This window comes from Micromonospora sp. CPCC 205561 (assembly GCF_036906775.1).
Classification (GTDB): domain Bacteria; phylum Actinomycetota; class Actinomycetes; order Mycobacteriales; family Micromonosporaceae; genus Micromonospora.
Window position 1 is genome coordinate 1 of record NZ_JBAKHV010000019.1, and the last position, 88,917, is coordinate 88,917.

Below are 88,917 nucleotides of genomic sequence, written 5' to 3' on the forward strand. Positions count from 1 at the left end.
GACAACTCGACACGCGACTGCGCACCCTGCACACCGTGCGGCACCAACTTGCCCATGTCCGGCGACGCCTTGTCGGCCCGCACGGCCACCGCCACCGGCCCGCCCTCGACCGACGGCACGGCATGAGCCGCGACCGGACCGGCGAACACACCACCGGCAAACGCCAGACCAGCAACACCCAGCACGCTCTTACGCAGCATCGTGTTCACAACAAAGCTCCATTCGGGGGTCGGCACCCCGCACACCGAAAAGGGGGATCTCGGTGGGGATGCGAGCACCGTCGGCGCTCATGTACTCAGGGGAATCTCCGACATCACGCGCCGAAGACCAAAGACCAGATCGGCCGTCTCGACCGGAGACCGGACCGGCGGGGCGGGGGAACGCCCTCACGTCGGCCGGACCCTGTGCAACGACCACCGGCCCGCCAACATTCCGCCGGCCCCGACAGACACACCCACCTGCCGGCGGACCCTGCCTCGGTCGTACCCTGCCTCGGTCGTACGCAGGGTGTAACGCCCCCACCCCCGCCACGATTCCGCCCCCACCATGCCCCCGACCACACCCACAGACCGGACAAACCACACGACCGGACCCGATCACCCCAGCCGGCCCGAGCCGAACCGGACAGCCGCCACCGGACCGGACGACCGTCGCACCGGGTCGACCCGGCGACGCGCCGGGCGGCAGACCGCGAATGACCGGCGACCGCGCGACCCCGCCGTGCCCGGGGCGGGGATCCAATCCAGGGGACGCCGCACCCGCCGATCCCGCCCCACCGCCGTACCCGCCGGACTAGCCTCGACAGAAGAGCCGGCGCGACGCCCGCGGAGGTGATTCGGATGGCCGCAGCCTCCGACGAGGCGGTGGTGGTGGGGCTCGGCTCGGAACGCAACCTGCCGGTGGTCGGGCTGGCCGCGCGGGAGGCCGCCACGCACGGCCGCCCGTTGTTCCTGGTGCACGCGTTCAACTGGACGACGGCGCTGGAGGCCCCGTCGATCGCCGGGCCGCGCGCCGACGCCGAGGAGCTGATCTCCCGGGCCACGACGATCGCCCACGAGATCGAGCCGGCGCTGCCGGTCAGCGGCGAGATCGTCGAGGGGGCGCCGGTCGCCACCCTGGTGCGCCACTCCGAGTCGGCGTTCCTGCTCGCCGTGGGCGACGGCGGCATGGCGGACTGCGCCGACTGCGTACCGGTCGACGCGCCGGCGGTGCAGCTCGCCGCCCGGGCCGGCTGCCCGGTGCTGGTGGCCCGACGCCAGCCGCCCCCGCAGGGTCCGGTGCTCGTCGGGGTGGACGGCTCCGTCAGCTCCCAGGTCGCGTTGGACTGGGCGTTCGAGTGCGCGGCCCGGCGGGAGGCGCGGCTGCTCGCGGTCCGCGTCGTCGAGCCGGGGGACGGCGCCGTGGAGCCCGACCCGCTCGTCGCGATGGTGGCCCGCTCCGCACGCCGGTTCCCGTCCGTGGCGACGGAGTGTCACGCGATCCGCGGTGATCCCGGCACCGTCCTGGTGGACCAGTCCCGCTCGGCGCAGGTGGCGCTGGTCGCCGCCCGGGGCGACGAGCCGTGGCGGGGAATGCTCGGCGCGGTGAGCCAGGCCCTGCTCTACCACTCCCCCGCCCCGGTGATCGTGGTGCGCGGGCTGACCGCGCTGCCGGGACGGGCTTGACGCCCGCCCGGCACGGGACCAACGGCCCTGATCGACACCGGCACCGGTCGGGGAAGCTGACACCGGCCGGCCCGATCCGCGCTCCGAGGATGCAGGACTCCCCTACCCGCGAGAGGCTCATGCAGTATGGACACCGCTCCCGACCTGGACAGTCCCCTGACCGACGACGAGCTGCGCCGGCTGGACGCCTACTGGCGGGCGGCGAACTACCTGACCGTGGGGCAGATCTACCTGCTGGACAACCCGCTGCTCCGCGAGCCGTTGACGGCCGAGCACGTCAAGCCCCGGCTGCTCGGGCACTGGGGCACCAGCCCCGGGCTGAACCTGCTCTACGCCCATCTCAACCGGGTCATCGTCGCCCGTGACCTCTCCGCCATGTTCGTCACCGGGCCGGGGCACGGCGGCCCGGCGATCGTCGCGAACACCTGGCTGGAGGGCACCTGGAGCGAGGTGTACCACCACATCGACCGCGACGAGGCCGGCATGGCACGGCTGTTCCGCCAGTTCTCCTTCCCCGGCGGCATCCCCAGCCACGTGGCGGCGGAGGTGCCGGGTTCGATCCACGAGGGCGGCGAGCTGGGGTACGCGCTGAGCCACGCCTACGGCGCGGCGTTCGACAACCCCGACCTGCTGGTGGCGTGCGTGATCGGGGACGGAGAGGCGGAGACCGGCCCGCTCGCCGGAAGCTGGCTCTCCAACGTGTTCCTCAACGCGGCCCGCGACGGCGCGGTACTGCCCATCCTGCACCTCAACGGCTACAAGATCGCCAACCCGACCGTGCTGGACCGGATCCCCGAGGACGACCTCCTCGCCATGATGCGCGGCTTCGGCTACCAGCCGTACGTGGTCGCCGGGGACGACCCGGCGACCGTGCACCAGGTGCTCGCCGGCACGCTGGACCGGGCGCTGGACGAGATCGCCGCCGTCCAGCGGCAGGCCCGCTCCGGGGGCACCGTCGAACGCCCCCGTTGGCCCATGATCATTCTGCGTACGCCGAAGGGCTGGACCGGGCCGCGGGAGGTCGACGGCAAGCAGGTCGAGGGCACGTACCGCGCGCACCAGGTTCCGTTGTCGGAGGTACGCAGGAACCCGGAACACCTGGCCGAGTTGGAGCGCTGGCTGCGCAGCTACCGGCCGGAGGAGCTCTTCGACGCCACCGGGGCGCCGGTGGCCGAACTGACGGCGCTGCCGCCGAGGGGCGAACGGCGGATGAGCGCCAACCCGGTCACCAACGGCGGCCTCGTGATGCGCGACCTGACACTGCCGGACTTCCGCGACTACGCCGTCGACGTGCCGCACCCGGGCGAGACCGCGGCCGGCGCGACCGGCGCCCTCGGCCCCTGGGTCCGCGACGTGATCACCGCCAACCCGCAGACGTTCCGCCTCTTCGGGCCCGACGAGGTCGCCTCCAACCGGCTCGGCGCGGCGTTCGAGGTCACCGACCGCGTCTGGGTCTCCGGCACCGTCCCCGGCGACGACCACCTCTCCCCCGACGGGCGGGTGATGGAGGTGCTCTCCGAGCACCTGTGCCAGGGCTGGCTGGAGGGCTATCTGCTGACGGGGCGGCACGGCATCTTCACCAGCTACGAGGCGTTCATCCACATCGTCGACTCGATGGTCAACCAGCACGCCAAGTGGCTGAAGGTGACCCGGGGCATCCCGTGGCGGGCGCCGGTGCCGTCGCTGAACTACCTGCTCTCCAGCCACGTGTGGCGGCAGGACCACAACGGCTTCTCCCACCAGGACCCCGGTTTCATCGACCACGTGATCAACAAGAAGGCCGAGGTGGTACGCGTCTACCTGCCGCCGGACGCCAACACGCTGCTCTCCACGATGGACCACTGCCTGCGCAGCCGGCACTACATCAACGTGGTGGTGGCCGGCAAGCAGCCCGCCCCGAACTGGTTGTCGATGGAGGAGGCCGTCCAGCACTGCCGGCGCGGCGTCGGGATCTGGGACTGGGCCAGCACGGACGCCGGCAGCGAGCCGGACGTCGTGCTCGCGTGCGCCGGGGACGTGCCGACGCTGGAGACGCTGGCCGCCGCCGGCCTGCTGCGCCGGCACCTGCCGGAGCTGAAGGTGCGGGTGGTCAACGTGGTCGACCTGATGCGTCTGCAACCGGCGTCGGAGCACCCGCACGGGCTGTCGGACAAGGAGTTCGACACGATCTTCACCCGGGACAAGCAGGTCATCTTCGCGTACCACGGCTACCCGTGGTTGATCCACCGGCTCACCTACCGCCGGACCAACCATGACAACCTGCACGTACGCGGCTACAAGGAGGAGGGCACCACCACCACGCCGTTCGACATGGTGATGCTCAACGACCTGGACCGCTTCCACCTGGTCATCGACGTGATCGACCGGGTGCCGGGGCTGGCAGACCGGGCCGCCCACCTGCGGCAGGAGATGGTCGACGCGCGCCAGGCGTGCCGGGACCACACCCGCCGGCACGGCGAGGACGATCCCCGCGTCGCCGAGTGGCGCTGGGTCCGCGAGACGGACCCCGGACTCCGGGGTGACCAGTGAGCAGTGGGCTCGCGAGCCCCGCGGCCGCGGACGAAGGGTGGTCCCGATGAGCGGCAACGAGATCCTGGTCGGCTACGACGGCTCCGCCGACGCCGCCGCGGCGCTGGACTGGGCGCTGGAGGAGGCCGGCCGCACCGGGCGGCCGGTGCGGCTGGCGTACGTCTTCGAGTGGCTCACCGTGGCCGGTTGGATCGGCCCCGGCGTCGCTCCCGGCATCTGGCCGGACGACACGGCCCGCCGGCAGGTCGAGGAGCTGGTGCACAAGGCGGCGGCGGACGCGGCCGCCGCCCACCCGGAGCTGACCGTCACCGGTGAGGTGCTCGACGGGCCGCCCGCGCTGGTGCTCCAGGAACGCTCCGAGCGCGCCGACCTGCTGGTGCTGGGCACCCGGGGGCACGGCGGCTTCGGCGGGCTGCTGGTGGGCTCGACCGCCGTCACGGTCACCGCGCACGCGCACTGCCCGGTGGTGGTGGTCCGTGGCGACTCCGCCGCCGGCGGGCGCAGCGGGCACGTGGCGGTCGGCGTGGACGGCTCCGAGTGCTCGCTGCTGGCGCTGGGCTTCGCGTTCGAGCAGGCCGCGGCCCGACGGGTGCCGCTGTGCGTGGTGCGGGCCTGGCACGCGCCCGCCGGTCAGCGCCCGCCGGCGGGTCCCGAGGCGCGGGAGGCCGCGGCGGCCGACCGGGCCGAGCTGGACGAGCCGCTGGCCCGGTGGGGCGCGACGTTCCCCGAGGTGGCGGTCACCGTGGCGGTGACGCAGGGCAGCGCGGCGTCCCTGCTGGTCGACGCCAGTCGCGCCGCGTGCCTGGTGGTGGTCGGCACCCGCGGTCGGGGCGGCCTGAAGGGGATGCTGCTCGGATCGGTCAGCCAGCAGCTCATCCAACACGCGAGCTGCCCGGTGGCGGTGGTCCGCGAACGCTGAGTGCGCGGAAAGGCCTCGCGGTCGGGTTCCGACGCGCCGGAGGGTCTCCCGCGGCCGGTCTGCGACCGGCCGCGCGGGCCGGCGGCGCTCGGTGACCCGCGTGCGGCCGTACGTGGCATGGCGCAGGATGGAGCGGCAACCCCGCCCGGGACACCACCGGGCCGGGGCACGACGGGGAAAGACGGAGAGGTCGTAACGATGAGCCACGAGACGCCGGCGACGGGCCGCCCGCTGACCACCGCACTCGCGGAGGCCGCCGCGACGGCCGGGCACGCCCCGTCGATGCACAACAGCCAACCGTGGCGGTGGCGGGTCCTGCCGGACGCGCTGGAGCTGCGGATGGTCCGCGACCCCCGGCTCACGGCGACCGACCCCGAGGGGCGGCTGATGGCGTACAGCTGCGGGGCGGCGCTGCACCACGCGCGGGTCGCGCTGGCCGCGGAGGGCTGGACGGCCCTGGTGGAACGGATGCCCGACCCCGCCGACCCGGACCTGCTGGCCCGGCTGACCGGGCTGGCCCGCGCGGACGCCGACACCGACGCCATGCGTCTGGTGCAGTGCATGCGGGTACGGCACACCGACCGGCGGCCGGTCAGCGACGAGCCGGTGCCGACCAGCGCCCTCGGGGAGATCGCCTCGACGGTCGCCGCCGAGGGCTGCCAGCTCCAGTTCCTCGACCGCGACAACGTCCTGGAGCTGGCCGCCACGGCCGGGCGCGCGGCGAGCGTCGAGGCGGAGGACCCGCAGCTGCGCGAGGAGCTGGAGTACTGGACCAGCCGCGGCGACGCCGGCACCGGCCTGCCGCCGGAGGTGCTGCCCTCGGAGGCGCCGCAGACGACCGTGCCGGCCCGCGACTTCGGCCGCCCCGGCACCCTGCCGATCGGCGCCGGGCACGACCGGGCCGCCGTGTACGGGCTGCTCTACGGAGACGAGGACGAGCCCGACAGCTGGCTGCGGGCCGGGGAGGCGCTCTCGGCCGCCTGGCTGACCGCCACCCGGCTCGGGATCTCCGTGGTGCCGCTGAGCGGCGTGGTGGAGGTGGCGGGCACCCGGCAGACCCTGCGCGGGCTGCTGGCCGGTCTCGGCTACCCGTACCTCGTGCTGCGGTTGGGGATCGCGGACCCGGCGCACGCGGGGCCGCCGCACACCCCGCGGCTCGCCGTCGCCCAGGTGGTGGACACCTCGGCGGTGCGACCCACCGACGCGTAACGGCGATCGGGCCACGGACACCGGGCGGATACCATCGCCCGGTGTCCGACAGCGCAGCGAGCCAGCACCCCGAACGGCACGTGACGCCCTCGCTGGGGCTCAGCCCGCTGTCCCGGGTGCGACTCGACGAGCTGCTCCAGGAGATGCTGGACCGGGTCGGCGAGGTGGTGACCAGCCGGGAACGGCTGCGGGCCCTGCTCGACGCGGTGGTCGGCATCGGCACCGACCTCGACCTGCGCAGCACGCTGCAACGGATCGTGCGGGCGGCCTGCGAGCTGGCCGGCGCCCGCTACGGCGCGCTGGGCGTGCTCGGCCAGGACCACCTGCTGCACGACTTCATCACCCACGGCATCGGCCCGGAGCTGCACGCCCGCATCGGCGACCTGCCCCACGGGCGGGGCGTGCTCGGCCTGCTCATCGACGATCCCCGCCCCCTGCGGATGCCCGACATCACCCAGCACCCGAAGTCCTACGGGTTCCCGCCGCACCACCCGCCGATGCACAGCTTCCTCGGCGTTCCCGTGCGCATCCGCGACCAGGTCTTCGGCAATCTCTACCTGGCCGAGAAGCAGGGCGGCGCCGAGTTCACCGAGGACGACGAGGAGATCGTCGTCGCGCTCGCCGCCGCGGCGGGCGTGGCGATCGAGAACGCCCGCCTGTACGCGCTGGCCCACCGGCGGGAACGCTGGCTCGCGGCGACCGCCGAGATCACCGGCGTGCTGCTGGGCGAGGTGCGCCGCACCGACGCCCTGGCCCTGGTGGCGCGGCGCGCCCGCGAGGTCGCCGAGGCGGAGGTCGCACTGGTGCTGCTCTACGACCCCGACGCCGAGGAGTTCACCGTCGAGGTGGTGGACGGCGCCGACGAGCAGTCCGGGGCGCTGGTCGGTACCGTGCTGCCGGCGGCCGAGACGAGCTTCGCCGCCGCCGTGGCCGAGGGCCGGCACGACCGGGTGGCCGACCTGGCCCACGCCGCCCCCTGGCCGGCGCTGCTGCGGACCGGCCCGGCGGTGGTCGCGCCGCTGGCCACCGCCGACACCCTGCACGGCGTGCTGGTGATCGCGCACCGGCCCGACCGGGCGCCCGTCGCCAACGACGACGACACGGCCCTGCTGGGCAGCTTCGCCGGGCAGGCCGCGCTGGCCATGGAGCGGGCCCGGGGGCAGGAGGAACGGGAACTGCTGGTGGTCCTGGAGGACCGCGAGCGCATCGCCCGGGACCTGCACGACGTGGTCATCCAGCGGCTCTTCGCCACCGGGCTGCAACTGCAGAGCGCCGCCCCGATGACGACGAAACCGGAGGTCGCCCGGCGGATCAACGCCGCCGTCGACGACCTGGACGCCACCATCAAGGACATCCGCCGCACCATCTTCGAGCTGCGTACCCCCATGAGCGCGACACTGCGCACCGAGATCCGGGAGGCCGTCGAGGCGGCCGCCGAGGCGCTCGGCCACCGGCCGGGCCTGGAGCTGACCGGCCCCATCGACAGCGCCGTGCCCGACGCGGTCCGCCCCGAGCTCACCGCCGTGCTGCGCGAGGCCCTCTCCAACGCCGTACGGCACGCCCGCGCCACCCGGGTGGAGGTGGCGGTGCGCGTCGACGCCGGCCGCGTGTCGCTCACGGTCACCGACGACGGGGTGGGCTGCGACCCGGCCGCCGCGCGGGGCGGCCTGGTCAACCTGCGCGAGCGCGCCGAGCGCCACGACGGCGAGTTCGAGGTACGCCGAGCCCAACCCCACGGCACCGAACTCCACTGGTCGGTCCCGCTCCGGGACTGACCCCCGCCCGCCACCTGACGCCCCACGCCCCACGCCCCACGCCCCACGCCCCACGCCCCACGCCCCCGCGATCTTGCACTTTCCGCCCCGGCAAAGGGGGCATATGCCTCGCGCCACGGGCCGCAAGTGCAAGATCGGCGACACGACGAGGGTGGCGGTGGGCGCTGGGCAGCGCACTCCGCCCCACGTCCCTCGCGATCTTGCACTTGTCGCCCGGGCAGAAGGGGCGAATCCACCGCACGAAGGGCCGGAACTGCAAGATCGGCGGCGATCAAGGCGACGCGGAGGCGTGGAGGCAGGGCGGGGCGGAGGCGGAGGCGGCGGGGTGGGTGGGGCGGGGCGGGGCGGGGCGGTGGGTGGGAGAGGGTCAGTGGGGCTTGCCGAGTAGGCGGGTGGCCAGGACGGCGGCCTGGGTACGGCGTTCCAGACCCAGCTTGGCAAGCACACTGGAGACGTAGTTCTTGACCGTCTTCTCGGCCAGGAACATCTTCCCGGCGATCTCCCGGTTGGTGAGGCCCTCGGCGACGTACTCCAGGATCCGCCGTTCCTGCTCGGTGAGCGACCTCAGCTCGGCGGGCTGCTCGACGCCGCTGCGGATGCGGTCCAGCACCCGGGTGGTGATCGCCGGGTCGAGCAGCGACTGGCCGGCGGCCACCCGGCGTACCGCGTCGACCAGGTCGGTGCCGCGGATCTGCTTGAGTACGTAACCCGCCGCGCCGGCCATGATCGCCGCGAAGAGCGCCTCGTCGTCCTCGTACGAGGTGAGGATCAGGCCCTTGATCGAGGAGTCCACGGCCCGTACGTCGCGGCACACGTCGATGCCGTTGCCGTCGGGCAGCCGCGCGTCGAGGATCGCCACGTCCGGCCGCAGGGCCGGGATGCGCCGGGTCGCCTCCTGGGCGAGCCCGGACTCCCCGACCACCTCGATGTCACCGCTGCTCTGCAGCAGGTCGGCCAGGCCACGGCGGACGACCTCGTGGTCGTCGAGCAGGAACACGCGGATCATCCCTCGTTTCTACCCCCTGCCGGTCCGGTCCCGCACGGGCCGAAGGTCCCGAAGCGGCGTCACCCGCCCCCCGGGCCGGACCGGCGACGGGCCGTCGGCACCGGCAGGCGGCGGCGGGGCCGGTCGGGCCCACGGGGTCGGGATGTCCGGCCCTGCCCGCTCCCCGACGAGCGGCGCACGGTGGGGAGGAACCAGTCGGGTACGGCACGACCTGTCGCGGAAGGAGCACGACCATGGAGACCGGCTTCACCGTCGAGCAACTGCGGACCGCCGCGACCGACGCCGTACGGGCACCGTCGATGCACAACACCCAGCCGTGGCGGTTCCGGCTGCGCGACGGCGGCATCGAGGTGCTGGTCGACGCGGACCGGCGGCTGCCGGCCACCGACCCGAACGGCTGGGGCGCCCGGATCGCCTGCGGGGCGGCGCTGTTCAACCTGCGGCTCGCCCTGGCCGTGGCCGGCACCCCGGCGACGGTCCGGCTGCGCCCCCACCCGGCCGAGCCGGACGTGGTGGCCCGGCTGGTGCCGGACGTACCGCGCCACCCCACCCCCGCCGAGCGGGCGCTGCACTCGGCCATCCCCCGGCGGTACAGCAACCGGGCGCCGTTCTGGCCCGACCCGGTACCCGCCGACGCCCGCTGGCGCCTCGCCGAGGCGGCCCGCGCGGAGCGGTGCTGGCTGGAGCTGCTGGTCGGCGTCGGCGCGGTGAACGCGTTCGCCGAGATCGCCCGGGGCGCCCACCGGGTGCTGGAGCGAAGCCCGGAGTACCGGGCCGAGCGCCAGGAGTGGGTGCGCGCCACGCCCGCCCCGGACGGGGTGCCGGCCGCCTCGGGCGGCCCGCGGGGCGAGCCGCAGGACGTGTTGCCGTCGCGCGGCTTCGGTGGCCTCGACCGGGCGCCGGGACGGGACTTCGAACCGGAGCCGCTGGTGGCGGTGCTCGGCTCGCCCGGCAACACGGCGGTCGACCAGGTCGTCGCCGGGCAGGCGTTGCAGCGGGTGCTGCTGACGGCGACGGACTCGGGGCTGGCGGCGTCGATGCTGTCCCAGCCGATCGAGGTGCCGTCGGCGCGCGATCAGCTGCGGCTCTCGCTGGGGCGGTTCGGCACGCCGCAGATGGTGCTGCGCGTCGGGTACGGCCAGCCGGGCTGGCCGACCCCGCGCCGCGTGGTGGACGAGGTGCTCGACCTGCCGGTGACCCGATCCTGACCGGCGGGTGAACCGGCGCCTCTCGTCCGACCGGGGTCAGGCGCCACCCATGCCCGTCGCGGAGAGCAGCGCCGCCTCCCGCCGCGGGTCCAGCCCGACCGGGGCCCGCTGCGGCCGTCCCGCCCGCGGTGGGACCGTGCCGACCTGTCGCAGCCACGCCCAGGTGTCGACGACCGTCCCGGCCACCGGGCGACAGGTCAGCCCCGCCGCGTACGCGCGCTCGACGTCGCGCTCCTGCAACCAGCGGTACTCGTGCCCGGCCGGGATCCAGATCGGCAGATCGTTCCACGGCACCACCCCGGCGGCCAGGATCGGCTCCGGGTCGGTCCAGCGCAGCCGGGCGGCGGAACCCGTCGCCGCCACGCAGGCGTCCAGCAGCTCGCCCATGGTGGTGTGCCCGGCGCGGCTCACCACGTTGAACGTGCCGCCCCGCCGCTGCGCGCCCCGGTCCAGCATCCAGCAGGCCAGGTCCCGCACGTCGACGTACTGCACCGACAGGTCGGCCGGCCCCGGGGCCAGCACGTCCCCGCCCCGGGCGATCCGCGTCAGCCACCAGGGCAGCCGGCCGATGTCCTCCCCCGGCCCGAGGACCAGCCCGGCCCGGGCGATCAGCGCCTGTTCCCCGAACACCTCCCGCACGGCGCGCTCGGCGCCGGCCTTGTTGGCCGCGTAGTCACCGTCGGGGGCGTCCGGCGCGGCGGCCACCACGGGGGCGTCCTCGTCCGAGCCGGGGGCGACCGGCGCGGCGTAGACCGAGCCGCTGGAGACGTAGACGTACCGGTCGACCCGGTCGACCAGCGCCCGGGCGGCGTCCCGCGCCGCCCGGGGCGCGCCGTCCCAGGTGTCCACCACCAGGTCCCACTCGCCGTCCGCCAGCGCCGACAGCCCGCCGGGCGCCGTCCGGTCGCCCCGCAACCGGCGTACGCCCTCCGGCGGCCCGCCGTGCAGTCCGCGGTTGAAGACCGTCACCGTCCAGCCGCGACGCACCCCCTCGGCGACCGTCGCGCCACCCACGAATCCCGTTCCACCGAGCACCAGCAGTCTCATGCGCTCCACTGTGCCGGCCCCGGACGGCCACCCCGCACCCCGTTCACGGTCAGCGGATCTGCCCACGGCAGAAGCCGGGCCCCCGTGGTGGATCAGCGCGCGGCGAACTCGTACGCCTGGCCCTGTCGCCGTCGACGCTCTGGGGCGACGCCCCGGGCGCCAGGCGGGCGGTGACCGGCCTGCTCACCGAGCTGGGCTGGGGCTGGCCGTCGGCGCGGCTCGTGGACCTCGGCGGGGTGGCGAACGCGCGGTGAGCCGGGGCGTCGGTGCTCATGGTCCGGTCGCCGGTCGCCGCCCCGGGACCGGTGCGGCGCGCGCACCGGAACGCGGCCCGGTGGTACGCCGTGCACGTGGTGGGCGATACTGGGTTTGAACCAGTGACCTCTTCCGTGTCAAGGAAGCGCGCTCCCACTGCGCCAATCGCCCGGGGTGACCGCCCCGTCCGGCAGGCCGGACCACGTTGGGCGGATCGCGAGCGGACGACGGGATTCGAACCCGCGACCCTCACCTTGGCAAGGTGATGCGCTACCAGCTGCGCTACGTCCGCGTGCCGCCGGTGTTCGTCGGCGACGAGCAGACTCTACCCGACGGCAAGATCGCCCGACAGGCAGCCCCGCCGCCGCCGACCCGGCGATGGTTGCACCGCTCAACGGCGGGGTACTGAGGTCCATCGACAGCACACCACATCCCCTGACCAAGGAGGCTGTCGTGGGTATCGGCACCAGCATCTTCCTGATCGCGCTCGGCGCGATCCTCACCTTCGCGCTCGATGCGAACCTCGGCGGCATCAACCTGGACGTCGTCGGCTGGATCCTGATGGCGGCCGGTGTGCTCGGCCTCATCATGACCACGCTCATCTGGGGGCGCCGCCGCCAGGTGGTCAGCACGACCGAGCCGGTGGAGTACCGCCGGGTCGAGGAGCGACGGGACGTCGCCCCGCCGCTCTGACACCGGTCCACGCGGCCGCCGGAGCTGAACGGTCGCGAACCGCACCGTCGACGTGCCGGTCGCCCTCCTCGGGTGACCGGCACGTCCCGTCCCGGCAGCCCGTACGACCGGTCCGAAGCCCGCCGCCGGGTCATGCCTCGACCGGCTCGGTGGCGACCGCCGTCACCGGGTAATAGCGTCTGCTGCCATGCGGACGGAGCCGGACAGGTCGCGGACGCGCGGACGGACACCGTCGCGCTCCCGCCCCGAGCGCGCCGAGGCCGTCGTCGCGATGACCCGGCTCGCCGCCGGCCCCGACCCCGTACCGGCCGTCCTCGGCGAGCTGGCCCGCCGGTCCGCCGCCACCGTCGCCCTGATCGGCGCCGACGGCACGGTCCTGAGCGTCCGGGCAGGTCGACACCCACTCGCGGCGGCCGTGCTGACCGCCGCCGCCCGCGCCGTACCCGAGTTGCACGCGCGCGGCACCCCCGCGGCCGTGCGGGGCGGCGACGGAGCGCCCACCGTCCACCTCGTCGCCCTCCGTGCCGGGGATCCCGGGGACGGCGCGGACTGCGATCCCGACGGCGGGACGGACCCGCCACCGTGGCTCGCGGCCGTCGACCCCGTGGACCCGGTCCCGGGCGACCTGCTCGCCGACGCCGCGCGCCTGCTCGCCCTCTGCTGGCGGCTGGACCGCTCCGAGCGTGCCCGGCGCCGGGTGGCCGCCGGCGACGGCCGCGGCCGGGAGGCGGTGCTGCACCTGCTCATGGTCGGTGACGTGGCGCCGGCCCGGCGGGTCGCCGCGGCGTTGCGCCCCCAACTGCCGGACGTGGCCCGGGTGTGCGTCGTGGAGTGCGCCCCCGGCCGACGTGGCGAGGCGGCCGGGCGGGTGACCCGCGCGCTGGGCGGACGCGCCTGGGTGGTGCCCTGCCCCGTGCGCTCCCGGCACCTCATCGCGCTGGTTCCGCAGCACGGCGGAGCGCCGGGCGCCCGCGGCTCCGACCCGGACGCGGCGGACCGGCTGATCAGTCAGCGGGTGCCGGACACCCGGGTAGGGGTGAGCGAGCCGGTCCCGCTGCACCGCACCGCCGTCGGCTACGAGCAGGCGTTCCACGCGCTCGCGGTGGCCCGGAGCCGGCCGGAGGGGCACTGCCGCTTCGACCGCCCGGCGGACCTGCGGTCCGCACTGGGCCCGGCCGGGGGCGACTGGGCCTCGACGCTGCTGGCACCGTGCCTGTCGTACCGGCCCGGCCGACGCACCGACCCCGACGGGCAGGAACTGCTGGCCACGCTCGGCTCGTGGCTCGCCTTCGACGGCGCGGCCCACCGCCACCTGCGGATCCACCGCAACACCCTGGCCGCCCGGCTGGCCCTGCTGCGCGACCGCCTCGCCCTCGACCTGTCCCGGGTCTCCGACCAGTCGGTCGCGTGGCTGGCCCTGCGACTGCTCGGCCCGACCGCACCCGGCGACGGCGGCGGTGGCGGTGGCGGGCGCGACGGCGTCCCGGCCGGGACGGTCGGCGGCGGCGCTCCCGCCGACCCGGACGGAGAACCCGGGGGTGGGGCGCGCGGGGCGTCCGGCGGCGGGCCGCGCGGCGGGGCTGCCGGCGGCGAGGAGGACGTCCGCTGGAACGGCCTGGACCGGCTGCTGGCCGCCCCGAACCTGCGCCTCTGGGCGTACGACCAGGTCGCGCCCCTGGGCGCCGACGAAACGGCCGTGGGCCTGGCGACGGTACGCGCCTGGCTCCGCGCCGACGGCCGGCTCCCCGGCACCGCCGCCGCGCTCGGGATCTCGGTGTCCGCCGTACGCAAGCGGCTGGGCCGGGCCGAGCAGGCCCTGGGACGCTCCCTGCTACGCGGGCCGAGCGCCCGGCACGAGCTGTGGCTGGCGCTGCGGGTCCTCGACTCCCGGCCGGACTGAGGGGCCTCGCTCCGGGCCGGGCCGAGGACGGCAGCGAGCCGGACGGCGGGCCGGAGTGGCTGTGCAGCCCGGCACCCTCGACGCCCTCGCTGTGCGGATCGCTCCTCGCCTTCCCCCGCAGGGGCTTCCTACCGTGGGGATGCGGCCGGTACGGGGACGCCGGCCGTCCACCGACCTACGTCCGGACGCGCGGCACGGGGGAGCACGTCCGACCAGTCGCTCCGGGGGGGAGGTGCGTCCGCCCCGTCCGCGCCGACGGCCGTGGACGGGGCGGTCGCCGCCGGCGCGAGGGGGCACCCTCCCCCGCCGGTGGCCTCGGGCTCTTCCCGCCGGCGTCCGTGACCTGCACCAGCACCGAGTCGCCGGAGCGCAGCGCCTGCTCGTCACCGCCGCGCGGGCTCGACGTGGGGCGGGATACGACGAGGGCCCGCCACCGGATGGTGACGGGCCCTCGTGCTGGTGGGCGATACTGGGTTTGAACCAGTGACCTCTTCCGTGTCAAGGAAGCGCGCTCCCACTGCGCCAATCGCCCTCGCTTGTTACCGAGGTGGGGACGGGATTTGAACCCGCGTACACGGCTTTGCAGGCCGTTGCCTCGCCTCTCGGCCACCCCACCGAGGTTGCCCCCGTCATGCGTGGCGGCAGCTCCGAGCGGACGACGGGATTCGAACCCGCGACCCTCACCTTGGCAAGGTGATGCGCTACCAGCTGCGCTACGTCCGCTTGTCTCCGGCGTTAACCGGTGACGGGTGAGAACTTTAGCCGAGTGGGCGAGCGGTTGCCAAATCGGGGCCGTTGCGCGGCGCGTCCGGCGGCGGCCGGATCGGGAGGACAGGCGGCCGGATCCGGACGACACCGGAGAGGATCGGGTGCCGGCCCACCACGCGCGAGGCTTCCTAGGAGGATGGGGAACTTCCCCCGGGGCTTCTTCTTCATCCGGTGGGCGGCGGGTCCGGCGGCGCCGGTTCCGGAACTGTCCGGCTTCCGACTGTCCCGGGCACGGGCGGAGCGTGATCCGTAACTGCTCGTGTTCGTCCCGATGGGCTACCGTAACGGCGTGACGAGACGTGCGGCCGAAATCCGCCTGGATGCCCTGCTCCGCACGGCCTGTGACGTGATCGTGGAACGCGGGCTGGCCAACACCCGCACGGCCGACGTGGCACAGGCCGCCGGGGTGAGCCAGGCCCTGGTCTTCTACCACTTCGCCACCAAGGACCGGCTGCTCGCGCAGGCCTTCGCGTACGCGGTGGAGCAGGACCTGGCCCGGCTGGACACGGTGATGCGGTCCAACGTCCCGCCGCTGACCAAGCTCCGGCGGATCGTCCGGCTCTACACGCCGGCCGGACGGGCGACCTCCTGGGCGATGTGGATCGACGGCTGGGCCGAGTCGCTGCGCACCCCGGAGCTGGAGAAGGTCTCCCGCCGGCTCGACCTGCGCTGGCGGGAGGACCTGGCCACGGTGATCAGGGACGGCGTCCACGAGGGCACCTTCGAGTGCGCCGACCCTGCCGGGGCCGCGTGGCGGATCAGCGCCGTGATGGACGGCCTCGCGGTGCAGTTCGCGGTGCACGACCGGGTGATCTCCCGCCGGCAGTTCGCCGAGTGGGTCCGCCTGGCCACCGCCCGCGAGCTGGGGCTGGACCCGGACCAGCTCGACTGAGCGGGGCCGCGCCACCGAGGGCGCCGGGCACGGGCGGACCGCCGGCCGCGCGAAGCGGGCAAAACGGCTCGGCGGGCGGGGGCAGCCGGAACAATCGTCGGCATGGACCCGCTGGAGACGTACCGCCGCAGCCTGGCCGAGTTCACCGACCGGGTGGACCAGGTCGGACCCGACCAGTGGGCGGACCCGACCCCCTGCCCGGAGTGGGACGTCCGGGCGCTGGTCAACCACGTGGTGGCCGAGGACCGGTGGAGCGTCGCACTGCTCGCGGGCCGGACCATCGAGGAGGTCGGCGACCGCTACGACGGCGACCTGCTCGGCCCCGACCCGGCCGGCGCGGCGCGGGACGCGGCGGCCCAGGCGGAGCTGGCCTTCACCCGGCCTGCGGCACTGCACCGCACCGTCGCGCTCTCCGCCGGCGAGACCCCCGCCGACGAGTACCTGCACCAGTTGAGCGCGGAGCACCTGATCCACGGCTGGGACCTGGCCGTGGCCATCGGCGCGGACCCCCGGCTGGACACCGACGTGGTCGTCGAGTGTGCCCGGTGGTTCAGTCTGCGGATCGACGAGTACCGGCGGGGCCGGCTGGTCCGCCCGCGGGTCGACGTGCCGGCGCGGGCGGACGAGCAGGACCACCTCGTGGCCGCCTTCGGCCGCGACCCCGACTGGACCCCCTGACCCCGCCCGCGCCCGTACCGTCCGCGCCCCGGGTGCGGAACCGACCGGCCTCCAGCCGCCACGCCGAGCGCAGACTCCCCGAGACGGTACGCGGCAAGAACGGCCAGGAGCTCTCCCCCAGCCGGGCGCTGGCCGGGTCGGCCGGGTTGGCGACGCGGGTGTGGTGGCCCCGGTTGTGCTCGACGTGGAAGTGCCCGTACGCGGCCGGGGCGAGGGCCAGCTTGGACAGCCATCGCTCCGCCCTCTCCCGCTTGTGGCCGAGCTCGTGCGCCGTGTTGACGGCGATGCCGTCCACCACCCCGATCGTGGCGACCAGGCCGGCCGCGCCGAGCACCGTCAGGCCGCCGCGGGCCCAGACGGCGCAGCAGAGCACCAGGGCGGCGTACTGGGCGGGCAGGTAGAGGTAGGTCGGCCAGCGGTAGTAGCCGTCGGCGGCGAGCCGGGGCACCGCCCCGTCGGGCGGGTTCCGCCGGTCCTCGCCGAGCAGGAGGTCGACCACCGGGATCAGCCCGAACACCACGGCGGGCGTCAGCCGCCAGGCCCACGCGTCGCCGGTGGCCCGTCAGGCCGCCCAGCCGACGAAGGGCAGCACCGGGACGAGCAGCGCCAACAGCCAGAACGGCCGGCGGGCGTCCCGCCAGCCCGCCGCACCGGGGTCGAGGGCATGGCCGGCTCCGACCTGTCGTCCCGCCCCGCCTGTGACAGCCGGCAGCGACGCATACAAGGGACTGGATTTGTACAACCTTCGGCGCGTCCGGCCGCCCGGGCGGCGCGGCCCTTGTCCCCGTCGGGGGCGGGCTGATATCCACAGATGCGCATGCGTACCACGCGCTGCGCGGGCCGGCGGAGAGCCGGCCGCCCCGCTCCCACGAGGAGGTCCCGTGGCATCACCGGAGTGGACACCCTGGATGAGCCGGCGCCGACGCCGGCTCGTTCCCGTCCTGGCGGCGACCGCGGTGGCCGCCGCGCTGCTCCCCACGGCCCCCGCCGCTGCCGCCCCCACCGGCGGCGCCCCCACCGAGCGGCGCTCCGGCCCGTTCGCCGAGGGGCAGCACCAGCACGCCGACGTCGACAACCGTCCCGGCTCCGCCGCCCCCGACGCGCGGCAGCGGGGGCTGGCCCGCCGGGCCGACCCGGACGCCCGCTGGAACCGGCTCGGCACCCCGCACGCGCTCGGCCCCGGCGGCACGCCGCTCGCCTCCGGCCTGCCCGCCGAGCCGGAGGCGGCCGCCCGCGCGTACCTGACCGGCCACCACGACCTCTTCGGCCTGGACGCCGCCGCGGTCGACGCGATGGACCGGGTCCTGGTCCGCCCGATCGGCGCCGGCGCGGTCGTCACCCTCCGGCAACGCTTCGGCGGCCTGCCGGCCGGGCACGACGGCCTGGTCACCGTCGCGGTCGCCGGGGGCAAGGTCCTCGCGGTCAGCTCGTCGCTGTCCCGGGACACCGCGGCGCCGGCACCGGCCACCCTCACCGACGAGCAGGCGTACGCGGCCGCGCTCGCCGACGCCGGCCTGGCCGCCGACGCGGTACGCAGCCACACCGTCCGCCCCGTGGCCGTGCCCACCCCGCTCGACGGCCCCCGGGCCGCCTACGAGGTCACCCTGATCGCCGCCGACGCCGACCACCCGGCGGCGTTCGCCACCTACGTCGACGGGATCACCGGCCAGGTGCTCATCCGCGAGGACCTGGTCGACTTCGACTCGGAGAACCCGAGCTGGGCCGTCTTCCCGGCCACCCCGCCGCGCGACCTCGGCCCCGGGCAGGATCCCCGGGTGCGCTGGTGCGGCGACCCCGCGCCGGGCTGCCGGGCGGCCTTGCGCGACCCGGCCACCGGCCAGCCGTGGGACGTCGACGCGGCCACCGGCGCGCCGACCGGCACCGCGCGCGGCAACTCCGCCAACACCGTGCTCTCCTGGGGCGGCGGCACGCCCGCCGTACCGGCCACGCCCAGCCCGGAGCGCCGCTACGAGTACCCGTTCACCGACCGGTGGCACCAGTCCCGCTGCAACCCCGAGGCGTTCACCTCGGCGACGCGCAACGACGGCGACGCCGCGATCGGCAACCTGTTCGCCATGCACAACCGGATGCACGACTGGGCCTGGCACCTGGGCTTCACCGAGGCGACCTGGAACCTCCAGGCGGTCAACCTGACCCCCGAGGGCCTGGGCGGCGACGCCGAGCAGGGCCGCGCCCAGCAGGGCGCGCTCAGCGGCAACCGGAACAACGCCAACCAGGGCACGCCGCGCGACGGCCTGCCGCCCACCACCAACATGTACCTGTGGCAGCCGCAGGCCGGCGGGCCCTACCCGCCCTGCGTCGACGGCGACTACGACATGACGGTGATCGGGCACGAGTACACCCACGCCATCACCAACCGCATGATCGCCGGCCCGGACAGCGGCATCAGCGGGCACCAGGGCGGCTCGATGGGCGAGTCGTGGAGCGACCTGCTCGCCGCCGAGTACCTGTTCCAGCACGGGCTGCGCGCCCCCGGCGAGACGCCCTACGTCACCGGCGGCTACGTCACCGGCAACCTGGTCAGCGGGATCCGCAACCACGACTTCAGCCGCAGCCCGCTGAACTACTCCGACGTCGGCTACAACACCGGCGGGCCCGCCGTGCACGCCGACGGCGAGATCTGGAGCGCCACCAACTTCCGGGTCCGCGCCGCGCTGATGAAGCGGTACGGCGTCGGCACCCCGCAGCGGCAGCTCGACTGCGCGCTCGGCAAGGTGGCGGTGGAGCGGTGCCCGGGCAACCGGCGCTGGTCGCAGCTGGTCTTCGACTCGTTCCTGCTCCAGGCCGCCAGCCAGGTGAGCATGCTCGACATGCGGGACAACATGCTCACCGCCGACCTGCTCCGCTTCGGCGGCGCCAACCAGGACCTGATCTGGGCCGAGTTCGCCCGCTCCGGGATGGGCCGGGACGCCGTCACCGACGGCGCCGCCGACACCGACCCGACGCCGAGCTTCGCCACCCCCGACGCCGACAACGCCGTGCTCACCCTCCGCCCGAAGGGCGACAGCGCCGACGCGCCGATCCGGGTCTACGTCGGGGCGTACGAGGCGCGGGCGGTGCCGGTGGCCGACACCGATCCCGCGACCGCGCTGCCGGACCGGATCGAGCTGGTGCCCGGCACGTACCAGTTGCTCGCCGTCGCGCCCGGCTTCGGTCACCAGCGGCTGACCGTGGTCGCCAAGGCCGGCCGGAAGGGCCACGTCGACCTGCGGATGAGCCGGAACCTGGCGTCCACCGCGTCCGGCGCGACGATCACCGGGGACGGGGTCAACCTGGAGCGGATCGCCGACGACACCGAGGCCACCAACTGGGCCTCCCTGGACGGGGTGGCCGGCAGGCGGGTCACCGTGGCGCTGCCCGGGGACGCGCCGCAGCTCGTACGGCGGGTGAACGTCAGCGCCATGCTGCGCCCGGCGATCGCCGGCGACCCCGACCCGGGCAGCCAGAACGCGCTCAGCGCGCTGCGCTCGTTCGCGGTCTCGGCCTGCAACGCGAAGGTGACCGACTGCGCCGACCCGGCGAACTGGCGGCGGATCCACACCAGTGCGTCCGACGCGTTCCCCGGCGGGGCGTACCGGGCGTACGTGCGGGACGTCAACCTGCGCGAGTTCCGGGTGCGCACCACGCTGGCCACGCACCTGCGGCTGGAGGTGCTGGCCAGCCAGTGCACCGGCGGCCCGGCCTACGCGGGTGAGCAGGACGACGACCCGGCGACGACCACCGACTGCGCGACCGCCAGCCCGGCGCGTACGCAGGTGCGGATCGCCGAGTTCCAGGCGTTCTCGAGGTGACGCCCGTCGGGGTCGGTCGGCGCGCCGGCCGACCCCGACGGACCCCGCCGGTGCGGTACGCCGGCCGCCGGGCCGGCCGGACCGGCGCCAGCGGCCGGGCCCGCTCAGGAGCCGCCTGCCCGCGGCCGGATACCGGTCGGGGTCGGTCGTCCGGTCAGCGGCGGGCGGGCCACCGGCCGGTCGCGGCGGGCCGGTCGCGGCCCCGGGCCGGCCGGGCGTCGTCCTCGGCCGGGCCGCCCGCCCGGGTGAGCTGTCGCAGCCGCAGCAGCAGGCCGAGGCCGAGGGAGAGCAGCAGCCCACCCAGCAGGAACGCGGCCTGCGTCATCCCGAAGACGCCGGAGCGCGCCACCGGGCGCCCGCCGCCGGCCGCCGCGGGCACGGCGTCTGTTCCGGGCTCGTCGGCGGCGGGCGGTTCCCCGGTCGTCGCCGGCCCGCTCTCCCCCGGCGTCGCCGGCCCCGGCTCCGCGTCGACCACCGGCCCGCTCCCGGTGGTGCCGGCGCCCGGCCGCCCGGAGGGGGTGGCTCCGGCGTCCGGCCCCACCACGGAACGGGTCGCCGTCTGCCGGGACAGCAGGCGCAGGTTCGCGTCGTACGCCTCGGCGGCGAGCGTGACGCGCCCCCGGGTGACGTCCCGCGCGAAGGCCAGCCGGTAGCGGGCGGTGACGGTCCGGCCCGGGCAGAGCGTGCCGGGGTCGAGCCGCCGGTCGGTCAGCCGGGCCACGTCCCCGTCGGTGCGGACCTCCAGCGGGAAGGAACCGGCCTCCTCGACCCGGTCCATCCTGACCTGGTCGAGCCGCATCCCGCGCACCCGCAGCACCATCGACCAGCGGACCTTGACGCAGCCGCCGCCGGCACGGGAGACCACGGCGGAGACGGTCTCCACCCGGTCGCCCGCGGTGAACCGCGCCGGCAGGCCGCTCAGCTCGGTGCTGAAGGCCGCCCGGGCGGGCGCGGGAAGCCCCGCCCCGGTCAGGCAGGCGAGCACCATCCCGGCCCGCAGCGCGTACCGCCACACCGTCACCACCGTTCCCGCCTCCCGTCGGCCGCCTCCGCCCGCAACGCTGCCAGCGCCCCCGGCCGGCCGGTAGACGGGCGTGTTCGCACCGGTCGGCAAGCACGGGGCCCACTTTCACCGACGGTGATGAACCGGTCACCCCCGTCCCGCGACAGGCCGGCACCGTGCCCGGTGGTGGCGCGGGCCGGGGGTGACGCGTGCCGACGGCGGCGGCCGGTGGCACGGGCCGGTGCGCCCCGGGGGAGAATCACCGGCGTGTCCGAGCTCTCCGCCGCGTTCGTCCGACTGCACGCCAGCCTCGCGCCGGTCGCCTTCGTGCCCGAGGTGCGGCTGCACCAGGCAGACGACGCCATCGGGCTGTGGGAGTTGACCGAGGGCGAGTTCCGCAGCTCGCAGCCGCCGCCGTTCTGGGCCTTCGCCTGGGCCGGCGGGCAGGCCCTGGCCCGCTACGTCACCGACCACCCGGAGCTGGTCGCGGGCCGCCGGGTGCTCGACCTCGCCGCGGGTTCCGGCCTGGTCGCGATCGCCGCCGCGCGTGCCGGCGCCGCCGCCGTCCGCGCCGTGGAGATCGACGAGCTGGCCGTCGCGGCCGTGGCGGTCAACGCCGAGGCCAACGGGGTACGCGTCGACGCGGAACTCGGCGACATCCTCGACGGCAACACCGCGGGGGCAGAGGTGGTGCTCGCCGGGGACGTGTTCTACAGCCAGGCGATGGCGAACCGGGTGCTGCGCTTCCTGCTCCGGGCCACCCGCTCCGGGGGCCGGGTGCTGGTCGGCGACCCCGGCCGGGCCTTCCTGCCCCGCGAGCGCTTCGACGAGCTGGCCGTCTACGACGTGCCGGTGCCCGAGACGCTGGAGAGCGTACGGGTGAAGCGCACCACGGTGTGGCAGTTGCGGGCGGGGCTGCCGGGGGCCGGCCGCTAGCGTGTCCGCGTGCTGTTCCGCAGCTGGGCGCAGGCCGCCGACCCGCGCTGGCCGGACGTGGCCCGGGTGCCCGACCACGTGGGTGTCGAACACCTGGTCGTGACCCGGCACGCCCTGGTCCGCCAGGTGCTCACCGACACGGCCACCTACCGGCCGGACAACGCGCTCGACGCGGTGACCCCGATCCCGGTGGCCGCGCTGCGGGTGCTGGCCGGGCACCGGTTCCGGCTGCCGCCGACGCTGGCGAACAACTCCGCGGCCAGCCACCCGGCGATCCGGGCGATCGTCGCCGACGCCCTGCACCCGAGCCGCGTCGCCGCGCAGCGGCCCTGGCTGGCCGGGCTGGTCCGGGAGCGCGTGGGCGGGATCCGCGCCGCGTTGGACGCCGGCGAACCGGTGGACCTGCACGCCGAACTCTCCGCCGACCTGCCGCTGCTGGTGCTGGCCCGGCTGGTCGAACTGCCGGACGCGCCGGTCGGCGCGGTGAAGGCGTTCGCCCGCGCGGCCCTGGAGCTGTTCTGGGCGCCGCTGGACGCCGACCGGCAGCGGGCCCTCGCCGGCGAGGTCGGCCGGTTCCACCGGGTACTGCGGGAGTTCGCCGCGACCGGCGGCGGGCTGGCGGGCGCGCTGCGCGCCGCCGGGCACCCGCCCGACGTGGTGGTCGGCGCGCTGTTCTTCCTGCTGGTGGCCGGCCAGGAGACCACCTCGCAGTTCCTCACCCTGCTGCTGCACCGGCTGACCGGCGAGCCGGCCGTGCTCGCCGGCCTGCGGGCCGGCACCGTCGCGGCGAGCGACGTGGTCGAGGAGGGGCTGCGGCTGGAGCCGCCGATCGTCACCTGGCGGCGGGTGGCGGCGGTGGACGCCACGCTGGGCGGGACGCCCGTGCCGGCGGGCGCCAGCGTCGTGCTGTGGCTGGGCCGCGCCGGCCGGGACCCGGCCGCCGTCGACGCGCCCGACGAGTTCCGGCCCGGGCAGCGCGGCTCCCGCCGACACCTGGCCTTCGGGGCCGGCGCGCACCGCTGCGTCGGCGACCAGCTGGCCCGGATGGAGGCGGCCGTGGTGGTCGCCGAGACCGCCGCGCTGCTCGACGGGGTGAGCGTGCTACGCGAACCGTGGTGCCCGGACAACCTCACCTTCCGGATGCCCGACGCCCTCGTCGTGCGCCGGCGCCGGACCGGCACGCCCGCTTCCCGCGCGCCTCGGCGGGACGGCGAAGCGGTGTCCGCGAGCGACGGGGGCGTGATCAGGACGCCATGGACCTGAAAACCGCCGGGTAGCGTCCACCGCGTCCTGATCACCGAGGTCCTCGCGCCGGCCGTCCAGGCGGTGCGGGCGTGTCACGGCAGCGCCACGCTCCGCACGTCCCGGGTGGGGGTCGGAGGGACCCGACGAAAGTCAGTGCCGGGTCGTGCCGTTCGGGCGCGGTGGCGCGGTGGGTCCCGGGCCTAGCGTCAGCGCATGATCACGTTACGTGGGTTGACCAAGCGGTTCGGGGACACGACCGCCGTGGACGGCTTGACCGTCGACATCGGACCCGGCCGGGTCACCGGGTTCCTCGGCCCCAACGGCGCCGGCAAGTCCACCACCATGCGGATGATCCTCGGGCTGGACCGGCCCACGGCAGGCCGGGCGCTGATCGGCGGGCGGGCGTACGGGGAGCTGCGGCGCCCGCTGCACGAGGTCGGGGCGCTGCTCGACGCGCGGGCGATCCACCCCGCCCGCTCGGGCCGGGCGCACCTGCTCGCGATGGCCCGCAGCAACGGGATACCGGACCGCCGGGTGGACGAGGCGCTCGCCGCGGTGGGGCTCGACGACCGCGCGGCGGCCAAGCCGGGGCGCTCCCTCTCCCTCGGCATGGGCCAGCGGCTCGGCATCGCGGGCGCGCTGCTCGGCGACCCGCCGGTGCTGATGTTCGACGAGCCGGTCAACGGCCTCGACCCCGACGGGGTGCGCTGGGTCCGGCAGCTCATGCGGGCGCTGGCCGACGAGGGGCGGACCGTCTTCGTCTCCAGCCACCTGATGAGCGAGATGCAGCTCACCGCCGACCGGCTGGTGGTGATCGGCCGGGGTCGGCTGCTCGCCGACGCCCCGACCGCCGAGGTGGTCGCCGGCAGCGCGGTGGCCGTGCGGGTCCGCAGCCCGCGGCCGGCCGGCCTGGCGACGCTCGCCGAACGGCTCACCGCCGCCGGGGCCGCCGTCGAGGCGGCCGGCCCGACCGAGCTGACCGTCACCGGCGCCACCGCCGACCGGATCGGCGACCTGGCGTACGAGCTGGGGGTGCCGCTGCACGAGCTGAGCCCGCACGGGGCGTCCCTGGAGCGGGCCTTCATGGAACTGACCGCCGACAGCGTCGAGTACGCCGGCGTCCCGACCCGGAACGAGGCACGATGAACACGATCTCCGCCGAGTGGACCAAGGTGTGGTCCGTGCGGTCCACCTGGTGGACGCTGCTGGCCGGGGTGCTGCTGATGGCCGCCACCTCCGGCCAGCTGGCCATCTACGCCGCCAACGCGAACACCAACGACGACCCCGCCGACGACACCGGAATCGTCACCGCGGGCAGCATCGTCATCGGCTCGGTCGAGCTGGCCCAGTACGCCGTGCTCGCGCTCGGCCTGCTCGTGATCACCAGCGAGTTCACCAGCGGCACGATCCGTACGACCCTGCAGTGCACGCCGTCGCGCGGGCGCGTACTGCTGGCGAAGGCCGCGGTGACCGGGGCGGTGACGTTCGCGCTCGGGCTGCTGCTCGGCGCGGTCGGCGCGCTGGTGGCCCGGCCGGTGCTCGGCCGCTGGGGCACCGCGCCGGCGGCCGGCACCGTCGGCGACGTCCTCGCGGTGGCGGCCTACCTGGCGCTGGTCGCCGTCCTGGCCCTCGGGCTCGGCGCCGCGCTGCGCAGCGCGGTGCTCACCCTGATCGTGCTCGTCGCCACCCTGATGATCGTTCCGCTGTCGTTGCAGGAGCCGGACATCGCCGTGCTGAACCGGGTCGCCGACGCCTTCCCGGGGGTCGCCGGGGCGCACTTCCTGGCCGGGGACACCGACCCGTACCCGGCAGCCGTCGGGTTGCTGCTGCTCGCCGGCTGGGCCGCCGCGGCGCTGCTGCTGGGCCGCGCCGCGTTGCGCCGCCGGGACGCCTGACGGCGGGCGGGGCTGGTCAGCCGGACGGCTCGACCAGCCCCGCCTCGTACGCGAGGATCGCCGCCTGCACCCGGTTGCGCACCTCCAACCGGGTGAAGACGCTCGTCAGGTAGCTCTTCACGGTCCCCTCGACCAGGTGCAGCCGGCGGGCGATCTGGGCGTTGGAGAGCCCGGCGGCGACCAGCGCGAGCACCTCCCGTTCCCGCTCGGTCAGGCCGGCCAGCCGGTCCCGGGCGGCCGGCCGCCGGGCCAGCCGGTCGCCGCCCAGCTCGATCACCCGGCGGGCCACCCGGGGCGACAGGTACGCGCCACCGTCGGCGACGGCGTGCACCCCGGCGATCAGCTCGCGCGGGTCCCCGGCCTTCAGCAGGAATCCGCTGGCGCCGTGCCCGAGCGCCCGGGCGACGTGGTCGTCCTCGCCGAACGTGGTCAGCATCAGCGTCGCCGTCTCCGGCACGAGCCGGCGGATCTCGGCCGCCGCGCTGAGCCCGTCCAGCCTCGGCATCCGGATGTCCAGCAGCGCCACCCGGGGCCGGTGCGCCCGTACGAGCTCCACGGCGGCCCGGCCGTCGCCGGCCTCCGCCACCACCTCGATCCGCCCGTCGGTGGCCAGGATGGCCCGGACCCCGGCCCGGATCATCGCCTCGTCGTCGGCGAGGACGACCCGCACCGGACCGGCCGTGTCGGCGTTCATCCGTCGATCCGCTCCTTGCTGACCAGCCGGCCCTCGACGAAGCAGAGCCGCCACGTCGGTTGGGCCAGGGGAAAGTTGCCGTCGGTGTAGTGCTCGCAGCCGGGACGCGCCCCGGCGGGCGCGTCGAGCTGCCGCCGGGGCAGCCCCGCCAGCTCGGCGCGGGGCGCCCCGACGGGCATCCGCGCGAAGGCCGCGTCGCGCAGCACCGTCCCGGCGGTGACGATCGGGTAGTAGACCAGCGAGAGGAGCAGCGCGAAGCCCAGCGGGGCGCCGAGCGCCGTGAGCAGGCTGCGGCGGACCCGTCGGCGGGCGTCGCGCAGCCGCCGCTCGGCCTCGCCCGGCGCCGGCCCGGACCCGTCACCCGCCGCCGGGCCGGCGTCGGCCGTCGACGCGGCCGGGCCGCTCCCGGACCGCGTGCCGGTGGACGCCCCGCCGGTCGCCTGGCCCCCGGACCGGCCGCCGTCCGCCGCCCACCCCGTCCCGGCACGGGGCGGGTCCTGGCCGAGCGGGCGCCGACGGCGAAGCCGCCGCCGGCGCGGGGGCCGGCCGTCAGGGCACCGCCGGCCAGCCGGACCCGCTCGGCGAGGGCGAGCAGGCCCGAGCCGGTGGACGGCGGGCCCGGCAGCGGACCGGCCGGTGCCGGGGCGTTGACGACAGCCACCTCCATCCCGTCGCCGTCGCGGGTCAGGAGCACGGTGACCGGCGCGCCGGGGGCGTACCGGGCGGCGTTGGTCAGCGCCTCCCGGACCACCCGGTGCACGGCGTGCGCGGCCATCGGCGGCAACCGCGTCAGCGCGTCCGCGCCGTCCAGTCGCACCGCCATGCCCGCCTCCCGAGCCCCGTCGACCAGCTCGGCGACGCTCTCGTCGGCAGGCCGGGTGGTCGCCGCACCCTCCGCTTCCCTGAGCACGCCGATGATCCCGTGCAGCCGCTCCGTGGCGACGGCGACGCTGGCCCGCAGCTCCGCGGCGGCGGCCCGGTGCCCGGGGGCCAGGTCGCGGGCGACCTCCAGGGCCGCGGCGCGCAGGGCGATCAGGCTCAGGTCGTGCCCGAGCGAGTCGTGCATCTCCTGGGCGATGCGGGCCCGCTCCCGCAGCCGGATCCGCTCCGCCGCGCCCCGCCGCTCGCGGTCGCTCGCCTCGACGTGCCGGCGCCCGGCGTCGGTGAGCGCGGCCTGCTGCCGCCGGTAACGGCCGACGAGCCACGGGAACACCCCGGCGAAGAGCAACGTCGAGGCGAGCAGGAACCAGGTGGCCGCGCCCGTGCTGAGCAGCCCCAGGTTGAGGACCGTGCCGCCGGCCGCGATCGCGGCGAAGGCGACGGCGGCGGGCACGGCGGTGGCGCCACGGCGGCCCGCCAGGTAGCTGAACACCGGGATCGCGAAGAGGAAGTTGCCGTTCAGCAGCGAGCCGAGCACCGCCACCACCAGGGCGGCCACCGGCCGGCGCCGGCTGACCGCGACCGCGACCGCGAGCAGCAGCAGCGCGCCGAGCGTCACGGCGGTGGCACGCCGGGAGTACGGCGGGGTGACGCCCGCGTACCCGATCGGGGCGGCCGTCGCGACCCAGAGGAGCAGGTCACCGAGCCACCGCCGGACGGCCCTCCGGGGCCACCGACCGCCGCCCGCGCGGGCGGACCACCAGCTCTCCACGGCGGCCAGGCTACCCACGCCCGACCTGCGCCGGCACCGACGAAGGTCAGGTGCTCAGCTGATCTCCTCGGCCCAGGCGCGCCAGTCGTCGAGCACCCCGTAGAGCGTCGGGGTGAGCCAGCCGGACGCGGACCGGCGGAAGACCCCCGGATCCATCGCCCCGGTCCCGGCCGGCAGGGCGCCCAGCAGCTTCGGCACCAGGTCGGTCAGGTTCGCCCAGTGCACCAGCTCCGGCGCGGCCGGCCACGCGCCGACCACCACGCCGGACGGCACCGACCGGCGCTCCAGCGCCTCCAGCGTCAGCGCGGTGTGGTTCAGGGTGCCCAGGCCGGCCCGGGTGACCACGACGGCCGGGCAACCCAGCGCCACCGCCAGGTCCGCTACCGTCCACGCCTTCCCCTCCGGCCGCAGCCCCATCGGTACGAGCAGGCCCCCCGCGCCCTCGACGAGCACCAGGTCGTGCTTGTCGGCCTCCTCGCGGACGGCGTCGACGGCGGTGTGCAGCTCCAGCGGCGCCAGCTCGGCGACCCGGGCCGCGGCCAGCGGGGCGAGCGGGTCGGGGAAGCTGGCCAGCGTCCGGCCGGTCAGCGGCGCGGCCAACCGGTCGACCGCGTCGACGTCGCCGGGCTCGCCCCCGGCCGTACCCGTCTGGGCGGGCTTGACCACCGCGACCCGCAGACCGGCGGCCTGCGCGGCGGCCGCGATCGCCGCGGTCACCACCGTCTTGCCGACGTCGGTGTCGGTGCCGGTCACCAGCACCGGCCCGCGCCACGGCCCGCTCAGGTCGTCCCCCCGGCTCACGGTGCCACCCTCGTTCGCGACCGCGGGGCTCGCAGGACCGGCTCACTCCTCACGCTCACCGTGCCACCTCAGTTCGCGACCGCGGGGCTCGCAAGACCGGCTCACTCCTCACGCTCACCGTGCCACCTCAGTTCGCGACCGCGGGGCTCGCAAGACCGGCTCACTCCTCACGCTCACCGTGCCACCTCAGTTCGCGACCGCGGGGCTCGCAAGACCGGCTCACTCCTCACGCTCACCGTGCCACCTCAGTTCGCGACCGCGGGGCTCGCAAGACCGGCTCACTCCTCACGCTCACGGGGCACACTCCACGATGACCTCCAAGGCCCGCTCGAAGTCCGCCCGGGGGACGCCGGCGCCGATGGTCAGCCGCAGCCGGGACCGGCTGTCCGGCGTGGACGGGGGCCGGAAGCAGCCGACGGCGACGCCCCGGTCGCGGCAGTCGGCCGCCCAGGCGGTCGCCGCCTCGGGGCCGGGGGCGGTGACCGAGACGACCGCGCCGTCGGGAGCGGAGACCGTCAGCCCCGCGGCGGCCAGCCGGCGCACCGCCAGGGCGACCCGCCCGGCCAGCTCCGCGCGGAGGCCGTCGCCGGCACGGGCCAGCCCGACGGCGGCGTGCACGCCGGCGGCCACGGCCGGCGGCAGCGCGGTGTCGAAGATGAAGGTCCGCCCGGTCTCCACGACGTGCCGGACGAACGCCGCCGGCCCGGCGACCACCCCGCCCGCGCCGCCGAGGGCCTTGGAGAGGGTGGCGGTGACGACCACGTCGGGCTGGCCGGCGAGGCCGGCGGCGGCCACGGCCCCGGCCCCGGCCGGGCCGGTCACGCCGAGGGCGTGCGCGTCGTCGACCAGCAGCAACGCGCCGTGCTCCCGGGCCACGGCGTGCAGCCGGGCCAGCGGGGCGAGATCGCCGTCGACGGAGAAGACCGACTCGGTGACGACCACCGCCGGCCGGCCGGGTGCCGCGGCGAGCGCGGCGGCCACCGCCGCGACGTCGGCGTGCGGGGTCACCACGGTCTGCGCCCCGGAGATCCGGCAGCCGTCGATCAGGGAGGCGTGGTTGTGGGCGTCGGAGACGAGCAGCGTACGGGGTTGCACGAGCGCCCGGACCGCCCCGAGGTTGGCCAGGTAGCCGGAGGAGAAGACGAGCGCCCGCTCGACGCCGAGCCAGCCGGCCAGGGCGTCCTCGAGCGCGTGGTGGACGTCGGTGGAGCCGCGCACCAGCCGCGACCCGGTGGCCCCCAGCCCGTACGCCGCCAGCGCCCGCGCCGCGGCGGCGGTGACCTCGGGGTGGGTGGCCAGGCCGAGGTAGTCGTTGCCGGCCAGGTCGACCACGGCGTCGCCGGCGTCGCGGGCCCGCAGCCGGCGGGTCAGCCCCGCCTTCGCGCGCAGCTCGGCGCGGCGGTCGAGCGCCGCCAGCCAGTCCGCCACCGTCACCCCCACGCCGCCTGCGCCGACCGTCGTCGGCCACTTCCGCCGGGCGAAATTACCACCTACCGGCCCGGGCCCGGCGTGTCCACCCCTGCCCCGCCGACCCCCGACCCGCGGGCCGTTCGTCCCGGTCCGGTGGCCTTGTAGGGTACGAGCCATGCCAGAGATCCTCGACCAGGCCCGAACCCAGGTACTGGAGAACGGCGTCGGTCTCGACCAGGCCGGCGTCCTCGCCGTGCTGAACCTGCCCGACGAGCACCTGCCCGCCGCCCTCCAGCTCGCCCACGAGGTGCGGATGCGGTGGTGCGGGCCGGAGGTGGAGGTCGAGGGGATCGTCTCGCTGAAGACGGGCGGGTGCCCGGAGGACTGCCACTTCTGCTCGCAGTCGGGCCTGTTCGCCTCCCCCGTCCGCTCGGTCTGGCTGGACATCCCCTCCCTGGTCGAGGCGGCGAGGCAGACGGCGGCGACGGGGGCGACCGAGTTCTGCATCGTGGCGGCCGTGCGCGGCCCGGACGCGCGGCTGATGAAGCAGATGCGCGAGGGCGTGGCCGCGATCAGGGCCGAGGTCGACATCCAGGTGGCCGCCTCGCTGGGCATGCTCAGCCAGGAGCAGGTCGACGAGCTGGTCGACATGGGCGTGCACCGCTACAACCACAACCTGGAGACCTGCCGCTCCTACTTCCCGAACGTGGTCACCACGCACTCCTGGGAGGAGCGCTGGGAGACCCTGCGGATGGTCCGCGAGTCCGGCATGGAGGTCTGCTGCGGCGGCATCCTCGGCCTGGGCGAGACGGTGGAGCAGCGGGCCGAGTTCGCCGCGCAGCTCGCCGAGCTGGACCCGCACGAGGTCCCGCTGAACTTCCTCAACCCCCGCCCCGGCACCCCGCTGGGCGACCGGCCGGTGGTGGAGGGCAAGGACGCGCTGCGCGCCATCGCCGCCTTCCGGCTGGCCATGCCGCGCACCATCCTGCGGTACGCGGGCGGCCGGGAGATCACCCTCGGCGACCTCGGCACCCGCGACGGCCTGCTCGGCGGCATCAACGCGGTGATCGTCGGCAACTACCTGACCACCCTCGGCCGCCCGGCGACGGCCGACCTGGAGCTGCTCGACGACCTGAAGATGCCGGTCAAGGCCCTCTCCGCGACGCTGTGACGACGACCGTGGACCGGACGTGGTGCGACCGCTGCGGCGAGGCCGTGGCGGCCGGCTCGCACGACGGCTGCGCGGCGGCCCGGGCGCTGGAGCCGCCGCGCTTCTGCGCGCGCTGCCGCCGGCGGATGAAGGTGCAGGTGCTGCCGGTCGGCTGGGCGGCCGTCTGCGTCGAGCACGGCGAGATCCGGGGCTGAGGGCGATGCTGCGCGGCCGGGCGGTCACCCTGCGGCCGGCGACGGCCGCCGACGTGCCGGCGCTCGCCGCGATCCGGGCCACCCCGGAGGTCCGGCGCTGGTGGCGTGGCGGCGACGACCTGGTCGCGGCCGTGCGGGCCGACCTCACCGACGAGACGCTGTCGGTGTACGCGATCGAGCACGACGGCCGGGTGGTCGGCGCGATCCAGTGGTACGCCGAGGACGACGCGGACTACCGGCACGCCAGCATGGACGTCTTCCTCGACCCGGCCGTACGCGGCGCCGGGCTGGGCGGGGACGCGATCCGCACCCTGGCCCGGCACCTGATCGACGAGCACGGCCACCACCGGTTCACCATCGATCCCGCGGCGGCGAACACCGCGGCCGTCCGGGCGTACGCGAAGGTGGGCTTCCGCCCCGTCGGGGTGCTGCGCCGCTACGAGCGGGGCGAGGACGGGCGGTGGCACGACGGGCTGCTGATGGACCTGCTCGCCGACGAGCTGGTCGACTGAGCGGCCGGCTCAGCCGTCCCAGACCAGGTCGCCGTCGGCCAGCCGGCGGGCGCCCTCGGCGGGCCGGTGCGGGGTGAGCCGGCCGTCGGGCATCAGGTGCGACACCGGCACGTCGCGGCCCAGCGCCGCGACGTCGGCGATCAGCCGCCGGTGGCAGCGCCACCAGACGCTCTCGCTGCACATCACCGCCGTGGTCCGGGTCGCCGCGTCGGCCAGCACCTCGTCCAGCGCGGTCCGGAAGTCGGGGGTGCGGGTGTACGCCGCGTACGCCCGGAAGGCGGCGACCGTCCACCAGCGGTCCGGCTCGTCGGTGCCGGCCGGGGTGTGCCGCCGGCCGCCGAGCCGCTGCTCCCAGCGGTACTCCACGCCCGCCTCGGGCAGCCAGCGGGCCAGTTCCTCCCGGCGTACGTCGGGGCTGGTCCGGCTGGCCGGGAAGCGCCGCACGTCCACGACGAGCGCGACCCCGGCGCCGGTGAGCAGTTCGCCCAGCCGCCCCCGGTCCGTCGCCCCGTGTCCCACCGTCAGCAGTGTCACGCCGGGAGAATGCCCCCGATCCTGGCCGGTTACCGTCCGGAGGACGACGACCGGCCAGGATTCCCGGGCGCGGGGCGTCAGGAGACGGTGCAGGCGGTGCCGTTGAGGGTGAAGGCGGCGGGTTTCGGGTTGGTCCCGGTGTGGGTGCCGTTGAAGCCGAAGCTCGTCGACGCCCCCGCCGCGAGCCGGCCGTTGTAGGAGAGGTTGGTGGCGGTGACCGCGGCGCCGGTCTGGGTCCACGTCGCCGACCAGCCCTGGCCGACCTTCTGGCCGGCGTGGGGGAAGGTGAAGGCGAGCGTCCAGCCGTCGATCGCGGTGGTGCCCGTGTTGGTGACGGTGACGCTGGCGGTGAAGCCGCCGTCCCAGCCGCTGGTCGTCCAGGTCACGGCGCAGCCGCCGGACGCGGGCGGATCGGCGGTGGTGACCGCGACCGGCGCGGACGCCGCCGAGGTGTTGCCGGCCGCGTCCACCGCCACCACGTAGAACTGGTAGGCGGTGGCGGCGGTCAGCCCGGTCACCGCGAGCGTGGCGGCGGTGGGCGAGCCGACCAGCGCGTCGGTCGCGCCGGCCTCGCGGTAGACCCGGTAGCCGGTGACGCCCACGTTGTCGGTCGACGCGGCCCAGCTCAGCGTCACCCCGGTGGCGGTGACCGCCGAGGCGGTCGGCGTGCCGGGGCGGGTCGGCGCGACGGTGTCGGGAGCCGGGGCGGCCGGCGTGGTCACCTCCGCCACGGGCGAGGCGGCCGAGCGGTTGCCGGCGCCGTCGCGGGCGCGCACCGTGAACCGGTACGTCCGCTCGGGCAGCAGCCGGGTCACGGCCAGGGTGTTGGTGGCCGAGTTGAGCAGGACCAGCGCGTCGCTGCCGACCTGCGCCTGGGTGACCTCGTAGCCGGCCAGCCCGCTGCCGCCGGCGTCGGTGGAGGCGGGCCAGCTGAGGGTCAGCCCGGTCGCGGTGACCGCCGAGGCGACGGGGGTGCCGGGCACGGTCGGGGCGGTGGTGTCGGGGGTGGCCGGCCCGGGCTCCTCGCCCCAGATCCGGGTGGCGCCGGAGTAGAGGGTGACCTTCCGGTTCGGCCCGGCCGCCGGCTGGTACGACGGGTCGTTCGTCGGGTCCCAGGTGCCGCCCTCCGGCACGCCGATCTTGAACTGCACCTCCATCCGGTGCTGCGACTGCCCGGCCGGCGCGATGGTGTGCCCGGTGCAGTCCACCTCGACGTACCAGACGTCGCCGGAGAACTGCTTCGCGGTGGACGGCGACGGGCAGCCCTGGGTGTAGCCGGGGGTCACGGTGACCGGGCCGGTGCCGTCGGGGCGGAAGTAGTAGCGGAACCTCCCGTCGGTCAGGGCCCGGGCGGGGAACGCCGACTTGTTGTAGACGATCGCCTTGAGGCCGGTGGCGCGCGGCTCGGCCTGCATCACCGTGGTCTCCACGGTCAGCTCGTCGATGTCCGGCGTCTCGGCCCGCGGGAAGCCGGCCAGCGGGGTGCCGCCGTACTCCTGGGCGAGCCGGGCCAGCGCGGAGCTGAAGCCGGCGTTGTAGTCGGTGGCGACCTCGTTCATCACGTAGTCCGACCGGTTGTCGGTGTACGCGTCGTTCGCCGCCGACGGGCCGCCGACCAGGGCGCCGTAGAGGGTGTGCCGGGTCTCGACGGGCACGGTCTGGCTGTCCCACCAGGAGCCGTGCGCGGTGCGGTGGTGCGGGTTCTTCGGGGAGTTGGCCCCGAAGCCGATGACGTAGCTGGAGGCGCGCGGGTTGTCGCCGAGCGCGTAGTTGATCTGCCGGACGGCGAAGTCCTTGTAGCGGGCCTTGCGGGTGGCGTCGGTGGTCTTGTCGCTGTAGACCAGGGCCGCGAAGGAGGTGTTGGCCGCGTAGCGCAGCGCCCCCCAGGAGTCGAGCACGGCCATCCCGCCGGGCGAGTACGGCACCCGCTGCCCGTTGACGCCGACCGTCCAGTAGTCGAGCCAGCGGTTGGCGTCGTCGACGTACTTCTGCTTGCCGGTCAGGTTGGCCAGCAGCACGTACGCCCCGAACTGCTTGTTGTCCCAGGCGATGGTCCACTTGTAGGAGCGGGTGGTGCTCTGGTTCTCGGTGCCGAGCTTGTCGTACTCGCTCTCGGCCTTGGCCAGGTAGGCGGCGTCGCCGGTGGCCCGGTACAGCCAGATCGCGGACCAGACCAGCTCGTCCTGCCAGCCGCTCCAGGAGCGGTAGAAGCTGGTCGCGTCGGTGATGCACTCGTGGTAGCTCCTGCGCACCGTGTCGGCGAACGTGTGGAGCTGCTTCGCGTGCCCGAGCAGCCGGTCGGCGTAGGCGGCGTCGGTGGGCCGGAAGACCATCGACGACGCGGCCATCGCCGCGGCCGTCTCGCCCGCCAGGTCCGCGCCGCCGCAGCTCGCGTCGATCTTGTACGCGGGCCGCGCCATCGGCATCACCTCGGCCGGGCCCCACCACTTGTGGTCGTCGTCGCCCTTGCCGACCTGCCCGTAGAGGACGTTCGGCGCCGGGTGCGCCTTGACGAAGTAGTCGTTGACGAAGCGCAGGTTGTTGAGCAGGTGCGGCAGCTGGCCGGAGGCGACGTAGCCGTCCCGGTACTCCACCGCCCCCCAGGCGAGCATGGTGGCGCTGAACGCCATCGGGAAGCCGAACTTCACGTGGTCGCCGGCGTCGTACCAGCCGCCGGTGAGGTCCACCCCGACGTCGGCGCCGTCGGTGAGCGCGGAGTCGCCGCGCCAGGAGACCCGGTTCCAGGCCGGCAGCGGGCCGGACTGCTGCGCCTCGTAGAAGTAGAGCGACTTCTGCAGCGCCTCGGCGTAGTTGAAGGCGGGCGCGGCGTTCGCGGCCCGCGCGGGGCCGGACCCGCCGGCGGAGCCGGGAGCGGCGTTCGCGGCGGAGGCGGGCGCGGGGGCGGCGACGAGGGCGAGGCCGGCGGCCAGGGCCGCGCCGGATGCCAGCAGGCGGCGCGCCCAGGGCTGGTCGCCCGGGGGGCGCGGGCGTCTCGGGTGGCGCATGACGGTGCTCCTGTCGGTGGCGTCGCCGGCGGCGCCGGGACAGCGCGCGGGACCGCGTCCCGGGGGGGCGTGCCGGCGAGGGTGGTGGGAGTTACCACGGGCCCGGGAGCGCTCCCATGGATGACCGACAATGTAAACCGGCCGTCACGGGTTTGTGAAGACGCCCGAAGCGGGTCGGCGCCCACCCGGCGACGGGAAAGCCCTTACCTGGGCACTGGACGGACATCACACCATCTACAAGCATCGATTTAATCTCCCCGTAAGCCCAGGTCGTGGCCCTTCGGGTCGCGCGGGAACGCGCACGCCAGCCGGTGCGGGGCGGGGCCGGCGTTCCGGCATACGAACGTACTGTTGCCCGCCCCCTGCCGGCGCGCGACAGTACGCCCACACCAGCGGTGCCATGGACGCCGCCGCTCCCCCGGCCCGTGAGGAGATCGCGATGGCTCTACGACTCGCCGAAGGCACCGCCTGGTCCGACACCCTCTCCCGCGCGGTGGCCGCCGTGCCCGAGGCGTTCGGATCCCCGGTCGACGGCGTCACCACGCTGCACAACCTCGTACGCGGCGACTGGCACGCCGTGGGCTCGCCCAGCCCGGTACGCACGCCGGTCGACAACACCGTGCTGGTCAACCTCGCCCGCCTCGACGCGGAGTCCGCCCGCGCCGCGGTCGCGCACGCCGCCGACGCGCACCGGGCCTGGGCCAACACCCCGCTCGCCGAGCGCAAGGCCCGGGTCACCGACGCCCTGGACGCGCTCACCGCCCACCGCGACCTGCTCGCCCTGCTGCTGGTCTGGGAGATCGGCAAGCCGTGGCGGCTGGCCTGCGCCGACGTGGACCGGGCGCTGGACGGCGTCCGGTGGTACGTCGGCGAGATCGACCGGATGCTCGCCGACGGGCGGGAGCCGCTGCCGGGACCGGTCAGCAACATCGCCTCGTGGAACTACCCGATGAGCGTGCTCGTGCACGCCGAACTGGTGCAGCTGCTCGCCGGCAACGCGGTCATCGCCAAGACGCCGTCGCAGGGCGGGGCGGTCTGCCTCACCGTCGCGCACGCGCTGATGCGCCGGGCCGGGCTGCCCGCCACCCTGGTCTCCGGCGGCGGCGAGGAGCTGTCCGAGGTGCTGGTCCGGGCGCCGGAGATCGGCGCGGTGGCGTTCGTCGGCGGGCGCTCCAACGGCGGCAAGGTCGCCGCCGCGCTGCTCGACTCCGACAAGCGTCACTTCATCGAGCAGGAGGGCCTCAACGCCTGGGGCATCTGGGACTTCTCCCAGTGGGACCTGCTCGCCGGGCACCTCAAGAAGGGCTTCGAGTACGGCAAGCAGCGCTGCACCGCGTACCCGCGCTTCGTGGTCCAGCGCGACCTCGTCGACGAGTTCCTCGACGTGTACCTGCCGGTGGTGCGCTCCGTGCGGTTCGGGCACCCGCTCGCCGTGGGCGACGACTGGACGGCCGGCGACCCGCTGCCCGAGCTGGACTTCGGCCCGCTGATCAGCGCCGCCAAGGCCGACGAGCTGCGCCGCAAGGTCGACGAGGCGGTACGCGGCGGCGCGGTGCCGCTGCACCGCGGCAAGCTGCACGGCGCGCCGTTCCTCGACGGGCAGGACACCTCCGCGTACGTGGCCCCGTCGGTGCTGCTGGCCCCGCCGGGCCGGTCCCGCCTGATGCACGCCGAGCCGTTCGGCCCGGTCGACACCATCGTGGTCGTCGACACCACCGACGAGCTGCTGGCCGCGATGAACGCCTCGAACGGCGCACTGGTCGCCTCACTTGCCTGCGACGACGAGGAGCTGGCCGGCAAGCTCGCCGTCGACCTCCAGGCGTTCAAGGTGGGCATCAACAAGCCGCGCTCGCGGGGTGACCGCGACGAGCCGTTCGGCGGCCGGGGCGCCTCCTGGAAGGGCGCCTTCGTCGGCGGCGACCTGCTGGTGCAGGCCGTCACCCAGGGCGGCGACGGCCGCCTCTACGGCAACTTCCCCGACTACAGCAGCTACCCGACGACCTGAGTCGGGAGGAAGGGCGCCTGTCGACGCGTTCCGGTGGCAGAGTGCCCGTCCTGACACCCGGCGGCGCACCGGGCCGGCATCCGACCGGCCGGCCCGGTGCCGCCCTCGCGATGGACCTCGGGGAGAGCCCGGCCGAGGAGTCTCCCCGGCTCCACCTCGATCGCCGGCGTGCAGGGCCGCCGCGCGGGCGACGGCTGACGGCTCACCCGTGCCGCGCCGGCGCGCCCGCCACGAGCGGAACGGTCAGGGTCACCAGGCCACCGTCCCGCTCGCTCGGGGTCGGCCGGCCGAGCCGCCGTACGGTGCGCAGCATCGGGGCGTTCTCGGCGTGGACGTGCAGCACCAGGGCCGCGTACCCGGCCCGCTCCGCGTGCCGGACCAGCCGGCGCAGCAGGGCCGAGCCGAGGCCCCGCCGCTGCCAGTCGTCGCGGACCAGCAGCGCCACCTCGGCCTCGTCGCCCTCGGCGAGCAGGTTGGCCATCGCCAGCACCGGCTCCGCCTCCCCGGTGCCGCCGCCGGCCGTGGCGAGCAGGGTCACGCCCCGGGCGGGCTCCAGCAGCCGGCCCAGCCGGGCCGGCGAGGGCGCGGCCGCCCCGCCCAGGTAGCGGCGGTGGCGACTGCGCGGCGAGCACCCCTCGTGCAGCTCGACCACGCCGGGCAGGTCGTCGGCGGTGGCCGGCCGTACGGTCGCCTCGGCGCCGTCGGGCAGCGCCAGGGTGACCTGCTCGACGGCCCGGCGCGCGACGGCGGCGGAGAGCTCGACCAGGGCCTGGGCCCGCGCGTACTCCGCCGGGGTGAAGCCCGGCACGGCGCGGCGCAGCGCGAACGACCCGCCGACCGGGTCGTCCAGCAGCATGGTCGTGTCGGCGAGCCCGCCGCCGGAGCCGGCCGACCCGGGACGCCAGGTGACCGCGTCCGCGCCGAGCAGGGCGCGCAGCACCTCCCCGGTCGCGTCCGGGTCCCGCACCAGGCGGGTGGCCAGGCCGAGCGCCCGGGTGGGCTGGTCCGCGAGCCCGCGCGCCTCGCTGCGGGCCACCCAGCAGTCTCGGCCCCGCCCCCGCTCCACGGCGGCGACCAGGCCGGCCTCGTCGAGCGTGTCCGGCGCGTCGACCAGGAAGTCGTCGACGGCGCCCCGCTCCGTGGTGTGTACCTGCACCGCGAGGATGTTGACCCCGCGCAACGCCAGGCTTGCCGTGAGCACCGACAGGTAGCCCGGCCGGTCGTCCACGGTCGCCCGGATCCGCCACAGCGTCATGGCTCGCTCCCTTCCCGCCCCCGCCGGTCAGGGGTTCGCCGCCACCGGCGGAGCCTTCACCACGTCGAGCCGGTCGCCGAGGATCACCGCGCCGGCCCGGACGAGCTGCGCCAACCGGTCCACCTCCGTGCGGTGGAACGCCGCCGCGGCCGGCGAGCCGGCGCACTCGCGGGCCAGCACCAGGACCAGGCCCGCCCGGCCGAACGGCGCGACCGCGAAGTGCGCGTCGCCGGGCACGGTGATCGCCCGGGCCCGCAGCGGGGTCACCTCCGGCAACCGCGGCGGTACGGGCGCGCGCCAGCTGGCGTGGCCGACGGCCGCCTCCCCGGCGGAACCGCTCCGCGAGGCCCAGTCCAGCGGCACCACCGCCGCGACCGCCCAGTCGGCGGCGAGCAGCCCGGGGAGGGCGTCGACCAGGGTCGCCACCCCGTCGGTCGGGTTCGCCGCGACCTGGGCCAGCAACTCGGCGTCCTGCCCCGAGGCGGTGGGCGCGCCGATCGCCCGCCACACCCCGTCGACCCGCACGCCGGGGATCGCGGCCAGTCCGGCGAGCAGCCGCTCGACCCGGGCCGCGCCCGGCCAGACCACAGTGAAGTCGTCCACCGCCCGCCCGCCGAGCCGCTCCAGGACGACCACCTGGACGATGTCCGCGCCGGACACGCCCATGGTGCGCGCCACCTGACCGAGCGTGCCGGGACGGTCCGGCAGGGTGACCCGAACTCGCAGCAACATGTCTGAACCCTCCGCTCGGCGGGCCGGCAGCTCGCCGGCAGGCTGGGCGCCAGCCTGCCGGGTGGCCGTTTCGCCCCTGTTGCAGCGGCATGTCCCGAGGGTCAAATCCCGACCTTGACAACATGGCGGAGCTGCCATCAACTAATCGGATGACCGAGCCGGCCGTCGACGCGTACGAGCCGGGCAGCAGCCCTGCCCCCGCCGCCCCCCGTGGGCTGGATCTCGACCGGCTCGCCGACCATCTGGCCCGGCACCGGCCCGAGCTGGCCGGCGAACCGCTGCGGGCCCGGCTGATCGCCGGGGGCAAGTCCAACCTGACCTACCTGCTGCACGCCGGTGGGCGCGAGGTCGTGTTGCGCCGCCCGCCGCTCGGGCACGTGCTGGCCACGGCGCACGACATGGCCCGGGAGTACCGGGTGATCTCCGCGCTGGCGCCGACCGACGTGCCGGTGCCCGGAGCGCTGCTGCTGTGCGAGGACACCGAGGTGATCGGCGCCCCCTTCTACCTGATGGAACGGGTGCGCGGCGAGGTGTTCCGCAGCCGCGCCCAGACCGACCCGCTCACCGACGGGCAGCGGCGCGCGTTGGCGCTGGCGATGATGGACACCCTGGCCGCCCTGCACGCGGTCGAGCCGGCCTCGGTCGGCCTGGGCGACTTCGGCCGTCCGGAGGGCTACCTGGCCCGGCAGGTCCGCCGCTGGGCCGGCCAGCTCGACCGTTCCCGCAGCCGCCCGCTGCCCGGCATCGAGGAACTGCGGGACGTGCTCGCCGGCACCGTGCCGGAGGGCGCCAACGCCGGCCGGATCGTGCACGGCGACTATCGGCTGGACAATCTCCTCGCCACCGTCGACCCGGTCGGCGTGCGGGCCGTGCTCGACTGGGAGATGGCCACCATCGGCGATCCGCTGGCCGACCTCGGGCTGCTGCTGACCTACTGGGACGTGCTCGGCGACAGCGACTCGGCCGCCGGCAACCCGGTCGCCGACGGGCTCGGTCCGCGCGCCGGCTTCCCCACCGGCTCCGAGCTGATCGAGCGGTACGCCGCCCGCGGCGACATCGACGTCGGGCCGTTGCACTGGCACGTCGCGCTCGGCTGTTTCAAGCTCGCGGTGATCTGCGAGGGCATCCACTACCGACACACGCTCGGGCAGACGCTCGGCGAGGGCTTCGACCGGATCGGCGACATGGTGGCACCGCTGGTCGAACACGGGCTGACCGCCGCCAGGGAGCGTTGATGGACTTCGCCTACGACACCCGCACCGAGCAGCTGCGGGCCGAGCTGACCGCGTTCCTGACCGAGCACGTCCTCCCGGCCGAGGCGGTGCACGCCGAGCAGGTGGCCGCCGCCGGCGATCCGTGGGCCCGTCCGCCGGTGATGGCCGAGCTGAAGGCCGAGGCGCGCAAGCGCGGCCTGTGGAACCTCTTCCTCCCCGACCCGCGCCACGGCGCCGGGCTGACCAACCTCCAGTACGCCCCGTTGGCCGAGCTCACCGGGCGCAGCCCGCACCTGGCCCCGGAGGCGCTCAACTGCGCCGCCCCCGACACGGGCAACATGGAGCTGCTCGCCGAGTTCGGCTCGTCGGAACAGCAGGAGCGTTGGCTGCGCCCCCTGCTGGAGGGCGAGATCCGCTCGGCGTTCTGCATGACCGAGCCCGAGGTGGCCTCCTCCGACGCGACGAACATCGCCACCCGGATCACCCGCGACGGCGACCACTACGTGATCAACGGCCGTAAGTGGTGGTCGTCGGGAGCGATGGACCCGCGCTGCGAGATCTTCATCGTGATGGGCAAGACGGACCCGGGGGCCGACCGGCACCGCCAGCAGAGCATGATCCTGGTGCCGAGGGACACCCCCGGCGTCGAGGTGCGCCGGGGCATGACGGTGTTCGGCTACAGCGACGCCTCGCACGGCGGGCACGCCGAGATCGACTTCACCGACGTCCGGGTACCGGCGGCGAATCTCGTCGGGACGGAGGGCACCGGCTTCGCGATCGCCCAGGCCCGGCTCGGTCCCGGCCGGATCCACCACTGCATGCGGCTGATCGGCATGGCGGAGCGTGCCCTGGAGCTGCTCTGCCGGCGGGCCCTCGACCGGGTCGCGTTCGGCCGGCCGCTGGCCGAGCAGGGCGTGGTGCGCGAGTGGATCGCCGAGTCGCGGGTGCGCATCGAGCAGGCCCGGCTGCTGGTGCTCAAGACCGCCTGGCTGATGGACACCGTCGGCAACAAGGGTGCGCACACCGAGATCCAGGCCATCAAGATCGCTACTCCCGCCATGGCCGAGTGGGTGATCGACAAGGCCATCCAGGCGTACGGCGGCGCGGGCGTCAGCCAGGACACCCCGCTGGCCGCGCTCTGGGCCCAGTCCCGCACCCTGCGCCTGGCCGACGGCCCCGACGAGGTGCACCGCTCCTCGCTGGCCAAACGCGAACTGCGCCGCTGGTCGAACTGACCACACCGCTCGGGCCGACCCCGCCCGGTCAGGTGGTGCCCGACCGGCCGCGCTCCGCAGCACGGCGCGGCCGGGCCGGGGGCCGGGGCCGGGCTGGCATGCTGCCTTGCCGGCCCTTTCGAGCTGATGTCACAAACGATTCAACGACAGCCGGCGCCCCCGGCCCTCGGCCGGATCGGAGCCACCTCCGGCAGGGCGCGATGCCGAGGAGGGCGCCGGAGCTGGTGAGGCGTGGCCAGCGGCCGTCACCAGTGACCGAGCCGGCCGTCATTGACCGAGACCGGTCGCTCCTTCGCCATGGCCAGGCGAGGGCCACCGGTCGGCGGCGGGCAGCAGCCGATCCTCGACGGAAGGCGGGAGACGGCCGGGGCCCCAGCGGGCGGTGGGCCAGGACCGCTCCCTCCGGCCGACCGCCGACGGCCGACCTCGGACAGCGGACAGCGAATACCGGCCGACGACTTGACCTCAACGGACGGTGGGCCATGCTGTGGCCGACTGCGCGCGGCCGGACCTCGGGGCGGCGGGCAAGGGCCACTCGTCCGGCCGGCGGAGGCGGCGACACTCGGCGGCGGACGATGATCGACCCTCAGCGGCGGCGTCCGCGACCGCTCCCCGGCCGCCGGTGCGCGGCCGGGGCTCGCCCGACGGCGACGGGCGACGGCGACGGGCGGGCGGCGACGGGCGGACGGCGACGGGTGGGCGGCGACGGGTGGGCGGCGGCACAGGCCACGGGCAACGGGTGGGCGGCGGCGGGCCGTAGACGCGGGCCGGGGGCCGTGATGTCGTAGACGACTCAGCTCGAAAGGCACGTTGGCGGGTCGGTCGGGCGGAGGAGCAGGGCGGCACGCCGCCGTCGTCAGGGGGGCGGCCGACCGCCCGTCGGCCCGGCGGCCAGCAGATCTGAGCACCCCGGGTCTGAGCACCCCGGGTCTGAGCAGCCCCCGGATCTGGGCGGGCTGGGGTCGAACGGCCCGAGGTCTGAGCGGGCTGGGGCTGAGCAGCCCGGGAGCTGAGCCGGCCCGGAGGCTGAGCCGGCCCGGAGGCTGAGCCGGCCCGGGGGCTGAGCCGGCCCGGGGGCTGAGCCGGCCCGGGGGCTGAGCCGGCCCGGGGGCTGAGCCGGCCCGGGGGCTGAGCCGGCCCGGGGGCTGAGCCGGCCCGGGGGCTGAGCCGGCCCGGGGGCTGAGAGCTGCGGCGAGCCGGGGTCAGGCGGAGGCGCGTTCGACCAGCTGGGTGTCGAGCAGGATGTGGGGCGACGGGAGTTCTTCGCCGCGGATGCGGGAGACCAGGAGGCGGGCCATCTGCCTGCCCATCTCCTCCACGGGCTGGAAGACCGTGGTCAGGGGCGGCTCGGACTGCCGGGCGATCGCAGCGTCGTCGAAGCCGACGACAGCTACGTCCTCGGGCACCCGGCGTCCCGCCTCGCGCAGCGCGCGCAGCGCGCCGAACGCCATCAGGTCGGAGGCGACGAAGACGGCGTCGAGGTCGGGGCATGCCTCCAGCAGTCGGCGCATCCCGGCCGCGCCGCTGCCCTCGCTGAAGTCCCCGTACGCGATCATGCCGGGGTTGATCCCGCCCCCGGCGGCCTCGACCGCCTCCCGGTAGCCGGTCAGCCGGCCCAGGCCGGCGCCCATGTCCTGCGGGCCGGCGATGGTGGCGATGCGCCGCCGACCCCGGCCCGCCAGGTATTCCACCGCCCGCCGGGCGCCGCCCACGTTGTCCACGTCGACGTAGTACGCCGGCTGCGCGCCCGGTTGCAGCATCCGGGCCGGACGCCCGCCGAGCACGGTGGGCAGCCCGCGCTCCTCCAGCAGGGTGGGCAGCGGGTCGGCGTCGTGCAGCGACAGCAGCAGGACCCCGTCGACGTGCTGGTTGGTCAGGTGGTGCTCGACCCGCTCGCGCTCGATCGGCGACTGCACCATGGCGAGCCAGAGCTGCAACGGGGTCTCCAGCAGCCCCGAGCTGACACCCCGGACGATGCCGGCGAAGAACGGCTCGGTGAAGACCCGGTCCCCGGATTCCGAGACCACCAGGGCGATGGAGTCGGTGCGCTGGGTGACCAGGGCCCGGGCCGCCCGGTTCGGGACGTACCCCAGCTCGGCGATGGCCTGCTGCACCGCGGCGCGCGCCTCGGGGCTCACCTGCGGCGAGCCGTTGACCACCCGGGAGACCGTCCCGCGACCGACGCCGGCGCGCGCGGCGACGGCGTCGAGGGTCGGGCGCCCGAGCGACCGGGTGCGCTGCGTTGTCATTCTCTGCTCCTCCGACGGCGGACGGGCCCCGACGCCGCCCGGTACCCGGTGGCGTCGGGGCCGCCCGTTGATGGCTGGCCCTCGCCTATTGTGCGGCCAGACCGTTGCGTCGGATCACCTCGGCGTACCACCTGGCGCTGGACTTGGGGATGCGCGCCTGGCTGTCGTAGTCGACGTGGATCATCCCGAACCGCTTGGTGTAACCCCAGGCCCACTCGAAATTATCCATCAGCGACCAGGCGAAGTATCCGCGCAGGGGCACGCCGGCCTCGATCGCCTCGTGCGCGGCCCGCAGGTGGGCGTCGAAGTACGCCAGCCGGTCGACGTCGTCCACCCGCCCGTCGACCACCTCGTCGACGAAGGCCGAGCCGTTCTCGGTGACGTAGAGCGGGAGTTTCGTGTACTCCTCGTGCACCCGCCGCAGCGTCTCCACCAGGCCGGGGGCGTCGATCTCCCAGTTCATGTCGGTGACGGGGACGCCCCGGGTGACGAAGCGGACGTCCTCGCTGCCGGGCCAGCACGAGGGCGCCCGCCAGTACGGCTCCGGCTCGGCGCCGGGGACCGGGGCGGCGACGACGTGGCGGCTGTAGTAGTTGACGCCGACCAGGTCCAGCGGGGTGGAGATGGTCGCCAGGTCGCCGTCGCGCACGTGCCCGAAGTCGGTGACGTCGGCCAGGTCGGCCATCAGGTCCGCCGGGTACGACCCGCGCAGCAGCGGGTCGAGGAAGAACCGGTTGGCCAGCGCGTCGATGCGCCGCGCGGCGTCGGCGTCGGCCGGCGCGTCGCTGGCCGGCGTGACCGGGTAGAGGTTGACCGTCACCCCGACCTCGGCGGTCGGCCGGGCCGCCCGCAGCGCCTGCACGGCGAGGCCGTGGCCGAGCATGAGGTGGTGCCCCGCCCGGACCGCGTCCGCGCCGTCCGAGCGGCCCGGCGCGTGCACCCCCGAGCCGTAGCCGAGGAACGCCGAGCACCACGGCTCGTTGAGCGTGGTCCAGTAGCGCACCCGGTCGCCCAGCGCGTCGGCGACCAGCGTGGTGTAGTCGGCGAACCGGGCGGCGGTGTCCCGGGCCGGCCAGCCGCCCGCGTCCTCCAGCGGCTGCGGCAGGTCCCAGTGGTAGAGGGTCAGCCACGGCTCGATGCCGTGCCCCAGCAGTTCGTCGACGAGCCGCCGGTAGAAGTCGAGCCCCTCGCCGTTGGCCGGGCCGGAGCCGCCGGGCTGCACGCGCGGCCAGGAGACCGAGAAACGGTACGACTTCAGCCCCAGCTCGGCCATCAGCGCGACGTCCGGGCCGAGACGGTGGTAGTGGTCGCAGGCCACGTCGCCGGTGTGGCCCTCGACCACCCGGCCCGGAGTGTGGCTGAACGTGTCCCAGATCGACGGGGTCCGGCCGCCCTCGGCCGCCGCGCCCTCGATCTGGTACGCGGCGGTGGCCGCGCCCCAGAGGAAGCCGGGCGGAAAGGTCAGCGGCGGACGGTCCTCGAGGACGCCGACGGCGGGAGGGCTTGCGGGGTTGCTCACGACTTGACGGCGCCTTCCATGATGCCGCCGACGATCTGGCGGCCGAACACGATGAACACGATCACCAACGGTAGGGTGCCGATCGCCGTGGCGGCGAACACCTGCGAGTAGTCGGTGTAGTAGGCGTACGACAGGAAGGCCAGCGAGACCTGGAGCGTCGGGTTCTCCGAGGTGAGCACCGCGTACGGCCACAGGAACGAGTTCCAGGTCTCCATGAAGGTCAGCAGCCCGAGCACGGCGGCGGCCGGGCGCAGCGCGGGCAGCACGATGTTCCAGTAGATCCGGAAGGTGCTCGCCCCGTCCACCCGCCCCGCCTCGATCAGCTCGTCGGAGATGGCCTGGGTGGCGTACTGCCGCATCATGAACACGCCGAACGCGCTGACCAGGAACGGCACGGTCACCGCGTAGAGGGTGTCGAACCAGTTCAGGTCCTGGATCATCCCCCAGAGCGGGATGAGACCGAGCTGTGTCGGGATCATCATGGTGATGATGATCATCAGCAGCAGGGCGTTGCGGCCGCGGAAGCGCAGCTTGGCGAAGGCGAAGCCGGCCAGCGAACCGGTGATCACCACGGAGATCGTCACGATGCCGGAGACGATCACCGAGTTGAGCAGGCCGGTGAGGAAGTTCGCCGCCTCGTTGTCGAGCACCCGGCCGAAGTTGTCGCCGAACGACCCGGCCGGCGTGACCGGCGGCGGGACGTCGTTGATCGAGTCCAGGCTGCGGGTGGCGATGACCACCATGTAGTAGAACGGGTAGATCGAGAAGAGCGTCGCCAGGACGAGCGCGACGTACGTCAGCGGGCTGGTGCGCCACAGGCGCCGGGATGCCGAGTTCATCTCCGCGTTCCTCACTTCACCGTGCGGCGGACGAGCAGGAAGTTGATCCCCGAGACGAGCGCGATCATCAGGAACATGGCCCAGGCGACCGCGGCGCCGTAGCCCGCGGTGTTGAGGTTCTCGATGCCCAGCTCGTACATGTACATGGCCAGGGTCTGGAACTCGCGCTGGTCGCCGCCGATGATGTTGCCGTTGGCGAAGACGAGGGGCTCGGTGAAGAGCTGGAGCCCGCCGATCGTGGAGAGGATCACCACGAAGACGAAGGTCGGGGTGAGCATCGGCAGCGTGATCCGCCAGAACTGCTTCCACTGGCTCGCGCCGTCGAGCGCCGCCGCCTCGTACAGGTCGCGGGGGATGGCCTGCATGCCGGCGAGCAGGATCAGCGTGTTGTAGCCGGTCCACCGCCAGTTGACCATGGAGGCGATGGCGGTCCACGAGCTCCAGCGCTCGGCGTCCCAGTCGACCGGGTTGACGCCGACGAAGCCGAGCAGCCAGTTGATCACACCGAAGTCGCGCTGGAAGAGCATGCCGAAGACGATCGCCACGGCGGCGACCGAGACCACGTTCGGCATGAAGATCGCCATCCGGAACAGCGTGCGCGCGCGCAGGAATGTGCGGTTGAGCAGGTTGGCCAGGAAGAGCGCGAGCAGCAGCTGCGGGATGGTCGACAGCAGGAAGATGCCGAAGGTGTTGAGCGTGGCGTTCCAGAAGTACTCGTCCTTGACCAGGGCGACGTAGTTGTCGAACCCGATGAAGCTGTGGTCGCCGATCAGGTTCCAGTCGTGCAGGGACATCCAGGCGGTCCGCAGCATCGGGTAGAGCCCGAAGATGCCGAAGACCACGAAGAACGGCGCGATGTACAGGTACGGGGAGTACTTCAGGTCCAGCCGGGTCAGTGAGTGCGAGCGGGACCGGCGCCGCGACGGCGGCCGGGGTGGCGGTGCTGCGGGCGACGGCGGCGCCGTCGTGGCCGAGAGGCTCATGCGGGGTCCTTTCCCGGCGTCGGCGCGGACGCGTGCCGACGCTCAGGCGCTGTTACGCGGAACGGGACGGCGCCGGTGGCGTCCGGGGGCGGAACGGGACGGCGCCGGTGGCGCCCGGGTGTGGACCCGGACGCCACTCGGCGACGAGGTGGGTCAGAAGGCGCCCTGCGTCTTGGCGTCCTTGGCGAACTGCTCCCAGGCCTTGTCCTTGGTGGCCTGCCCCTGTTCGTACGAGCGCAGCGCGGGCTCGAACGCGTTCTCCTTCACCGCCTGGTGCTTCGGGCCGAGGTGCAGCGGCTGGATCTTGGCGACGCTCTCACCGAAGATCTTGCCGGTCGGCGCGTTGTTGAAGTACTCGTTGGTGTAGCCGAGGAACTCCGGGTTCTTCAGCGCCTCCAGGTTGGTGGGCAGCGGGCCCTTGAGCTTGAACGCCGCCACCTGGCTCTGGGCGTTGGTCAGGTACTCGGCGAGCTTCGCCGCCTCCTTCTGGTGCTTGCTCTGCGTCGGGACGCCGAGCCAGGAGCCACCCCAGTTGCCGGCGCCGCCGGGCACCGGGGCGACGTCCCACTTGCCCTTGTTCTCGGGGCCGGAGTTGTCCGCGACGATGCCGAGCATCCAGGACGGGCAGAAGGTGGCCGCGAAGGTGCCCTGCTTGAAGCCGGCCGACCACTCCGGCGACCAGGTGGCCGTCTCGGCGGTGATGTTGGCGTCGGCCATCGCGACCGCGGTGTCCCACGAGGTCTTCACCGACGCGCTCTTGTCGGCGACGATGTTGTCGTCCTTGTCGTAGAACAGCTCGCCGCCCTGCTGGAACATGACGGCGCTGGCGGCGGTGGTGACCGAGTCGAGCAGGCCCTTGCCGGTGGCGGCGCGGTACTTCTTGCCGGTCTCGATGAAGGCGTTCCAGTCCGGCCAGAGGGCCGCCACCTGGTCGCGCTCGACCGGCAGCTTGGCCGCCTGGAAGAGGTCCCGGCGGTAGCAGACGGCGAGGCTGCCGACGTCGGTCGGCAGGCCGATCAGCCGGCCGTCCGGCGCCTTGCCCAGCTCCCACTTCCAGGGCAGGTACTCCTTGCTGTGGTCGGAGACCAGCGGAGCGAGGTCGGCCCAGTTGGCCGGGTTGGCCTTGAACTCGTTGAGGATGCCCTCCTCGAGGGCGACCACGTCGGCGGCGCCCTTGCCGGTGGCGAGCGCCCGGACGATCTTCGGCCGGTACTCGTTGAGCTGCGCGACCTTCCGCAGCTCGACCTTGATGCCGGTGTCCTTCTCGTACTGCTTGATGATCTCGTCGTAACCGAACTCGCCGAACGTGTCGACGACCAGCTTGGCGGGCTTCTCGCCGGCCGCCGGAGCGTCGTCGTCCTTGCCGCAGGCCGCGAGGCCGCCGATGGCGGTGATCGCGGCCAGGGCGGCGGCCGCCATGCGGGTACGCCGCGTGGTGAGGCTCATCCTGACCCCTCTTTCGGTGGTGAGGCTGACGTGGGTGTGGTGGGGGGTGCTGCGCGCCGCCGTCGCCGGACGGGCCGGCGGTCGATGACTCCGGGCGGGGCGCGGGTGAGTCGTGCCACGGTGCCCGGGAGCGCTCCCATGAGATTGCCGGGGGGTGTCAGGAGTGTCAATAGGCCTGTGGGAGCGTTCCCAGATCGTTACCGCGAGTGCGTTTCCCCTCCGGGCGGTGCGGTTGCGGCCACTCGGCACACCCGCGTCAGCTGGGAATCCCGCCGACGGAAGCGGTTCAGCGGTCGCTGACGGGCCGTGACGTGCCCGCCGGGCAGCGCGTCGATCACGCCCCGGGCACGCCCGGCGGCCGGCGCAGCCGAAGCGGTTCAGCGACCAGGGCGTACGCCGGGACGGGAAAATCCTGAGCCGGAAGCTCCGCCGCGGCATGCCGTGGCCCCCTGCCCGGCATAGGCTGCGGACATGATCTGCCGAGCGTGCCGGGCGAGGCGGCACGACGACTGTCCCGGGCGGAACTGGTGCGACTGCCAGCACCGCGCCCCCGGCCCCACCCCGCCGGTCACCGGTCCGGCCGGCGAATGAGCGTCGGAACCCCGATCTCGGCACTCTGGCCGGAACCGTCCGGACAGCCGTTGGACGACGCCGCGCTCATCGCGCGCTACGGCCGGACCGACCGCCCCCACCTGCGGGTCAACTTCGTGACCAGTGTCGACGGCGGCGTCTCCGTCGACGGCTATTCGGCCGGGCTCTCCGGCGAGCCGGACAAGCGCGTGTTCGGCCTGCTGCGGATGCTCTGCGACACCCTGGTCGTGGCGGCCGGCACCCTGCGGCACGAGGGCTACCGGGCGATCCGCCTCGACGAGCGGCGCCGGGCCTGGCGCCGCGAGCACGGCCTGCCGGCGTACCCGACGCTGGTCGTCGTCTCCGGCTCGCTCGCCCTGGACCCGGCGCAGGCCGCGTTCGCCGACGCCCCGGTGCGGCCGGTGGTGCTCACCCGGGCCGGCGCGTCGGCGCCGCCCGGCCTCGCCGAGGTCGCCGACGTGGTGCGCTGCGGCGACGACCGGGTCGACCTCGCGGCGGGCCTGGCGGAACTACGGCGGCGCGGCCTCGACCAGGTGCTCTGCGAGGGCGGGCCGCAGCTTTTCGGCACGCTCACCGCCGCCGACCTGGTGGACGAGGTCTGCCTCACCGTCGCGCCGCTGCTCGCCGGCGCGGGTCCGGGGCGGATCACCGCCGGCCCGGCCAGCGGGGTGCGCCACCTGCCGCTGCGGCACGTGCTCGCCGCCGCCGACGGGACCCTCATGCTCCGCTACGCCCGCGACTGAACGTCACCGCGCGGGCACCCAGCGGTCGACGGCGGCCGATGGCGGGGTGTCGTCCGCCGCGTCGCGTGGCAACCTGTCGTACACCTCGGGCAGGATGCAGGGCGTGTGCCCCGACCGCGACGACCAGCCGACCGGAGTTGCCCGATGACTGACGACGGGTTCGACGGCCCGGGCGAGGCGGTCGGCCGGGTGCTGGGCACCGCCGACGCCACCCCGCTGCAGTTCTGGACGGCGGTCTCCCCCGGCAGCTACCTCCAGCTCGACGACGTCGTGGTGACCCGCCGCGAGCTGCCCGGCCGCGAGCCCGTGACGATCGCCGGGGTGGTCACCCAGGTGCGCGCCCGGCACGAGGGCGCCCAGTTCGACTCCGACGTCTTCGCCATCGCCGACGGCACGCTCCCGGCCCAGGTGCAGGAGGCCGCCGAGATCACCACCACCCGCGTCGACCCGGAGCTCTACGTCCCGCCGTCGCCCGGTGCGGTGGTGCACCGCGCCGAGGGCGACGCCCGGGCCCGGGCGCTGCACTTCGACCGGATGGAGCGGCGCATCCCGATGGGCATGGGCCGCGACGGGGTGCCGGTATACCTCAACGCCGACTTCCTCGACGGCAGCCGGGGCGCGCACGTGTCGATCTCCGGCATCTCGGGGGTCGCCACGAAGACGAGCTTCGCCACCTTCCTGCTCTACTCGGTCTTCCGCTCCGGCGTGCTGGGCGGCGACGCGGTCAACGCCAAGGCGCTCATCTTCAACGTCAAGGGCGAGGACCTGCTCTTCCTCGACCATCCCAACACCCGGTTGGACGACGCCACCCGCGCCGCCTACGCCAAGCTCGGCCTGAGCGCCGGCGCGTTCCCCGACGTACGGGTCTACGCCCCGCCCAGGCCCGGCGACTCCTCCGGCACGCCCGACGTGAGCAGCCGCCTCACCGGGGTCGACAGCTTCTACTGGACGCTGAGCGAGTTCTGTGCCGACCGCCTGCTGCCCTACGTCTTCGCCGACGCCGACGACGAGCGCCAGCAGTACACGATGGTGGTGCACTCGGTCGCCGCCCACCTGGCCCGGTACGCCCAGCCCGCCGACGGCGGGGTGAGCATCGACGGGGTGCGCCTCGGCTCGTACGCCGACCTCGTCGACCACGTCGTCGAGCAGCTCAACGACGACGAGACCCGCTCCGACTGGGCCGGCAGCGCGGTCGGGCTGGGCACCGTCAACGCGTTCGCCCGCCGGTTGATCGGCAGCAAGAAGGACCTGTCCCGGCTGATCCGGGGCGACCTGGCCACCCGCCGCCCGCACTCGATCAACACCGCCGAGAGCGCCCAGGTCACCGTGGTCGACCTGCACAACCTGCCGGACCGCGCGCAGCGCTTCGTGGTCGGCGTGACGCTCAAGAGCGAGTTCGAGCGCAAGGAGAAGTCCGGCACCGCCAAGCCGCTGCTCTTCGTGGTGCTCGACGAGCTGAACAAGTACGCCCCCCGGGAGGGCTCCTCCCCCATCAAGGAGGTGCTGCTCGACATCGCCGAGCGGGGCCGCTCGCTCGGGGTGATCCTGGTGGGCGCCCAGCAGACGGCGAGCGAGGTGGAGCGGCGGATCGTCACCAACTCGGCGATCCGGGTCGTCGGCCGGCTCGACCCGGCCGAGGCGTCCCGCCCGGAGTACGGCTTCCTGCCGCCCGCCCAGCGACAGCGTGCGCTGCTGGCCAAGCCGGGCACCATGTTCGTCAACCAGCCCGACATCCCGGTGCCGCTCTGCCTGGAGTTCCCGTTCCCGGCCTGGGCCACCCGCGTCTCCGAGGCCGGTCGGGCCCCGTCCGAGACGCTGCGCTCGATCACCCAGTCCGCCGACCCGTTCGCGGTCGTCGGCTCCGGTGGCGGCACCTCCGACGACGACATCCCCTTCTAGGGGCAGACCGGTGAGCCCGAGGAGTGACCCCGCGAGCCCCGCAGTCGCGAACGAAAGGCTGGCACCCGTGAGCGCGAGGAGCGAGCCCGCGAGCCCCGCAGTCGCGAACGAAAGGCTGGCACCGTGAAGATCCTGCACACCTCCGACTGGCACGTCGGCAAGGTCCTCAAGGGCCAGTCGCGGGCCGAGGAGCACAAGCGGGTCCTCGCCGGCGTGATCGACGTCGCCCGCGCCGAGGCGCCCGACCTGGTGATCGTCGCCGGTGACCTCTACGACACCGCCGCCCCGACGCCCGAGGCCACCCGGCTCGTGACCCGGGCCCTGACCGCGTTGCGCCGCACCGGCGCCGACGTGGTCGCCATCGGCGGCAACCACGACAACGGCCAGGCCCTCGACGCGCTGCGGCCGTGGGCCGAGGCCGCCGGGATCACCCTGCGCGGCGGCGTCCGGGAGGACCCGGACGAGCACGTCGTCGACGGCACCACCGCCGGCGGCGAGCGCTGGCGGCTCGCCGCGCTGCCGTTCCTCTCGCAGCGCTACGCCGTCCGCGCGGTCGAGATGTACGAGCTGACCGCGGCCGAGGCCAACCAGACGTACGCCGACCACCTGGGCCGGGTGCTGGGCCGGCTCACCGAGAGCTTCACCGAGCCGGACCGGGTGCACCTGGTCACCGCCCACCTGACCGTCGTGGGCGCGACCACCGGCGGCGGCGAGCGGGACGCGCACACGGTGCTGGGCTACGCGGTGCCGGCCACCGTGTTCCCGGGCACGGCGCACTACGTGGCGCTGGGCCACCTGCACCGCTCGCAGCGGGTGCAGGGCCCCTGCCCGATCCGCTACAGCGGCAGCCCGCTCGCGATCGACTTCGGCGAGCAGGAGAACGTGCCGTCGGTGACGGTCGTCGAGGTCACGGCGACCACGGCGGCGCAGGTTCGCGAGGTGCCGGTGACCGCCGCGGCGGCGCTGCGTACGGTCCGGGGCACGCTGGCCCAGCTGGCCGAGTTGGAGGCGCCGGACGCCTGGCTGCGGGTGTTCGTCCGGGAGCAGCCGCGCGCCGGGCTGCGCGAGGAGGTCCAGGAGCTGCTCCCCCGGGCCCTGGAGATCCGGATCGACCCGGAGCTGCTGCCCGCTGCGGGCAGCGGCGCCCGGGTGGCGCAGCGGGCGGGCCGCTCGCCCCGGCAGCTCTTCGCCGACTACCTGGACAGCCGCGGGCACACCGACGACGGGGTGCGGGAGCTCTTCGACGAGCTCTTCGAGGAGGTCGAGCACTGATGCGGCCGATGCGGCTGGACATGGCGGGCTTCACCGTCTTCCGGGACGAGACCACCGTCGACTTCACCGACGCCGACTTCTTCGCGTTGGTGGGGGCGACCGGCTCCGGCAAGTCGACGGTGCTGGACGCCATCTGCTTCGCCCTCTACGGCACGGTGCCCCGCTGGGGCGGGACCCGGGGCCTCGGCAACGCCCTGGCGCCGTCGGCCACCGAGGCGCGGGTCCGGCTGGTCTTCGAGTCGGGCGGTTCCCGCTACGTGGCGACCCGGGTGGTGCGCCGTGACGGCCGGGGCAACGTGAAGACCGCCAACGCCGGGTTGCAGCTGATGCCGGCCGGTTTCGACGTGACCAAGCTCGACACCGGGCTGAGCCCGGACGACCTCGGCGAGGTGGTGGCCGGCACGCCGGCCGAGATGGAGCAGGCGGTGCTGGAGGCGGTCGGGCTGCCGTACGAGCAGTTCACCAGCTGCGTGGTGCTGCCGCAGGGGCAGTTCGCGGACTTCCTGCACGCCAAGCCGGCCACCAGGCAGCAGATCCTGGTCAACCTGCTCGGCCTCGGGGTCTACGAGGAGGTGCAGAAGCGGGCGACGGCACGGGCCACGCGGGCCGAGGCCAAGCTGGAGGCGGTCGACCAGGCGCTCGCCGGGCTCACCGACGCCGACGACGACGCGCTGGCGGCGACGACCGCGCGGGTGCACCGGATGCGGGAGCTGGCCGGGGCGGTGACGGCCGCCCTGCCGGAGCTGGAGGCGGCCCGCACGGCGACGCGGGAGGCGGGCGCGGCCCTGGCGGTCCTCGACGCCGAGCTGGGCGTGCTGACCGCCGTGCGGGCGCCGGACGGGGTGGCGGAGGTGGCCCGGGCGGTCGCGGCGGCGCGGGCCGGTGCGGACGAGGCGGCGACGGCGGTGTCGCTGGCCGAGGAGCGCGAGGAGAAGCTCCGAGGCGAGCTGGCCGCCGCCGGCGACGAGAGCGCCCTGCGGCTGCTGCTGCGGGCGTACACCGATCGGGAGAAGCTGGCCGGTGAGACCGAGACGGTCCGCGCGGCGGTGACCGGGGCGCAGGCCGAGCACGGCGCGGCGGTGGCGGCGCTGGCCGAGGCGCGGGCGGCGGCCGAGCGGGCCGAGGCGGAGCTGGAGGCCGCCTTCCGCGCGCACGAGGAGGCGAAGGCCACCGACCAGGCGGTGGCGTTGCGCGCGCACCTGCGGGCCGGGACGCCCTGCCCGGTCTGTGAGCAGACCGTGGCGGCGGTGCCCGCGGTGCCCGCCGACTCGGCGGTGGCGGCCGCCACGGCGGCGGGACGGGCGGCGCGGACCGCCAGCCAGGCCGCCCAGTCGGTGGTGCGTGAGCGCGACGCCGCGGCCCGGGATCTGGAGCGGGCGGTACTGCGCGCCCGGGCCCGGCAGGACCAGCTGGAGGCGAGGCTGGCCGAGCTGGACGGCCAGCTGTCGGGGGCCGCCGAGCCGGCGGTGCTGCGCCGCGAACTGGACGAGCACGCCCGGCTGCGCAGGGCGCTGGAGGAGTCGGCGGCGGCGGTGCGGGCCGGCCGGGACGCGGCGCGGCGGGCCCGGGCGGCGGTGGACGCCGCCGAGGAGCGGCTGCGGTCGACCTGGCGGGCGTTCGACGCGACCCGCGACGGGCTGGCCCGGTTCGGGCCGCCGGCGGCCGACCGGGACGACCTCGGCGCCGCGTGGGACGCCCTCACCGGATGGGCCGGCGCGCAGGCGGAGCGCCGCCGGGCGGAGCGGGCCGGGCGGGCCGCGGCGGTGGCGGAGGCCGAGGCGGTGGCCGCCGGCGTCGGTGAGCGCATCGCGGGCCTCCTCGCCGCGGCCGGGCTGCCGCCCGCCGACGATCCGGTACGCGCCACCGACCGCGCCCTGGAGCGGGCCGAGGCCGACCTGCGGGAGCTGGAGCGACGCCGGGAGCAGGCCGGCGGGCTGCGCGAGCAGCGCTCCGGGTACGAGCACGAGGCGCAGGTGGCCCGGGCGCTCGCGGGGCACCTGCGGGCCAACAACTTCGAGCGGTGGCTGCTGGCGGAGGCGCTGGACCTGCTCGTCGCCGGCGCCTCGGGCATCCTGCGCGAACTCTCCGGCGGCCAGTACGACCTGGTGCACGACAAGGGCGAGTTCTTCGTGGTCGACCACCACGACGCGGGACTGCGCCGGGGGGTGCGCACCCTCTCCGGCGGGGAGACGTTCCAGGCGTCGCTGGCGCTGGCGTTGGCGCTGTCCGAGCAGCTCGCCGGGATGTCCACCACCGCGGCGAGCCTGGAGTCGATCGTGCTGGACGAGGGCTTCGGCACCCTCGACGCGGCCACTCTCGACACGGTGGCGGCCACCCTGGAGAGCCTGGCCGCCCGGGGCGACCGGATGGTCGGGGTCGTCACCCACGTGCCGGCCCTGGCCGAACGGATCCCGGTCCGCTTCGAGGTCAGCAAGGACGCCCGGTCGGCCCGCGTCGAGCGGACCGGCCGGTGAGCGGGGCCCCGGCGGCCACGACGAGAGGTCCGCTGTGGTGAGCGACCCCCGGTTCTTCGTCGACGCGTGGGATCCGGCGTACGGCGCCTCGTTCGAGGCATCGGCCGGCGGCCCGGCCGCGCCGAGCAGTGCCCAGGTCGACGCCGACGCCGAGCTGCCGGCGGTGGACTGGCGGGCCATCGGGGTGCGCCCCGGCGTCCGCGCCCCCGACGTGGTGCTGCTCGTCGACGGGGTGCGCCGGATCGACGCGAGCGTCTGGACGGCGGAGGAGGACGGCGCCTCCTTCCCCGGCCTGGCCGCGTCGTACGCCGCCGGGGTGGTCCGGTGCGACCTGGTGCGCGGCGCGGCGCAGCTCGCCGGGGCGAAGGTCGGCAGAGGGCTCTTCACCGCCAGCCCGTCGGCGGTGGACGTGGTGGCGGGCAGCGTCCGCTACCCGGTGCACCGGGTCAGCGGCACGGGCGAGCTGAACAAGCTCCCGGCCGCCGTGCAGGGTCCGCTGACCGCGCTGGAGGTGGAGGTCTCCGGGGCGGCCCGGACGGACGGCGACCTGCTGGTGGTCGACGGCCCGCTGCGCAACCGGCGGCAGCTGCCACGGACCCTCGGGTACATCAAGACCCAGCACAGCCAGTACCTGGACGCCCGGCTGACCGCCGTGGTCACCCAGTTGGCGGCCGGCGAGCGCTCCCCGGTGTTCAAGCTCGGCACGGCCTGGGGCGGCTGGTCGTGGTATCTGCGGCTGCCGGTGGCCCTCGGCGCGCCCTGGGCGGGGATCGTCCGGATGGAGTGCTCCGCCGAGCTCGACATCGACGAGGCGGTGGGGCTGGCCGACCTGTCGCTGGTCACCCTGCCGCGGTTCGCCTCCACCCCCTACAAGGATCCGCGGGCGCCGCAGAACCTCATCCCCATCGCCGGCCTGGAGCGCCGGCTGCGGGCGCTGCTCGGCGACGCGCGGCTGCTGCACCGGGTGCTCACCACCGCCGCGCGGGCCCGACGCTGATGGGGCGCAGACGGGCGAACGACACGGTGGCCGCGCCGGTGGACACCGGCCAGGCAGAACTGGTGCCGGATCCGGACCGGGCGGGATCGTGGACGCTGCTGCTGGACGGCGCCCCGCAGTCCCACGTGGACCTGGCCGACCCCACCCACCTGGAGTTCGAGTACGTGCGGCGGCTCGCCGCCGCGATCGACCTGGTGGCCCCGGCCGGCACGCCGCTGCGGGTGCTGCACCTCGGCGGCGGCGCGCTGACCCTGCCCCGGTACGTGTCGGCCACCCGGCCGGGCTCCACCCAGCGGGTGGTCGAGGTGGACGGGGCGCTCGTGGAGCTGGTCCGCCGCGCCCTGCCCTGGCCGTCGGATCCCCGGCTGCGGGTGCGGGTGGGCGACGCCCGCGCGGTGCTGGCGGCCAGCCCCGACGCCAGCTACGACGTGGTGGTCGCCGACGTCTTCGCCGGTGCCCGCACCCCGGCCCACCTGACCTCGGTGGAGTACGCCGCCGAGGTGGCCCGGGTGCTGCGTCCCGCCGGCTTCCACCTGGCGAACGTCGCCGACGGCCCGCCGCTGCGCCACGCGCGCGGGCAGGTCGCCACGGTCCGGTCGGTGCTGCCGCAGGCCTGCCTGGTCGGCGACGCGGCGGTGCTGCGGGGGCGGCGCTTCGGCAACCTGGTGCTGGTGGCGGGCCGGGTCGAGCCGCCGGTGCCGGAGCTGACCCGGCGCGCCGCCGGTGACTGGTTCCCCGGCCGGGTGCTGGCCGGGGAGGAACTCGACCGCTTCGCGGGCGGCGCCCCGGTGGTGCGCGACGCCGACGCCACCGACTCGACCCCGCCGCCGCCCGGGATCTTCTCCGTGCGCCGCTGACCGGAATCTTTTTCGGGCGTCGTTGATCCGTTCGGCGGTGCGCCGCGTACCACCGGGCGGCCGTGTCCGTGCGGGACGGCCGACGTGATCGGACACCCGGAGGTCTGCATGCACGCGGTGGCGGCCGGTTGGCACGGCGACGGGGCGCGGCCGGAGTGGATGTCCGCGCGGTCGCAGTCCCGGCCGGACGCGTCGGCTCGCGGGGTCGACGCCCCGCAGGCGGCTCGCCAGAATGGGCCGGTGACGCCGAGATCCGCCCCCGGGCGCCACCACGCTGCACCGTCCACCGAGGCGGGTCACTCGGACCGGCTGATCCGGCTGCTCTACGCCGAGCACGCCGGGCCGCTGCTGGCGTTCGTCATGCGACTCACCGGCGGGGACCGGCAGCGGGCCGAGGACATCGTCCAGGAGACGCTGCTGCGGGCCTGGCGCAACGCGCACCGGCTGGGGCAGGGGCAGGGTTCGCTGCGGCCGTGGCTGGTGACGGTGGCCCGGCGCATCGCCATCGACGAGCACCGCAGCGGGCAGGCCCGCCCGGCCGAGACGTACGACCGGGACCTGACCGCGTTCGCCGAGGCGGACAGCACCGACCGGGTGCTGCGCACGATGACGGTGGCGGACGCGCTGCGTACGCTGAGCCAGTCGCACCGGGAGATCCTGGTGGCGACGTACTTCCGGGGCCGGACGGTGCCCGAGGCGGCCGAGGAGCTGGGGCTTCCCCTCGGCACCGCCAAGTCGCGGGTCTACTACGCGCTGCGCGCGCTGCGCACGGCCCTACAGGAACGGGGGGTGACGGAATGAGCCGGGCGGACCACCTGGACGTCGCGGCGTACGCGCTCGGCGTGCTGGACGAGTACGACACGGCACGGTTCGAGGAGCACCTCGCCACCTGCTGGGCGTGCGCCGCCGAGCTGGAGACGATGGTGCCGGTCGTCGGCCTGCTCTCCGACATCGACGGCGAGACGATGTCCGCGCTGGAGCAGACCCGGACCGATCCCGCCCTGCTGGACCGGACGCTGGTCGCGGTGCGCGCGCACCGCCGGCGCAACCGGTTGCGGCGGGTGCTCGCCACGGCCGCCGCGGTGGTGGTCCTCGGCGGGCTGACGGGGATCGGCTTCGCCACCATCGCCGGGCGGAGCGCTCCCGAGGTGGTCGCCGAGCCGACCGCCACCGCCCCGGTCGAGGTGCCGAGGGCGACCCGGTCCAGCGACCCGAACGACCCGAACCTCGGCGGCCCCGTCCCGGTGGAGGGCGAGAAGACCAACGTCGTCGACCAGACCACCGGCGTGCAGGCCACCTTCTTCGTGGCCGCCAAGCAGTTCGGCACGAACGTGAGCTTCACCCTGGAGCGGCTGCCCGGGCCGCGGACCTGCCGGCTGGTGGTGGTGCGGAGGAACAACACCAGCGAGGTGATCTCCACCTGGTCGGTGCCGGGCACGGGCTACGGGACCAACGCGAACGGGGAGGCGCTGACGCTGTCGGCCACCACCTCCACCCGCAGGGGCGACATCAGGCAGTTCCAGGTGCAGTCGGTGGACGCCGCTGGGGTGGCGAGCCCGCTGGTCACCGTGCCGATGTAGCCCTCGCCGCGAGTCAGGCGCCGGCCGGTGCGACGCCGGCGCCGACCGTTCGCGCCATCCCCGACCGGGCCCCCCGCGACCGTCCGCAGGGGGTTCGCGTTTCTTCCGGCGGTTCCGCGGCCCCCCTCGGACCGGGAAACGGATCTCCGGGCCGGACGGTTCAACCGTTCGCCGTGAGATCGACCACCGTCCCGCCTTCAACCTTGCCGGCGCCCCCCGCGTATCCACCGGTGAACCGCCAAGTACGAGGAGGGCACGTGGCACATATGAAGCGAACCGCCGTCGTCGCGAGCGCGTTGGTCGCGTTGACCGCCTGCGCTCCCGCGGGCTACGAGGGCGCGAATCCGGGCGGGGCCGAGCCGGTCGCCGTCACCGCGACGGAACCCGGCGCGACTGCCGACCCCCCGGCCTCGCCGTCCCCGGCGGCACCGGCCGCCGACGCGCCGCCTGTCGACGCGGACCTGACCGACGAGCTGAACGGCAGGAAGGTCGCCCGGATGGGCAGCGTGGTGACCGACCAGGAGGGCTGGATCCTCTACCGCTTCGACAAGGACACCGCCGACCCGCCCACGTCGAACTGCGTCGACAAGTGCGCCCAGGTCTGGCCCCCGGCGCTGACCGACGGCAGCCCGCAGCTCAACGGCGTCTCCGACGACAGGGTCGGCACCGTCACCCGGCAGGACGGCACCAAGCAGATCACCCTGGGCGGCTGGCCGCTCTACCGCTACGTCGGCGACCGGAAGCCCGGCCAGTGGAAGGGTCAGGGGGTGGGCGGCACCTGGTTCGTGGTCGCCCCGGACGGCCGGAAGAACCTCAGCTGCCTGCCGACGGGCACCCCGAAGCCGGTCGCCCCGCCGGCGGCCGACCAGGGCGGCCAGGACGCCCCGAACTACTCGTACTGATCCGCCGGGCCGGTCGCCGCCGGGAGGGCCCGGCCGGCCGGGCGCACCGCGGGCCCGTGGCACCGCCGGCGCACCGCGCGCCGGCGGTGCCGCCGGTCCCCCGACCGCGACGTGGCAGCATGTGCCGGGTGACCGCGACCGAACCCACCGCCCGCCGGGAGCTGCGCCCGCCCGTCGGTTACCGGCTGGCCGCGTCGGTCCGGGCGCTGACCTTCAGCCCGTACGACCCGTGCGCGCGCGTCGCGGCCGGCACCTTCTGGTACGCGACCCGCACCCCGGAGGGGCCGGCGACCCTCGCCCTGCGGCCGGCCGGCGCGAACCTGCTCGCCGAGGGCTACGGCCCCGGGGCCGACTGGGTGGTGCGGCGGGCGGACGGGATCGCGGGGCTCCGCGACGACGTCACCGCGTTCGCCCCGCTCGCCGCCGCCCACCCCGTGGTGGCGCGGCTCGCCGCCCAGCACCGGGGGCTGCGGATGCCCGCCACCGGTCAGGTCTTCCCCCGGCTGCTGCGGGCGGTCTTCGAGCAGAAGGTGACCGGCAAGGAGGCGTACCGGGCGTACGCGGCGACGGTCCGGCACTTCGCCGAGACGGCGCCCGGGCCGATGCAGCCGCTGCTGTTGCCGCCGGAGCCGGCGGCGGTGGCCGCCACCCCGTACTGGGTGTTCCACCCGTTCGGCGTCGAGCAGCGCCGGGCCGAGACACTGCGCCGCGCCGCCGCCGTCGCCGACCGGTTGGAACGCTGCGCGGACTCCGCCGAGGCGACCCGCCGGCTCACCGCCGTCGCCGGCATCGGGCCCTGGACCGCCGCCGAGGTGGTACGGATCGCGTACGGCGACCCGGACGCGGTCAGCGTCGGCGACTTCCACGTGCCGAACACGGTGGCCTGGGCCCTGGCGGGCGAGCCGCGCGGCGACGACGCCCGGATACTGGCCCTGCTGGAGCCGTTCCGGGGGCACCGGGGGCGGGTCTGCGTGCTGCTGGCGGCCGGCGGCGTGCAGGCGCCGAAGTTCGGCCCACGGATGCCGATCCGCTCCTTCGCCCGGTTCTGAGGCGGGCGCTGCGCCCAGCGGGCGACGCCGTGCGCGGCCCGGTCAGGAGCGGGCGCAGAGGCGGCGCAGGGTGCGGCCCAGCCACCAGGCGTACGCGTGCTGGAAGGCCCGCCCGGCCGGCCCGGCCGCGCGCATGACCCAGCGGTCCGGGCGGCTGAAGGCGACCACCTCGAACCAGACGCGGCCGGCGGTGTCCCGGCTGACCACGAACGCCTCCTCGCCGCGCGCGGGATGCCCGGCAAGCGTGCCGTACCCGAAGCCGGCCCGCCGCCCGTCGTCGACGGCCCAGACCACCTCGCAGGGCGCGGCCAGCCGCAGCGGGCCGACGCCCAGCCGGGAGACCACCCGCACACCGGGTGCGGCCCGGTCGGCCGCCACCTCCAGCCGGATGCCGGCCGCCCGGTGCAGGCGCCAGCCGAGCACCGCCGCGCCGGCCGCCGCGAAACAACCGTCGGGCAGCCGGATCCGGTGCCGCACGTGCCGCCAGCCGGCAGGCAGCGCGCCGGTCTCGGTGGCGCCGACGTGCGGATAGGTCGGTGCCGGCACGGCGCACCCCCACTGGTCGACGGGACACCGCCAGCGTACGGCCGGTGCGGGCGCGCCGCCCGGTGACTGTGGTTGGCTGTCGGCGTGATCACCGAGCCGCGCATCGTCCCCGCCGACGTCACCGACGCCGGCGAGATCCTCACCGTGCAGCGCGCCGCGTACCTCACCGAGGCCCAGCGCTACGCCGACCCGTTCCTGCCGCCGCTGACCGAGACCCTGGACGAGGTGCGGGCCGCGCTCGCCGGCCCGGTGACGGTGCTCGCCGCCCGGCTCGGCGACCGGCTGGTCGGTTCCGTCCGGGCGCGGGTCGACGGCGACACCGCGCACGTCGGCCGGCTCTCCGTCGCCCCCGACCAGCAGGGCGGGGGCGTCGGCGGACGGCTGCTGCGCGCGGTGGAGGCGGCCTGCGCCGGCCGGGTCCGCCGCTTCGCCCTCTTCACGGGCGCCGACAGCGAGCGGAACCTGCGGTTGTACCGCCGGCACGGCTACCGGGTGGTCGGGCACCGGCCGGATCCGAACGGCATCCGGCTCGCCCTGCTGGAGAAGCCGGCGGTCAGTCCCGCTCGCAGCGACGCCTGAGCCCGTCGGCCTCCATCCGCAGGTAGCGGCGCGTCAGGTCGCCGTAGAGCCAGCCCACGGGGCCGGCCAGCGGGCCCGACTGCGCGATGACCAGCTCGACCCGGCAACGCCCGCCGGGCAGCGGCGACACCCGGTGCTCCCCGAGGGAGGTCACCCCCGGGCTGCGCGAGACCCAGGAGAACGACCGCCCCTCGACCAGCTCGGTGACCCGCCACACCGCCGGTCGCAGCTTCGGCTGCTCCAGCCGGGCCGTGGCACCCACCGCGAGCGGACCCGACTCCCCGCGTGACGCCCGGCGCACCGAGGGCGTCCACTCCGACCACCGTTCGACGTCGACCAGCACCGCCCAGACCTGTTCGGCCTCGGCGGCCACCTCCGTACCGGCCTCGAACCGCATCTCGCCCCCTCCCCGAAGGCGGCACCCGGCGGCGCCGCCACCGGTCTCGACGGGGCTGCCCGGCGAAACGTGACAGCGCACGTGCGCCCGTCCTCCGGCCGGCGTCACACCCCCGGCCGGTCCGCCCCCGCGGGCCGGCCGACGGTTCCCCGCCGGTCGGGCCGGGGTCCGGCCGCCGTCGGGCGCGGTCGCCGTGGGTCAGGCGGCCTCGCGCAGGTCGGCCAGCCCGAGGGGGGTACGCCGGCGCAGCAACTCCTCCAGCTCCGCGACGGAGCCCACCTCGCCGAGCACGTCCTTGCCGCCGCCGTACTGGCGGGGATACCGGCGCACCAGCCGGTACCGGTGGCGGCCGCCGATCAGCTCGACGCTCACCCGCCACCGCCCGCAGCATCCGCAGACCCACTCCGCCACCCCGCGAAAGTAGCTCTGACCTGCGGTTTCCTGATTCACCCAGCGCGGTACGAGCGGCGCGCGCCCGGACACGCCGCCCAGTCACCGGGCGTGATCTGCCTCACGACTGTCGGTGCCGTCTGGTTGACTGGTCGCCGTGAAGCTGCCGATCACTCCGCCGGTCGAGCCGATGCTGGCCAAGAGCGTCCCCCGGGTCCCCACCGCACCCGGGATGACCTACGAGCCGAAGTGGGACGGCTTCCGGTGCATCGTCTTCCGCGACGGCGACGAGGTGGAGCTCTCCAGCCGGGGCGGCAAGTCGATGACCCGCTACTTCCCGGAGGTGGTCGAGCAGGCCCGCCGCCAGCTGCCCGAGCGCTGCGCGGTCGACGGCGAGCTGATCGTGATCCGGCGCGACGGGCCGGGCGGGCAGCCGCGGCTCGACTTCGAGCAGCTCGCCCAGCGCGTCCACCCCGCCGCGTCCCGGGTGCAGCTGCTCGCCGAGACCACGCCGGCCGACTTCGTCGCCTTCGACCTGCTCGCCCTCGACGACGAGACGCTGCTCGACCAGCCCTACCCCCGGCGTCGCGCCCGGCTGGAGTCGGCGCTGGCCGGGGTGCGCCCGCCGGTGCACGTCACCCAGGTGACCACCGACGTCGACACCGCGCGCCGCTGGTTCGACGTCTTCGAGGGCGCCGGGTTGGACGGCCTGATCGTCAAGCCGGCCGACCTGCTCTACGAGCCGGGCAAGCGGCTCATGTTCAAGGTCAAGCACGCCCGCACCGCCGACGTGGTGGTGGCCGGCTTCCGGTGGCACAAGTCCGGCCCCGTGGTCGGCTCGCTCCTGCTCGGCCTCTACGACGACGACGGGGTGCTGCACCACGTCGGGGTGAGCGCCTCGTTCACCATGGCCCGCCGGGCGGAGCTGCTGGAGGAGCTGGAGCCCTACCGCGACGTCGGCGCCGGCCACCCGTGGGTGCACGGCGACCACGAGCGCGGCCAGCGCCTCCCCGGCGGGGTGAGCCGCTGGACGGGCACCCGCAGCCTCGAGTGGGAGCCGCTGCGACCCGAGCTGGTGGTCGAGGTCGGCTACGACGCCATGGAGGGTGACCGGTTCCGGCACACCGCCCGGTTCGTCCGCTGGCGGCCCGACCGCGACCCCCGTTCCTGCCGCTACGACCAGCTCGACCGGCCCGTACGGTTCGATGTGGACCAGGTGCTGCGCGGCGATCCGACGGTGACCGTGGGGTCCTCGCCCGACCCGGCGTAGCCTGGCCGTCGACCCGATCACGGAGGCCCGCTCGTGACCCGCACCCCCGACCGGATCCGCCGGTTCCGGCTCACCCTCGCCGGCCTGGCCGCCGCGGCGCTGCTGGGCGCCGGCTGCACCCTGCCGGCGATCGCCCCCCGGACGGACGCCGGCGGCGAGGCGGCCGCCCCGGGGGCGGCGCCCACCTGGCGGGCCTGCCCCGAGGTGGCCGAGGAACTGGTCGGTCGGAGCGCGCCGAACATGCGCTACGAGTGCGCGCGGATCAAGGTGCCCCGCAACTGGGGCACGGGCGCCGGGGCCGCCACCGGCCCGGGCGCCGGGCAGACCTTCGAGATCGCCTTGCTGCGCGCCCGGTCGACCAAGCAGCGCGACCGGATCGGCTCGCTGGTGCTCAACCCGGGCGGGCCCGGCGGGTCGGGTGTCGACACGGCCGTCTACCTCTCCTTCGGCCCGGCGTTCGGTGGGCTGCCCGCCTCGGTCACCGACCGGTTCGACATCGTCGGCTTCGACCCGCGCGGGGTGTCCCGTTCCAGCCCGGTCGAGTGCATCCCCGACGAGGACCTGGACGCAAGCTTCGGCTACGACCCCGACCCGGCGAGCCAGGCCTCGTTCGACGGGTTCGTCGCGCTCAGCCAGCGCATCGGACGCGGCTGCGGCGCGCGCTACGGCGACCAGTTGCCCCTCTACGGCAGCGAGCAGGCCGCGCGGGACATGGACGCGGTGCGCGCCGCCGTCGGCGACGACAAGCTGACCTACCTCGGCTACTCCTACGGCACCCTGCTCGGCGCCACCTACGCGCAGCTCTATCCGCAGCGGGTACGGGCGCTGGTGCTCGACGGGGCGGTCGACCCACGGCAGGGCCTGATCGCCGGCTCGGAGAGCCAGGCCAAGGGCTTCGAGCGGGCCTTCGGCAACTTCACCACCTGGTGCGCGGCCAACGCCGGGCGCTGCCCGATCGCCCCCGACGCTCGGGCCGCGGTCACCTCGGCCATCGACAAGGCCCGGGTGTCCCCGGTACGCGGGGACGACGGCCGGGAGGCCACCGCCGGCTGGGTCTTCTACGCGATCATCTCGTCGCTCTACACCGAGTCGGGCTGGCAGGAGCTGGCCGGGGCCGTCGACAGGCTGGCGGGCGGCGACCCGGAGGACGTGTTCCGCCTCGCCGACGCGTACGCCGACCGGGACTCCGACGGGCGCTACTCGAACATGTTCGACGCCAACCTGGCGGTCAACTGCGCCGACGAGGAGGAGAAGCCGACCCGCGAGCGGATCCGCCAGCTCCAGTCGCAGTGGCGGGCCAAGTACCCGCTGTTCGGGCCGGCCCTGGCCGTCGGCCTGCTCTCCTGCGCCGAGTGGCCCGGCGGGCGCGACCCGTACCCGACCGGCCGGGCCGACGGCGCACCGCCGATCCTGGTGGTGGGCACCACCGGGGACCCGGCGACCCCGTACGAGCAGACCGGCGCGCTGGCCCGGATGCTGGGCGTGGGGCGGGTGCTCACCTGGGAGGGTGAGGGGCACACCGCCTACCCGCAGACCTCCTGCATCACCGCCGCGGTCGACGCCTACCTGATCGACCTGACGGTGCCCCGGGAGGGGCTGCGCTGCCCGGCCCGCTGACCGGTCGCTCCGGCGGCAGCTCCGGCAGGTCGATGCCCTGCCGGGCGGCCATCTCCTCTAGCAGGGCCCGCATCCGGCGGACGTCGGCCTTGAGCTGCTCCTGCTCCTCGTGCTCGAAGGCGTCGTCGTCGACGATGAGCTGACTGGCGAAGTGGGCGGTGATCAACGGGATGACCAGCAGCACCATGGTCGAGATGAGCAGGGCGGCGAGCGTACGGCCCTGCCAGCTGACCGGGGAGATGTCGCCGTACCCGACGGTGGAGGCGGTCACCACCGCCCACCAGACCGCGTCCGCCGCGCTGCGGTGCTCCACCTGGCCGTAGATGACGCCGGCCACCACGATCATCAGCAGGTACGAGATGATCAACGTCCGGGGTGAGTTGGCGAACCAGACCAGTCCCCGGTAGATCAATCGGAACGGCAGCAGCAGGACCTCCATGGGGAGTCATGTTGCCCCCTGCCGGCAAGCTCCGCCCGTCATCGGGTCCGATCGCTGTGCCACGCTGACGCCATGAGTGACGTGATCTTCCGCGAGGCCGTCCGGGCCGACCTGCCCGCCGTGATCGCCCTGCTCGCCGACGACGTGCTCGGCAGGACCCGCGACCTCACGCAGGTCGACGAGGCGTACGAGAAGGCGTTCGCCGACATCGACGCCGACCCGCGCAACCAGCTGATCGTGGCCGACGCCGACGGCGAGCTGCTCGGCTGCATGCAGCTCACGTACATCCCCGGCCTGGGCCGGCACGGCGCGCAGCGGCAGCTGATCGAGGCCGTCCGGGTCCGCTCCGACGTACGCGGGCAGGGGCTCGGCCGACAGATGATCACCTGGGCGATCGAACAGGCGAAGCAGCGCGGCTGCGCCCTGGCCCAGCTCACCACCGACAAAACCCGCCACGACGCCCACCGCTTCTACGTGAGCCTCGGCTTCACCCCCTCCCACGAGGGCATGAAACTCCCCCTCTGACCCACCCCGCCCCCGCCCCCGCCCCCGCCCCTCGCCCTCCCTCGCCCTCCCTCGTCGGCGATCTTGCACTTTCTGCCCCGACGAATGGGGCATCACGTCCACGGGACGGGCGCAAACTGCAAGATCGGCGGTGAGTCCGGGTGCGGGGGCGGCGGGAGGGGGCGGCGGGAGGGGGCGGCGGGAGGGGGCGGCGGGAGGGGGCGGCGGGAGGGGGAGGGTCAGGTGGGGAGGAGGTGGCCGTCGCGGAGGGTGAGGACGCGGTCGGCGAGGTCGATCAGGGCCGGGTCGTGGGTGGCGACCAGCGCGGTCATGCCGCGCGCGTGCACCACCGCCCGGAGCAGGTCCATGATCGACCGGCCCGTCTCGGAGTCGAGCTGGCCGGTGGGCTCGTCGGCGATGAGCAGGTCCGGCTCGTTGGCCAGGGCCCGCGCCACCGCCACCCGCTGCTGCTGGCCGCCCGAGAGTTCGTACGGCCGCTGGGCGGCGTGCCCACCGAGGCCGACCAGCTCCAGCAGCATCGCCACCCGTTCCTCGCGCTCGGTCGCCGAAACGCGCGCCAGCCGCAGCGGCACGCCCACGTTCTCCGCGGCGGACAGGATCGGCACCAGCCCGAAGGTCTGGAAGACGAAGCCGATCCTGTCGCGCCGCAGCTCCAGCAGCTCCCGCTCGCCGGCGCCGGTCACCTCGCGCCCGGCCACCACCACCCGCCCCGAGTCGGGCCGGTCCAGCCCGCCCACCAGGTTCAGCAGGGTGGTCTTGCCCGCACCCGAGCGGCCGCGCAGGGCCACCAGTTCGCCCCGACCGGCGGCGAAGGAGACGTCCCGCACCGCGTACACGGCGTGCTCGCCGCGACCGAACGTGCGGTGGACCCCCTCCACCCGGACCACCTCGTCCGTGACCGCGACGCCCGCCGCCGCGCCGCCGACGCCCGCCGCCGGCCCGCCGGTGACGGGGGCGGCGGCCACCTCACCGGGAACCCCGACGCCCGCCGCCCCGCCGGTGACCGCTGCGCCCGCCACCGCTTCGGGGGACCGCCCGTCCCGCACCGCGTCCCGCTCGTTCATGATCCCGTCCCGTCGTTCTCGGCGCGGCCGACCGGCTCGACCGCGCGGTACCGGTTGATCCCCCACCCACTCACCGGTTCGTCTCCCGCTCGTCGCGCGCCCGGTCGCCCGGCCGCACCTGCACGTGGTCCGGCGCCAGGTCGAGCCGCACCCGGTCCCGCAGGGACAACGCGTCGACGAAGGCCGCCGGCAGCTGCATCCGGCCGCCGCGGTCGAGCACGGCGTACTCCTCGCTGACCAGCTCGGTGCTGCCGTCCGCGCCCACCCGCGCGGTGCGGCGTACCTCGGAGGCGGTCCGGCCGTCGCGGATCGCGACGGTGCGGCGCACCTGGCTTGCCACGGCGTGGTCGTGGGTGACGACCACGATGGTGACGCCCAGCTCGGCGTTGATGGTGCGCAGCGCCCCGAAGACGTCGGCGCCGGTCGCCTCGTCCAGCTCGCCGGTAGGCTCGTCGGCGAAGAGCACCTCGGGGTCGTTGGCCACCGCCACCGCGACCGCACAGCGCTGCTGCTCCCCGCCGCTGAGCTGACCGGGCCGCCGGTGGGCGCAGTGGCCCACCCCGACCAGGTCGAGCAGCTCCCGGGCCCGCTCGCGGTGGGCCCGCCGGCCGCCCCGCCGCCCGGCGAGCCGCATCGGCAGCTCGACGTTCTCCAACGCCGTCAGGTACGGCAGCAGGTTGCGGCCGGTCTGCTGCCAGACGAAGCCGACCATCTCCCGTCGGTAGCTCAGCCGCCGCCGGTGGGAGAGGTTCAGCAGGTCGTAACCGCCCACCCGGGCGATGCCGGCGGTGGGGGTGTCGAGCCCGGAGAGGATGTTCAGCAGCGTCGACTTGCCCGATCCGGAGGCGCCCACGACGGCCACCAGCTCGCCCCGGTCGATGACCAGGTCGAGCCCCTGCAACGCGACCACCTCCACGCCCTCGGTCTTGAAGATCCGGACCAGCCCGTCGCAGACGATGTGCCCGCGCAACCGGTCCCGGCCGCCCGCGCGCTCGGCAGCGCGCTGGGCGGCCCGCTGTTGCAGGGCGGCCAGGTCCGGTACGGCGGTGGTCTCCGCGGTAGCGGTCATTGTCAGCTCTCCTCTCCGAGCCGGAGCACCTCGCCGAGGCGCGTCCGGCGGTTGTTCAGGGCCTCGACGGCGACCGCGAAGCCGAGGGCGAGCGCCCCGAGCGCGACGACCCCGGCCGCCAGGCCGGGCTCGAACGCCACCCGGACCTCGACGCCGCCGGTGAAGGCGGACAGGCCGAGCACCGGGGTGAGCAGCAGCGGCAGGGCCGTGCCGACGAGCGCGCCGGTAACCACCGAGACGCCCACGAGCGGGGCCAGCTCCACCAGCAGCAGCCCGCGCCACTGGCGCCGGGACAGGCCGAGGGTGCGCAACCGGGACAGCACCTGACCGCGTTCCCGGGCGCCTGCGAGCACCGTGAAGGCGACCGCGAGCAGGCCGAGGACCGTGCCCCCGGCCGCGCCGGCGGCGAAGCCGAAGGCGAGCAGGGCGTTCGCGCCGCCCTCGCCCACCTGCCGCCGGGTGTCCGCAAAGGTCAGCACCTGCACGCCGCGCGGGCGCTCCCGGCCGGCGACCGCCCCGTCCGTCTGGAAGCGGGACTGTCCCGCGTCGCCGGCCCGGCGCAGCGCCTCGCCGTCCAGGTCGTCGCCGGCCACCAGGAAGCCGGTCGGCACGGCGGCGTAGTCCCGCCGGGGCAGGGACTGCCAGGGCAGGACGACGAACCGGCTGCTGTCCGCGCGGAGCAGCGGGAAGCTCTCCGCCCGCCCGGCGACCCGGAACTCGTACCGCTGGCCCTGGGCGCTGACGAAGGCGGAGCCGTCGAGGCCGGCGTCGGCCAGCTCGGCGGCGACCGTCGGGGAGACCACCGCGGGCAGCGGACCGCCTCCCCCGGCGGGGGCGAGCAGGGCCGCCGGCACCGTCACGTCGACGTCGGACTCGCGGACGATCCGGGCCAGGGCCGGACCGTCGACCATCAGCACGGTCACCCCGCCGAGCCGGGTCTCGGTGCCGATCGCGTCCTTCGCCAGACGCTGGCCCGCCTCGTACAGCACCGGACTCGCGGCGCGGACCCCCGGCAGCCGCTCCAGCTCGGCGCCCGTCTCCGGGGCGATCCGGTCCCCCAGGATCAGGGCGTCGGCGGGGACCACCCGGCTGGCGGCCCGGTCCCGGCTCGCCTCGATGCCGGCGGCCGTCACCGCGCAGAACGCCGCGGTCGCGATGGCCAGCACGACGACCACCAGCGGTACGGCGACGACCGACCGGCCGGCGCGGGCGGTGCCCAGGAAGGCGACGCTGCCCCGGGCCCGGGCCGCGAGCCGGCTGGCCAGCCGCAGCGGCCACGGGTACAGCCGCATCGCGACCACCGCCGCGGCGACGGCCAGCAGCACCGGGACCGAGACCAGCAGCGGATCGACCTCCCCGGAGGTGAGGCCGCGACGGCGCAGCAGCACGACCGCGAGGCCCGCGAGGACCAGCAGTCCGCCCTCCACGGTGAGCCGACGTGCGGAGGGGCGCGCCCGGACCAGGTCGTGCCGGCCCGCGCCGGCCCTGGACGCGGCGAGGGTGGCCACCGGCAGCGCGAACGCCACCAGGACGGTCGCGGCGACGGCGAGCCACAGGGTCTCACCCGGTGCCCCCGGGGCGAGGTTGCCGACCAGCCAGCCGAGCGTGGCCGCGGGCGGCGCCACCAGCAGGGCCTCGGCCAGGCTGCGGCCCGCGCCCGTGGTGGCCGCCCCGCCCCGGGCCCGCAGCAGCGCGAACTCCGCCCGCCGACGGCGCGCCAGCAGCCCGGCGGCCAGCGCGACGAGCCCGGCCAGCGTGGCCAGTACGCCCGCGGCGATGACCCCGAGCACCGTCCGGGCGCTCTCCACCTCGGCGGAGAACTGCCGCAACGGGATGTCCAGCCCCTGCACGAGGTTGCGGCCGGCCGCCTCCCGGCTCAGCTGCTGGAGGCCGTCGAGCACCTGGTCCAGCTCGCGGGCGTCCATGCCGTCGGCGCCCAGGCGGTAGCGCCAGCTGAAGGTCAGCGGCCAGCCGGCGACGGCCTGGCGGTTCAGCGCGGCGCCGTCGACGACGCCGACGGCGATGACGGGCTGGCCGTCCCCGACCGGCTCGACGACGCGCAGCAGCGGCGGCAGGCCGTCCCAGAACCCGTCGGCGGCTTCCCGGGGCTGGAAGAGACCGACCACGGTGACCTGGGTGGGGGGCGGGGCATCGGGCGTGGGCGGTCCCGGCTGGCCGAGGGTGAGCCGGCTGCCGAGCCGCAGGTTCAGCTTGGCGGCGGCGTCCGTGGCCAGCGCCACCTGCGTCGGCTGGCCCTTCGGCGCGTCGGCCGGCCAGCGCCCCTCGACCAGCCTGCCGGCCTCCTCGATCCCGGGCACCGCCCGCAGGCCGAGGTCGACCATGAGGTTCTTCGCCGCCAGGTCCGGTCCCACCACCCGGCCGGCCGTGGTCTCCCCGGTGAACCACCGCCGCTCGACCATCCGGCGTACGACCGGCGGCATCCCGGCCTCCAGCGTCGCCAGGTCGCCCTGGTGCGCGGCCACCAGGGAGGTGTCGTTGTCCGGCGCGGCGATCGGCCCGGTCGAGTACGTCACGTCCCGCTGCTGCGGCGGCACGGCCCCCAGGTACGCCCGCAGGCCCTCCTGGATGTGCCCGTTGACGACCCGGGGCATGCCGCTGACCAGCAGCGTGACGACCAGGGTCAGCGCCGCGAGGAGCAGGAACTGCCCACCGTGCGCCCGCACCCGGCGGGCGACGGCCCCGATGCTCACCACGCCGCGTCCCCGCTCCCGCTCGTCCCTACGCTCCACCCGGTCACCGGTCTCCCCCGATCCGCAGCTGCGCCACGGCCACCCGCTGCCGGATGCCGAGGGCGATGAACGCGCTGAAGGCGAGTGCCGCCAGCAGCAGGCCGACCGCGGTCAGGCCGATGGGCAGCCAGGGCAGCACGAAGGCGGCCTCGGGCACCGGCCGGCCGGCGGACGGCGTGAGGATGACCAGCGGGGCCATCGTCGCGCCGACCGCGGCGCCCAGCAGCAGGCCCACCCCGACGCCGATGCCGGCCAGGAAGGTCTGCTCGGCCAGCAGCGCCCGGGCCAGCAGCCGAGGGCTGGCGCCGAGCGTGTGCAGCACGGCGAACTCCCCGAGCCGGTGCCGGGCGGTCGCCCAGACGTCGACGATCAGGCCGACGAGGGCCAGCAGCACCGAGCCGAGCGCGGCGGCGAGCAGCCCGGTGCGGGCCCCCTGCCAGTACGGGTCGCCGGCGGCCCGCTCGGCCACCTCGCGCCGGTCGAGCAGGTTGGTGCCGGCCAACCCGGCCGCCGCGCGGGCCGCCTCGGCATGGCCGCCGTCGTCGGTGCTCAGCCACCACTCCGCGACCGGCCGGACCCCGCCCCGGTCCCGCAGCAGCCAGCCCGCCGCCGCCGGCAGGTCCAGCAGCACGCCCTCGCCGGCGGTGGCCGGCACCTCCTCCAGCTCGCCGACCAGGGTGACCGGGAGCGTCGCGCCGGAGAGCACGAGGTCGACCGTCTCACCCACCTCCAGGCTCAGCGCGTCGCGCACCGCCGGGGTCATCAGCGCGGGCACCGGCTCGTCGCCGCCGGCCGGCACCACCGCGAAGCGGCTCGGCGGTTGGAACGCGAACCGGCCGCCCGCCCGGTAGTCGACCTGCCACTCGGCGCTCAGTCCGGCGGCCGTGACCGTCGCGCCGGCCGGCTTGCCCTGGCCGTCGACGGCCGCCCACTCGCCGTCCAGCGACGCCGGCCGGGTCGCGCCGTCGGCGCCGACCAGCCGCAGGTCCGACACCTCCACGCGGTACACCTGCCCGCGCGCGCTTCCGCCGTCGACCTCGAAGCCGGAGAGTCGTACGGGGCCCTCCCCGGCGGGGACGGCGACGGTGAACGGCACCGGGCGGCCGTCGCTGCCGCCGCTGCCCGCCGCAAGCCGAAGCGCCAGCCCGTCCGCCCGGGTCAGCAGCACCCAGAGGCCGACCTGGTGCGGCGTGACGGCCGCGCGCACGGGCGTGCGTACCGTGCCGGCGAGCGACCGGGTGCCGGCGGGCAGCTCGATGCCGGCCGGCGCGCCCCGCGCCCGGGTCAGCCGGTCCAGCAGCGCCGGCAGGGGCTCGTCGGACAGCCGCTCGTTGAGCCGCACGACGCCCGCCGCGCCCGCGGCGTCCAGGCTCACCACCGTGGTCGGCAGGTCGCCGCGGCCGACTCGGATCTCGTCCCGCCAGGCCGGCAGCGCGGTGCCGACGCCCGGCAGCGCGGCGAGCCGGCCGGCCCGGTCGTCGGGCGCGGCGCCGGTGCGCTCCACCACCCGCAGGTCGGCGCCGACGGTGTGCTCGGCCTGGTCCGCCTGCGACCGCTCGCCGGTGGTGACCAGGGACCACGCCAGGGTGCTGCCGCCGACGGCGAGGGCGAGCAGCAGGACGGGGCCCGCGTGCGGGCGCCGCCCCGCCTGCCACATGCCGAACATGGTCGCGGTCCACGGTCTGCGGTCGACGAACCGCTCGGCGAACCGGGTCGCCGGGGGGAGCAGCCGCAGCGCCACCACCGCGCCCGCGAGCACGCCCAGCGTCGGCGCGGCGACCAGCAGCGGATCGACCCCGAGTCGCCCACCGGCCCCGGTGACCGGCGACGAGTACTGGCGCAGCTGCGTCCAGGCCAGCACCGCGAACCCGACCAGCACGAGGTCGAGGCTGGCCCGTTGGACGCTGGCGGCGCGGGTGGGACGGGACCGGGCCGCCATGTCGGCGACGTACGTGCCGGCTCCCCGCAGCGTCGGGACGACCATCGCCGCCAGGCAACCGGCGGCCGCGGCGGCCGCGGCGGCCCAGACCAGCGTGCTGTCGCCGGGCGTGAGCGTCAGCGCGCCCGCGCCGCCGCCGACGTGCCGCAGCGCCTCGCCGGCGATCACCGGCCCCAGCACGCCGGCGGGCAGCACGACCAGGGTGGCCTCCCGGGCCGCCAGGCCGGCCAGCTGACGCCGCGCGGCGCCCCGGGCCCGGAGCAGGGCCGTCTGCCCCCGCCGGTCCTCGTGCAGCAGGGCGGCGACCAGCACCAGCGCGTACCCGCCGAGGACCACGATCAGCAGCAGCGGGGTGGCCAGTGAGGAGCGCCCCACCAGGTCGGCCCGGACGACGCGGTCGAGCAGCCGGTCCATCGCCGTGACGGTCTGGCCCGAGGAACCCAGCCCGGCCGCCTCGGGCACCTCGGCGAGGGCGGCGGTCAGCGCCCGCCGCACGTCGAGCAGCCGGCCCGCGTTGGCCACCGCCGCGAGGTCCGGCTCGACCACCCAGGACGCCGACACCGAGCCCGGGTAGGCGGCGACGAAGTCGGCCGGATCCAGCGCGAACGGCCCGTACGAGGTGCCGGGGTCCGGCACGCTGCCGGCGCCGACGCCCGGGGCCAGCCGCCAGTACGGGTCGGTCGGGTCGCGGGGCTGCCACGTCCCGACGAGCACCACCGTGCTCGGCCGGTCGGAGCGGCGGTCCAGCATCGGGACCCGGTCGCCGGCGGTCATGCCGAGCGCGCCCGCCACCTTCTCGGGCAGCGTCACCTGCGTCGGCGTGGCCCCGGGGACGGGCCAGGCGCCGGCGGTGAGCTCCGCGTGGCGGGGCAGGTCGTCGAGGGTCGCCAGGTTGGCGAAGACGGGGTCGTCGCCGTCCGGGACCACGGGACCGAGGTCCCCGGTCAGCTCGCGGCCGCCGCCGTACCGGGCGGCGGCGACGGTGACCGGCGCACCGCCGAGGCCGGCGGCGAACCCGTCGCGGACGGCGCGGTCCCGGGTGGCGTACTCGGTGGCGTCCCGGCCGGCGGCACCGCTCACCAGGAGGCTGCGCTCCTCGAACGAGGCCCCGGTGAGCAGGGCACGCTGGCCCGCCTCGACCGCACGGCGGTTGTAGTCGGAGAGCCCGGTGACCATCGCGACCGCCACCAGGGCCGCGACCGCCGCGGCGAGCAGCAGCCCCCGCGCCTCGCGGGCCCGCCTCCACACCAGCTTCATCCGACGCCCTCCCCTGGCCCGCAGCCGGGCCGACGATCAGGGAGAGCGGCGACGGGCCGGGAAAGGTTCGCGCCCGTTACTTGATCGTTACCCGGCGATCCGGGCTTCGCCCCTCCGCCGGCGCCCGGCTCCGGCCGGCTGGCTGGCGCGGCTGTGCTTCCATCACCGGATGGAGATGGTTCTCAGCGCTCTGATGGTGGTCGTCGTCGTACTGCTCGCCGTCCAGCTGCCGACCGCCGCCCAGCAGGCGCGGACCACGTACCGACTCGCCGAGATCGAGCGTCGGATCCAGCTCGTGATGGACCACCTGGGCGTGGTGGACAGCGCGCCCGTGCCGCCGGAGGTGCGTGACCACCTGGCCCGGGGCGACAAGATCAAGGCGATCGCCGCGTACCGGAGGGCGACCGGCGCGGACCTGCGTTCGGCCAAGGCCGCCGTGGAGGCGTTCGCCGGCCGGCGGTGACGCCCGCGGCCCCCGGCCCCGCCGCCGGGACGCGCCCGGAGGACGGGGCCGGACGGGGTGGCGGCGGGCCCGCCCCGGCGCGCCGGGGCGGGTGGGACGGTCAGCGGGGCCGGTCGCGGTCCTTGGAGGGCTGCACGCGCTTCGGCTCGCCGGGCATCTTCGGGTGGTCGGGCGGATAGGGCATGTCGCCCTGGCCGGCGGCGTCGTCCCGGTCGGCCCATTCCAGCAGCGGGGTGATGTCCCACCCGGCGTCGTCGATGCCGGCGTGCGGGTCGCCCCGCTCGGCCAGCCGGGCCGGGACGGTGCGCAGGTCGAAGTCGTCCGGGTCGACGTCGGGCAGCTCGTCCCAGGTGACCGGGGTGGAGACGGTGGCCCGGGCGTTGGCCCGCAACGAGTACGCGCACGCGATGGTGCGGTCCCGGGCCATCTGGTTGTAGTCGACGAAGACGCGGGCGCCCCGCTGCTCCTTCCACCAGGCGGTGGTCACCAGCTCCGGCCGCCGCCGTTCCAGCTCGCGGGCCAGCGCGATGGTGGCCCGGCGCACCTCGGTGAACGTCCAGCGCGGCGCGATCCGCAGGTAGACGTGCACGCCGCGGCCGCCGGAGGTCTTCGGCCAGCCGACGACGCCCAGCTCGTCGAGGAGCGCCCGCAGCTCCCCGGCGGCGGAGACGGCGTCGGCGAAGTCGGTGCCGGGCTGCGGATCGAGGTCGACGCGCAGCTCGTCGGGGCGGTCGACGTCGGCGGCGCGCACCGGCCACGGATGGAACACGACGGTGCCCATCTGGGCGGCCCATGCCACGTGCGCCAGGTCGGCCGGGCAGAGCTCCGCCGCGCTGCGGCCGCTCGGGAAGCTGATGGTGGTGGTCTGCACCCACGGCGGCACGCCGCGGGTGGGCACCCGCTTCTGGAAGAACGCCTCGCCCCCGACGCCCTCGGGGAAGCGCTGCAACGTGGTGGGACGGGCGCGCAGGGCGCGCATGATCCCGTCGCCCACGGCGAGGTAGTAGTGGAAGACGTCGGACTTGGTGAAGCCGCGCTGCGGGAAGATCACCCGGTCGGGGCTGGTCAGCCGGACGTCGTGCCCGGCCACCTCGATCTGTTCGGCCGCGGCCTTGGTGCCACCCATTGCGCGACCATATGCCACACCCCCGACGTCCGGCGTGCCGTTGCCGGGCGAGTCCCGCCCGAAAGGTCACCGGCACTTCCCGGTCGGTGCCCGCGTCAGCCGCGGCCGCGTACCAGGGGCAGGAACACCTCGTCCACGATCTCGACCAGCACTTCGTCGGGGACCGAGGGGATACCGCGCATCGCGTACTCGGCGCGTAAAAGCATTACCGGTGTCGTCGCCACCCGGTGATGGGTGGCCGCCGCCGGCGCCTCGCCCCGGGCCGCGGCCCGTTCGAGCATCCCGAGCCAGGCGCGGTCCATGGTGTCCGCGCCGGACCGTTCGCGCATGAGGGTGAGCAGCTCAGGGTCGTCGGCTGCGGCGGCGAGCAGACCGCGCAGGACTGCTCCGTGCGGCGAGGACCACGTCTCGTTGGCCTGTCGGAGCATCTGGAGCGCGTCGCCTCGCAGGGTGCCCGTGTCGGGGTTCGGCATGGCGGCGTCGGAGAGGTGGCGGTACGCCGCGATGCCCAGGGCCGCCCGACGCGGCCAGCGGCGGTAGATCGCATTTTTGTTGGTCCCGGCGCGGGCGGCGACCCGGTCCATCGTCATCCCCGCGTACCCGGACTCGCGTAGTTCGTCCGCCGCAGCCTGGAGGATCGCCTGTTCCAGCTCCTCGCCCCGGCGCCTCGTGACCATGCCTTGTAGGGTACTGGACGTACCTTATAGGGTACGCGGCGTACCTTAAGAGGGAGAGGAACTCTTGATGCGCGTCTTCGGCATGAACTACGACACCGGCTTCGTGAGCGCCGGATCCACCACTCACGAGCCGTTCGACCCCGAGATCGTGCGGAGCGACCTGCGTGTCATCCGCGAGGAGTTGCACTGCGACGCGGTCCGCATCACCGGCGGTGTCCAGGACCGGCTGGAGCTGACCGCGCGGCTGGCGGCCGGGATCGGGCTCGAGGTGTGGTACTGCCCGTTCACCAACGGCCTCGACCGCGACGGGCTCATGGCGTTCGTGCTCGACGGCGCCGAGCGGGCCGAACGGCTGCGGCGCGACGGCGCCTCGGTCGTGTACCTCACCGGTTCCGAGATCTCGATGTTCACCGACGGTTTCCTGCCCGGCCGCGACCTGGAGGAGCGGATGGCGCTGTTCACCGATCCGATGCGGATGAGGCAGGCGGTCCCGGCCGCCCGGGCCGCGGTGCGCGACTTCCTCGCCGAAGCGGTACCCGCAGTGCGCGAGCGGTTCGGTGGTCTCGTCGGATACGCCTCGATCCCGCTCGAGGACGTCGACTGGGCGCCGTTCGACATCATCGCCAGCGACGCCGGCTACCGCGACGCGACCAACTCCACGGCGTTCCCGCAGACCCTGGCGGCGGCGGTGGGTCAAGGCAGGCCGTACGCCGCGACCGAGTTCGGCTGCTGCACGTTCCGTGGCGCGGCCGACGTGGCCGGTGGGGCAGAACCGGTGACGTACGACGAGCACGGCCGTGCCGTGAAGTTGACCGCTGAGCTGGAGCGCGACGAGGAGGGCCAGGCGCGCTACGTCGTCGACCTGCTGCGCGACTACGAGGCCGGCGGGGTGGAGGCGGCGTTCGTGTACACCTTCGCGAATCGGCACCTGCCGACCACCGGCGATCCTGGGCACGACTACGACCTGGCCGCACGTGGGATCGTGCGGGTGCTGCCGGACGGCTCGTGGACGCCCAAGGCCGCTTTTCACGCCCTCGCCGAGTACGGTCGTTCCCGCACGCGCCGGAACCGGCCGAGGTGACGAGCGGGCCCAGCCTGGGCGGGAGGACTCCGACGACGCGGTGACGAAGATGGCCGCGCCTGCGACGAGGTTCGCCGGGACGTCGGCCAGGACGGCACGGGAGAGGACTCTGGATCCCCCGCCGCCGACCGCCTCGACGGCTGACGGCCGCGCCCGCGTACCGGAATTCCCAGGCCGCGGGGCCTGTTCCTGTTCAGTGCGGGTACTTTCACCCGAATCCGTGAGTGGCTCTGGAGGCATGACCGTGGAGACTGAACTGCCCCGTACCGAGGAAGAGTGGCGGGTCCGGCTCAGCCCGGAGGAGTTCCGGGTGCTGCGGGAGGCCGGCACCGAGCGCCCGTGGACCGGCGAGTACGTCGACACCAAGACGCCCGGCACCTACCACTGCCGGGCCTGCGGCGCGCAGCTCTACCCCAGCGACACGAAGTTCGACTCGCACTGCGGGTGGCCCAGCTTCGACGACGCGATCCCCGGCGCGGTCAAGGAGATCGAGGACCGCAGCCTGGGAATGAGCCGCACCGAGATCCGCTGCGCCCGGTGCGACAGCCACCTGGGTCACGTCTTCCGGGGCGAGGGTTTCACCCCGAAGGACACCCGGCACTGCGTCAACTCCGTCTCCATCCGGCTGGAGCCGCGCGCCGACGCCTGAGCCCCGGCTCCGACGACGGCGGCGGCGGCGGCGGATCTCCGGGGGCCGGCCCGCGACCGGCGGCGGCGCCCCGGGGGTCAGGCCCGCCCGCCCGGCGCCAGCCCGGCCATCAGCGAGACCTCGGCCGTACGCGAGCGCTCGACGCGGCCGGCGAAGTCGCGTACGCGCGGGTCGGCGCCGACCGTCTGGTGCGCCCGGGCCAGGTCGGCCGCCGCGTCCTGGTGCGGGGCGAGCAGGGCGAGCAGGACGCGGTCGACCTCGCCACCCGGGGCGGTCCGCAGGCGGGCCAGGTCCTCGGCGCCGGTGCCGTGGTCTCCGTGGTCGTGCCGGCGGGCAGCCTCGGCGGCGGCCGGTCCGGCGTCCCGCAGCCAGCCGCGCATCGTGGCGAGTTCGTCGGTCTCGGTGACCTCGATGGCGGCGACGAGGGTGCGCAGCTTCCGGTCGGTCACCCGGTCGCGGCTGAGCCGCACCATCTCCAGCGTCTGCTCGGTGTGTGCCGCCAGCGTGGCCAGGAAGACCACGTCCAGTCCGTTCATCTCGGTCCCGCTGGTCGCGGTCACCTTCGGCGGCGCGGGGGCGGGCGACGCCGGGGCGGTCCGCGCGGCGCAGCCGGGGGCGATCAGCAGGGCGGCGAGCAGGGCGACCGTGGGCAGCCGTCGCATGGCGTACTCCGATCCGGGAAGGGGTGACGGGTGCGGCGGACGCCGGGAGGCGGGCCGCACCCGTCCGGTCAGACCTGCGTCCAGAGCGCGGGCACGTGCGGCGGTTCCCAGCCGGGGATCGCGGTGTGCGCCTGCCGGCAGCGGTACGTCCGCCCGCCGTAGGTGACCTCGTCGCCGGCCTGGTAGGCCCGGCCCGCCGTCCAGCTGCCGCCCGGCGCGGGCGGGGTGGTCGGGGCGGCGGTCGGGGTCGGCGACGGTGCCGGCCGCGTCGGGCTCGGGGTGGGCGACGGGTCGCCGCCCCCGCCGACCTGGAGGTCCACGCAGGAGTAGAACGCGTTGGCGGTGTCCGCGACGTTCCACACGGCGAGGACCTTCTGCCGCCCCGGGTAGCCGCCCAGGTTGACCGTGTGCGAGACGGTGGCCCCGGGCTGCTGCCCGCCGCCGTTGAAGACGGCCACCCGGGTGCCGCCGATGAAGTACTCCCAGTTGCTGGTGGCGTGCCGGGCGGTGTTGGTCCAGGTGAAGGTGACGGAGCTGCCGACGGAGGTGGCGGGCCAGCCCCGGCTGTCGTCGTTCAGGACGGCGAACTGCGCGATCCCCGCGTGGCAGCTGCGCAGCCCCTTCGGCCCCTCGACGCTCTGCGGCTCGTACCTGATCTGCCCGCAGTCCGGAACCCGCCCCTGGGCGCAGAGCGCCTGACGGCTCGGCGGCCCGGAGACGTAGCCGTGGGCCTGGGCGGGGGCCGCGACGGTGAGTGTGGAGAGAACGGCACCCGTGGCCATGAGCGGGATGGTGACTCTTCGACGCATGGCGGCAGCTCCTTCGGATTCAACCTGGTGAGGTGCCCTCCAAAGTAAATTAAACCTTATTAACAGTAAAGACTCCTGTCGACAAAACCATCGACGAACCCGCACGCAGGGTGACGGGTCAGAGCAGCAGCAGGCAGCCCCGCTCGTCGACCCGGTCGGCCGACTCGTCGTCCAGCCACAGCCCGCCGGTGGCGAGGTAGCGGAAGCGGTACTCCCCCGGGCCGAGGCGCACCGTGACCGTACGGGTCCCGTCGCGGCGCGGCACCAGCTCGTGCCGCCCCGGCTCCCAGCCGTTGAAGCAGCCGACCACGCTGACCGCCCCGGGCGGGGTGTCCCGGGGCAGGCTGAAGGTGACCCGGATCTGGTTGCCGAAGAGCCGGTTACGTTTGATCATCTGTGGTCCTCCTCGGGGGTCGCGGCGCGAGTCACCAGGTACAACGTCCGACACGCCGGGTGCGACACGCCGCCCCGGCGGTGCGACCCGGGCCGTTTCGCCCACCCCCGCCCCGGCCGGTGCCGCAGGCTTGGGCAAACACGTCCTGTTTGGGGGGTTCCGTCGTGGCAACGTGCGAGGTCTGCGGTAACGACTACTGGATGGCGTTCGAGGTGCGAACCGTCAGTGGCGACGTGCACACCTTCGACTGCTTCGAGTGCGCCGCGCACCGGCTGGCGCCGATCTGCGAGCACTGCCAGGTCAAGATCCTCGGACACGGGGTGGAGGTGTCCGGCCGGTTCTTCTGCTGCGCGCACTGCGCCCGCGCCGAGGAGGGCGCCCGGGGCGCGGAGATCCGCGACGCGGTCGGCGCCCGCCCGGCCTGAACCGGGCGGGGCAGGATCTACCATCGCCGGGTGCCACACATCCCCGGGGTGCGCGACGCCCCGTTCGCCGACCTGGACGCCCGCACCTTCCACGACCTGCTCCGCCTGCGCATCGACGTCTTCGTGGTCGAGCAGGCGTGCCCCTACCCCGAACTCGACGGGCGGGACGTCGAGCCCGGCACCCGGCACCTCTGGGTCGAGGACGGGTCCGGCGCGCCGCTGGCGTACCTGCGGATCCTCGCCGACCCGGGCGGGGTGGCGCGGATCGGGCGGGTGGTGGCGGCACCGCACGCGCGCGGCGCCGGGCACGCCGGACGGCTGATGGCGGCGGCCCTGGCGGCGGTCGGCGACCGGCCCTGCGTGCTGGAGGCCCAGTCCCACCTGGTGGACTTCTACGCCCGGCTCGGCTTCGCCGTCAGCGGCGCCGACTACGTCGAGGACGGCATCCCGCACACCCCGATGCGCCGGGAGGGCATTGACCAGAGGCGATAGATGTGGCAGCCTCCGGGCAGAGCCGTCGCGAGAGCCACGCAGCGCGCACGGGAGGGGCAACTCCCGGTCGTCCGGGCGTCGTCGTCCGACCTCTCCCCCGGGGGGCTCCATGTCCACCCAACTTCGATCATCCCGCCTGCTGTGGCTGCCCGCCGTCGCGGCCACCGCCGTACTGGTCCTGACCACCGCGTTGGCCAACCCGGTGTCGGCGCACGGCTCCGTGGTGGATCCGGCGTCGCGTAACTACGGCTGCTGGCAGCGCTGGGGCGGCGACTTCCAGAATCCCCGGATGGCCACCGAGGACCCGATGTGCTGGCAGGCCTGGCAGGCCAACCCGAACGCCATGTGGAACTGGAACGGCCTGTTCCGCGAGGGTGTCGCCGGCGACCACCGGGCGGCCATCCCCGACGGGCAGCTCTGCTCCGGCGGCCGGACCGAGGGCGGGCGCTACAACGCCCTCGACGCCGTCGGCGCCTGGCGGACCGCCCCGGTCGCCAGCAACTTCCGGGTCCGCCTGCACGACCAGGCCAGTCACGGCGCCGACTACATCCGGGTGTACGTGACGAGGCAGGGCTTCGACGCGCTCACCGAGCCGCTGGGCTGGGACGACCTGGAACTGGTCGGCCAGATCGGCAACACCCCGGCGTCCGAGTGGAGGCAGGAGGCCAACGGCGTCTCCATCGAGATCCCGGCCGCCGCGCCGGGGCGGACCGGTCGGCACGTCGTCTACACCATCTGGCAGGCCAGCCACCTGGACCAGTCGTACTACCTGTGCAGCGACGTCGACTTCTCCGGCGGGCCGGGCAACCCGCCGCCGACGACGCCGCCCGTCACTCCCCCGCCCAGCACCCCGCCGCCGACCACCCCGCCGCCCGGCACGCCGCCGCCGGCCGGGGCGTGCACCGCGACCTACCGGGTCACCGGGCAGTGGAACGGCGGATTCCAGGGTGAGGTGCAGGTGACCGCCGGCGGCGGAGCGATCAAGGGCTGGTCGGTGACCTGGACCTACGCCGACGGTCAGCGGATCAACTCGGCGTGGAACGCCACCGTCACCACCAGCGGCACGCGGGTCACCGCGCGCAACGTCGCCCACAACGGTTCGCTCGGCGCCGGGGCGAGCACCACGTTCGGCTTCGTCGGCTCGTCGGGCGCCAGCAACACCGCGCCCGTGCCCACCTGCACCACCGTCGTCTGAGGCCGACCGGAACCCCGGCCGGGGCCGCGTCCCACTCCCTCCGGGGCGCGGCCCCGGCCGGCACACCGGCGGCGGCGCGCGTCAGACCAGGCAGTTCACGACGTCGGCGACCGAGCGGCGGCGACCGGTGTAGAACGGGATCTCCTCCCGGACGTGCCGACGGGCACCGGAGGCCCGCAGGTCGCGCATCAGGTCGACGATCCGGTGCAGCTCGTCGGCCTCGAACGCGAGCATCCACTCGTAGTCGCCGAGCGCGAACGAGGCCACCGTGTTGGCGCGTACGTCCGGGTAGCCGCGGGCCATCCTGCCGTGCTCGGCGAGCAGCTCGCGCCGCTCGGCGTCCGGCAGCAGGTACCACTCGTAGGAGCGGACAAACGGGTAGACGCAGAGATACGGCCGCGCCTCCTCGCCGGCCAGGAACGCCGGGATGTGGCTCTTGTTGAACTCCGCCGGCCGGTGCAGGGCCATCTGCGACCAGACCGGGGTGAGCGCCCGGCCCAGCGTGGTGCGGCGGAACCGCAGGTACGCGTCCTGGAGGGCGTCGCTGGAGGCGGAGTGCCACCAGATCATCAGGTCGGCGTCGGCGCGCAGCCCCGAGACGTCGTACGTGCCCCGGACGACCACGTCCTTGCCGGCCAGCTCCGCGAAGAGGGCCTCGACCTCGCCGGTGACGTTCTCGCGCAGCGACGGCAGCGGGCTCGTAGCCCGGTACACCGACCACATGGTGTAGCGGATGCTGTCGTTGAGTTCCCGCAGCCGGGCCGCGTTGGTCTGCTCGGTCATGTCCCCGATCCTCCCAGTGCTGTGATGATCTCCTCGGCCGCCGTCTCGCCGGAGCGGACGCAGACCGGGATGCCGACGCCGTCGTACCCGGCGCCGGCCAGGACCAGCGTCGGGTGGCCCGCCCGCAGGGCCGCGCGCGCGGCGGCCACCCGACCGGAGTGCCCCGGCGTGTACTGCGGCAACGACCCGCCCCAGCGCTGCACGTGGCCGGCGACCGGCGCGGGCAGCGGCACGCCGAGCACCGCCGACAGCTCCCGGTGCACGGTGGCGGCCAGGTCCTCGTCGGTGCGCTGCACCTGCCGTTCCTCGCCGTAGCGGCCCACGGAGGCGCGGACCAGCGCCAGCCCGTCGGTCCGGCGCAGGTGGCCCCACTTGGTGGTGAAGAAGGTCGACGCCTTGACCAGCAGGCCCTCGGTGCTCGGCACCAGGAAGCCGGAGAGCTCCGGCAGCTCCGGGGCGGGCAGCGCGAGGGTGACGAGCGCGACGCTGGCGTAGTCCAGCCCGCCGACGCCCTCGGCCGCCTCCGGGGCGCAGCCGGCGAGCAGCCGGGCCGCCGGGCGGGCCGGCACGGCCAGCACCACGGCGTCCACGTCGACCAGCTCCGGATCCCGGGTGGGGCCGACGGTCAGCCGCCACCCGGCCCCGGCCGGGGTCAGCTCGCGGACCGCCGCGCCGGGTCGGAGCGTCGCCCCGCTGGCCCGCGCCGCGGCCTCGACCAGGGTGCCGAGCCCGCCGGCCAGGGTGCCGAAGACCGGCGTGCCGGGCGCGCGGGGGGCCGCGGCCTGCGCGGCGCGCACCGCGCCCACCAAAGTGTGCTCGACCCGGGCGGCCCGGGCCAGCGCGGGCATGGTCGTGACCAGGGAGAGGTCGTCGGCCCGGCCCGCGTAGACGCCGCCGAGCATCGGGTCGACCAGCCGGTCGGCCACCTCGTCGCCGAAGCGGGCCCGGACCAGCGCGCCGACGGAGACGTCCTCGTCCGCGCCGAGCACCGGACGGCCGGCGTCGACGTCGGCGTCCGCCGCCGGGCGCGCGACCGTGGCCACCCGCTCCAGGTCCCCGGGTACGCCCACCAGCGTGCCGCCCGGGATCGGGCGCAGCCCGCCGTCGACGACGAGCGCGGCCTGCCCGACGGTGGGGTGCACGATCCGCTCGCCGAGGCCGAGCCGGCGGACCAGGGCGACGGCGGCGGACTCGCCCCCGGCCGGGTCCCGCATCAGGAACGACTCGGCGCCGAACTCCACCGTCGAACCGGCCAGCTCGCCCGTGCGCAGCTTGCCGCCGAGCGCGCCGGACTGCTCGTACACCGTGATCTCGGTGTCGGCGGGGGCGCGGTCGCGCAACCGGACCGCGGCGGCCAGCCCGGCGATCCCGCCGCCGACCACCGCCACCCGCCACGGCGCCGACACGTCGCTCAGCCCCGTTCGGCCGGCTGGGTGGAGAGCTCGTGCACCAGGGCCACCACCCGGGTCAGCACCTCGGGGTCGGTCTCCGGCAGCACACCGTGCCCCAGGTTGAACACGTGTCCGGGCGCGGCGCGGCCCTGCTCCAGGATCCGCCGCACCTCGGCCTCGACCACCGGCCACGGCGCGAGCAGCGCGCACGGGTCGAGGTTGCCCTGCACCGCCCGCTCCGGCCCGATCCGCCCGGTCGCCACGTCCAGCGGCGTACGCCAGTCGACGCCGACCACGTCGGCGCCGGCCTCGCCCATCGCGCCGAGCAGTTCGGCGGTGCCCACCCCGAAGTGGATCCTGGGTACGCCCGCGTCGGCCAACCCGGCCAGCACGCCCGCCGAGTGCGGCAGCACGAAGCGGCGGTAGTCGGCCTCCGAAAGCGCGCCGGCCCAGGAGTCGAAGAGCTGCACCGCCGACACCCCGGCGGCCACCTGGACGCGCAGGAACGCCAGCGTCACCTCGGCCAGCCGGGCGCAGAGCGCGTGCCAGAGCTCCGGCTGGCCGTACATCATCGCCTTGGTCTTCGCGTGGGTACGCGACGGGCCGCCCTCGACCAGGTAGCTGGCCAGGGTGAAGGGCGCGCCGGCGAAGCCGATCAGCGGGGTGTCGCCCAGCTCGGCGACGAGCATCCGGACCGCCTCGTCCACGTAGGAGACGTCGTCGCGGGTGATCGGGCGGATCCGTTCCACGTCCGGCAGGGTACGTACGGGCTCGGCGACCACCGGGCCGGTGCCGGGCACGATGTCCAGGTCCACCCCGGCGGCGGCGACCGGCACCACGATGTCGCTGAACAGGATCGCGGCGTCGACCCCGTGCCGGCGCACCGGCTGGAGGGTGATCTCGGTTACCAGCTCCGGGCGTCGGCAGGACTCCAGCATCGCCACGTTGGCCCGGATCTCGCGGTACTCCGGCAGCGACCGGCCGGCCTGGCGCATGAACCAGACGGGGGTGTGCGGGCCGGGCAGGCGCCGGCAGGCCCGGACGAAGGGCGAGTCGGCCGGTCCGCCGGGGCGGGGGTCTTCGTCTCGGGCGTCGGCGCCCGTCGTGGTGGTGGTCATCGCGGCAATCGTGCCACGCGGAGGGCGGGCGGCAGCGGGCAGCGCCGCCTTTTGTGACCCCGTCGGCCCGGCGGGCGGGCTGACCGGGCCACCGTCACGGGCGGCGCGGCGCTTCGGTGTGGCCGGGCATCGGCGCGCCTCGCGGACGGCCGGCCGAGGCGCGGCATAGGCTGCCGGCATGCACCCCCCGATCGCGCTCCCGGAGACCTTCGCCCGCGCGGTCGCCGGGCTGCGGTCCGCGGTGCCCCGGTCGGAGATCGTGCTGGAGGAGGTCGGCGCGCCGCAGCGACTCGCCCCCTACGCGTTCGCGCTCTCCGCCACCGTCCTGCGCGGCGGCGACGACGTGGCGTCGGGGCGGCTGATCCTGCTGCACGACCCGGCCGGTCACGAGGCGTGGCAGGGCACCCTGCGGCTGGTCAGCTACGTGACCGCGGAGATGGAGGTCGACCTGGCCGCCGACCCGCTGCTGCCGGGAGTGGGCTGGACGTGGCTGACCGACGCCCTGGACGCGCAGCACGCCGCCCACCGGGCCATCGGCGGCACCATCACCCAGACCATGTCGACCCGCTTCGGTGACCTGGCCGGGCCGCCCGCGACCGGCGACATCGAGATCCGTGCCTCCTGGACGCCGGTCGACGACGACCTCGGCCCGCACCTGCTCGGCTGGTGCGCGCTGCTGGCCTCGACCGCCGGGTTGCCCCCGCCCGGGGTGACCGCGCTGCCGGAGCGTCGCCCCGCCGGCGCGGCCTGACCCCGCGGCGGGTCATCTCACAGATACTTCTCGGCCTCGTTGCAGACCTTGTCCATGCCCTGGATGGCCCTGTCGTAGGCCGCCTTGTTGCCGTTCGCCGCCGCGGCGAGGGCGGTGGTCAGCTTGTCCAGGCAGGTGGCGATGACCTTCTTCTGCCGGGCCTGCTCGTCGCGGTCGTTGCGGGTGCCGGTGAGGTCCTGCTCGGTGCTGCCCAGCTTGTCCCGGACCGTCTGGAGGTCGACCTTGAGCTTCTCGATCTCCTTGCCGTTCGCCGAGATCGTGCCGTCGCGCTGGCTGATCTCGCTGGCCATCTTCTTCTCGGTCCGGTCCAGCTCGCTGCTGGTCGAGACGAACAGGCCGGTCATCACCCCGCCCAGGACGAAGAGCAGCCCGGCCACCACGGCCAGGATCAACACCTTGTGGCTCCTGCCGGCGCCACCCGACGAGGGGGCGCCGAAGGGCGGTACGGAGCCGGGCGGGGCGGACATCGGCTGCCCGTAGCCCGGCCCCGAGGCCGGGGGCACGGACATCGGCTGCCCGAACGCCGGGCCGCCGGCGGGCGGGACGGAGACCTGCCCCGGGTGGGGCGCGGCGGCGTAGCCGGGCGACGCCGGCGGCGCGGACTGCGGGTACCCGCCGGGCTGGGCCTGGCCGTACTGCTCCGGGGTGTACTGCTGCGGCGCCTGCTGCTCCGCCGCGTACTGGCGGGGGCTGCCGTACGTGGTGCCGTGCGGGACGCCGCCCGCCGGCGGCTGGCCGGGAGCGGCCGGCGGGTACGGCGGGTAGCCCTCCGGCCCGGACGGTGGCTGGGACATGTCGTTCTTCCTCCACGTGTGCTGGCCCGGGCGGCATGCCCCGGGCCGAGGGGGTGCGGGTCGGCTGACGGGGTCAGCAGATCTTGAAGCCGCCGCAGGCGACCTTGATCGGCACGGCGAGGCCGATCCCCTCCGCGTCGCGGGCCTTCGCGGTGGCGATGCCGACGACCTGCTTGCTGCCGTTGATGACCGGGCCGCCCGAGTTGCCGGGATTGATCGGGGCGTCGAACTGGATGACGGGGCCCTCGCCGCCGCCGGCCTCGCGGAAGGCGCTCACCACGCCGGTCGTGACGCTGTCCTCCAGGCCGAGCGGCGCGCCGACGACCACGATCTGCTGCCCGGACTTGACCGCGGCGGGCGCGGCGACCAGGCCGGTGAACTTGCCGTTGGTGCGCAGGTGGGCGACGTCGTTCGCCTCGTCGACCCGGACGATGGTGGCCGGGAAGCGCTGGTCGGTGCGCTCCAGGAAGACCTCCCGCTCACCGGTCTGCCAGAGCGCGTCCACCACGTGGAAGTTGGTGAACAGGTTCGTCCCGCCGCCGGCGGCCGGCTTGCCGATCGCGAAGGCGGTGCCGGTGGAGTTGCCGGCCCGCACCCGGAACACGCTGGGCAGCACCGCGCTGGCCACGGCCTCCGGGTTGAACGCGGCGCCCGCCTGCTTCTCCAGCGCCCCCGCCCGGGATTCCAGGCCGTCGAGGCGGGTGCCGTCGGCGGCCTGCCCCGCCGCGAGCCTGCCCTCGGTCTGGCCCAGGCGGTCGGAGAGCCGGTGGAGCTGGAAGGCCTGTACGCCGCTCACCACGGCCAGCAGGCCGGCGAGCACGAGCGCGGTGACCGTCAGCCAACGCCCCCGGGACGCCGGCGCGGCACCCCGCTGGACGGGACCGGCGGGGTACGGCTGCCCCGGCCCGGCGCCCTGCGGGTGGCCCTGGGCGGCTGGCGCCGGGGGCCAGCCGGGACCCGGGGCGGCCGGCGGCTGCGCCGGCGCGGCGGACGGCCC

At 75.3% G+C, this 88,917-nt stretch carries 76 protein-coding genes, 5 tRNA genes and 4 pseudogenes; 43 read left to right on the top strand and 42 right to left on the bottom strand.

Annotated features, from left to right (window positions below; all coding sequences use genetic code 11):
• Nucleotides 1–209: pseudogene (locus V6V16_RS12625) on the bottom strand (hypothetical protein); the annotation flags it as partial.
• A 630-nt stretch (nt 210–839) separates the two neighbouring features.
• On the opposite strand from V6V16_RS12625, the gene V6V16_RS12630 reads away from it, so the two are divergent.
• The 5 genes from V6V16_RS12630 to V6V16_RS12650 all read left to right on the top strand — a co-directional run bounded on the left by V6V16_RS12630 (nt 840) and on the right by V6V16_RS12650 (nt 8,096).
• Nucleotides 840–1,664 (top strand): universal stress protein, encoded by an 825-nt coding sequence (locus tag V6V16_RS12630; protein WP_334562196.1) that lies wholly within the window; start codon nt 840–842, stop codon nt 1,662–1,664.
• A 126-nt stretch (nt 1,665–1,790) separates the two neighbouring features.
• The gene (locus tag V6V16_RS12635; protein WP_334562197.1) at nt 1,791–4,193 is read left to right on the top strand and encodes a phosphoketolase family protein; all 2,403 of its coding nucleotides are present in this window, start codon (nt 1,791–1,793) and stop codon (nt 4,191–4,193) included.
• A gap of 46 nt (nt 4,194–4,239) precedes the next feature.
• Nucleotides 4,240–5,112, top strand: coding sequence for a universal stress protein (locus tag V6V16_RS12640; RefSeq protein ID WP_334562198.1), 873 nt, complete (start codon nt 4,240–4,242; stop codon nt 5,110–5,112).
• A 198-nt stretch (nt 5,113–5,310) separates the two neighbouring features.
• Complete coding sequence (locus tag V6V16_RS12645; protein WP_442934075.1) at nt 5,311–6,321, top strand: Acg family FMN-binding oxidoreductase; 1,011 nt, start codon at nt 5,311–5,313, stop codon at nt 6,319–6,321.
• A 143-nt stretch (nt 6,322–6,464) separates the two neighbouring features.
• Complete coding sequence (locus tag V6V16_RS12650) at nt 6,465–8,096, top strand: sensor histidine kinase (protein ID WP_334562265.1); 1,632 nt, start codon at nt 6,465–6,467, stop codon at nt 8,094–8,096.
• A 367-nt stretch (nt 8,097–8,463) separates the two neighbouring features.
• Here the strand turns inward: V6V16_RS12650 and V6V16_RS12655 are convergent, their stop codons facing one another.
• Nucleotides 8,464–9,102 carry a response regulator transcription factor gene (locus tag V6V16_RS12655; RefSeq protein WP_334562199.1) on the bottom strand — a complete coding sequence of 213 codons (639 nt, stop codon included), beginning with the start codon at nt 9,100–9,102 and terminating at the stop codon, nt 8,464–8,466.
• Between the two features lie 233 nt (nt 9,103–9,335).
• On the opposite strand from V6V16_RS12655, the gene V6V16_RS12660 reads away from it, so the two are divergent.
• Entirely contained in the window at nt 9,336–10,310 is a 975-nt protein-coding gene (locus tag V6V16_RS12660; protein ID WP_334562201.1) for an Acg family FMN-binding oxidoreductase, read from the top strand.
• Nucleotides 10,311–10,346: 36 nt separating this feature from the next.
• Here V6V16_RS12660 and V6V16_RS12665 read toward each other — a convergent pair whose 3' ends face one another.
• The 3 genes from V6V16_RS12665 to V6V16_RS12675 all read right to left on the bottom strand — a co-directional run bounded on the left by V6V16_RS12665 (nt 10,347) and on the right by V6V16_RS12675 (nt 11,904).
• Complete coding sequence (locus V6V16_RS12665; RefSeq protein ID WP_334562202.1) at nt 10,347–11,357, bottom strand: NAD-dependent epimerase/dehydratase family protein; 1,011 nt, start codon at nt 11,355–11,357, stop codon at nt 10,347–10,349.
• Between the two features lie 351 nt (nt 11,358–11,708).
• Nucleotides 11,709–11,783: transfer RNA gene (locus V6V16_RS12670), tRNA-Val, on the bottom strand.
• Between the two features lie 48 nt (nt 11,784–11,831).
• Nucleotides 11,832–11,904 (bottom strand) — tRNA-Gly (locus V6V16_RS12675).
• Here V6V16_RS12675 and V6V16_RS12680 point away from each other — a divergent pair.
• The 3 genes from V6V16_RS12680 (at nt 11,875) to V6V16_RS12690 (ending at nt 14,205) form a co-directional block, all read left to right on the top strand.
• Complete coding sequence (locus V6V16_RS12680) at nt 11,875–12,021, top strand: hypothetical protein (protein ID WP_334562203.1); 147 nt, start codon at nt 11,875–11,877, stop codon at nt 12,019–12,021. The genes V6V16_RS12675 and V6V16_RS12680 overlap by 30 nt on opposite strands.
• A 44-nt stretch (nt 12,022–12,065) precedes the next feature.
• Complete coding sequence (locus V6V16_RS12685) at nt 12,066–12,305, top strand: DUF6458 family protein (protein WP_334562204.1); 240 nt, start codon at nt 12,066–12,068, stop codon at nt 12,303–12,305.
• A 187-nt stretch (nt 12,306–12,492) separates the two neighbouring features.
• Entirely contained in the window at nt 12,493–14,205 is a 1,713-nt protein-coding gene (locus V6V16_RS12690; RefSeq protein WP_334562205.1) for a helix-turn-helix domain-containing protein, read from the top strand.
• Nucleotides 14,206–14,662: 457 nt separating this feature from the next.
• Here the strand turns inward: V6V16_RS12690 and V6V16_RS12695 are convergent.
• The 3 genes from V6V16_RS12695 to V6V16_RS12705 form a co-directional block, all read right to left on the bottom strand.
• Nucleotides 14,663–14,737 (bottom strand) — tRNA-Val (locus tag V6V16_RS12695).
• A 13-nt stretch (nt 14,738–14,750) separates the two neighbouring features.
• Nucleotides 14,751–14,821: transfer RNA gene (locus V6V16_RS12700), tRNA-Cys, on the bottom strand.
• Nucleotides 14,822–14,855: 34 nt separating this feature from the next.
• Nucleotides 14,856–14,928 (bottom strand) — tRNA-Gly (locus V6V16_RS12705).
• 334 nt (nt 14,929–15,262) lie between these two features.
• Between V6V16_RS12705 and V6V16_RS12710 the strand changes: the two genes are divergently transcribed.
• Nucleotides 15,263–15,865, top strand: a complete 603-nt coding sequence (locus tag V6V16_RS12710) for a TetR/AcrR family transcriptional regulator (RefSeq protein WP_334562206.1) — start codon at nt 15,263–15,265, stop codon at nt 15,863–15,865.
• Between the two features lie 102 nt (nt 15,866–15,967).
• Nucleotides 15,968–16,543, top strand: a complete 576-nt coding sequence (locus tag V6V16_RS12715; RefSeq protein ID WP_334562207.1) for a TIGR03086 family metal-binding protein — start codon at nt 15,968–15,970, stop codon at nt 16,541–16,543.
• Between the two features lie 49 nt (nt 16,544–16,592).
• Here the strand turns inward: V6V16_RS12715 and V6V16_RS12720 are convergent.
• A pseudogene (locus tag V6V16_RS12720) lies at nt 16,593–17,063 on the bottom strand (fatty acid desaturase); the annotation flags it as partial.
• 361 nt (nt 17,064–17,424) lie between these two features.
• Here V6V16_RS12720 and V6V16_RS12725 point away from each other — a divergent pair.
• Nucleotides 17,425–20,355 (top strand): M36 family metallopeptidase, encoded by a 2,931-nt coding sequence (locus V6V16_RS12725; protein WP_334562208.1) that lies wholly within the window; start codon nt 17,425–17,427, stop codon nt 20,353–20,355.
• A gap of 154 nt (nt 20,356–20,509) precedes the next feature.
• Here the strand turns inward: V6V16_RS12725 and V6V16_RS12730 are convergent, their stop codons facing one another.
• The gene (locus V6V16_RS12730; RefSeq protein ID WP_334562209.1) at nt 20,510–21,376 is read right to left on the bottom strand and encodes a hypothetical protein; all 867 of its coding nucleotides are present in this window, start codon (nt 21,374–21,376) and stop codon (nt 20,510–20,512) included.
• Nucleotides 21,377–21,625: 249 nt separating this feature from the next.
• Here V6V16_RS12730 and V6V16_RS12735 point away from each other — a divergent pair, with 249 nt between their 5' ends.
• The 4 genes and pseudogenes from V6V16_RS12735 to V6V16_RS12750 all read left to right on the top strand — a co-directional run bounded on the left by V6V16_RS12735 (nt 21,626) and on the right by V6V16_RS12750 (nt 25,434).
• Entirely contained in the window at nt 21,626–22,294 is a 669-nt protein-coding gene (locus V6V16_RS12735; RefSeq protein WP_334562210.1) for a class I SAM-dependent methyltransferase, read from the top strand.
• Between the two features lies 1 nt (nt 22,295).
• Nucleotides 22,296–23,461: pseudogene (locus tag V6V16_RS12740) on the top strand (cytochrome P450); the annotation flags it as partial.
• Between the two features lie 291 nt (nt 23,462–23,752).
• Nucleotides 23,753–24,685, top strand: coding sequence for an ABC transporter ATP-binding protein (locus V6V16_RS12745; RefSeq protein ID WP_334562211.1), 933 nt, complete (start codon nt 23,753–23,755; stop codon nt 24,683–24,685).
• Nucleotides 24,682–25,434 carry an ABC transporter permease subunit gene (locus tag V6V16_RS12750; protein WP_334562212.1) on the top strand — a complete coding sequence of 251 codons (753 nt, stop codon included), beginning with the start codon at nt 24,682–24,684 and terminating at the stop codon, nt 25,432–25,434. The genes V6V16_RS12745 and V6V16_RS12750 overlap by 4 nt, the downstream gene beginning before the upstream one ends.
• Nucleotides 25,435–25,450: 16 nt before the next feature.
• On the opposite strand, the gene V6V16_RS12755 is transcribed toward V6V16_RS12750, so the two are convergent.
• The 5 genes and pseudogenes from V6V16_RS12755 to V6V16_RS12775 form a co-directional block, all read right to left on the bottom strand.
• Nucleotides 25,451–26,128 (bottom strand): response regulator transcription factor, encoded by a 678-nt coding sequence (locus V6V16_RS12755; RefSeq protein ID WP_334562213.1) that lies wholly within the window; start codon nt 26,126–26,128, stop codon nt 25,451–25,453.
• Entirely contained in the window at nt 26,125–26,334 is a 210-nt protein-coding gene (locus V6V16_RS12760) for a hypothetical protein (protein WP_334562214.1), read from the bottom strand. The genes V6V16_RS12755 and V6V16_RS12760 overlap by 4 nt, the downstream gene beginning before the upstream one ends.
• 749 nt (nt 26,335–27,083) lie before the next feature.
• Nucleotides 27,084–27,194, bottom strand: a pseudogene (locus V6V16_RS12765) (hypothetical protein); the annotation flags it as partial.
• A gap of 639 nt (nt 27,195–27,833) precedes the next feature.
• Nucleotides 27,834–28,538, bottom strand: coding sequence for a dethiobiotin synthase (gene bioD, locus V6V16_RS12770; protein ID WP_334562266.1), 705 nt, complete (start codon nt 28,536–28,538; stop codon nt 27,834–27,836).
• A 333-nt stretch (nt 28,539–28,871) separates the two neighbouring features.
• Complete coding sequence (locus V6V16_RS12775) at nt 28,872–30,008, bottom strand: 8-amino-7-oxononanoate synthase (protein WP_334562267.1); 1,137 nt, start codon at nt 30,006–30,008, stop codon at nt 28,872–28,874.
• 157 nt (nt 30,009–30,165) lie between these two features.
• On the opposite strand from V6V16_RS12775, the gene bioB reads away from it, so the two are divergent.
• Genes bioB through V6V16_RS12790 form a run of 3 tightly spaced genes read left to right on the top strand, consistent with a single transcriptional unit; the run spans nt 30,166 to nt 31,867 of the window.
• Complete coding sequence (bioB, locus tag V6V16_RS12780; protein ID WP_334562215.1) at nt 30,166–31,161, top strand: biotin synthase BioB; 996 nt, start codon at nt 30,166–30,168, stop codon at nt 31,159–31,161.
• On the top strand, nt 31,158–31,355 hold the full coding sequence (gene bsaP, locus V6V16_RS12785) for a biotin synthase auxiliary protein BsaP (RefSeq protein WP_334562216.1): 198 nt from the start codon (nt 31,158–31,160) through the stop codon (nt 31,353–31,355). The genes bioB and bsaP overlap by 4 nt, the downstream gene beginning before the upstream one ends.
• Nucleotides 31,356–31,360: 5 nt before the next feature.
• Nucleotides 31,361–31,867 (top strand): GNAT family N-acetyltransferase, encoded by a 507-nt coding sequence (locus V6V16_RS12790; protein ID WP_334562217.1) that lies wholly within the window; start codon nt 31,361–31,363, stop codon nt 31,865–31,867.
• A 9-nt stretch (nt 31,868–31,876) separates the two neighbouring features.
• Here V6V16_RS12790 and V6V16_RS12795 read toward each other — a convergent pair whose 3' ends face one another.
• Entirely contained in the window at nt 31,877–32,401 is a 525-nt protein-coding gene (locus V6V16_RS12795) for a DUF488 domain-containing protein (protein WP_334562218.1), read from the bottom strand.
• Between the two features lie 77 nt (nt 32,402–32,478).
• Complete coding sequence (locus V6V16_RS12800; RefSeq protein WP_334562219.1) at nt 32,479–35,406, bottom strand: glycoside hydrolase family 9 protein; 2,928 nt, start codon at nt 35,404–35,406, stop codon at nt 32,479–32,481.
• Nucleotides 35,407–35,845: 439 nt separating this feature from the next.
• Here V6V16_RS12800 and V6V16_RS12805 point away from each other — a divergent pair, with 439 nt between their 5' ends.
• Nucleotides 35,846–37,411: an aldehyde dehydrogenase family protein gene (locus V6V16_RS12805; RefSeq protein WP_334562220.1), complete on the top strand. Its 1,566-nt coding sequence runs from the start codon at nt 35,846–35,848 to the stop codon at nt 37,409–37,411.
• A 202-nt stretch (nt 37,412–37,613) separates the two neighbouring features.
• Here the strand turns inward: V6V16_RS12805 and V6V16_RS12810 are convergent, their stop codons facing one another.
• On the bottom strand, nt 37,614–38,666 hold the full coding sequence (locus V6V16_RS12810) for a GNAT family N-acetyltransferase (RefSeq protein WP_334562221.1): 1,053 nt from the start codon (nt 38,664–38,666) through the stop codon (nt 37,614–37,616).
• 27 nt (nt 38,667–38,693) lie between these two features.
• Nucleotides 38,694–39,398 (bottom strand): amino acid-binding protein, encoded by a 705-nt coding sequence (locus tag V6V16_RS12815; protein WP_334562222.1) that lies wholly within the window; start codon nt 39,396–39,398, stop codon nt 38,694–38,696.
• Nucleotides 39,399–39,547: 149 nt separating this feature from the next.
• On the opposite strand from V6V16_RS12815, the gene V6V16_RS12820 reads away from it, so the two are divergent.
• Both V6V16_RS12820 and V6V16_RS12825 read left to right on the top strand, forming a co-directional pair.
• The gene (locus tag V6V16_RS12820; protein ID WP_334562223.1) at nt 39,548–40,633 is read left to right on the top strand and encodes a phosphotransferase family protein; all 1,086 of its coding nucleotides are present in this window, start codon (nt 39,548–39,550) and stop codon (nt 40,631–40,633) included.
• Nucleotides 40,633–41,847, top strand: coding sequence for an acyl-CoA dehydrogenase family protein (locus V6V16_RS12825; protein WP_334562224.1), 1,215 nt, complete (start codon nt 40,633–40,635; stop codon nt 41,845–41,847). The genes V6V16_RS12820 and V6V16_RS12825 overlap by 1 nt, the downstream gene beginning before the upstream one ends.
• A gap of 1,202 nt (nt 41,848–43,049) precedes the next feature.
• Here the strand turns inward: V6V16_RS12825 and V6V16_RS12830 are convergent.
• The 5 genes from V6V16_RS12830 to V6V16_RS12850 form a co-directional block, all read right to left on the bottom strand.
• Nucleotides 43,050–44,096, bottom strand: a complete 1,047-nt coding sequence (locus tag V6V16_RS12830) for a LacI family DNA-binding transcriptional regulator (protein ID WP_334562225.1) — start codon at nt 44,094–44,096, stop codon at nt 43,050–43,052.
• 85 nt (nt 44,097–44,181) lie between these two features.
• Nucleotides 44,182–45,615, bottom strand: coding sequence for a GH1 family beta-glucosidase (locus tag V6V16_RS12835; RefSeq protein ID WP_334562226.1), 1,434 nt, complete (start codon nt 45,613–45,615; stop codon nt 44,182–44,184).
• Complete coding sequence (locus tag V6V16_RS12840; protein ID WP_334562227.1) at nt 45,612–46,454, bottom strand: carbohydrate ABC transporter permease; 843 nt, start codon at nt 46,452–46,454, stop codon at nt 45,612–45,614. Before V6V16_RS12840 ends, V6V16_RS12835 begins: the two co-directional genes overlap by 4 nt.
• Nucleotides 46,455–46,465: 11 nt before the next feature.
• On the bottom strand, nt 46,466–47,437 hold the full coding sequence (locus tag V6V16_RS12845) for a carbohydrate ABC transporter permease (protein WP_334562228.1): 972 nt from the start codon (nt 47,435–47,437) through the stop codon (nt 46,466–46,468).
• A gap of 153 nt (nt 47,438–47,590) precedes the next feature.
• Entirely contained in the window at nt 47,591–48,883 is a 1,293-nt protein-coding gene (locus V6V16_RS12850; protein ID WP_334562229.1) for an ABC transporter substrate-binding protein, read from the bottom strand.
• Between the two features lie 587 nt (nt 48,884–49,470).
• On the opposite strand from V6V16_RS12850, the gene V6V16_RS12855 reads away from it, so the two are divergent.
• From V6V16_RS12855 to V6V16_RS12900, 10 genes are all read left to right on the top strand, one after another.
• Nucleotides 49,471–50,217, top strand: coding sequence for a pyrimidine reductase family protein (locus V6V16_RS12855; protein ID WP_334562230.1), 747 nt, complete (start codon nt 49,471–49,473; stop codon nt 50,215–50,217).
• 144 nt (nt 50,218–50,361) lie between these two features.
• Nucleotides 50,362–52,116 (top strand): ATP-binding protein, encoded by a 1,755-nt coding sequence (locus V6V16_RS12860; RefSeq protein WP_334562231.1) that lies wholly within the window; start codon nt 50,362–50,364, stop codon nt 52,114–52,116.
• Between the two features lie 123 nt (nt 52,117–52,239).
• On the top strand, nt 52,240–53,388 hold the full coding sequence (locus V6V16_RS12865; RefSeq protein WP_334562232.1) for an exonuclease SbcCD subunit D: 1,149 nt from the start codon (nt 52,240–52,242) through the stop codon (nt 53,386–53,388).
• Nucleotides 53,388–55,862 carry an SMC family ATPase gene (locus V6V16_RS12870; protein WP_334562233.1) on the top strand — a complete coding sequence of 825 codons (2,475 nt, stop codon included), beginning with the start codon at nt 53,388–53,390 and terminating at the stop codon, nt 55,860–55,862. Before V6V16_RS12865 ends, V6V16_RS12870 begins: the two co-directional genes overlap by 1 nt.
• A gap of 37 nt (nt 55,863–55,899) precedes the next feature.
• Nucleotides 55,900–56,859 (top strand): hypothetical protein, encoded by a 960-nt coding sequence (locus tag V6V16_RS12875; protein WP_334562234.1) that lies wholly within the window; start codon nt 55,900–55,902, stop codon nt 56,857–56,859.
• Nucleotides 56,859–57,716, top strand: coding sequence for a spermidine synthase (locus tag V6V16_RS12880; protein WP_334562235.1), 858 nt, complete (start codon nt 56,859–56,861; stop codon nt 57,714–57,716). Before V6V16_RS12875 ends, V6V16_RS12880 begins: the two co-directional genes overlap by 1 nt.
• 108 nt (nt 57,717–57,824) lie before the next feature.
• On the top strand, nt 57,825–58,517 hold the full coding sequence (locus V6V16_RS12885) for a sigma-70 family RNA polymerase sigma factor (RefSeq protein ID WP_334562268.1): 693 nt from the start codon (nt 57,825–57,827) through the stop codon (nt 58,515–58,517).
• On the top strand, nt 58,514–59,296 hold the full coding sequence (locus V6V16_RS12890; protein WP_334562236.1) for an anti-sigma factor family protein: 783 nt from the start codon (nt 58,514–58,516) through the stop codon (nt 59,294–59,296). Before V6V16_RS12885 ends, V6V16_RS12890 begins: the two co-directional genes overlap by 4 nt.
• 257 nt (nt 59,297–59,553) lie before the next feature.
• Entirely contained in the window at nt 59,554–60,198 is a 645-nt protein-coding gene (locus V6V16_RS12895) for a hypothetical protein (RefSeq protein WP_442934076.1), read from the top strand.
• 128 nt (nt 60,199–60,326) lie between these two features.
• Nucleotides 60,327–61,247 (top strand): DNA-3-methyladenine glycosylase family protein, encoded by a 921-nt coding sequence (locus V6V16_RS12900; protein ID WP_334562237.1) that lies wholly within the window; start codon nt 60,327–60,329, stop codon nt 61,245–61,247.
• A gap of 42 nt (nt 61,248–61,289) precedes the next feature.
• Here V6V16_RS12900 and V6V16_RS12905 read toward each other — a convergent pair whose 3' ends face one another.
• Nucleotides 61,290–61,793, bottom strand: coding sequence for a DUF1990 family protein (locus tag V6V16_RS12905; protein ID WP_334562238.1), 504 nt, complete (start codon nt 61,791–61,793; stop codon nt 61,290–61,292).
• A gap of 84 nt (nt 61,794–61,877) precedes the next feature.
• Between V6V16_RS12905 and V6V16_RS12910 the strand changes: the two genes are divergently transcribed.
• Nucleotides 61,878–62,372: a GNAT family N-acetyltransferase gene (locus tag V6V16_RS12910; protein ID WP_442934077.1), complete on the top strand. Its 495-nt coding sequence runs from the start codon at nt 61,878–61,880 to the stop codon at nt 62,370–62,372.
• Here the strand turns inward: V6V16_RS12910 and V6V16_RS12915 are convergent.
• Both V6V16_RS12915 and V6V16_RS12920 read right to left on the bottom strand, forming a co-directional pair.
• Nucleotides 62,347–62,769: an SRPBCC family protein gene (locus V6V16_RS12915; RefSeq protein WP_334562239.1), complete on the bottom strand. Its 423-nt coding sequence runs from the start codon at nt 62,767–62,769 to the stop codon at nt 62,347–62,349. The genes V6V16_RS12910 and V6V16_RS12915 overlap by 26 nt on opposite strands.
• Nucleotides 62,770–62,967: 198 nt before the next feature.
• Nucleotides 62,968–63,180, bottom strand: coding sequence for a hypothetical protein (locus V6V16_RS12920; protein WP_334562240.1), 213 nt, complete (start codon nt 63,178–63,180; stop codon nt 62,968–62,970).
• A 136-nt stretch (nt 63,181–63,316) separates the two neighbouring features.
• Between V6V16_RS12920 and V6V16_RS12925 the strand changes: the two genes are divergently transcribed.
• On the top strand, nt 63,317–64,429 hold the full coding sequence (locus tag V6V16_RS12925) for an ATP-dependent DNA ligase (RefSeq protein ID WP_334562241.1): 1,113 nt from the start codon (nt 63,317–63,319) through the stop codon (nt 64,427–64,429).
• Between the two features lie 33 nt (nt 64,430–64,462).
• Nucleotides 64,463–66,046, top strand: a complete 1,584-nt coding sequence (locus V6V16_RS12930; RefSeq protein WP_442934078.1) for an alpha/beta hydrolase — start codon at nt 64,463–64,465, stop codon at nt 66,044–66,046.
• Here V6V16_RS12930 and V6V16_RS12935 read toward each other — a convergent pair.
• Nucleotides 65,973–66,485: a potassium channel family protein gene (locus tag V6V16_RS12935; RefSeq protein ID WP_334562242.1), complete on the bottom strand. Its 513-nt coding sequence runs from the start codon at nt 66,483–66,485 to the stop codon at nt 65,973–65,975. The two genes, V6V16_RS12930 and V6V16_RS12935, sit on opposite strands and share 74 nt — an antisense overlap.
• A gap of 72 nt (nt 66,486–66,557) precedes the next feature.
• Here V6V16_RS12935 and V6V16_RS12940 point away from each other — a divergent pair, with 72 nt between their 5' ends.
• On the top strand, nt 66,558–67,010 hold the full coding sequence (locus V6V16_RS12940; RefSeq protein WP_334562243.1) for a GNAT family N-acetyltransferase: 453 nt from the start codon (nt 66,558–66,560) through the stop codon (nt 67,008–67,010).
• Between the two features lie 218 nt (nt 67,011–67,228).
• On the opposite strand, the gene V6V16_RS12945 is transcribed toward V6V16_RS12940, so the two are convergent.
• The 4 genes from V6V16_RS12945 to V6V16_RS12960 all read right to left on the bottom strand — a co-directional run bounded on the left by V6V16_RS12945 (nt 67,229) and on the right by V6V16_RS12960 (nt 75,089).
• Nucleotides 67,229–68,074, bottom strand: a complete 846-nt coding sequence (locus V6V16_RS12945; protein ID WP_334562244.1) for an ABC transporter ATP-binding protein — start codon at nt 68,072–68,074, stop codon at nt 67,229–67,231.
• 70 nt (nt 68,075–68,144) lie between these two features.
• A complete protein-coding gene (locus tag V6V16_RS12950; protein ID WP_334562245.1) occupies nt 68,145–69,143 on the bottom strand; it encodes an ABC transporter ATP-binding protein in 999 nt (332 codons plus the stop codon).
• Between the two features lie 2 nt (nt 69,144–69,145).
• On the bottom strand, nt 69,146–71,893 hold the full coding sequence (locus tag V6V16_RS12955; RefSeq protein WP_334562246.1) for an FtsX-like permease family protein: 2,748 nt from the start codon (nt 71,891–71,893) through the stop codon (nt 69,146–69,148).
• A gap of 4 nt (nt 71,894–71,897) precedes the next feature.
• Entirely contained in the window at nt 71,898–75,089 is a 3,192-nt protein-coding gene (locus V6V16_RS12960) for an ABC transporter permease (RefSeq protein WP_334562247.1), read from the bottom strand.
• Between the two features lie 169 nt (nt 75,090–75,258).
• On the opposite strand from V6V16_RS12960, the gene V6V16_RS12965 reads away from it, so the two are divergent.
• Nucleotides 75,259–75,552 (top strand): hypothetical protein, encoded by a 294-nt coding sequence (locus V6V16_RS12965; RefSeq protein WP_334562248.1) that lies wholly within the window; start codon nt 75,259–75,261, stop codon nt 75,550–75,552.
• 100 nt (nt 75,553–75,652) lie between these two features.
• On the opposite strand, the gene ligD is transcribed toward V6V16_RS12965, so the two are convergent.
• Complete coding sequence (ligD, locus tag V6V16_RS12970) at nt 75,653–76,678, bottom strand: non-homologous end-joining DNA ligase (RefSeq protein ID WP_334562249.1); 1,026 nt, start codon at nt 76,676–76,678, stop codon at nt 75,653–75,655.
• Between the two features lie 95 nt (nt 76,679–76,773).
• Nucleotides 76,774–77,355: a TetR/AcrR family transcriptional regulator gene (locus tag V6V16_RS12975; RefSeq protein WP_334562250.1), complete on the bottom strand. Its 582-nt coding sequence runs from the start codon at nt 77,353–77,355 to the stop codon at nt 76,774–76,776.
• A 67-nt stretch (nt 77,356–77,422) separates the two neighbouring features.
• On the opposite strand from V6V16_RS12975, the gene V6V16_RS12980 reads away from it, so the two are divergent.
• Both V6V16_RS12980 and msrB read left to right on the top strand, forming a co-directional pair.
• On the top strand, nt 77,423–78,436 hold the full coding sequence (locus V6V16_RS12980; RefSeq protein WP_334562251.1) for a hypothetical protein: 1,014 nt from the start codon (nt 77,423–77,425) through the stop codon (nt 78,434–78,436).
• A 238-nt stretch (nt 78,437–78,674) separates the two neighbouring features.
• Complete coding sequence (gene msrB, locus V6V16_RS12985; RefSeq protein WP_334562252.1) at nt 78,675–79,085, top strand: peptide-methionine (R)-S-oxide reductase MsrB; 411 nt, start codon at nt 78,675–78,677, stop codon at nt 79,083–79,085.
• Nucleotides 79,086–79,162: 77 nt separating this feature from the next.
• Here msrB and V6V16_RS12990 read toward each other — a convergent pair whose 3' ends face one another.
• The 3 genes from V6V16_RS12990 to V6V16_RS13000 form a co-directional block, all read right to left on the bottom strand.
• Nucleotides 79,163–79,747: a DUF305 domain-containing protein gene (locus tag V6V16_RS12990; RefSeq protein WP_334562253.1), complete on the bottom strand. Its 585-nt coding sequence runs from the start codon at nt 79,745–79,747 to the stop codon at nt 79,163–79,165.
• A gap of 68 nt (nt 79,748–79,815) precedes the next feature.
• Nucleotides 79,816–80,556: a lytic polysaccharide monooxygenase gene (locus V6V16_RS12995; protein WP_334562254.1), complete on the bottom strand. Its 741-nt coding sequence runs from the start codon at nt 80,554–80,556 to the stop codon at nt 79,816–79,818.
• Between the two features lie 118 nt (nt 80,557–80,674).
• Nucleotides 80,675–80,950, bottom strand: a complete 276-nt coding sequence (locus V6V16_RS13000) for an isoamylase early set domain-containing protein (protein WP_334562255.1) — start codon at nt 80,948–80,950, stop codon at nt 80,675–80,677.
• 164 nt (nt 80,951–81,114) lie between these two features.
• On the opposite strand from V6V16_RS13000, the gene V6V16_RS13005 reads away from it, so the two are divergent.
• The 3 genes from V6V16_RS13005 (at nt 81,115) to V6V16_RS13015 (ending at nt 83,062) form a co-directional block, all read left to right on the top strand.
• On the top strand, nt 81,115–81,375 hold the full coding sequence (locus V6V16_RS13005; RefSeq protein WP_334562256.1) for a Prokaryotic metallothionein: 261 nt from the start codon (nt 81,115–81,117) through the stop codon (nt 81,373–81,375).
• 30 nt (nt 81,376–81,405) lie between these two features.
• Nucleotides 81,406–81,867: a GNAT family N-acetyltransferase gene (locus V6V16_RS13010; RefSeq protein ID WP_334562257.1), complete on the top strand. Its 462-nt coding sequence runs from the start codon at nt 81,406–81,408 to the stop codon at nt 81,865–81,867.
• Between the two features lie 109 nt (nt 81,868–81,976).
• The gene (locus V6V16_RS13015; RefSeq protein ID WP_334562258.1) at nt 81,977–83,062 is read left to right on the top strand and encodes a lytic polysaccharide monooxygenase auxiliary activity family 9 protein; all 1,086 of its coding nucleotides are present in this window, start codon (nt 81,977–81,979) and stop codon (nt 83,060–83,062) included.
• A gap of 81 nt (nt 83,063–83,143) precedes the next feature.
• Here V6V16_RS13015 and hemQ read toward each other — a convergent pair whose 3' ends face one another.
• From hemQ to hemE, 3 genes are read right to left on the bottom strand one after another with little or no spacing between them, the layout of a single operon-like run.
• Nucleotides 83,144–83,845, bottom strand: coding sequence for a hydrogen peroxide-dependent heme synthase (hemQ, locus tag V6V16_RS13020; protein ID WP_334562259.1), 702 nt, complete (start codon nt 83,843–83,845; stop codon nt 83,144–83,146).
• Nucleotides 83,842–85,251 carry a protoporphyrinogen oxidase gene (gene hemG / locus V6V16_RS13025; protein ID WP_334562260.1) on the bottom strand — a complete coding sequence of 470 codons (1,410 nt, stop codon included), beginning with the start codon at nt 85,249–85,251 and terminating at the stop codon, nt 83,842–83,844. The genes hemQ and hemG overlap by 4 nt, the downstream gene beginning before the upstream one ends.
• A gap of 5 nt (nt 85,252–85,256) precedes the next feature.
• The gene (hemE, locus tag V6V16_RS13030; RefSeq protein ID WP_334562261.1) at nt 85,257–86,354 is read right to left on the bottom strand and encodes a uroporphyrinogen decarboxylase; all 1,098 of its coding nucleotides are present in this window, start codon (nt 86,352–86,354) and stop codon (nt 85,257–85,259) included.
• A 178-nt stretch (nt 86,355–86,532) separates the two neighbouring features.
• Between hemE and V6V16_RS13035 the strand changes: the two genes are divergently transcribed.
• The gene (locus tag V6V16_RS13035) at nt 86,533–87,105 is read left to right on the top strand and encodes a DUF3000 domain-containing protein (protein WP_334562262.1); all 573 of its coding nucleotides are present in this window, start codon (nt 86,533–86,535) and stop codon (nt 87,103–87,105) included.
• 17 nt (nt 87,106–87,122) lie between these two features.
• Here the strand turns inward: V6V16_RS13035 and V6V16_RS13040 are convergent, their stop codons facing one another.
• Together V6V16_RS13040 and V6V16_RS13045 are read right to left on the bottom strand one after the other, a co-directional pair.
• Entirely contained in the window at nt 87,123–87,920 is a 798-nt protein-coding gene (locus tag V6V16_RS13040) for a hypothetical protein (RefSeq protein ID WP_334562263.1), read from the bottom strand.
• 73 nt (nt 87,921–87,993) lie between these two features.
• Nucleotides 87,994–88,917: S1C family serine protease (locus tag V6V16_RS13045; RefSeq protein WP_334562264.1), on the bottom strand; the 924-nt coding region annotated here is incomplete at its 5' end.

What these genes read in the sequence shown, in the direction of transcription:
- V6V16_RS12630 (WP_334562196.1), top strand. Translation starts at nt 840, where the DNA reads ATGGCCGCAGCCTCCGACGAGGCGGTGGTGGTGGGGCTCGGCTCGGAA.
- V6V16_RS12635 (WP_334562197.1), top strand. Translation starts at nt 1,791, where the DNA reads ATGGACACCGCTCCCGACCTGGACAGTCCCCTGACCGACGACGAGCTG.
- V6V16_RS12640 (WP_334562198.1), top strand. Translation starts at nt 4,240, where the DNA reads ATGAGCGGCAACGAGATCCTGGTCGGCTACGACGGCTCCGCCGACGCC.
- V6V16_RS12645 (WP_442934075.1), top strand. Translation starts at nt 5,311, where the DNA reads ATGAGCCACGAGACGCCGGCGACGGGCCGCCCGCTGACCACCGCACTC.
- V6V16_RS12650 (WP_334562265.1), top strand. Translation starts at nt 6,465, where the DNA reads ATGCTGGACCGGGTCGGCGAGGTGGTGACCAGCCGGGAACGGCTGCGG.
- V6V16_RS12655 (WP_334562199.1), bottom strand. Translation starts at nt 9,102, where the DNA reads ATGATCCGCGTGTTCCTGCTCGACGACCACGAGGTCGTCCGCCGTGGC.
- V6V16_RS12660 (WP_334562201.1), top strand. Translation starts at nt 9,336, where the DNA reads ATGGAGACCGGCTTCACCGTCGAGCAACTGCGGACCGCCGCGACCGAC.
- V6V16_RS12665 (WP_334562202.1), bottom strand. Translation starts at nt 11,357, where the DNA reads ATGAGACTGCTGGTGCTCGGTGGAACGGGATTCGTGGGTGGCGCGACG.
- V6V16_RS12690 (WP_334562205.1), top strand. Translation starts at nt 12,493, where the DNA reads ATGCGGACGGAGCCGGACAGGTCGCGGACGCGCGGACGGACACCGTCG.
- V6V16_RS12715 (WP_334562207.1), top strand. Translation starts at nt 15,968, where the DNA reads ATGGACCCGCTGGAGACGTACCGCCGCAGCCTGGCCGAGTTCACCGAC.
- V6V16_RS12745 (WP_334562211.1), top strand. Translation starts at nt 23,753, where the DNA reads ATGATCACGTTACGTGGGTTGACCAAGCGGTTCGGGGACACGACCGCC.
- V6V16_RS12750 (WP_334562212.1), top strand. Translation starts at nt 24,682, where the DNA reads ATGAACACGATCTCCGCCGAGTGGACCAAGGTGTGGTCCGTGCGGTCC.
- V6V16_RS12755 (WP_334562213.1), bottom strand. Translation starts at nt 26,128, where the DNA reads ATGAACGCCGACACGGCCGGTCCGGTGCGGGTCGTCCTCGCCGACGAC.
- bioB (WP_334562215.1), top strand. Translation starts at nt 30,166, where the DNA reads ATGCCAGAGATCCTCGACCAGGCCCGAACCCAGGTACTGGAGAACGGC.
- V6V16_RS12790 (WP_334562217.1), top strand. Translation starts at nt 31,361, where the DNA reads ATGCTGCGCGGCCGGGCGGTCACCCTGCGGCCGGCGACGGCCGCCGAC.
- V6V16_RS12800 (WP_334562219.1), bottom strand. Translation starts at nt 35,406, where the DNA reads ATGCGCCACCCGAGACGCCCGCGCCCCCCGGGCGACCAGCCCTGGGCG.
- V6V16_RS12805 (WP_334562220.1), top strand. Translation starts at nt 35,846, where the DNA reads ATGGCTCTACGACTCGCCGAAGGCACCGCCTGGTCCGACACCCTCTCC.
- V6V16_RS12810 (WP_334562221.1), bottom strand. Translation starts at nt 38,666, where the DNA reads ATGACGCTGTGGCGGATCCGGGCGACCGTGGACGACCGGCCGGGCTAC.
- V6V16_RS12815 (WP_334562222.1), bottom strand. Translation starts at nt 39,398, where the DNA reads ATGTTGCTGCGAGTTCGGGTCACCCTGCCGGACCGTCCCGGCACGCTC.
- V6V16_RS12820 (WP_334562223.1), top strand. Translation starts at nt 39,548, where the DNA reads ATGACCGAGCCGGCCGTCGACGCGTACGAGCCGGGCAGCAGCCCTGCC.
- V6V16_RS12825 (WP_334562224.1), top strand. Translation starts at nt 40,633, where the DNA reads ATGGACTTCGCCTACGACACCCGCACCGAGCAGCTGCGGGCCGAGCTG.
- V6V16_RS12830 (WP_334562225.1), bottom strand. Translation starts at nt 44,096, where the DNA reads ATGACAACGCAGCGCACCCGGTCGCTCGGGCGCCCGACCCTCGACGCC.
- V6V16_RS12840 (WP_334562227.1), bottom strand. Translation starts at nt 46,454, where the DNA reads ATGAACTCGGCATCCCGGCGCCTGTGGCGCACCAGCCCGCTGACGTAC.
- V6V16_RS12845 (WP_334562228.1), bottom strand. Translation starts at nt 47,437, where the DNA reads ATGAGCCTCTCGGCCACGACGGCGCCGCCGTCGCCCGCAGCACCGCCA.
- V6V16_RS12850 (WP_334562229.1), bottom strand. Translation starts at nt 48,883, where the DNA reads ATGAGCCTCACCACGCGGCGTACCCGCATGGCGGCCGCCGCCCTGGCC.
- V6V16_RS12855 (WP_334562230.1), top strand. Translation starts at nt 49,471, where the DNA reads ATGAGCGTCGGAACCCCGATCTCGGCACTCTGGCCGGAACCGTCCGGA.
- V6V16_RS12860 (WP_334562231.1), top strand. Translation starts at nt 50,362, where the DNA reads ATGACTGACGACGGGTTCGACGGCCCGGGCGAGGCGGTCGGCCGGGTG.
- V6V16_RS12870 (WP_334562233.1), top strand. Translation starts at nt 53,388, where the DNA reads ATGCGGCCGATGCGGCTGGACATGGCGGGCTTCACCGTCTTCCGGGAC.
- V6V16_RS12880 (WP_334562235.1), top strand. Translation starts at nt 56,859, where the DNA reads ATGGGGCGCAGACGGGCGAACGACACGGTGGCCGCGCCGGTGGACACC.
- V6V16_RS12885 (WP_334562268.1), top strand. Translation starts at nt 57,825, where the DNA reads ATGCACGCGGTGGCGGCCGGTTGGCACGGCGACGGGGCGCGGCCGGAG.
- V6V16_RS12890 (WP_334562236.1), top strand. Translation starts at nt 58,514, where the DNA reads ATGAGCCGGGCGGACCACCTGGACGTCGCGGCGTACGCGCTCGGCGTG.
- V6V16_RS12915 (WP_334562239.1), bottom strand. Translation starts at nt 62,769, where the DNA reads ATGCGGTTCGAGGCCGGTACGGAGGTGGCCGCCGAGGCCGAACAGGTC.
- V6V16_RS12935 (WP_334562242.1), bottom strand. Translation starts at nt 66,485, where the DNA reads ATGGAGGTCCTGCTGCTGCCGTTCCGATTGATCTACCGGGGACTGGTC.
- V6V16_RS12940 (WP_334562243.1), top strand. Translation starts at nt 66,558, where the DNA reads ATGAGTGACGTGATCTTCCGCGAGGCCGTCCGGGCCGACCTGCCCGCC.
- V6V16_RS12945 (WP_334562244.1), bottom strand. Translation starts at nt 68,074, where the DNA reads ATGAACGAGCGGGACGCGGTGCGGGACGGGCGGTCCCCCGAAGCGGTG.
- V6V16_RS12950 (WP_334562245.1), bottom strand. Translation starts at nt 69,143, where the DNA reads ATGACCGCTACCGCGGAGACCACCGCCGTACCGGACCTGGCCGCCCTG.
- V6V16_RS12960 (WP_334562247.1), bottom strand. Translation starts at nt 75,089, where the DNA reads ATGAAGCTGGTGTGGAGGCGGGCCCGCGAGGCGCGGGGGCTGCTGCTC.
- V6V16_RS12965 (WP_334562248.1), top strand. Translation starts at nt 75,259, where the DNA reads ATGGAGATGGTTCTCAGCGCTCTGATGGTGGTCGTCGTCGTACTGCTC.
- ligD (WP_334562249.1), bottom strand. Translation starts at nt 76,678, where the DNA reads ATGGGTGGCACCAAGGCCGCGGCCGAACAGATCGAGGTGGCCGGGCAC.
- V6V16_RS12975 (WP_334562250.1), bottom strand. Translation starts at nt 77,355, where the DNA reads ATGGTCACGAGGCGCCGGGGCGAGGAGCTGGAACAGGCGATCCTCCAG.
- V6V16_RS12980 (WP_334562251.1), top strand. Translation starts at nt 77,423, where the DNA reads ATGCGCGTCTTCGGCATGAACTACGACACCGGCTTCGTGAGCGCCGGA.
- msrB (WP_334562252.1), top strand. Translation starts at nt 78,675, where the DNA reads ATGACCGTGGAGACTGAACTGCCCCGTACCGAGGAAGAGTGGCGGGTC.
- V6V16_RS12990 (WP_334562253.1), bottom strand. Translation starts at nt 79,747, where the DNA reads ATGCGACGGCTGCCCACGGTCGCCCTGCTCGCCGCCCTGCTGATCGCC.
- V6V16_RS12995 (WP_334562254.1), bottom strand. Translation starts at nt 80,556, where the DNA reads ATGCGTCGAAGAGTCACCATCCCGCTCATGGCCACGGGTGCCGTTCTC.
- V6V16_RS13000 (WP_334562255.1), bottom strand. Translation starts at nt 80,950, where the DNA reads ATGATCAAACGTAACCGGCTCTTCGGCAACCAGATCCGGGTCACCTTC.
- V6V16_RS13015 (WP_334562258.1), top strand. Translation starts at nt 81,977, where the DNA reads ATGTCCACCCAACTTCGATCATCCCGCCTGCTGTGGCTGCCCGCCGTC.
- hemQ (WP_334562259.1), bottom strand. Translation starts at nt 83,845, where the DNA reads ATGACCGAGCAGACCAACGCGGCCCGGCTGCGGGAACTCAACGACAGC.
- hemE (WP_334562261.1), bottom strand. Translation starts at nt 86,354, where the DNA reads ATGACCACCACCACGACGGGCGCCGACGCCCGAGACGAAGACCCCCGC.
- V6V16_RS13035 (WP_334562262.1), top strand. Translation starts at nt 86,533, where the DNA reads ATGCACCCCCCGATCGCGCTCCCGGAGACCTTCGCCCGCGCGGTCGCC.
- V6V16_RS13040 (WP_334562263.1), bottom strand. Translation starts at nt 87,920, where the DNA reads ATGTCCCAGCCACCGTCCGGGCCGGAGGGCTACCCGCCGTACCCGCCG.